The 115,343-nt window shown below is 37.2% G+C and carries 102 protein-coding genes, 9 tRNA genes, 2 rRNA genes, 3 pseudogenes, 3 riboswitches and 1 other annotated feature; of the genes and pseudogenes, 94 read left to right on the plus strand and 22 right to left on the minus strand.

Going from position 1 to position 115,343, the window contains the following annotated elements:
• From ACFSUL_RS00005 to rocF, 12 genes are all read left to right on the plus strand, one after another.
• A 23S ribosomal RNA gene (locus ACFSUL_RS00005) occupies positions 1-95 on the plus strand; the annotation flags it as partial.
• A 252-nt stretch (positions 96-347) separates the two neighbouring features.
• Positions 348-464, plus strand: a 5S ribosomal RNA gene (gene rrf / locus ACFSUL_RS00010).
• Positions 465-469: 5 nt separating this feature from the next.
• Positions 470-544: transfer RNA gene (locus ACFSUL_RS00015), tRNA-Asn, on the plus strand.
• A 2-nt stretch (positions 545-546) separates the two neighbouring features.
• A tRNA-Thr gene (locus ACFSUL_RS00020) sits at positions 547-619 on the plus strand.
• A gap of 16 nt (positions 620-635) precedes the next feature.
• A tRNA-Glu gene (locus ACFSUL_RS00025) sits at positions 636-710 on the plus strand.
• Positions 711-720: 10 nt separating this feature from the next.
• A tRNA-Val gene (locus ACFSUL_RS00030) sits at positions 721-796 on the plus strand.
• Between the two features lie 4 nt (positions 797-800).
• Positions 801-876: transfer RNA gene (locus ACFSUL_RS00035), tRNA-Thr, on the plus strand.
• 10 nt (positions 877-886) lie between these two features.
• A tRNA-Tyr gene (locus tag ACFSUL_RS00040) sits at positions 887-970 on the plus strand.
• Between the two features lie 72 nt (positions 971-1,042).
• A tRNA-Gln gene (locus ACFSUL_RS00045) sits at positions 1,043-1,117 on the plus strand.
• A 3-nt stretch (positions 1,118-1,120) separates the two neighbouring features.
• Positions 1,121-1,193: transfer RNA gene (locus ACFSUL_RS00050), tRNA-Lys, on the plus strand.
• Between the two features lie 58 nt (positions 1,194-1,251).
• A tRNA-Ala gene (locus tag ACFSUL_RS00055) sits at positions 1,252-1,327 on the plus strand.
• Positions 1,328-1,832: 505 nt separating this feature from the next.
• Positions 1,833-2,738 (plus strand): arginase, encoded by a 906-nt coding sequence (gene rocF, locus ACFSUL_RS00060; protein WP_377931523.1) that lies wholly within the window; start codon positions 1,833-1,835, stop codon positions 2,736-2,738.
• An 89-nt stretch (positions 2,739-2,827) separates the two neighbouring features.
• On the opposite strand, the gene ACFSUL_RS00065 is transcribed toward rocF, so the two are convergent.
• Complete coding sequence (locus ACFSUL_RS00065; protein ID WP_084778510.1) at positions 2,828-2,989, minus strand: Spo0E family sporulation regulatory protein-aspartic acid phosphatase; 162 nt, start codon at positions 2,987-2,989, stop codon at positions 2,828-2,830.
• 466 nt (positions 2,990-3,455) lie between these two features.
• On the opposite strand from ACFSUL_RS00065, the gene sigW reads away from it, so the two are divergent.
• From sigW to glmS, 6 genes are all read left to right on the plus strand, one after another.
• Positions 3,456-4,019, plus strand: coding sequence for an RNA polymerase sigma factor SigW (gene sigW, locus ACFSUL_RS00070; RefSeq protein WP_071413609.1), 564 nt, complete (start codon positions 3,456-3,458; stop codon positions 4,017-4,019).
• Between the two features lie 14 nt (positions 4,020-4,033).
• Complete coding sequence (locus tag ACFSUL_RS00075) at positions 4,034-4,642, plus strand: zf-HC2 domain-containing protein (protein WP_377931526.1); 609 nt, start codon at positions 4,034-4,036, stop codon at positions 4,640-4,642.
• 403 nt (positions 4,643-5,045) lie between these two features.
• Positions 5,046-5,882: a diadenylate cyclase CdaA gene (gene cdaA / locus ACFSUL_RS00080; RefSeq protein WP_071413607.1), complete on the plus strand. Its 837-nt coding sequence runs from the start codon at positions 5,046-5,048 to the stop codon at positions 5,880-5,882.
• The gene (locus tag ACFSUL_RS00085) at positions 5,875-7,146 is read left to right on the plus strand and encodes a CdaR family protein (RefSeq protein WP_377931529.1); all 1,272 of its coding nucleotides are present in this window, start codon (positions 5,875-5,877) and stop codon (positions 7,144-7,146) included. Before cdaA ends, ACFSUL_RS00085 begins: the two co-directional genes overlap by 8 nt.
• Positions 7,139-8,488 (plus strand): phosphoglucosamine mutase, encoded by a 1,350-nt coding sequence (gene glmM, locus ACFSUL_RS00090; RefSeq protein ID WP_377931531.1) that lies wholly within the window; start codon positions 7,139-7,141, stop codon positions 8,486-8,488. Before ACFSUL_RS00085 ends, glmM begins: the two co-directional genes overlap by 8 nt.
• A 705-nt stretch (positions 8,489-9,193) precedes the next feature.
• A complete protein-coding gene (gene glmS / locus ACFSUL_RS00095) occupies positions 9,194-10,996 on the plus strand; it encodes a glutamine--fructose-6-phosphate transaminase (isomerizing) (RefSeq protein ID WP_071413604.1) in 1,803 nt (600 codons plus the stop codon).
• A 397-nt stretch (positions 10,997-11,393) separates the two neighbouring features.
• Here the strand turns inward: glmS and ACFSUL_RS00100 are convergent, their stop codons facing one another.
• Positions 11,394-11,558, minus strand: a complete 165-nt coding sequence (locus ACFSUL_RS00100; RefSeq protein ID WP_377931533.1) for a hypothetical protein — start codon at positions 11,556-11,558, stop codon at positions 11,394-11,396.
• A gap of 1,492 nt (positions 11,559-13,050) precedes the next feature.
• On the opposite strand from ACFSUL_RS00100, the gene ACFSUL_RS00105 reads away from it, so the two are divergent.
• The 7 genes from ACFSUL_RS00105 (at position 13,051) to ACFSUL_RS00135 (ending at position 23,362) form a co-directional block, all read left to right on the plus strand.
• A complete protein-coding gene (locus ACFSUL_RS00105; protein WP_377931535.1) occupies positions 13,051-13,614 on the plus strand; it encodes a sigma-70 family RNA polymerase sigma factor in 564 nt (187 codons plus the stop codon).
• Positions 13,598-15,169, plus strand: a complete 1,572-nt coding sequence (locus ACFSUL_RS00110) for a hypothetical protein (protein WP_377931537.1) — start codon at positions 13,598-13,600, stop codon at positions 15,167-15,169. Before ACFSUL_RS00105 ends, ACFSUL_RS00110 begins: the two co-directional genes overlap by 17 nt.
• A gap of 541 nt (positions 15,170-15,710) precedes the next feature.
• A complete protein-coding gene (locus ACFSUL_RS00115; protein ID WP_377931539.1) occupies positions 15,711-18,740 on the plus strand; it encodes a DEAD/DEAH box helicase in 3,030 nt (1,009 codons plus the stop codon).
• Positions 18,741-18,966: 226 nt separating this feature from the next.
• On the plus strand, positions 18,967-19,938 hold the full coding sequence (locus ACFSUL_RS00120) for a hypothetical protein (RefSeq protein ID WP_377931541.1): 972 nt from the start codon (positions 18,967-18,969) through the stop codon (positions 19,936-19,938).
• Between the two features lie 1,371 nt (positions 19,939-21,309).
• Positions 21,310-21,885 (plus strand): hypothetical protein, encoded by a 576-nt coding sequence (locus ACFSUL_RS00125; RefSeq protein WP_377931543.1) that lies wholly within the window; start codon positions 21,310-21,312, stop codon positions 21,883-21,885.
• Positions 21,886-22,043: 158 nt separating this feature from the next.
• Positions 22,044-22,253: a hypothetical protein gene (locus tag ACFSUL_RS00130; RefSeq protein ID WP_377931545.1), complete on the plus strand. Its 210-nt coding sequence runs from the start codon at positions 22,044-22,046 to the stop codon at positions 22,251-22,253.
• Positions 22,254-22,318: 65 nt separating this feature from the next.
• Positions 22,319-23,362, plus strand: a complete 1,044-nt coding sequence (locus ACFSUL_RS00135; protein ID WP_377931547.1) for a DUF1835 domain-containing protein — start codon at positions 22,319-22,321, stop codon at positions 23,360-23,362.
• A 260-nt stretch (positions 23,363-23,622) separates the two neighbouring features.
• Here ACFSUL_RS00135 and ACFSUL_RS00140 read toward each other — a convergent pair whose 3' ends face one another.
• Entirely contained in the window at positions 23,623-24,000 is a 378-nt protein-coding gene (locus tag ACFSUL_RS00140; RefSeq protein WP_377931549.1) for a hypothetical protein, read from the minus strand.
• A 396-nt stretch (positions 24,001-24,396) separates the two neighbouring features.
• Between ACFSUL_RS00140 and ACFSUL_RS00145 the strand changes: the two genes are divergently transcribed.
• The 11 genes and pseudogenes from ACFSUL_RS00145 to ACFSUL_RS00195 all read left to right on the plus strand — a co-directional run bounded on the left by ACFSUL_RS00145 (position 24,397) and on the right by ACFSUL_RS00195 (position 33,931).
• Complete coding sequence (locus ACFSUL_RS00145; protein ID WP_377931551.1) at positions 24,397-24,687, plus strand: HNH endonuclease; 291 nt, start codon at positions 24,397-24,399, stop codon at positions 24,685-24,687.
• A 289-nt stretch (positions 24,688-24,976) separates the two neighbouring features.
• Positions 24,977-25,984, plus strand: a complete 1,008-nt coding sequence (locus ACFSUL_RS00150) for a LacI family DNA-binding transcriptional regulator (RefSeq protein WP_377931553.1) — start codon at positions 24,977-24,979, stop codon at positions 25,982-25,984.
• A 59-nt stretch (positions 25,985-26,043) separates the two neighbouring features.
• Positions 26,044-26,814: a sugar phosphate isomerase/epimerase family protein gene (locus ACFSUL_RS00155; RefSeq protein WP_377931555.1), complete on the plus strand. Its 771-nt coding sequence runs from the start codon at positions 26,044-26,046 to the stop codon at positions 26,812-26,814.
• 33 nt (positions 26,815-26,847) lie between these two features.
• Positions 26,848-28,128, plus strand: a complete 1,281-nt coding sequence (locus tag ACFSUL_RS00160) for an ABC transporter substrate-binding protein (RefSeq protein ID WP_377931557.1) — start codon at positions 26,848-26,850, stop codon at positions 28,126-28,128.
• A gap of 62 nt (positions 28,129-28,190) precedes the next feature.
• Complete coding sequence (locus ACFSUL_RS00165) at positions 28,191-29,132, plus strand: carbohydrate ABC transporter permease (RefSeq protein ID WP_377931559.1); 942 nt, start codon at positions 28,191-28,193, stop codon at positions 29,130-29,132.
• 2 nt (positions 29,133-29,134) lie between these two features.
• On the plus strand, positions 29,135-29,953 hold the full coding sequence (locus ACFSUL_RS00170; protein WP_377931561.1) for a carbohydrate ABC transporter permease: 819 nt from the start codon (positions 29,135-29,137) through the stop codon (positions 29,951-29,953).
• A 15-nt stretch (positions 29,954-29,968) separates the two neighbouring features.
• Positions 29,969-31,072 (plus strand): Gfo/Idh/MocA family protein, encoded by a 1,104-nt coding sequence (locus ACFSUL_RS00175; RefSeq protein ID WP_377931563.1) that lies wholly within the window; start codon positions 29,969-29,971, stop codon positions 31,070-31,072.
• Complete coding sequence (locus ACFSUL_RS00180) at positions 31,060-32,103, plus strand: Gfo/Idh/MocA family protein (protein WP_377931565.1); 1,044 nt, start codon at positions 31,060-31,062, stop codon at positions 32,101-32,103. Before ACFSUL_RS00175 ends, ACFSUL_RS00180 begins: the two co-directional genes overlap by 13 nt.
• Positions 32,100-32,301 (plus strand): annotated as a pseudogene (locus tag ACFSUL_RS00185) (sugar phosphate isomerase/epimerase); the annotation flags it as partial. The gene ACFSUL_RS00180 and the pseudogene ACFSUL_RS00185, both read left to right, overlap by 4 nt.
• Positions 32,275-32,427, plus strand: a pseudogene (locus tag ACFSUL_RS00190) (sugar phosphate isomerase/epimerase); the annotation flags it as partial. The pseudogenes ACFSUL_RS00185 and ACFSUL_RS00190, both read left to right, overlap by 27 nt.
• Before the next feature lie 433 nt (positions 32,428-32,860).
• A complete protein-coding gene (locus ACFSUL_RS00195) occupies positions 32,861-33,931 on the plus strand; it encodes an ATP-binding protein (RefSeq protein ID WP_377931567.1) in 1,071 nt (356 codons plus the stop codon).
• A gap of 196 nt (positions 33,932-34,127) precedes the next feature.
• Here the strand turns inward: ACFSUL_RS00195 and ACFSUL_RS00200 are convergent, their stop codons facing one another.
• On the minus strand, positions 34,128-34,484 hold the full coding sequence (locus tag ACFSUL_RS00200; protein ID WP_377931569.1) for a GIY-YIG nuclease family protein: 357 nt from the start codon (positions 34,482-34,484) through the stop codon (positions 34,128-34,130).
• Positions 34,485-34,507: 23 nt separating this feature from the next.
• Positions 34,508-35,263 carry a DUF2087 domain-containing protein gene (locus ACFSUL_RS00205; RefSeq protein WP_377931571.1) on the minus strand — a complete coding sequence of 252 codons (756 nt, stop codon included), beginning with the start codon at positions 35,261-35,263 and terminating at the stop codon, positions 34,508-34,510.
• 196 nt (positions 35,264-35,459) lie between these two features.
• Between ACFSUL_RS00205 and ACFSUL_RS00210 the strand changes: the two genes are divergently transcribed.
• Positions 35,460-35,975 carry a YbaK/EbsC family protein gene (locus tag ACFSUL_RS00210; RefSeq protein ID WP_377931573.1) on the plus strand — a complete coding sequence of 172 codons (516 nt, stop codon included), beginning with the start codon at positions 35,460-35,462 and terminating at the stop codon, positions 35,973-35,975.
• Positions 35,976-36,254: 279 nt separating this feature from the next.
• Here ACFSUL_RS00210 and ACFSUL_RS00215 read toward each other — a convergent pair whose 3' ends face one another.
• On the minus strand, positions 36,255-37,196 hold the full coding sequence (locus ACFSUL_RS00215; protein ID WP_377931575.1) for a hypothetical protein: 942 nt from the start codon (positions 37,194-37,196) through the stop codon (positions 36,255-36,257).
• Between the two features lie 304 nt (positions 37,197-37,500).
• Positions 37,501-37,588: riboswitch (cyclic di-GMP riboswitch) on the plus strand.
• Positions 37,589-38,135: 547 nt separating this feature from the next.
• Between ACFSUL_RS00215 and folE the strand changes: the two genes are divergently transcribed.
• From folE to ACFSUL_RS00290, 15 genes are all read left to right on the plus strand, one after another.
• Positions 38,136-38,705 (plus strand): GTP cyclohydrolase I FolE, encoded by a 570-nt coding sequence (folE, locus tag ACFSUL_RS00220; protein WP_377931577.1) that lies wholly within the window; start codon positions 38,136-38,138, stop codon positions 38,703-38,705.
• A 77-nt stretch (positions 38,706-38,782) separates the two neighbouring features.
• On the plus strand, positions 38,783-39,601 hold the full coding sequence (locus tag ACFSUL_RS00225) for a 6-carboxytetrahydropterin synthase (protein ID WP_377931579.1): 819 nt from the start codon (positions 38,783-38,785) through the stop codon (positions 39,599-39,601).
• Positions 39,602-39,604: 3 nt separating this feature from the next.
• Positions 39,605-40,306 carry an SDR family oxidoreductase gene (locus ACFSUL_RS00230; RefSeq protein WP_377931581.1) on the plus strand — a complete coding sequence of 234 codons (702 nt, stop codon included), beginning with the start codon at positions 39,605-39,607 and terminating at the stop codon, positions 40,304-40,306.
• 11 nt (positions 40,307-40,317) lie between these two features.
• Entirely contained in the window at positions 40,318-41,286 is a 969-nt protein-coding gene (locus tag ACFSUL_RS00235; RefSeq protein WP_377931583.1) for an ATP-binding protein, read from the plus strand.
• Positions 41,273-42,385 carry an alpha/beta hydrolase family protein gene (locus ACFSUL_RS00240; protein WP_377931585.1) on the plus strand — a complete coding sequence of 371 codons (1,113 nt, stop codon included), beginning with the start codon at positions 41,273-41,275 and terminating at the stop codon, positions 42,383-42,385. Before ACFSUL_RS00235 ends, ACFSUL_RS00240 begins: the two co-directional genes overlap by 14 nt.
• Positions 42,382-43,950, plus strand: a complete 1,569-nt coding sequence (locus ACFSUL_RS00245; protein WP_377931587.1) for a methyl-accepting chemotaxis protein — start codon at positions 42,382-42,384, stop codon at positions 43,948-43,950. Before ACFSUL_RS00240 ends, ACFSUL_RS00245 begins: the two co-directional genes overlap by 4 nt.
• Before the next feature lie 14 nt (positions 43,951-43,964).
• The gene (locus ACFSUL_RS00250; RefSeq protein ID WP_377931589.1) at positions 43,965-44,282 is read left to right on the plus strand and encodes an STAS domain-containing protein; all 318 of its coding nucleotides are present in this window, start codon (positions 43,965-43,967) and stop codon (positions 44,280-44,282) included.
• Complete coding sequence (locus ACFSUL_RS00255; RefSeq protein ID WP_377931591.1) at positions 44,282-45,124, plus strand: PP2C family protein-serine/threonine phosphatase; 843 nt, start codon at positions 44,282-44,284, stop codon at positions 45,122-45,124. Before ACFSUL_RS00250 ends, ACFSUL_RS00255 begins: the two co-directional genes overlap by 1 nt.
• A 12-nt stretch (positions 45,125-45,136) precedes the next feature.
• Positions 45,137-47,215: a flagellar assembly protein A gene (locus tag ACFSUL_RS00260; protein ID WP_377931593.1), complete on the plus strand. Its 2,079-nt coding sequence runs from the start codon at positions 45,137-45,139 to the stop codon at positions 47,213-47,215.
• 21 nt (positions 47,216-47,236) lie between these two features.
• The gene (locus ACFSUL_RS00265) at positions 47,237-47,548 is read left to right on the plus strand and encodes an STAS domain-containing protein (RefSeq protein WP_377931595.1); all 312 of its coding nucleotides are present in this window, start codon (positions 47,237-47,239) and stop codon (positions 47,546-47,548) included.
• A gap of 252 nt (positions 47,549-47,800) precedes the next feature.
• Positions 47,801-48,130 carry a PadR family transcriptional regulator gene (locus ACFSUL_RS00270; RefSeq protein WP_071413575.1) on the plus strand — a complete coding sequence of 110 codons (330 nt, stop codon included), beginning with the start codon at positions 47,801-47,803 and terminating at the stop codon, positions 48,128-48,130.
• Entirely contained in the window at positions 48,127-48,525 is a 399-nt protein-coding gene (locus ACFSUL_RS00275) for a permease prefix domain 1-containing protein (protein WP_377931598.1), read from the plus strand. Before ACFSUL_RS00270 ends, ACFSUL_RS00275 begins: the two co-directional genes overlap by 4 nt.
• Positions 48,526-48,537: 12 nt before the next feature.
• Positions 48,538-49,176: a hypothetical protein gene (locus ACFSUL_RS00280; protein WP_377931600.1), complete on the plus strand. Its 639-nt coding sequence runs from the start codon at positions 48,538-48,540 to the stop codon at positions 49,174-49,176.
• Positions 49,173-49,343 carry a hypothetical protein gene (locus tag ACFSUL_RS00285; protein ID WP_377931602.1) on the plus strand — a complete coding sequence of 57 codons (171 nt, stop codon included), beginning with the start codon at positions 49,173-49,175 and terminating at the stop codon, positions 49,341-49,343. Before ACFSUL_RS00280 ends, ACFSUL_RS00285 begins: the two co-directional genes overlap by 4 nt.
• A 106-nt stretch (positions 49,344-49,449) precedes the next feature.
• Complete coding sequence (locus tag ACFSUL_RS00290) at positions 49,450-49,809, plus strand: hypothetical protein (RefSeq protein WP_377931604.1); 360 nt, start codon at positions 49,450-49,452, stop codon at positions 49,807-49,809.
• A gap of 113 nt (positions 49,810-49,922) precedes the next feature.
• Here ACFSUL_RS00290 and ACFSUL_RS00295 read toward each other — a convergent pair whose 3' ends face one another.
• Entirely contained in the window at positions 49,923-50,462 is a 540-nt protein-coding gene (locus ACFSUL_RS00295) for a hypothetical protein (protein ID WP_377931606.1), read from the minus strand.
• A 121-nt stretch (positions 50,463-50,583) separates the two neighbouring features.
• Here ACFSUL_RS00295 and ACFSUL_RS00300 point away from each other — a divergent pair, with 121 nt between their 5' ends.
• From ACFSUL_RS00300 to ACFSUL_RS00415, 24 genes and pseudogenes are all read left to right on the plus strand, one after another.
• Entirely contained in the window at positions 50,584-51,174 is a 591-nt protein-coding gene (locus ACFSUL_RS00300) for a TetR/AcrR family transcriptional regulator (protein WP_071413570.1), read from the plus strand.
• Between the two features lie 313 nt (positions 51,175-51,487).
• Positions 51,488-52,072, plus strand: coding sequence for a nitroreductase family protein (locus ACFSUL_RS00305; RefSeq protein ID WP_377931609.1), 585 nt, complete (start codon positions 51,488-51,490; stop codon positions 52,070-52,072).
• Positions 52,073-52,470: 398 nt separating this feature from the next.
• The gene (locus tag ACFSUL_RS00310; protein ID WP_377931611.1) at positions 52,471-53,571 is read left to right on the plus strand and encodes a mechanosensitive ion channel family protein; all 1,101 of its coding nucleotides are present in this window, start codon (positions 52,471-52,473) and stop codon (positions 53,569-53,571) included.
• An 877-nt stretch (positions 53,572-54,448) separates the two neighbouring features.
• On the plus strand, positions 54,449-55,495 hold the full coding sequence (locus tag ACFSUL_RS00315; RefSeq protein ID WP_377931613.1) for a DUF3238 domain-containing protein: 1,047 nt from the start codon (positions 54,449-54,451) through the stop codon (positions 55,493-55,495).
• Between the two features lie 182 nt (positions 55,496-55,677).
• A complete protein-coding gene (locus tag ACFSUL_RS00320; RefSeq protein WP_071413566.1) occupies positions 55,678-55,896 on the plus strand; it encodes a hypothetical protein in 219 nt (72 codons plus the stop codon).
• Between the two features lie 50 nt (positions 55,897-55,946).
• Positions 55,947-56,030, plus strand: a pseudogene (locus tag ACFSUL_RS00325) (short chain dehydrogenase); the annotation flags it as partial.
• Positions 56,031-56,138: 108 nt separating this feature from the next.
• Positions 56,139-57,632, plus strand: a complete 1,494-nt coding sequence (locus ACFSUL_RS00330; protein WP_377931616.1) for a helix-turn-helix domain-containing protein — start codon at positions 56,139-56,141, stop codon at positions 57,630-57,632.
• Between the two features lie 159 nt (positions 57,633-57,791).
• Positions 57,792-59,459: a urocanate hydratase gene (hutU, locus tag ACFSUL_RS00335; protein WP_377931618.1), complete on the plus strand. Its 1,668-nt coding sequence runs from the start codon at positions 57,792-57,794 to the stop codon at positions 59,457-59,459.
• A 69-nt stretch (positions 59,460-59,528) separates the two neighbouring features.
• Complete coding sequence (gene hutI, locus ACFSUL_RS00340; protein ID WP_377931620.1) at positions 59,529-60,806, plus strand: imidazolonepropionase; 1,278 nt, start codon at positions 59,529-59,531, stop codon at positions 60,804-60,806.
• 17 nt (positions 60,807-60,823) lie between these two features.
• Positions 60,824-61,789 (plus strand): agmatinase family protein, encoded by a 966-nt coding sequence (locus ACFSUL_RS00345; RefSeq protein ID WP_377931724.1) that lies wholly within the window; start codon positions 60,824-60,826, stop codon positions 61,787-61,789.
• 216 nt (positions 61,790-62,005) lie between these two features.
• Positions 62,006-63,340, plus strand: a complete 1,335-nt coding sequence (locus ACFSUL_RS00350; protein ID WP_377931622.1) for a YjiH family protein — start codon at positions 62,006-62,008, stop codon at positions 63,338-63,340.
• 163 nt (positions 63,341-63,503) lie between these two features.
• On the plus strand, positions 63,504-64,079 hold the full coding sequence (locus ACFSUL_RS00355) for a TetR/AcrR family transcriptional regulator (RefSeq protein ID WP_377931624.1): 576 nt from the start codon (positions 63,504-63,506) through the stop codon (positions 64,077-64,079).
• A gap of 142 nt (positions 64,080-64,221) precedes the next feature.
• Complete coding sequence (locus tag ACFSUL_RS00360) at positions 64,222-66,336, plus strand: MMPL family transporter (RefSeq protein ID WP_377931626.1); 2,115 nt, start codon at positions 64,222-64,224, stop codon at positions 66,334-66,336.
• A gap of 270 nt (positions 66,337-66,606) precedes the next feature.
• Positions 66,607-68,079 (plus strand): sodium/proline symporter PutP, encoded by a 1,473-nt coding sequence (gene putP / locus ACFSUL_RS00365; protein ID WP_071413559.1) that lies wholly within the window; start codon positions 66,607-66,609, stop codon positions 68,077-68,079.
• A 579-nt stretch (positions 68,080-68,658) separates the two neighbouring features.
• Complete coding sequence (locus ACFSUL_RS00370; RefSeq protein WP_377931629.1) at positions 68,659-69,021, plus strand: hypothetical protein; 363 nt, start codon at positions 68,659-68,661, stop codon at positions 69,019-69,021.
• 315 nt (positions 69,022-69,336) lie between these two features.
• Positions 69,337-70,998, plus strand: a complete 1,662-nt coding sequence (gene nagZ, locus ACFSUL_RS00375; protein WP_377931631.1) for a beta-N-acetylhexosaminidase — start codon at positions 69,337-69,339, stop codon at positions 70,996-70,998.
• Between the two features lie 389 nt (positions 70,999-71,387).
• Positions 71,388-71,624 carry a spore coat associated protein CotJA gene (locus tag ACFSUL_RS00380; RefSeq protein WP_071413556.1) on the plus strand — a complete coding sequence of 79 codons (237 nt, stop codon included), beginning with the start codon at positions 71,388-71,390 and terminating at the stop codon, positions 71,622-71,624.
• A gap of 5 nt (positions 71,625-71,629) precedes the next feature.
• Positions 71,630-71,893 carry a spore coat protein CotJB gene (locus tag ACFSUL_RS00385; RefSeq protein WP_071413555.1) on the plus strand — a complete coding sequence of 88 codons (264 nt, stop codon included), beginning with the start codon at positions 71,630-71,632 and terminating at the stop codon, positions 71,891-71,893.
• A 20-nt stretch (positions 71,894-71,913) separates the two neighbouring features.
• Entirely contained in the window at positions 71,914-72,483 is a 570-nt protein-coding gene (cotJC, locus tag ACFSUL_RS00390) for a spore coat protein CotJC (protein WP_377931634.1), read from the plus strand.
• A 172-nt stretch (positions 72,484-72,655) separates the two neighbouring features.
• Entirely contained in the window at positions 72,656-74,035 is a 1,380-nt protein-coding gene (locus tag ACFSUL_RS00395; RefSeq protein WP_377931636.1) for an alkaline phosphatase, read from the plus strand.
• 117 nt (positions 74,036-74,152) lie between these two features.
• Positions 74,153-74,872, plus strand: coding sequence for a hypothetical protein (locus ACFSUL_RS00400; RefSeq protein WP_377931638.1), 720 nt, complete (start codon positions 74,153-74,155; stop codon positions 74,870-74,872).
• Positions 74,873-75,012: 140 nt separating this feature from the next.
• Positions 75,013-75,570 carry a tyrosine-type recombinase/integrase gene (locus ACFSUL_RS00405; RefSeq protein ID WP_377931640.1) on the plus strand — a complete coding sequence of 186 codons (558 nt, stop codon included), beginning with the start codon at positions 75,013-75,015 and terminating at the stop codon, positions 75,568-75,570.
• Between the two features lie 20 nt (positions 75,571-75,590).
• Positions 75,591-77,078 carry a potassium/proton antiporter gene (locus tag ACFSUL_RS00410; protein WP_377931642.1) on the plus strand — a complete coding sequence of 496 codons (1,488 nt, stop codon included), beginning with the start codon at positions 75,591-75,593 and terminating at the stop codon, positions 77,076-77,078.
• 236 nt (positions 77,079-77,314) lie between these two features.
• Complete coding sequence (locus ACFSUL_RS00415; protein ID WP_377931644.1) at positions 77,315-78,457, plus strand: histidine kinase N-terminal domain-containing protein; 1,143 nt, start codon at positions 77,315-77,317, stop codon at positions 78,455-78,457.
• 192 nt (positions 78,458-78,649) lie between these two features.
• Here ACFSUL_RS00415 and ACFSUL_RS00420 read toward each other — a convergent pair whose 3' ends face one another.
• A complete protein-coding gene (locus tag ACFSUL_RS00420) occupies positions 78,650-79,522 on the minus strand; it encodes a CAP domain-containing protein (protein WP_377931646.1) in 873 nt (290 codons plus the stop codon).
• Between the two features lie 337 nt (positions 79,523-79,859).
• Between ACFSUL_RS00420 and speE the strand changes: the two genes are divergently transcribed.
• Positions 79,860-80,744 (plus strand): polyamine aminopropyltransferase, encoded by an 885-nt coding sequence (gene speE, locus ACFSUL_RS00425; RefSeq protein WP_377931648.1) that lies wholly within the window; start codon positions 79,860-79,862, stop codon positions 80,742-80,744.
• Positions 80,745-80,787: 43 nt separating this feature from the next.
• Here speE and ACFSUL_RS00430 read toward each other — a convergent pair whose 3' ends face one another.
• Positions 80,788-81,462, minus strand: a complete 675-nt coding sequence (locus ACFSUL_RS00430; RefSeq protein ID WP_377931650.1) for a hypothetical protein — start codon at positions 81,460-81,462, stop codon at positions 80,788-80,790.
• Between the two features lie 214 nt (positions 81,463-81,676).
• Between ACFSUL_RS00430 and ACFSUL_RS00435 the strand changes: the two genes are divergently transcribed.
• The 7 genes from ACFSUL_RS00435 to ACFSUL_RS00465 all read left to right on the plus strand — a co-directional run bounded on the left by ACFSUL_RS00435 (position 81,677) and on the right by ACFSUL_RS00465 (position 91,143).
• Positions 81,677-84,289, plus strand: a complete 2,613-nt coding sequence (locus tag ACFSUL_RS00435) for a putative amidoligase domain-containing protein (protein ID WP_377931652.1) — start codon at positions 81,677-81,679, stop codon at positions 84,287-84,289.
• Between the two features lie 20 nt (positions 84,290-84,309).
• Positions 84,310-85,719 carry a Mur ligase family protein gene (locus ACFSUL_RS00440; RefSeq protein ID WP_377931654.1) on the plus strand — a complete coding sequence of 470 codons (1,410 nt, stop codon included), beginning with the start codon at positions 84,310-84,312 and terminating at the stop codon, positions 85,717-85,719.
• A gap of 16 nt (positions 85,720-85,735) precedes the next feature.
• A complete protein-coding gene (gene aepX / locus ACFSUL_RS00445) occupies positions 85,736-87,223 on the plus strand; it encodes a phosphoenolpyruvate mutase (RefSeq protein ID WP_377931656.1) in 1,488 nt (495 codons plus the stop codon).
• Complete coding sequence (gene aepY / locus ACFSUL_RS00450; RefSeq protein WP_377931658.1) at positions 87,220-88,350, plus strand: phosphonopyruvate decarboxylase; 1,131 nt, start codon at positions 87,220-87,222, stop codon at positions 88,348-88,350. Before aepX ends, aepY begins: the two co-directional genes overlap by 4 nt.
• Positions 88,343-90,196, plus strand: a complete 1,854-nt coding sequence (locus ACFSUL_RS00455; protein ID WP_377931660.1) for a 2-aminoethylphosphonate aminotransferase — start codon at positions 88,343-88,345, stop codon at positions 90,194-90,196. Before aepY ends, ACFSUL_RS00455 begins: the two co-directional genes overlap by 8 nt.
• A complete protein-coding gene (locus ACFSUL_RS00460; protein ID WP_377931726.1) occupies positions 90,190-90,591 on the plus strand; it encodes an NUDIX hydrolase in 402 nt (133 codons plus the stop codon). Before ACFSUL_RS00455 ends, ACFSUL_RS00460 begins: the two co-directional genes overlap by 7 nt.
• 405 nt (positions 90,592-90,996) lie before the next feature.
• Entirely contained in the window at positions 90,997-91,143 is a 147-nt protein-coding gene (locus ACFSUL_RS00465; RefSeq protein WP_377931662.1) for a hypothetical protein, read from the plus strand.
• Positions 91,144-91,180: 37 nt separating this feature from the next.
• Here ACFSUL_RS00465 and ACFSUL_RS00470 read toward each other — a convergent pair whose 3' ends face one another.
• Complete coding sequence (locus ACFSUL_RS00470) at positions 91,181-91,474, minus strand: hypothetical protein (protein ID WP_377931664.1); 294 nt, start codon at positions 91,472-91,474, stop codon at positions 91,181-91,183.
• A 274-nt stretch (positions 91,475-91,748) separates the two neighbouring features.
• Here ACFSUL_RS00470 and ACFSUL_RS00475 point away from each other — a divergent pair, with 274 nt between their 5' ends.
• The 5 genes from ACFSUL_RS00475 to ACFSUL_RS00495 all read left to right on the plus strand — a co-directional run bounded on the left by ACFSUL_RS00475 (position 91,749) and on the right by ACFSUL_RS00495 (position 96,159).
• Complete coding sequence (locus ACFSUL_RS00475) at positions 91,749-92,834, plus strand: DmpA family aminopeptidase (protein ID WP_377931666.1); 1,086 nt, start codon at positions 91,749-91,751, stop codon at positions 92,832-92,834.
• Positions 92,835-92,877: 43 nt separating this feature from the next.
• Positions 92,878-93,459 (plus strand): DNA-3-methyladenine glycosylase, encoded by a 582-nt coding sequence (locus tag ACFSUL_RS00480; protein WP_377931668.1) that lies wholly within the window; start codon positions 92,878-92,880, stop codon positions 93,457-93,459.
• Positions 93,460-93,587: 128 nt separating this feature from the next.
• On the plus strand, positions 93,588-94,373 hold the full coding sequence (locus ACFSUL_RS00485; RefSeq protein WP_377931670.1) for a divergent polysaccharide deacetylase family protein: 786 nt from the start codon (positions 93,588-93,590) through the stop codon (positions 94,371-94,373).
• Positions 94,357-94,944 (plus strand): hypothetical protein, encoded by a 588-nt coding sequence (locus tag ACFSUL_RS00490; RefSeq protein WP_377931672.1) that lies wholly within the window; start codon positions 94,357-94,359, stop codon positions 94,942-94,944. The genes ACFSUL_RS00485 and ACFSUL_RS00490 overlap by 17 nt, the downstream gene beginning before the upstream one ends.
• 459 nt (positions 94,945-95,403) lie before the next feature.
• Positions 95,404-96,159 carry a (S)-benzoin forming benzil reductase gene (locus ACFSUL_RS00495; protein WP_377931674.1) on the plus strand — a complete coding sequence of 252 codons (756 nt, stop codon included), beginning with the start codon at positions 95,404-95,406 and terminating at the stop codon, positions 96,157-96,159.
• A 105-nt stretch (positions 96,160-96,264) separates the two neighbouring features.
• Here ACFSUL_RS00495 and ACFSUL_RS00500 read toward each other — a convergent pair whose 3' ends face one another.
• Complete coding sequence (locus tag ACFSUL_RS00500; protein WP_377931676.1) at positions 96,265-97,560, minus strand: Na+/H+ antiporter NhaC family protein; 1,296 nt, start codon at positions 97,558-97,560, stop codon at positions 96,265-96,267.
• A 245-nt stretch (positions 97,561-97,805) separates the two neighbouring features.
• A riboswitch (SAM riboswitch) is annotated at positions 97,806-97,910 on the minus strand.
• A 470-nt stretch (positions 97,911-98,380) separates the two neighbouring features.
• Here ACFSUL_RS00500 and ACFSUL_RS00505 point away from each other — a divergent pair.
• Together ACFSUL_RS00505 and ACFSUL_RS00510 are read left to right on the plus strand one after the other, a co-directional pair.
• Positions 98,381-99,568 carry an MFS transporter gene (locus ACFSUL_RS00505; protein WP_377931678.1) on the plus strand — a complete coding sequence of 396 codons (1,188 nt, stop codon included), beginning with the start codon at positions 98,381-98,383 and terminating at the stop codon, positions 99,566-99,568.
• A gap of 311 nt (positions 99,569-99,879) precedes the next feature.
• Positions 99,880-100,890, plus strand: a complete 1,011-nt coding sequence (locus tag ACFSUL_RS00510; protein ID WP_377931680.1) for an NAD-dependent epimerase/dehydratase family protein — start codon at positions 99,880-99,882, stop codon at positions 100,888-100,890.
• Positions 100,891-101,006: 116 nt separating this feature from the next.
• On the opposite strand, the gene ACFSUL_RS00515 is transcribed toward ACFSUL_RS00510, so the two are convergent.
• The 8 genes from ACFSUL_RS00515 to ACFSUL_RS00550 form a co-directional block, all read right to left on the minus strand.
• Positions 101,007-101,267, minus strand: a complete 261-nt coding sequence (locus ACFSUL_RS00515) for a YpbS family protein (protein ID WP_377931682.1) — start codon at positions 101,265-101,267, stop codon at positions 101,007-101,009.
• 370 nt (positions 101,268-101,637) lie between these two features.
• Positions 101,638-103,083 carry a cardiolipin synthase gene (cls, locus tag ACFSUL_RS00520; RefSeq protein WP_377931684.1) on the minus strand — a complete coding sequence of 482 codons (1,446 nt, stop codon included), beginning with the start codon at positions 103,081-103,083 and terminating at the stop codon, positions 101,638-101,640.
• Positions 103,084-103,341: 258 nt separating this feature from the next.
• On the minus strand, positions 103,342-103,806 hold the full coding sequence (locus ACFSUL_RS00525) for an acyl-CoA thioesterase (RefSeq protein WP_377931686.1): 465 nt from the start codon (positions 103,804-103,806) through the stop codon (positions 103,342-103,344).
• 185 nt (positions 103,807-103,991) lie between these two features.
• A riboswitch (cobalamin riboswitch) is annotated at positions 103,992-104,173 on the minus strand.
• A gap of 68 nt (positions 104,174-104,241) precedes the next feature.
• Complete coding sequence (locus ACFSUL_RS00530) at positions 104,242-105,735, minus strand: MDR family MFS transporter (protein WP_377931688.1); 1,494 nt, start codon at positions 105,733-105,735, stop codon at positions 104,242-104,244.
• A 296-nt stretch (positions 105,736-106,031) separates the two neighbouring features.
• Entirely contained in the window at positions 106,032-107,234 is a 1,203-nt protein-coding gene (locus tag ACFSUL_RS00535) for a DUF819 family protein (RefSeq protein ID WP_377931690.1), read from the minus strand.
• A 242-nt stretch (positions 107,235-107,476) separates the two neighbouring features.
• Positions 107,477-107,638, minus strand: coding sequence for a hypothetical protein (locus ACFSUL_RS00540; protein ID WP_377931692.1), 162 nt, complete (start codon positions 107,636-107,638; stop codon positions 107,477-107,479).
• A gap of 521 nt (positions 107,639-108,159) precedes the next feature.
• Entirely contained in the window at positions 108,160-108,576 is a 417-nt protein-coding gene (locus tag ACFSUL_RS00545; protein WP_377931728.1) for a CBS domain-containing protein, read from the minus strand.
• Between the two features lie 170 nt (positions 108,577-108,746).
• Positions 108,747-109,256 (minus strand): hypothetical protein, encoded by a 510-nt coding sequence (locus ACFSUL_RS00550; protein WP_377931694.1) that lies wholly within the window; start codon positions 109,254-109,256, stop codon positions 108,747-108,749.
• A gap of 280 nt (positions 109,257-109,536) precedes the next feature.
• Here ACFSUL_RS00550 and ACFSUL_RS00555 point away from each other — a divergent pair, with 280 nt between their 5' ends.
• Together ACFSUL_RS00555 and ACFSUL_RS00560 are read left to right on the plus strand one after the other, a co-directional pair.
• On the plus strand, positions 109,537-109,677 hold the full coding sequence (locus ACFSUL_RS00555) for an Lmo0850 family protein (protein WP_377931696.1): 141 nt from the start codon (positions 109,537-109,539) through the stop codon (positions 109,675-109,677).
• A 79-nt stretch (positions 109,678-109,756) separates the two neighbouring features.
• Positions 109,757-110,041, plus strand: coding sequence for a hypothetical protein (locus tag ACFSUL_RS00560; RefSeq protein WP_377931697.1), 285 nt, complete (start codon positions 109,757-109,759; stop codon positions 110,039-110,041).
• A gap of 241 nt (positions 110,042-110,282) precedes the next feature.
• On the opposite strand, the gene ACFSUL_RS00565 is transcribed toward ACFSUL_RS00560, so the two are convergent.
• The gene (locus tag ACFSUL_RS00565; RefSeq protein ID WP_377931698.1) at positions 110,283-110,861 is read right to left on the minus strand and encodes a YqaA family protein; all 579 of its coding nucleotides are present in this window, start codon (positions 110,859-110,861) and stop codon (positions 110,283-110,285) included.
• 127 nt (positions 110,862-110,988) lie between these two features.
• On the opposite strand from ACFSUL_RS00565, the gene ACFSUL_RS00570 reads away from it, so the two are divergent.
• Positions 110,989-111,534, plus strand: a complete 546-nt coding sequence (locus tag ACFSUL_RS00570; protein ID WP_377931699.1) for a hypothetical protein — start codon at positions 110,989-110,991, stop codon at positions 111,532-111,534.
• Between the two features lie 54 nt (positions 111,535-111,588).
• Here ACFSUL_RS00570 and argS read toward each other — a convergent pair whose 3' ends face one another.
• Positions 111,589-113,277 (minus strand): arginine--tRNA ligase, encoded by a 1,689-nt coding sequence (gene argS / locus ACFSUL_RS00575; protein ID WP_377931700.1) that lies wholly within the window; start codon positions 113,275-113,277, stop codon positions 111,589-111,591.
• Between the two features lie 64 nt (positions 113,278-113,341).
• Positions 113,342-113,544 (minus strand) — a binding site (T-box leader).
• A 203-nt stretch (positions 113,545-113,747) separates the two neighbouring features.
• Positions 113,748-114,920, minus strand: coding sequence for a rod shape-determining protein RodA (gene rodA, locus ACFSUL_RS00580; protein WP_377931702.1), 1,173 nt, complete (start codon positions 114,918-114,920; stop codon positions 113,748-113,750).
• Positions 114,921-115,343: the final 423 nt, after the last annotated feature.

Raw genomic sequence — 115,343 nt, forward strand, 5'->3', positions numbered from 1 at the left:
AAGATCCCTGAAAGATGATCAGGTAGATAGGTCAGAGGTGGAAGCATGGTGACATGTGGAGCTGATTGATACTAATAGATCGAGGACTTAACCAAATAGAAAAGCGAAGGCGACTGTTCAACTTCGACAAGCGTTGACAGCTCTGTAGAGGAATTCGATAGAATTCATCGGAAGAGCTGTAACGACTCGAGAAGTTAGGAGCCGCAGCTGGACAATTCAACAAGCGATACTCCATCTTTTTGACTTCAACTTTATCTAGTTTTGAGGGAATAATTTTTTAAAAAAGCCCTTGAAAAATACATAAAATATTATATAATAATATTTGTCCTTGAAAGCAATTTAAATAGTCTGGTGATTATGGCGAAGAGGTCACACCCGTTCCCATGCCGAACACGGAAGTTAAGCTCTTCAGCGCCAATGGTAGTTGGGGGATCTCCCCCTGCGAGAGTAGGACGTCGCCAGGCATTGTTCCGCAGTAGCTCAGTGGTAGAGCTATCGGCTGTTAACCGATCGGTCGCAGGTTCGAATCCTGCCTGCGGAGCCATTGCTTCCATAGCTCAGCAGGTAGAGCACTTCCATGGTAAGGAAGAGGTCACCGGTTCGAGCCCGGTTGGAAGCTTAATTTTTAAAACTATGGCCCGTTGGTCAAGCGGTTAAGACACCGCCCTTTCACGGCGGTAACACGGGTTCGAATCCCGTACGGGTCACCATTTATATAGTGGAGGATTAGCTCAGCTGGGAGAGCACCTGCCTTACAAGCAGGGGGTCGGCGGTTCGATCCCGTCATCCTCCACCATTATGCCGGTGTAGCTCAACTGGTAGAGCAACTGACTTGTAATCAGTAGGTTGGGGGTTCAAGTCCTCTTGCCGGCACCATTTTGGTTTTGGAGGGGTAGCGAAGTGGCTAAACGCGGCGGACTGTAAATCCGCTCCTTCGGGTTCGGCAGTTCGAATCTGCCCCCCTCCACCATTATGTATAATAAGTTAAAATTAGGACATCTTATAAGTAAGGGTCCATTTTTATTTTAAATACTAGTTTTATTGGGCTATAGCCAAGCGGTAAGGCAACGGACTTTGACTCCGTCATGCGCTGGTTCGAATCCAGCTAGCCCAGCCATAGGAGCCATTAGCTCAGTTGGTAGAGCATCTGACTTTTAATCAGAGGGTCGAAGGTTCGAATCCTTCATGGCTCATCTTATACAAGAAATCACACAAAGCATGTGCGGTTTCTTGTGTTTTATATTTTAATATGGGGCCTTAGCTCAGCTGGGAGAGCGCCTGCTTTGCACGCAGGAGGTCAGCGGTTCGATCCCGCTAGGCTCCACCATACATACGACTAATTTCCTTAAGCTACTATAGCTTAAGGTTTTTTTGTATATGTTTTGTTAGTTAAGGATTTGGGTGGCTTTCTTGACTTGTCCGATAGAGTTAGGAAGTTCAGAATATCAGCTTGAGATCTTACTCCATTAATTTTGAAATTTCTTACCACCTCAGAGAGTAGCAGCGTCATAACCAGATATCAATGTAGAAAATTAGCTATAAAAAGGACAATATCAGCTAAGCTACTCGTCAGTTTTCAAAATAAGTATACTTTTCTTTCGCTCATTCCATCTTTGTATAATTAGAAGTTTACAACCTTTCCTAATGTTTGTAGTAGACACACTATTGTTGAGAAATAATCATCACAAAAGCCTATTCCTATTAACGGAAACAATATATAGGAACCTATCATTCCAAACAAGAATGTCCACGTATATATATACATGAATATGTCCGGTTGAGTCATAATGCTTTTTTTGGATAAAATAATAGAGGAAAGGGAGGAATTTTTGATGAATAAGAATATTTCTATTGTTGGTGTTCCAATGGATCTTGGTCAGATGAGACGTGGAGTGGATATGGGACCAAGTGCAATTCGCTATGCAGGGGTAATGGAAAGACTTGAAAGACTTGGATATGAAATAAATGATTTAGGCAATATAGAGATTGCCCAGCCGGAGCGGATACATAATGATCCAGAAACAAACTTGCGTAATTTGAAAGCGGTTGCGGAGGGGAGTGAAACTCTAGCTAGTAAAGTTAATGAGGTAATTGAAAAGGGTGATTTTCCTTTAGTTTTTGGAGGAGATCATAGTATTGCGATTGGGACACTTGCAGGTGTTTCTAAGAACTATGATAATCTTGGTGTTATTTGGTATGATGCACACGGAGATTTGAATACAAGTGAAACGTCTCCATCTGGTAATATTCACGGTATGCCACTTGCAGTCAGCTTAGGGATTGGACATGAAACATTAACAAATATTGGAGGGTTTAGTCCGAAGATTAAGCCAGAGAATATTGTAATTATTGGTGCTCGCTCTCTTGATGAGGGAGAAAGAGAATTGATTAGAGAAAGAGGGATTAAGGTTTATACAATGCATGAGGTTGATCGTCTTGGAATGACGACTGTAATGGAAGAAGCTATTCAATACCTGAAGAATAATAAAACGGATGGTGTTCATTTATCATTAGATCTAGATGGTTTAGATCCAAGTGATGCACCTGGTGTAGGAACACCTGTAATTGGTGGTATTAGTTATCGAGAAAGTCATCTCGCAATGGAGATGTTGGAGGAGTCTGGCATTGTTACATCTGCAGAATTTGTGGAAGTAAATCCGATCCTAGATGAAAAAAATAAAACAGCTACAGTGGCTGTTGCTTTAATGGGTTCATTGTTTGGAGAGAAACTTTTATAAAAATTTACGGGCATCCGTAAGTCGATTCGTTTATAATAAAAAGGGCTAAGTATTTTGATTTGGAAATACTTAGTCCTTTTCTATGTTTTTTAATCAGTTCTTATATATTGATATTGGTTTAGCAGATGGTCTAGTTTGGTGCTTAATTGAATGACTTTTTCATTTGCAAAGGATGACTGTAAAGCTAGTGCAATCATTTGACTACGACATTCTTCAATTTGGTATAGTAGCTCGTTGCACTTTACGCTCATTTGAACTCCCCGTTTCTTTATTAATAGTTAGTTCTTTTATACCCCTTTTCAAATATTTGTAAACATTTTTAAGGAAATTTGTTAGGATTAATAGGGGAGAAAGAAAAGTGGAAGCGGCTTGTTCAGCTCGCGAAGAAAATAGGGATTTACCTCAAAGGGTGCTTTTGGCCCTTAGAGGTAAATCATCTTTTTCACAGCGAGTTAGCCGCTGGAACTGGACAAAAAGAAAAGTGGAAGCGGCTTAAACAGAGGATGACAAGTATTTTCGAGAAACAGAAGAAAGCGTTCGTTTTTGGGACCTTAGTTGTTTTTCGTTAGGACTTCAAGACTCTATTCGTTGGGGCGAGATAAAAATAGCTCTCAGTGAATCAGTTATTTATATGCGAATATTTTTTATAAAAAAGTTGAAACCTTTTTGCTATACAGTTCGTATTAAAGTATAGCCGCATAGAGCGGAGGTAAATTAATGGACGCGTTGGTGAAGAAAAGAATAAAACAGGTTTTAAAAGGCGATCAAAATGCTTTTGCAGAGATTGTAGAACTTTATAAAGACAAAGTTTTTCAAATATGTTATCGCATGCTAGGAAATCGTCATGAATCGGAAGATATTGCACAAGAAGCTTTTATAAGGGCATATGTCAATATTCATACGTTCAATCAGAATCGGAAGTTTTCTACTTGGTTATTTAGAATTGCTACTAATTTATGTATTGATCGAATTAGAAAAAAGAAGCCAGATTATTATCTTGACGCAGAAGTATCTGGCACAGACGGCTTGACAATGTACTCGCAAGTGGCTGCAGATATACAAATGCCAGAAGATGAAGTAGAAGAGTTAGAATTGCAAGCAACGATACAAGGGGCAATTTCAAAGCTTCCTGAGAAATACCGGTCAGTAATCGTTTTAAAGTACATTGAAGAATTGCAGCTTCGAGAAATTAGTGATATTTTAGATTTGCCATTAGGGACTGTGAAGACGAGAATTCATCGGGGGCGAGAAGCTCTGCGTAAACAATTGCGCAATATGTAGAGAGGGTGAGTGGTATGAGACCTTGTCCTAAAGATTTGGTAGAATATATGCATGATTATCTAGATGGTGATTTATCTGTAGAGAAGGAAGAACTATTGAAGGGTCATCTGCAATCATGTGAAGATTGTCAAAATCATTTTCACGATCTGAAAAAGGCACTTGCTCTTGTTCAGAGTACTTCACATATACAAGCACCTGTTGATTTTACGGAAAAAGTAATGGAACGTCTGCCTAAGGAAAAGAAGAAGGTAGGAGTTAATCGATGGTTCCGTCACCATCCAATGCTGACAGCTGCTGCATTATTTATGATTCTTATGACGGGGACCTTTTTCACATCATGGAATGACGGCCAGGACTTTTCTTTCACAAAGAACAATGATTTGATTGTACAGGATCATACTGTTATTGTGCCGGAAGGAAAAGTTATTCAGGGTGACCTAACTGTTAGAAATGGTGATGTGAAAATAGAAGGAACAGTTGAAGGGGATGTAACCGTTATTAACGGAGAAAAATATCTTGCTTCTGCAGGTAGTGTAACAGGTGATATTAAAGAGATAGACAAAGCCTTTGAGTGGCTATGGTATAAAATAAAGAACGGTACAAAGGAAATTATTAATCACTAGAAAGAAAAGCTTGAACCACTGGAATGAGAAAATAACAGAAATTCGCAACGGAATGAGAATTACGATAAACTAGAGGGGACCGATATTGTTGTAAGTCAGTCCCCAATAATGGACTGACATGAAGAGAGTCAAATTGGCTCTTCAATGTCAGTTTTTTTAAACTGTTAGGAGGGCATAAATATTTCACTTTTTGCCTTTTGTTATAAAGATGTCATATGAATGTTATAGAACATTTCTCTTGCGGCGATTACAATAAGAGAGGTCTTCTTTATTAAAGACAGAATATTGGGTTTGCCATGGGCGGTTTTCTTTTATGTAAAAAGGTTATGGTATAATGAATAAATTATAAAAAGAAGAAGCCACATGCGGCTTGCGCTTTCGATTAAGCTATGGAGGATGTAACATGCCGTTTATCGATATTTTTACGGATTATACTGTATTAGACTATGTCTCTGATATAGTAGACATTTTGCTAGTATGGTTCGTATTCTACAAAATAATCATGTTAATTAAAGGGACCAAAGCGGTTCAACTTTTAAAAGGGATCTTTGTCATTATTATTGTCAGAGGTCTTAGCAGTCTTTTTGGTTTAGATACATTAGGCTGGATGATGGAACAGGCCCTTACATGGGGGTTCTTGGCGATTATCATTATCTTTCAGCCAGAGCTTCGTCGGGCTCTCGAACAATTAGGGCGCGGACGATTATTCTCAAGAAGTTATTTACAAGAAGAGGAAGAGCAGGAGCAAATGATCGAGTCGATGACAAAGGCTGTCAGTTATATGGCTAAGCGTCGAATTGGTGCATTGCTGTCCATCGAAAAAGAAACGGGATTAAGTGACTACATAGAAACAGGAATACCAGTAAATGCTGAAATATCCTCACAGCTTTTGATCAATATCTTTATCCCGAACACGCCTCTTCATGATGGAGCGGTTGTTATTCAGAAAAGAAGAATAGCTGCTGCCGCTTGTTACTTGCCATTGTCAGAAAGTCCGTTTATTTCAAAAGAACTGGGCACGAGGCATAGGGCAGCACTTGGTATAAGTGAAGTAACGGATAGTGTTACAATTGTTGTCTCAGAAGAAACAGGCGCGATTTCCATAACGAAAAATGGAGAGTTACACCGAGACCTAACACTTGAACGATTTAATGAGATTTTAAGGGTAGAATTAATGGGTGATACAACAAATACTTCCTCAACAAGATGGAGCTTTAGGGGGAAGAAAGACAATGGATAAATTTATGGAAAGTAAATGGTTTATGAGAATTGTCGGTTTACTATTGGCTCTCGTTTTGTATGCGTCCGTGAATTTTGATGACCTTACTGACAAAGACCATAAAAACTCCAGCGATAATTCCCAGAATGTTGTAGAAACGATAGAAGATGTACCGGTAGAGGCTTTCTATGATGCAGAAAATTTATTTGTATCGGGGCTGCCAAGCACGGTAGATGTTGAAATTGAAGGAACAAAGGCTATTGTACAGCAGACAAAGACACTGAAAGGTTTTAATGTTTATGTTGATTTGAATGATATAGGTGTTGGGGATCATCAGGTTCCGATAGAAATAGAAAATATTTCGGAAAAGCTAAAAGTGGAGATAGAGCCTCAGTTTGCTAATATTACCATTCAGGAAAAAGTGACAGAGGAATTTACAGTGGAATCGGAGTTCGATGAGAGCCTGTTAGCAAATGGTTTTGAGGCAGAGAATCTATCTGTCGAGCCGAAGACAGTAAAGGTAACAGGAGCTAAGGATGCTATCGAAAGTATTACGTATGTAAAAGCTACCCTTGATGTGCAGGATGCAATTCATGAAACAACTACACGAGAAGCCAGAGTACAAGTGCTTGATAGGGAACTGAATAAGCTTGATGTAACAGTCGAACCAGAAGTAGTAGATGTCACCGTAAAGGTTGTTAACCCAAGTAAAAAAGTTCCTGTTGTTATAAAGGAAAAAGGGGAACTTCCTCAAGGGGTGAAACTGGAATCTCTATCGGTGGAACAGAAGGAAGTAAGTGTTTATGGTAAAGGAAGTGTATTGGAAACATTAGAAGAGCTAATCGCTGAAGTAGACTTAAGTAAAATTACGAAAGATACAGTAATAAACGTGCCACTTAACTTGAAAGATGGTCTCAATAAGGTGGCACCAGAAGAAGTGAAAGTAACGATTGATGTAAGCACAACCAAGGAAAAAACAGTATCTGGAGTACCATTGAATCTAGGCGGGGTAGGGGAAGAGTATGACTATACAATCGTATCCCCTAAAAGTGAGGAAGTTGATATCGTGGTGTCTGGTTACAGTGAAGAACTGGCTGCCTTATCAACAGAAGACTTTATACTTGATTTAAACCTTGCTGATTTAGAGCCAGGAGAACACAAAGTGGAAATTGATGCCACTGGTCCAGAAAATGTTAAGTGGGAACTATCAACGAAAACAGTTACAGTTCAGATAAAGGAAAAAACAACAGCAGAGGCTGAAGAAGGAGCGAATGAAAATGGGTAAGTATTTTGGAACAGACGGAGTCAGAGGAGTAGCAAATACGGAACTAACTCCAGAATTAGCTTTTAAATTAGGGCGATTCGGAGGCTACGTTTTAACAAAAGATGCACAACGTCCCAAAATTTTAATTGGCCGGGATACTAGAATCTCCGGTCATATGCTAGAAGGAGCATTAGTGGCAGGATTACTGTCCATTGGAGCGGAGGTAATGCGTCTTGGCGTTATTTCCACTCCAGGTGTTGCTTACCTTACAAAAGCTTTAGGAGCACAAGCAGGTGTGATGATTTCTGCTTCTCATAATCCTGTTGGCGACAATGGAATCAAATTTTTTGGTCCTGATGGCTTTAAATTATCCGATGACCAAGAAAACGAAATTGAAGCATTACTTGATCAAGTAGATGACTCCTTACCGCGTCCTACAGGTGCTGATTTAGGACAGGTTAGCGATTACTTTGAGGGTGGACAAAAATATCTACAGTATATGAAACAAACGGTCGATGAAGACTTCTCAGGATTACATATTGCACTTGATTGTGCACATGGGGCAACTTCTTCTCTTGCGACACATTTGTTTGCTGATTTAGATGCAGACCTTTCTACAATGGGAGCATCACCAAACGGACTTAATATTAATGACGGGGTAGGATCTACTCATCCGGAAACACTTGCGAGTATGGTAAAAGAAAAAGGTGCCGATATAGGTCTTGCTTTTGATGGTGACGGGGATCGTCTTATCGCTATCGATGAAAAGGGAGAAATAGTTGATGGCGATCAAATTATGTACATATGTGCGAAACATTTGAAATCAGAAGGTAGATTAAAACAATCAACAGTTGTTTCTACGGTAATGAGCAATTTAGGTTTCCATAAAGGGTTAGAGGAAAACAGTATTCAAAGTATCCAAACAGCTGTCGGAGATCGCTATGTAGTAGAAGAAATGAAGAAAAGCGGTTATAATCTTGGCGGAGAGCAATCCGGTCACATTATCTTCCTTGATTACAACACAACAGGCGACGGCCTTTTAACAGGAATCCAACTGGTGAATATAATGAAATTAACAGGCAAAACGTTGTCTGAATTAGCTGGGGAAATGAAAAAATTCCCGCAAAAGTTAGTGAATGTACGTGTAACGGACAAGCATCATGTAACAGACAATGAAAAAGTAAAAATGGTAATTGACAAGGTAGAAACAGAAATGAATGGAAATGGTCGTATTCTTGTAAGGCCATCTGGTACAGAGCCGTTAGTTCGTGTAATGGCAGAAGCCCCTACAGAAGAACTATGCGAACAATATGTTAATGAAATTGTAGCTGTTGTACAAACAGAAATGGGATTAGCGGAATAAGCGTATATGCGCAAGGGGTAACAACTTTAACTTTTATGCATATGTAATAGCAAGGCTGTTTCTTCCATGCAAGAGTGGAAATAGCATTTTATACAACGTTAGAAAAGCAACAACTGTCTTGGCTAATTCCAGCAGCTAGTCTCTCAAGATTAAATGGCTATCCAAGGAGAAGGTTTGTTAGTAAACCTTCTCCTATGCCAGTTATTTGCTTGTCAGAGTTGCATGAATAGCTTCCATTTTTCTTTACCAAATATTACTCTATAACGTTTTTGTTGACGAAATGTTCTACCCTGTTGTATGATAAATTTTGTTTTCAAAGTAGTTTTATCTCTTTATAGTTTCCTACTAGAGAAAAGATGACTACTAGTACAATGAATGTGGAAAGACTCTCCACTAATTGACGTGTCACTTTATTCAAAAAATAGAAAGGTGGATAGTTTTGTTTTAATCATAAAGCGCCAGGACTGAGTATATGCTCGGCAAAGTTATACTTAGTTGACGAGGTGGAGGTTTATCGAGAGTTCGGCGGATGCCTCCCGGTTGCGGGTCACACGACCGTTAATTTCGTTTTTAAAGCATCGAGGCAACTCGACTGTACAAAGAAGCGGAAAATGTGGCAAACATTATAAAAAATTAACAGAGATAAGGGGGCAAGGGTCCCCCAAGATTTCTTGCCCCCTTTTCATTTAGGGAGGAAGAAAAACTATGTGTGGTATTGTAGGATATATTGGAAATCAAGATACGAAAGAAATTTTACTAAAAGGCTTAGAGAAGCTTGAATATAGAGGATACGATTCAGCTGGTATTGCAGTGAAAAATGATGATGGAATTCATGTGTTTAAAGAAAAAGGTCGTATTGCTGACCTTCGAAATGCTGTAGATGACAATGTTGGTGGTCACACAGGTATTGGTCATACACGTTGGGCGACTCATGGCGTTCCAAGTCATGCAAATGCTCATCCTCATCAAAGTACGTCTGGTCGTTTCACGATTGTTCATAATGGTGTTATCGAAAACTATTCGATTCTAAAACGTGAGTACCTAGAAGATGTTACTTTTAAAAGTGATACAGATACAGAAGTAATTGTTCAATTAATAGAGAAGCAAGTGAACGAAGGAAGTTCTGTAGAAGAAGCGTTTCGTCAAACGCTTATGCTTTTAAAAGGGTCTTACGCAATCGCTCTTTTAGATGCCGAAAATGATGAAACAATCTTCGTCGCGAAAAACAAAAGCCCACTTCTTGTCGGTTTAGGAGAAGACTTTAATGTTGTTGCAAGTGATGCAATGGCAATGATCCAAGTAACAGATCAATTTGTTGAGTTAATGGATAAAGAAATGGTCATCGTTACAAAAGAAAAAGTTGAAATCCAAAACCTAGTCGGTGAAGTAATGGAACGTGCTCCTTATACTGCAGAACTTGATGCAGGTGATATTGAAAAAGGAACATACCCTCATTACATGTTAAAAGAAATTGACGAACAGCCATTAGTAACGCGTAAAATTATTCAAGCGTATCAAAACGGTCAAAATGAATTAATGATTGATGAAGATATTATTGGTGCAATGAACGATTCGGATCGCATCTACATCATTGCAGCTGGAACTAGCTACCATGCAGGTCTTGTTGGTAAGCAGTTCATTGAAAAAAGTGCAAAAATTCCTGTAGAAGTACATGTAGCAAGCGAATTCAGTTATAATATGCCACTTCTATCTGAAAAACCATTATTCATTTTCATTTCTCAAAGTGGAGAAACAGCGGATAGCCGTTCCGTATTAGTTCAAATTAAAGAACTTGGTCATAAAGCGCTTACGATTACAAATGTCCCTGGTTCTACGTTGTCTCGTGAAGCAGACTACACATTACTACTACACGCTGGTCCGGAAATTGCCGTTGCATCAACAAAAGCTTACACAGCACAGTTAGCGGTACTTGCCATTTTAGCTCATGTTACAGCTCAATCTCGTAACGAAGAGCTGGAATTCGATTTAGTTCAAGAGCTTGGAATTGTTGCTACAGCTATGGAAGCTTTATGTGATTCAAAAGAGGTATTCGAAGAGATCGCACGCGAATATCTATCTACGACACGCAACTGCTTCTTCATCGGACGTTCTTTAGACTATTATGTAGGATTAGAAGGATCACTTAAACTAAAAGAGATCTCTTACATTCAAGCAGAAGGATTTGCTGGTGGAGAATTGAAGCATGGTACAATTGCCCTTATTGAAGAAGGCACACCAGTAATCGCTCTTGCAACACAAGAAAGTGTAAACTTAAGCATCCGTGGAAACGTAAAAGAGGTTGTTGCCCGTGGAGCAAATCCTTGTATCATTTCCATGAAAGGCTTAGAAGACGAAGAAGATCGCTTCGTCATTCCAGAGGTTAACGAAATGTTAACACCTCTTATCTCTGTCATTCCGTTCCAATTAATTTCTTACTACGCAGCTCTACATCGCGACTGTGATGTTGATAAGCCACGTAACTTGGCGAAGTCTGTTACGGTGGAGTAGGGATTAGTAGATATTTAGGTAAGTTGTTTCATTTAAAAAAAGTCCTTTACTTGAAAAAAAAGTTCTTTACTTGAAAAAAAACTCTTTTACTCAAAATACAAAAAGTGGTAATGGAATCCTTAGAAAATAACTATAATCAGTATTACTAAGTTTGGGTTGTAGGAACAATTTCTACAATGTATGTACGAAAGGATTTAGTGATTTTACTAAAGTCCTCTGAGATAATTTCTTGGAGGGCTTTTTTATTTATAGCATCTTTTAGCTTATATTCTTTTAATCAATTTATTTAGGTGGTAGATGGAAATCCAGTGTAAATGCTAGTACTAATCTTGTACTAAACTTTTATTATCAATAAAGAAAAGCAAGTTAAATCAACTGGCAGGAATAAAGATTTTTTTCATTGATTAGCTAAAATTCCAGTTAAATCATTAATCCCTTGAATTAAAGCTTCTAAAGAAAAGCCTATTTGAATTAAGGAAATTGCAATAATTAATAGGATAACAGTATTAATCCAAGGCAGTAAGCCCTTATATTTTTCTAATTTCATCATTAATTTTTCCATAATACCCTCCCTTTCTTCCATGATATAACAATAACTTATTTATTATCCCCTTGCCAATGGTAATATAGGTATAAAAAGGTGATAACTATAGCATATAACTCACCAATAATTTTTTGAAACTAAAGGATAATTCCTCCATTCAGTCTTGACGAAATCCTCTCCATATACTTATATGGAGAGCAAACAATAGCCACTTCTCAACGCCTGTTGTTTTTTGTTAGCTAAAAACATTTTTTCAAAGAAGAACATTAGGAAGCTAAAACAGCAAATGTACGGGGAGATAGCTAAGAAAAGGTCCTTGATTATGACATAGTGGTTGAACATAAAAATAAGGTTAATTAGGCGTTATTAGGCGAACAACGTAAACATAAACTTTTCAAGTGAAAAGTATTCTTAAGGCTAAATGTAATGCCTGTAACCTAATCCCTAATAGTTATGGAAGATGCGGTTGTAGTGATTAGTTGTGACCGTCAAGTAAAACTACTAAAGTTACTAACAAAGTCAGTCATATTATTATAATAAGGGGCATTTTAATGGAATAATGGTTTCTAAAAATTAGGTTGTTCAGTAAAGAACTTTTTTATTATGTTACGCCAATCTATTATTACAATTATTACGTATAGTAAAAGACTTTATTTTTATACTCAATTTATGGAGTGCTGCAGTTACAAGGTTTTGTGTAGCAGTCAGTAAAGAACTTTTTTTCGATAAGACATAAGTTGTGTCTGTTCGTTTGGATTATAGTTCGTAACTTTCGATTATAGTTCGTAACTTTTGATTATAGTTTGTAACTCACGATTATAGTCGGTAACTGTTTATTAACATTATGTCTGCTGTTATCGGAAATTAGAAGTATTCCGTAGCAAAATAATATGTATTATGGGCAAAATTAATTGTTCCCTAACACGAGTGAAAATTGGAGAAAACCTCCAGTTTTCCTCGTGTTTTTTGTTTATATAGGAAGGGGAAAAAAACGAAAAAAAGTGGGAAAGTTATTATTCTTTAACAGAAGAAGGAAAAGCGAGAGAAAAAGGCGTGATCCTTAGAGGGAGAAGAGATTGAGAAAAAAGGGGGAGATGGATCGGGGTGTTAAGTAACAATAAAGTTGTTTAATTTACAATAAAACCGTTTAAAAAATAATAATGTTGTTTAAAAAACGCCAGTTGTCATACTATTCAGCAATCCGGGTGCGATTGTTGAATTAGCGTCTCTTTTCTTTTTCAACTAAAGGGTGCGATTAAGGAAGAATCCTTTTGATATTGACCTTTATTATCGGATTATAAATGAGAAACAACATCAAAACACCTTCCTAAAACAAAGTGGAAGGTGTTTCGTTTTTAGTATTTAAAGAGAAATACACTGAAAAAATATGATAAAAGTAATATTATTAATGTTTATTGAGTTAGTTAACGTGTTTAATGTAGCACTCTGGCGTAAATTTTTTACAACCAAATTATACCTACTCCGTCTAATATTTGAAAGGGTGTGGAAGATGCTTGAACGAGAGAGAAAACAGGCAGAAATCAGAAATGAATTAAGTAGAGAGGAGAGACTAGAATGGTTGATGAATGAATACGGTAAAAATGTAGCTCGTTTAGCATTTACATATACTAAGCAGAAGCAGCTATCAGAAGATATTGCACAAGAAGTTTTTATTAGGTGTTATGAGAACTTAGACAAGTTTCGTAATGAATCCTCTTATAAAACATGGGTATATCGAATTACAGTTAATTTATGTAAAGATAAGTTAAGAAGTTGGTCCTTTAAAAATATCGTCTTGACAGAATTTTTCTTGAAGACAAAGGGCACAAACAAATCCCCTGAAATGGAATTAGTTGGTTTAGAGGAGAAACGACTTATTTCCGAAAAAATCCTTGCCTTACCAGTCAAGTATCGAGAAGTTATTATTTTGTATTATTACGAGGAGATGTCATATAACCAAATATCAGATTTATTAAATGTAAGCTTACAAACTATTAAGTCCCGGTTACATAGAGCTCGCCTTTTGTTAAAAAAGTTACTGGAAGGGAGCATTAAAGATGGAGAAAATTTTTAGTAATATAAAAGAAAACATGAATAAAACGGTCTTAAAAGAAATCAATTTTGATGATAAAAATAAAGAAAAAGTGAGACAGGCCATCTACAAAAAAAGAAAAAAGACACGGTTTCATTTAAAGCCAACGTTGAGGTATCTATTAAGTATCAGTGTGGCATGTCTGTTTCTTCTAGGAATGGGTTATTATATTGCAGATAAATTGGAGATTTTACCAGGAGAAGAACAAATGGCAAGCTCAAATAACAAGAAAGAGGATGTTCAACAAGAACATCAAAATGAATCCAATCTATATACGCCTCCTGCTAAGGAAGAATCTTACGAGGATATGACAAAAGAGGAAGTAGTTGTAAAGCTATTAAATACGGTGGATTATTTTCATACCGCGGTAGGGAAGTTTGAAGAGTATAACACTTACTATGATGGTTCAGATAGTACAGTTAATACTGAGTATAAAATAAGTACAAAAAATGTAATTGGTGGATATGAAAAATCAATAAGTCCATTTGTTGACAAGCTGATGGGGATTGAGGAAAGTATTAATGAGCTCATTTATAATGACAAGAAAATCTGGAGAAAAGAGAGTGTTGGAAAAACCTATCGAGTCAGTGATTATAAACCGGAACTAAGTCAAGATACAGTTACTCCAGAACAAGCATTTAGTATAGATTTGAAAGATCTCTATGAATCTGATTCCAAATTTAGGGAACGACCACCAAATGGTAATTCAAATCTATCGTTGTTTCCGTATGAAGTGACCGCTAGCTACCTAAGAAATGAGCATCTTTGGGAGATTGAAAAACAAAATGAAGAAGTGTTAGGTCATAATACAATTGTTTTATACGGAAAACTTGATGAGAAAGTGAAAAACAAGATGGAAGCAAATACCGATGCTTTTCGCTTTTGGGTAGATAAAGATACGGGGATCTTAGTTAAATATGAAACATACGGTACTGACGGTGAACTTATAAGCTATCTCCACCCGGAAAGCTTGGCAGTGAATGTTCCAATTGACCCGAAAGAATTTGTACCAAACTTAGATGGTTATAATAAAATGGATATTCCTAAAAGAGCATATGATGACCCAAGAGAGCAAGAAATAGAGGTTGTAAATCATGCAGACACATTTAAGGAAGAAACGGATGCAGTTTTGGATTTACTTCGTACAGACGTACCTTTCTTGTATGAATTCACTCATCCCGATCTTGAAATATTCTCAGCAAGCTATGAAAAATATAAAGATTTTAAACATGCTTACCTTACTTATAGTTATAAAAAGGATAAAAATGAATTGGGATCGGGCAGGCGATTACTTTATGTACGGGCTTATCATAAGGATTCCATTATTCGTTCCACTGGTGATTTTGAGAGGGAAAAAGGAGAACAACTTGAAAAGTTTACTTTAAACAGCATTGAATGGGAAAGTTATAAAATAAAAAATACCTCAAACTCCTATTTTATAGGGGAGAGAGGTGAGTATAAATACGAGATAGTTAGTCAGGAAATTACTCCTCAAGAAACCAAGGATTTATTGGGATCATTTAAACCTAAAAATTAAGGAAAGTGATTAATCACGAGAATTGAAATCATTCGAATATCTGGATGCAGTTTAGTAAAAAGTCAAACCCAGATTTATCACTCTATTTTCATAGGTAAAATTGGATTGTTATGTTGAGAAAAAAAGATATAAAGTTAATTAGTTATCAACAACTTGGAAGGGAATAGGTTAAATCTATTCCTTTTTTATTCAACGAAAGTCCCTTTAATTGAATAAGAGTATTGCTCAAAAGTATGATATTTAATCAGGATTAAATACTCACATTATTCTTTTTATCCTAACTACTTCAGTGTTCATTCTGCATTTACTTAATGGACCAAGTGGAGAACTTAATGGCTTTATGAACCTAACTATTGTAGTTATATTGGTTTGTATGAAGCATAAAAAAATCAATGTACACTATTTAAATTAGTGGGAGCCTTTTGAAGTGTAGTAATTACATCTTTTGGGTAGTAAATAAATTTTTTCACCTAAAAGTTTCTTTTGTTCTGTTACAATATAATTATTAAATTGTAATTTTATAACAGAAAGAAGTGGTTGTTTGGGAAAGTATAAAAATATAATTTCAACAATCGGTCGTGATAATAAGTTAAGTCGATGCACGGATGATGAAGATAAAATCTTCAAGCGAGAAGAAATCATTAATAGTTGGAAAGTGTCATATCATGAGAGAGTTTCTCGAAATGAAGATGAGATGGGTTTACGCTTACCTCAATTCGGAGCATTATCTGCGATTCGTGCACACTGGGCGACATCAAAATCTCCAGCAACAATTGTCTTACCAACTGGAACAGGGAAGTCTGAAACAATGTATGCCACTATTATTTCTGAAAGAATACCTTCAACACTTATCATTGTACCCTCTAATCTTTTGAGGGAACAAATTTTTGAAGGAGTGAGACATTTTGGTATACTTCCTAAATTAAATATGATTTCGGATAAGGTTATTTACCCAACGACTTTTCTTTATAAGTCAAAAGTAGGGAATGAGGATGAAAAAACACTGATTAATGCTGTTGAAGAGGCTAATATAGTGGTTTCAACTCCCGGTATGATTAAAAATATGCATTCTGCTGTTTTGGATACACTCATTGAAAAGGTAGAAGTTGTAATATTTGATGAAGCTCATCACCTTGCAGCTCCCGATTGGAGTACAGTGAGAGAAAGATTTTTAGGGAAAAAAATTCTACAATTTACTGCCACTCCTTATAGAAATGATGGAAAAAAGGTGGATGGTAAAATAATTTTCAATTATGGCCTGTCATTGGCTCAAAGATCTGGTTATTTCAAACCGATAGATTTTTATCCAATACAAGAATTTGACGAGAGAAAGTCTGATGAAGAAATTGCAAAAATAGCTATTAAGCAATTAAATGAAGATTTGAAAAAAGGATTTGAACATGTACTTTTAGCGAGAGCAAATAGCCGAAAACGGGCTGATGAATTGTATGAAAAAATTTACTCTCAATATAAAGAGTATAATCCAGTTGTCATTCACACGGGTATTCGCCCTTCCCAGAGGAAAAAATACTTGCAGCAAGTTAAAGACGGTAAAGCCAAAATTGTGGTATGTGTAGATATGTTTGGGGAAGGCATAGATATTCCAACATTGAAAATTGCGGCAATTCATGACAAATATAAGTCTCTTCCAATTACACTTCAATTCATTGGACGATTTGCTAGAACAAGTGGTAACAAGTTGGGAAATGCAAAACTCATTACAAATGTGGCAATGGATGATTTGAAGGAAGCGATTGAAGAGTTATATCATCAAGATGCTGATTGGAATCAACTCCTTAATATCCATTCAAATCAAGCTATTAATAGGGAAGTTGAGCTTGGTGAGTTTATTAATAAGTTTGAAAAAGGCCATATAAAGGAGATAGACTTATCCCAACTAAAGATGAAAGTAAGTACCAGGATGTTCCTACATCCTTCAAAAAGGACTTTGGTAAATGGATGGAAACAAGTTTTGAATCCAGATAGAACTACATCATTAATAAATGAAGAAGATTCCGTTTTTGTTTTCATTGAGGAAATTGAAACAAAGGTTGCCTGGTCAGATCAAAAGGATATAGTTCAATATGATTATGATTTCTTTGTGCTGTTCTTTGATAAGGACAATGGAATCGTTCATATAAACGAGACGGATACTGGAAAAGGGAACCGTCTTGTGGATAGTATGTTTTCAGAAGCGTCAGCAATTAAGGGAGATTCAGTCTATCGAAGCTTAGAAGGAGTTAATCGATTAATGATTGGAACCTTAGGATTAAAGCAAAAACCCAGTGGGAGGATTAGCTTTAGAATGTTTGCTGGTGCTGATATTAAGACTGGAATTAGTGAGGCTGTTACATCGGGTTCTACAAAATCTAATTTATTTGGTTATGGCTATCAAAATGGAGAACGAATAAGTATTGGTTGTTCATATAAAGGGAAAGTTTGGATGAGATGGGTAGAGCGGATTAATTTTTGGACAGATTGGTGTCAAAAAATAGGGAAAAAGGTCATGGATGATACTATTGATACTAATAATATATTAAGTAATTCCCTAGCTTTAGAGGTTATTAAGGAATTTCCAGAAGGAATCCCTTATAAAATTTTACTTCCCGAAATAATTGAAGTTTCCAACTCTTCCACTAGACAGTTATATATATCAAAAGAACAAAAGGAATTTCCGTTCTTTCAAACAGTTTTAAAGAATCCTGGTGTAGTTAATGAAAGTCTACGCTTTGAATTTTGGGTAAATGAACGAAAATTTGTCTTTGAACAGATAATTAATGAGACTTCATATAGTTTTAAGCAAATCGAAGGTGAAGAGCTATTGGTGAAATCCAGTAAAGGAACTGTTAAAATGACCGAGTTTCTGCACGAACACTCACCGGAAGTTTCGTTCATTCAAAACGATGGCACTATTATTGTAGTACAAGAAAATTTACAAACGGTAATAAAACCAAAAAGTGGCATTGATTTGCCACAAGGCTCTTTCACTGCTATCGATTGGAAGAAATTTAAGGTCGATATAAAATCTGAATCTCAAGGAAGAGGGAGAAAGACTGATTCGATTCAATACGCTACGATACATAAAATTGTAGATCAGGCATCAGATATCATTTTTGATGATGATGGAGCCGGAGAAATTGCAGATGTCGTTTCGGTCAAAATAGATTCTCAAAGTCAAAAGGTTAAATTTCATCTGTATCATTGTAAATATTCAGCCGAAAAACTTCCCGGAGCCCGTGTGAGTGACCTATATGAAGTATGTGGACAAGCTGAAAAGTCCATTATGTGGAATGATAATGTCTTACAAATTGTTCAACGGATGATTGAACGAGAAAATATGAGGCAAAGAAAATATGATGAAACCAGGTTTGAGAAGGGAGACTTACAAACTCTGCATATGTTGAAAAAGATGGTGAAATCTGGATTTGAAACAGAATTTGAAATATCAATTGTTCAGCCGGGAGTCTCGATAATGAAAATCACAGATTCAATGAAACAAATTATTTTGGCAACTGATTCATACCTAAAAGATACTTATGGCTTACGTCTGACATGTTATTTTAGTGAATGATAAACTGGGTGTTTAAATCGCTGTGCTAGACAAATTATATGGAGAAAAGAAGAAACCCAGTGGAAGTAATAAAGAGAATATATTGAATTGGAAAGAAAAACTTTATCCCTTAATCGGAACGATAGCTAAAGATCAGACAGTTGATCTCCAGCTTTTTTTTATTCCGTTAAAGGGTAGGTTAATAAAATAAATTGCGATTATACTAAAAACACAGAGGGATGTATAAATGAAATACCGAAATCATACTGCTTACTTATCTATATCAGCTAGTGGACCTCTTAATGGTGAATTAGAGAATTTATCAATGAAAGCCAGGGAGCGGGCATTTGCTGACCTAAAATATACAACAGCAGATGTAGATTTTTATGAAATGCACTGGAAAAAAGAGTGGGGAGGGGACGCGAAATATAAACATCATGAGCGTTTACGAAATCCAAAATTAAGAGAGGTTAATAATGCATTGAACAGAATTGGAGCATGGTTTGCTTCCTATCAGGAATCGGAAGAGTGGATAGGAGGAAATATAACTATTGTTTATGCTGGTCATGGAAAAAATAATGATGGTTCCTGGGTATTAGAAGATGGTGAGATATCTGTAACCGATTTATTTGAGATATTAAATAATTATTTAATAAACGATCAAAATAGTTTGAGAGTCAGTCTAATTCTAGATTCATGTTACTCAGGGAAATTCTTAGTGGATTTTCTACATAAAGTATATGCTGAAGAAAATAGTATAATATCTCCGGATTATTGTGCGGTAGCATGTTTACATGACGAAGTAGCACTAGAAGAACCATGTTTAGGACATGGACTTTATACTTATTCCTTTTCTTTAAGTAGTTTCGGTCCCTATCGTGGAATAGATATTGACCCTGAGAGATACAAAGACCCAGCCATTAGGTTGTTTTTGGACCCTGGACACGGCTGTTCACTGTTTACCTTCGGAAAGCAAAACCCAATTAGATTTGATAATGGAACCTTTGATACATGTGGAAAACATTTATCCATTTTCAGAGAAAATGAGCCCTATGAGTTATTAACAAAAGATGAAATTTATAGTGAGTTTGAACTAAGTAGATTTTTAATTGAAGATGAGATACATCGTGTGAAAAAGTCAGGTTATTATATAAAGTCAGAGAATTTAACTGAAGAGGGAATAACATCTAGTGATGTTAAAGTAGGTAGGCGAACCTAAAAAGTAATAATGGTTATTTATAATGGTTTTGCAAAAGTTAAGGGGGAGATTCCCTAATTCCCATCCTTATAAGTTTCTTAATTAACATAATTCATCATATTCCATCTAGACTAACCGCCCAAAATTCAACGTACTAACAGCAATGGAGGTTCATCCATCTCAAGCTGTTATCTTGCCTGACTAATATCTGCGTGAGATGGTTGATTTAAAATATGACTTCTATACGAAATTCGCTAAACCGGTTCCACAAGGTGAGAACCGTGCCATTAAAAATGCTGGACACAGCTGGATTCATACAGATTGTTCAGGTGCAGTAGTAAAGGCGATATGGGGTTTGCTCGACAGAGTGGACAAATGAAGAAAAATGAGGTTTGAACAAAAAAATAACCTCTTGGTATGATATGAGTATCCTATAGCTGGCCAGCAAAAAGGACAAAATCATATATATCAGGAGGTCACCAAGATGAATTATAATCAAAATAGAAAGAGTGCTCAAATCACTTCTTAAACACTAATTATAGGTATAGATGTTGCGAAGTTCAAGCAGGTAGCACGTGCTCAGGACTTTAGGGGAATTCAGTTTGGCACACCTTGTCGCTTTGAAAATACCCAATCTCATTTCAACCTATTTCTAGGTTATTTACTTTGATATAAAAACATCCCCCCATTTTTTTGGAGGGATGTTTTGTTATGTTATGAATTTCAGCCATATTATTTTGTTTGAGGCCTTCCCTTAAGAGGATTAGAAATTCCACTTCCTAACCCGTACCTTTAATTGAGTACAACTCCGCATACTCAGCTCATCCGCGAGTGTCTGATAGCTTTTTGATCCGTTAATGTACTTCATTACCGCTTTCCGTTTGAATTCTTCAGTATAAGAGTTAAATCTTTGCCCTTTTTTAGCCATAGAAAAATCCCCTCCAAGTATCATTCTTGCCTCCATGGTAACATTAAGGCTTTTTTGAATATCTACTTAAAGGGGATAATATCAAGATAAATTCCTTGGAGGACTTTTTTCTTTATCTAATTAATACTATAAAAAATCTATATCCCTGTAATCTTCTTTGTTCTCATGGTTTTTATCCTTCCTTGCTGTAACTAAGTTGTTTCTAAGCGGGGAGGGGATGTAGAGAAGTACGGGTGAAACAGGACCTTTTAGGTGGTGACTAGGCACGAACATCTAAAATATTCGGAACCAACTTGAAACGAATTTCGTATTAGTGTGAGGTAGGAGTAATTAACAAAGGAATTATCTTATTAGACAACAAAGTATATATCAGTATGGTTAGTAGGAAAGCGAATATCGATGGTGTTAGTTTAACGATCAACCCAGTTTAGAACGGGTAACTTCGGTAATGGAAGGGGATATAAATGGAACCAAAAGAGTTAGGTAATATGAGATTGAAGCAACTTACTATTAGCAACGTTCTTATAGTAATACCCATCATTATCTTTTTTATTTTAATTAGTGTTTTTACTATAACATTTGCACACATTTTCTTCGTTCTTGGAGTAATTTTATTGATTCAAGGTGTTTTAGGATTTATAAAGGGGGACTCAACGAGATCAATTATCCCTACTTTTGAAAAAGTAGCAATCTATGAAAAACAAAAAATGGGGAATGAATGGTATAAACAACGAAAAGTAGGATATGTTTGGCAGCTAATATTGAGTAGTCTCCTATTTTTGCAATCTTACTTGAACCAAGACTCAACAGATAATGGTTTTCAAATAGAATTTATGTTTATGTTCATCATAACCTTTTTTATTTTAGTTATGATAAATATTAGTTTGGTTATTCACTTTAGAAAGGTTGATCATGCCACTAAAGAATTGGATTTTAAAGGCTACACTTGGAAGTCAAACCTTATTGCTATTGCGGTAGGAGTTGTGTTTGCCTTGGTAATGTTTGTCATTGCCCTTTCGTATATTATTTCAGGAATGTAAAGAACAAAAGGGACATTTAAATGGATAGAAACATATAAGAATTAATTAATTTTACAAAGACAAAGTTTGGTTTAGATAACTACTACTTACAACATCATAGCCTTTCACGAGCGAGCAGAATACCCAAATAAGAAAATTCATATCATCAATGTAAGGGGATGATTAATTTGGTTGGCCTGTTAGAAAACATACACGAAGCATCTGTATTACTACTACTCTTATGTTCTTTTTTTTATTATAGGCATTTGAAAAAAATAAAGCGAGAAAGAAAACTTTCCTTCTTTGAATATTCAATGTTTATCATAACACAGCTTGCATACTTGCTTTGGGCGGGTAGTTATCTTCTTCTTATTTTAGATAAAAATTAAATAGGTTCTTATAGTACGGATAAGTGCTTATTTTTAATAAAGAAAATTTAAGGAGATTTATACTTATGCGAATAGAAGAAATGAGAAAGAAGATTCAAGAATTACCTGATGCAGAAGCAAGGTCATTATTATTTCAAATTTATCTACGGATGGATCTTTTAAAAGAAACGGACTATTCACATATAGAATTTGTAAAAGATCTGGAAAAAATATACGAAACTATTGTTGATATTTCAAAAGAACGATTAGAAATGAAAGAAGAGGGGACTTTTCAAATGGTACATCTTCTATTTGGTGATTCTCCTGCAGGGACTTTAAAAGTAACTTTAAAGGAAATGGGAATATACCAAGAGGAAAGAGTCATTGCATTTTGGGATATGTTTTCTATTGGCCCAGTCTGGGAATTGCATGAGAAATCGGGTGAAGAATCCAGGTTTGATTGGATGAAAAGTGTTATGAATGATGAATATAAAGATTTTCAGGACTATAAACAGGGATTTCAACAGACTGTTCACCAAATTTTAAGCATTCCAGAAGGCTTGCCTATAACCATATGGGTTGCTGAAAATTCCCATGAACAGACAGGACTTCGATATGTTTTGCATTTATTAAAGAACAAAATGAATGATATCCAAGTAATTAATACGACAAAGTCATTTGCTGAGAATTTTACCCGACCAGATATAACATACACCGTTTTAAAGACAGGGGAGATTTCACCAGAAAAACTTCAAGTTATTTATAGGAAAAGTAAATCGAACTCTCCTTTGTCACAACATGAAAGAGAAGAACTTGAACAAGAATGGTTGACTCTTGCTCAAAATCAGGAAACATTACGTATTTGGCGGAATGGAAGGATAAAGAGTGTTAATGTTGACTATTATGACCAATATATTGTCAACATGGCGAAGAAACTTCAACGTGAACGGGAATCTAGAGATTTCATGAAATCTGCCAGATTAATTGGAGAAGTGTTAGGACATTTAGATCAATATGTAGGTGATGAGTTCTTGGAATACCGGCTAAGGAAGTTGATAGAAAAGGGGGCTTTCGAGGTAGAAGGTAGTCTGAAAGCTATGAGATTTTATAGTGTGAGGTTAAAAAGGTAATTTTCAGCATCGAACTCCCCTTTATAGCAATAGTAATAAATAATGGATTAGGTTACTTAATTATACTTCTATTAGCTTTCCTCATTATGTACTTGGGTTTACTAATTCATGAAATAGGACAGTTTATTGCAGGAGTATTTCTCCAATATAGATTTCTATTTTGATTATAGGACCTTTTGTTATTTCAAATAGAAAAGCGCCGAAGGTAACAACGGCGCTTTTTCTCTAAATCTCATTTATTCTGTTATTACGTTATATTTTTAAAATAGATTGTTGAGTAGATCGTTTAATAACCCTTCTTCTCTATCGTCTTTGTGCTCTTTGCTAGGTGAATCCAGAAGCGAATCTAGTTGTGCATCTGCACTTGTATTTAAGCTAAGTTCAGTGCGGTCTTCCTCACTCCGACCGGAATCTTTAGCCCGGTCCTGTAGCTCTACTTCTGTCATTCGACAATCTTCAGAACTCCAGTCACTTTTTTTTGACATTACTTTTAGTTCTTCATTTGACATCAAATCTTCATCAGCAAGCTGTGTGGGAAGGTCAATAGAAGTTTCTTTTTCATCAGATGCAAATGCCGCACCTCCAAAACCAAAAGATAATCCTAGAATTAATCCTGCGCTTGTTATTTGCTTTAACATGTTTCCTCACTCCTTCTAATAGTTGATGTCTTACAGCATTAAATTTTCCACATAGAAATGAAGTAAAACGAAGAATCTTTTAGTTTAACAAAAATGAAAAATAGCTGTTATATAAATTAGCTGTCTCTTTTGCTTTTGTAACAAAAAGATAGAATACATTAACGAAGAAAATGTTGTTTTGGGGTGATGGACTGTTATTTTCCACTGAAGCTAGACATTCGTTTCGTCTGCGAGGTCTCAACTTTTCTTCTGTATACCGCAGAAGTCAAACGCCTTTTGGCTCTATTCCACTTTGGATTCTCAACTGTTATGTAATAATTACTGGTAGCGGCCTACGTATAATAATTACATCAAAAGCCAAACTGATAGTACTAAGAAAGGAAAGGGACGTTTCAGGTGGGAAAGCAAAATCCAACGGTCTGTGAGTTGTGTAAACGGGAAGGGGTGAAGACGACGCTTCATCATTTAATCCCCAAGGAAAAAGGTGGAACATTTTTGCCGACTGCCTATCTGTGCATTCCGTGTCATAAGCAAATTCATACCCTTTTTACGAACACGGAACTCATCGTACTGGGCATTACTAGCATAGAAGCCCTCCGTCAAAATGAAAAAATGAGAAAGTTTTTGAAGTGGATAAGGAAGCAGCCGGGTTCAAAGATTCCACGTACTAGGAAGTCTGGTTACTGAGGCTAGAGGTCTGGTGATAACTAGGGAAGTGACAACGGTGCTATGGAGTTTCTAAAAGAAGGATAGATCCATACTGTGCAAAAGGGATTTGAAAGTTTTATAAATTCCTTTAAAATAGTAGTCTAATCATACTTTTAGGCATATAGTTTTACGGATGTTCTCTTAAATAGTTTAAATATTTTAAAAAATTAAAAAATGTATTGCGAAATAATCATATATAAGCTAGAATTCAATTATAGTTAAATGTAATCGATTACATTTTGTTTTTACTTAGTAAGGGTGCAAAAAGATGACAAAAATGAGTGATGTTGCAAAATTAGCAAATGTATCAACAGCTACTGTTTCAAGGGTGCTTAGAAACCCTAAGACGGTAAAAAAGTCTACACAGCAAAAAGTATTCGAAGCAATTAAACAACTAGATTATCAACCTAACATTCTCGCTCGTCGTTTTCGAACAAATCAAACGAAGACAATCCTTGTTGTTGTTCCTAGTCTAACGAATCTTGTATTCTCAGAAATTATTGCAGGGATTGACAGGGTTGCAATGGAACAAGGCTATCAGGTTTTATTAGGTGATACAAATAAGCAGTTAGAAAAAGCTCAAAACTTTATTAATCATTTAAAGCAGAAACAAGTAGATGGCGCTATTTTATTAACCGTTCGACTAGATCAGGACCTATGGAAAGAAATTGCTAATCACTATCCTATAGTCCTCGCTTCCGATTTTGTTGAAGATATGAAGGTCCCTACTGTTACTATTGATAATGTAAAAAGTGGTTTTGAAGTAACGGAGCATTTAATTAAATTAGGACACCGTAAAATCGCCCATGTATCCGGATCCGCCGACGTTTCTGTTAGCCAAGAGCGAGTGAAGGGTTATTGTAAAGCATTACGCCATTATGATATACCGTTTGATTCAGACCTTTTCATTGAAGCGGATTATTCCATCGAATGGGGCTATTCATCCGTTAAGAAGTTAATGGCACAAAAGAGCAACCCTACGGCTATATTCTTTGGAAATGATGAAATGGCAATGGGGGGGATAAAAGCAGCGACTGAAATGGGAATAAGGGTCCCTGAGGATTTAGCTGTGGTTGGATTTGATGATATTAAATTTTCAGCTATTTATAATCCGCCCCTTACAACGATTTCTCAGCCACTTCATGAAATGGGAAAAAAAGCAATGGAGCTACTTGTAAAGATCATGGATGGTGAACCACTAGAAACAGAAAAATATGTTTTGGAAAGTGAGTTTGTAGTCCGTGATTCCTGTGGTGCCAAAATAACAGGAAAATAATTTTCTAGTATTAAAAAATGTAATCGATTACAAAAAGGGGAAAGAGGAGGAGAATGTAAATGATAGAAAAACCAGTTGCTCTTCAAATGTTTACATTACGTGAGGAAAGTAGCAAAGATTTTATCGGTACGCTAAAAAAAGTAGCAGAGATTGGGTATGAAGGTGTTGAGTTTGCTGGATATGGTGGTCTTGATGTAACAGAGTTAAAGACCGTTATTGATGGACTAGGTCTTCGTGCAGCATCTAGTCATATACCTCTTGTTGATATGGAGAAGGACTTTTCTAAGGTAATTGATAACCAACACAAACTCGAAAGTACGAAGATTGTTTGCCCGTTTCTTCCCCCAGAAAGAAGGACGGAAGCAGATTATCGAGAACTCATTACTTTATTAAATACTTTTGGACAAACATGCAGCAAGGAGGGCATCACCCTTTGCTACCACAACCATGACTTCGAATTAGAAACTCTCTCCGATGGACGTACAGCCCTACAAACAATTCTTGAAGAAACGAATCCAGACTGGGTAAAAGCTGAATTTGATATATATTGGCTAACAAAAGCAGGCGAAGATCCACTGGAATGGATTGAGAAATACCCCAATAGAACCCCACTCATTCATCTAAAGGACATGACAACAGATGGAGAGCAGTTTTTTGCTGAACTGGGTACTGGTGGTGTTGATATTGATTCTGTATTACAAAAGGGGGAACAGGCAAATGTCGAGTGGTGGATTGTAGAACAAGACAAAAGTAAATGCTCACCTTTTGAAAGTGTTGAAATCAGCATGAATTATTTGAAAAAGCGATTACCTCATTTAGTGAAGTCTTAAGGAGTTACTTTTTATAAAATAAGGGGGAAAATCATGAAAAAGTTTCTTGCAATGCTAACTGCTATTGTTATGGTATCTATGCTTGCAGCTTGTGGCGGAAATGAAGGGGCTTCAGGGGGAAATGGTTCAAACGATGAAAATACTATTGAAATGTGGCATATCGAAACTGGAGAGAAAGCAAAGTATTTAGAAGATATAGTGGCTCAATTTGAAAAAGAAAATTCAGGCACAAAAGTGAAACTTATTCGTATACCAAACGATGCGTATAAGCAAAAACTTGCTGTTGCAATGTCAGGTGGTAATCCGCCGGATATCTTCCAAAGTTGGGGCGGGGGTTGGTTAAAGAACTTTGTTGACCAAGGCAATGTACTAGATATTACAGAGGAGGTAAACCAAGATGTATTCTTAGAGAATGCCATTGCTAATACAACATTTGATGAAAAAGTATACGGTGTGCCACTCGGGCTTTCAACAGATCTCATTTTCTATAATAAAGAGATTTTTGCAAAGTACAATTTGGAAGAACCAAAAACATATGAAGAATTCGTTAATGTAATTGAAACACTAAAAGAAAATAATATTATTCCACTAGCTTTAGCGAACAAAACGAAGTGGCCTGGGGCTTATTATTTAATGAACTTTGCAACTCGTATTGCAGGACCTGAACTGTTTGACAGTGCGTTTAACCGTGAAGGTCGTGGATTTGACGATCCTGCATATGTAAAAGCTGGAGAATATATTCAAGAATTAGTGGAGATGGAAGCATTTAACCCAGGAGCAAATGGTCTTCCTTATGATGAAGGAAGAAGTCGACAGCTTATGTATTCAGGAGAAGCAGCAATGATGGATATGACTACTTCTTTTATTAATAATATGCGTGCAGAAAGTCCAGATTTTGAAGAAAAGTTAGGGTTTTTCCCATTCCCAACAGTACCTGATGGTAAAGGGAAAATAACGGATATCGGTGCAGCAACAGGCCCTGTTTTTTCTGTAAGTGAAGGTGCAAATAAACAAGACCTTGCCGTTCAGCTAATAAACGACTTTACAACAAAAGAAAATGCGCAAATCTATACAAATACTACAGGAGCTCTAACAGGAGTTAAAGGTGCAGTTCCAGACGACGAGTTTTTGAAACCAATTTATGAATTAGTGCAAAATGCAACATTTATGCAAATGCCTTACGATCAAACATTACCTCCAGAGCTTGCAGAAGTTCATAAGGACACAACACAGGCACTTTTTGGTCTCTCCATGACGCCGGAAGAGGCGGCAGAAAAGATGGAAGCAAAGGCGAAAGAATTACTTGATAAGTAAAAAATTCAGTGGGGAATGATTCATTTCCCACTGAATCCTTATCACCAAAAGGAGGAGTCTTAGTGGAAGTTCAAACAGAAAGAGTGGATGCGATTCATAAAATTGATAGGAAAAAGTCGAGAAAAGTCGCACGTAATAAAAATATAATTACTATTTCTTTGTTTATTGCACCCGCATTGATTGTTTACCTCCTGTATGTTGTTTATCCGATTTTAGCAACGTTTCATTACAGCTTTTATGAGTGGGATGGTACAACGGAAAAAACATTTATTGGTCTAGGTAATTATGTAGAGCTTTTTCATGATGGCGTATTTTGGACTTCATTAAAAAATAATACTTGGGTCGTCCTTACATCCGTTTTTGTTCAGATTCCATTAGGGTTGATTATGGCACTTATGTTATTTGCACCGATTAGAGGGATTCGTTTCTTTAACAGTGTTTATTTTATGCCATTTCTAATGTCTACAGTTGCTATTGGTATTCTTTGGGTACTAATGTTTGACCCTATCAATGGTGTAATTAATAAGCTTGTTAATCTTCTAGGGTTTGAAAATGTTGCTTGGCTAAGCGATGAAAAAACAGCAATGTGGTCTGTTTTACTCGTCGTTGTTTGGCAGTTCTCGCCATTCTATATGATTTTATTTAAAGCAGCACTTGTGGGGATTCCGGAAGATTTATATGAGGCCTCTCAAATTGATGGGGCAAATAAATGGCAGAAATTCAGAAATATTACACTCCCGTTATTAATGCCAACGATTGTTAGTTCCTCCATCTTAGCGATTGTTGGATCACTTAAAGCATTCGACATCTTCTATATCATGACTGGAGGCGGACCGAATTCCTCAACAGAATTAATGGGAACGTATATGTTCAAGCAAGCATTCATCAATTTTAACATGGGGTATGCCAGTACCATTGCCTTCTTAATGTTCTTTATAGCGCTAATCGTCACAATTATTATTCAAGCATTAGAATACGGACGAAAAAGAAAAGGAGGGTACTAGTAATGGGAGTTATTAAAAAATTACCGTTGTATATCTTAGCTTTATTACTACTCGTTTTCACCGGTTTTCCATTTCTTTTTATGGTCTCCACATCATTTAAAACACAGAGTGATTTTTTTGAGAAGCCTTTCTCTCTATTTAGTTCTTTTGATATTCGTAACTATTCCTCTGTTTTTGAAATGGGAATTAGTAAATACTTTTTCAACAGCTTGATTGTATCCGTTGTTGCTGTTGCGGTCGTTATGTTTATTGCAGCACTAGCAAGTTATCCTTTAAGTAGAATGAACTTTAAATTTAACAAACCTCTTTTTCTATTGTTTATTTCAGGGATGATGCTTCCTATTCATGCAACATTGATTCCTATTTTTAAACTATCTGAGAGTATGGGAATTTATGACACATTATGGGCACTAATTGGTCCGTATATTGCTTTTAGTCTTCCAATTTCTATTTTTATTTTGACTCAGTTTATGCAGGAAATTCCAAAATCGCTGGAGGATGCGGCAAAAATAGACGGATGCACCCCATTTGGTATTTTCCGGAGGGTTATACTACCGATACTGACACCGGCACTTATGACTGTATTAATCTATAACTTTATTCATTTGTGGAATGAATTTATTTTTGCTTTAGTCCTAATTTCAAGCCCAGAAAATCGAACAATCCCATTGGGGCTTCAAGACTTTTACGGGGAGTTTTCAGTAAATATCCCTGGATTGATGTCTGCATTAACGCTATTCAGTCTACCAATTCTAATTGTTTATTTCTTCTCACAGGAAAAAGTAGTAAAAGGTTTAGCGGGAGGTTCCGTAAAAGGTTGATAAGAAGGGGTGATAATGATGTCTATAAATGTTGGATTAGTGGGTTGTGGAAATATAAGTGGAATTTATTTAGAAAACAGCTCTCATTATTCACAATTTACAATTACTGCTTGTGCTGACCTTGACTATACAAAGGCAGAAGCAGCTGCTGCCCGTTATGGTATTCCACATGTAATGAGTGTGGAAGAGCTAATTAAATCACCAGATATTGATATTATTCTAAATTTAACCGTGCCACAAGCCCATGCAGAAATTTCTATTCAAGCGATGGAAAACAACAAACATGTTTATTCGGAAAAACCACTAGCAATCTCCTATGAGGACGGTAAACGTATCATTAAAAAAGCGAAGGAAAAAAACGTACTGGTAGGAGTAGCGCCAGACACCTTCTTAGGAGAAAGCGTCCAGCTTGCTGGGAAATTAATAAAAGATGGTGCTATTGGTAGAGTAGTTGGTGCAACAGCATTTATGATGTCAAGCGGACCGGAGTCATGGCACCCGAATCCGGAATTCTTTTATCGCGTGGGTGGCGGTCCAATGTTTGATATGGGACCTTATTATTTAACTGCACTTGTTAGTCTCCTTGGACCTGTCACAAGAATTATGGGTTCCACGCGCATTACACATTCAGAACGGACTATTACGAGTCCAAAGAGATATGGAGAAAAAATTGTTGTACAAGTACCAACACATGTAACGGGCATTCTGGACTTTGAAAATGAAGCAACAACGACGATTACAACTAGCTTTGATGTTTCAGGATCTCGAACGCCGTACATAGAGATTTATGGGGAGAAAGGTACCATCAGCCTTCCAGATCCCAATCATTTTCATCGTCCACTTCTTTTAAAACTTCGAGGAGAAGAAGACTGGAAAGAAATGAAGCGGGAAACGACGCTCCCTGATAATGCAAGAGGAGTGGGGTTAGCAGATATGGCAGAAGCAATCGAGTCGGGAACGACACCGCGAGCTAGTGGAGAAATGGCTTTTCATGTTCTTGAAATAATGCATGGTATTCATGATTCTTCTAAGCGTGGAAAGCGATATTATATGCAAAGCACATTTACAAAACCAGAACTTTTAGTTGAAAAAGAGGGGGAAACAGTATGGGGAAAATAAAAGTTGGTGTAATTGGTTGTGGAAGTATTGCAAGAAGACGTCATCTAATTGAATACGCTGCAAATGAACAGGTAGACATTGTGGCTGTTTGCGATATTGTGGAAGAGCGTGCTAATGAAATGGCCCAACAATATGGTGCCAAAGCATTTGCAGACTATAAAGAGTTATTACAATTAGAGGAGATTGATGCGATTAGTGTTTGCTTACCGAACTATTTACACGCACCGGTTTCTATTGCAGCGTCAAATGCTGGTAAACACGTTCTATGCGAAAAACCAATGGCTACTTCGAAAGAGGAAGCAGAGGCAATGATTGCAGCAGCAAAGGCAAACAGTAAAAAGTTGATGATTGCTCATAATCAGAGATTTGTAGCTTCGCATCAAAAGGCAAAAGAACTTATTGATAGTGGAAAACTTGGGAAGATATACAGTTTTAAAACTACATTTGGTCATCCAGGTCCTGAAGCATGGAGCATTGACGGGGCAGCAAGTTGGTTCTTTGATAGAGAACAGGCATTTATTGGCGCAATGGGAGACCTTGGGGTTCACAAGGCAGACTTAATGCGGTATTTACTCGGTGAGTTTACGGAAGTAGGCGCTTTTATTGAAACGAACGCAAAGAAAAATACGGAAGTAGATGATAATGCCGTTTACGTGTTACGTACATCATCTGGGGTTATTGGGACATTGGCAGCAAGTTGGTCGTATGTAACAGGTGGCGATAATTCGACCATTATTTATGGAGAGAACGGTATACTACGCCTTGAAGCCGATCCAGAGTATTCATTGATTGAAGAATATCGAAACGGGGAAACAATCTATCATAAACTAGAAAAAATTCAATCTAATAAAGAAGGTGGTCAAACTAACACGCATGTAATTGAACACTTTGTAGAGTGTATTATAGAAGATAAAGAACCGCTCATTACAGGGAGAGAAGGATTAAAGTCACTAGAAATTGTTTTGGCTGCACTCCAATCCAATGAAACGAAACAAATTGTTTCATTACAGGAAGGAGCTACTGTTAATTGAAACTTGGTGTCTTTACGGTGTTATTCGAGAAGACATGCTCGACCATGTAAAAGCAGCGCGAATTGGAACAGGTGGTTATCCAGGAAATGCTCATTGGCACTAGATATCCTTTTAGAAGATGAAAGAAAAAGAAAGGATGACCTAGAAGCAGTGACATCTCGTGGTCTTACCATAAGTGCATTACGCATATACAACGACGATTATGTCATAAGTATTCAACATGAAGATCCTATCATGTCAATTGGCGAAGGGTTCGGCCGTGCCGTGAAAAACTTAAACGCTATTTTAATTTGCAATCAACCAACTGATATGTTGTGGGCCTAAACAGGTACACTACCTTTTTAAGAGGTTAGACAAATATTCGTTGAAGATTGTATGAAGTGGTTCTACTGACAAAACTCAAACAGTAGACCAAGATATTTTTGGGAAGGGAAAATCCTGCGCTAGCATATTGCTAGCGTTTTTTCCGTTCATAATAACCTAGCAGTTTGTCCAAATTCCTCGAATGTATATGATAATTGTTGTACTATATGTATATAGTCATATGTATACATAATCCATACAGAAGTAACAGGAAGTAAGTAGTGGGTATTTTGATTATGAAGTAGGAATGGCTAGATAGCTAGAAGGTACTATATCTTTTTAGGATTTAGTCACGCTACAACGGAGAATTATATTTGTTTAATAGGAAAAATAGCAAAAGTTAATATAGCGAATTTGAATAGTCTTTTGGATATATGATACAGGGAGAAGACAGATGGAGGAAGCTTTAAAATTGGGTGAATTCAATTATCGTTTCATAACAGAGAACATATCAGATTTGGTTGGAGTTTGGGATGTAAATGGTAGAGTTAAGTATGCTTCGCCGTCCCATGAGATGGTATTGGGTTTTCCACCAAAGGTATATGAAGGGGAGGCAGGCTACCAATGGGTCTATCCTGACGATATCCCCCGTCTTCAAAAACTATTTGTTCATATGATATCGACAGGAATGCCGAGTCAAGTTGAATTCCGAGCGAAACATGCAAATGGTGAATGGGTTTACTTGGAGACACAGGCAACTCCTGTAATTGGTGAGGATGGCAAGGTGGAGCAATTTGTTGTTGTAGGGCGTGATGTTTCGGAACGAAAGAAGATGGATGAGTTTATACAAAAAACGGAGAAATTATCTGTTGTAGGGCAATTAGCTGCAAGTGTCGCACACGAAATTAGAAATCCTCTTACGTCAATTAAGGGATTTCTTCAAATCATGGAAAAGGAATCGTATAAGCCTAACTATGTTGATATTATGTTATCGGAAATTGAGGATGTTGAAGAAATTGTGGAAGAGTTCTTGTCGCTTGCTAAACCACAAGCAAGTAAAATGTCACCAACCGATATTACTGCTCTTTTACAACATGTCGTGACATTAATAGGGGCACAAGCTGCACTGAAAAATGTTGAAATTGTACAAGAGATTGATTCAGATTTACCACTTATCCATTGCAATGAACATCAAATTAAACAAGTATTTATTAATGTTCTTCAGAATGCAGTAGAGGCAATGATGGGTGGAGGAGTCATCACAATACAAGCAATGAGGAATAATTTAGAAAGTATAAAGTTTTGTTTTATAGACCAAGGGTGCGGCATCGCAGAAGATCGAATAAAAAATATAGGTGAACCATTTTACAGTACAAAAGAAAAAGGAACAGGTTTAGGCCTAATGGTTAGTCATAAAATTGTCCAAGAGCACCAGGGAACTATCCACATTAAAAGTATCGTCAATCGCGGAACAACTATTGATGTTATTTTACCGATTGAACAGTCTGTAACTGTAGAAGTGTAACTATTATTTTATAAGGCTAGTTTCTAAAAAATGTTGCTTTTAACAACAATCGAAAACATAAAGTGGATTGCAGTGGAAAGGAACGGTCTATTGCTTATAAACAACAAACTTTACAACAACAATCTTTTATAAAACCCTCTTTCAGGTGCGGCTCCCCGTATTCGAAAGAGGGTTTTAGGTTACTCGTAAAAAAACCTTAAAGAGATTTCTCCTTATTATAGCCATGTTCTCCATATGGCTGAAGTTGATTTAACCATTTTTCTTCGAGTTTTTCCAATTCTTCTTTTTCATTAAAATGGGGATCATCTTTCTTTTTAAGATTCTCTATTACTTCAATAGTAAAAGCATCTTTCCCAAAGTGTTTCCATTCTTCTTGAAGTTTTTTATTGGAGTGTCCACCATTTTCAAGCATGAACTTTATCCCGTTTAACGTTTTTAAATTGTTGGTGCTGCCAATAAAAATCTTTTGGTTTTTGGTGTTTTTAATTTGGTAAATTCCTGCTTTAATTGGTGTTTCCTTATAAAGCTGTTTTAGTTCTTTCTTGCGGTCCATTTATTTTTCCCTTCTTTCTCCTGTTATTTTTTCAACCAGTACCTGCTTCCGTCAGCTTTTCTATCTAAAAATCCGTATTCGATTAAATATCTTCTTATCATGACATAGTCCTCATAAATAGGTTTCAATACTTGATTCAGTTCCTTTTCATCGTATGTCCGTTCACTATCAAAATGCTTGGAAATTTCCTTAATAACCACAAGCCTCTGCTTTTGCTTTGGTGGGAATTTCTCCAGGTGTCCCTTTGGTCCTTCCGGGAAGAATTTCTTCACTATTTCTTCTTGTTCTTCTTGCGTAATATTATAGCGGTCATCAATCATCCGAGCTGTTTTATGAAGTGGTACAAAGGCTGGAGCATGCTCGTCTTTTTCTTTTAATAACTCCATCATTGCTAAAAATGTCTTTGCCTGGCGTTCCTTTTCTTTTAATACAAAGCGGTGGTTCCGAATAGTGGAAGCACTACCGATTCCCAGTTCCTTTTGAACGTCTGCATCACTTTTTCCTTGGTGAAAGAGACGAAGGAGTTTCTTTTGATGATCCGTAAGACCTGTTAGTTTCTTATCAAGTCCAAGCAAGTAGTCAAAGACCGATTGGTGGTTCGCTTCAATATGAATACGCATGTATCTTTCTGCTTCGTAAAGAATATTTTCATGGGGGTAAACAATCCCTTTTTCTACTTCCTCCCCGCATAGTAGGCATAGATAAGCATCCGATTCTTCGATATACCCTCGTTTTAATTCTTCCATCGAGGCATTCCAAAAGGTTTCTGAAATCTCCATTTTTCAAACACATCCTAAATTCGTTTGTTTATTTAAAAACATATTAATACATTGTTTGTTTAATGTCAATAAAGTGTAAAGAGAAGCCAATAAATGAAGGTATAAAAAATTGAAAATAATACCCTATTTTCATTGCTCTACTGTGTTAAAGGGTGTTATTATTTTACTAATATTGGTAGGGAAAGGAAGGGTAAAGATGTCATTGGAAAGTGTGAAATCTCATTTTAAACAGTGGAATCGGGAAGAAGACGTGATGGAGTTTGAAACATCTAGTGCAACGGTTCAGCAGGCAGCGGAAACAATTGGTGTTATCCCTGCTCAAATTGCAAAAACATTGTCTTTTAGAGGAGAAGGGGACAAGGCTATTCTCGTTGTTGCTGCGGGAGATGCCAAAATTGACAACAAGAAATTTCGTCATACATTTGGCTTCAAGGCCCGAATGCTTTCTCCTGATGAAGTACTAGAGCAAACTGGACATGCCATCGGCGGGGTATGCCCATTCGGATTGGCCAATGAACTAGATGTCTATCTAGATGTCTCCATGAAACGTTTCGACACCCTTTTTCCAGCCTGTGGAAGCACTAACTCTGCTATCGAATTGACATGTGATGAGTTATTAGAATACTCATTTGCGAAAGAGTGGGTTGATGTGTGTAAAGGGTGGGAAGAAGAACAGCAAAGAGAGACAGTAGCTCTGAATACGGAACAATAAAGGGTAACAATAAAAATATGTATAGGAACCAGTCGTTGTAAATGGCGATTGGTTTTTTATTGAGTAGAGGAAATTTTAGGTGCTAAGTACTTCGCTAATTAGCCAACAGGGAGCTACGGATAAGTATCCAATTCTAGATGTCAAAGCTAAAGCAGTAGGGAATGGTTATCAATTTATGGATGTCTGCCACTCTTTGTATTACCTTATCCTACGAAATATATAGCTACGCCTCAAATAGCCAAAATAATTCTAAGCGTGATATCTATAAATCTCCAATCATCATGAAAACATCTCCATTGCTAACTCCAAGCTATATGTAACGTTCTCATCTCTATTCTCACCACTACTTTGCATTTCAACTAACTCGTCAAAATAAAGACAGTCAAATTTTTTGTTCAAAATCCCGTAGAAGTAAGCAATCGGATTTTTCACAGCATTCGTTGACTTTAGCTTATTGATCATCTGTTTAAAGGAGTGAATTGCAATACCTAGAACCTTCTCTTTCTCATTTTCGCGATTATTTCGATATGCAGCTATTTGTGTCATTTTCCAATATTCTTCAATCGTTTTTGCATCATCAAAGAAGCATTTCACTAGTCGGCAAAAGGCTTGAGGGACTTTCTCACTTGTAAACGTGTGATCTAGTTCTGCGATGACTGTTGTTTTTTCATTAGTACCAGCTACTTGTTGCTCACCATCGCTTGTCGCTATGTCTTTGGTAGCATCCGAAACAGTAGTGGCTAAAAAAGTGTTAACGAGTTCGTTGGTCTTACGTTTTTTTATAATTTTATTTTTAGTTTTAGAAGGATTACTAGTTTTATGGTGGTTCAACTTTTCGCTAGTAGGTGGTTCATTTGTAGGAAAGCGATTGAAAATATAGAGATTACTAGACTGTGATCCATTCTTTCTTTCTGTTTCATGAACTGTAAGGATTCCTACCTTTTTTGCTTTGCCAATCATTCGTTTAAAGCTCGAGCGGGAGATTCCGTTATTGTGATATTCTTCATGAATGGATTTTAGCATCGTACCAATCTTCGCATTGCAAACACCAGGAAACTTTGCGGAAAAGCGAACTAACCGTTTTAACCCGACCAATTCAGCTTTCGTAAATTCTTTTTTATACTCTACCATCCACATTTCTATATGATTATTAAATTCTTTTAGAGTTGAAAATGGTGAGTACTGTTCAAATGTTTTTATATTACCGGATTTTAAATTCATTATTTTGCACCGCCCTTTCACTGCCTATATAGGAACTTCGGAGTGAAAAAGGACACCATACGAAAAGGTTATTTGTGACAAAAATGTGAACGTGTAATTTTGGTACAAGTACTAGCTGATATGTAGCTTTTTTGATCCTTTCATGCTATATAATTACCTAATATTAACTGTAGTAAATGAAACCATTATATAACTATAATAAAATTAGAAATAAGTGATTCAATAATACTAGAATGTCGAAGAAAAAATGTTGAATTTTGTCGGGTGTTGTGGGAATATAGTCTTATTATTGGGTTAGAAATACCTTCGATAATGGCAAACTTGTTGAAAGGCAAGGACGCAAAGCTACGGGTCTAAGGTTCGAGTCGAACTAAGATAGCCGAGTTACCGAAAAGGGTTGGATATATCTATTAGGGGCTTAAACTGTTGGAAAATTATAAAAACTATTCGTGTCAATAATTTTCATAGAGGACAGTCAACGTCTAGCTCTAGTACCCGTCTCCTCTGAGTACTTATATTAATTACAAGAAAAGGGTTGAGAATAAATCTTTTCTTATTATTAGTATTTTTATCCAGAGTCGATTGGGGTCTTAGGGCTGGCGCTAGTAAGTACACCCTTTTAGAGTAAAGACCACCAACTTTTTGGTGGTCTTTTTTAATGGCTGATTTCTAAAGTATTGTTGCTTTGCGATACATTTCTTTTGGGATTTGTTAACGATTGTAAAGGAATTTACGAGGCTCCTACGGTAAAACGGACTTGGCAAACCCCTGGCGGAACGAGGAGGTTTGACAGTTTGTCCGTGGAGAAGGAGAGGATCCCTTTACAGTTAAGCATTCGTGCTAATAAAACAGGGACACTTTTACTGAAATAACTAGCAACAACGTTTACGAAAAGAGTCTTTTTAATAGATAAAAAATTTAAATTAGGAGGAAAAAGTGATGACAGTTGAATTAAAAAAGGGACTTTTAGAAGAACATATCCGTGCGATTTTAGAACTTATTGGGGAAGATGCCAATCGTGAAGGATTACTTGATACGCCGAAACGAGTAGCGAAAATGTATGGCGAAGTATTCGAAGGTGTCGGTGTGGATCCGGAAACGGCATTAACAACAACGTTTGAAGAGAATTATGAAGGGATGGTCGTTGTAAAAGATATTACGTATTACACATTCTGTGAACATCATCTCATTCCATTCTTTGGTAAGGCTCATATTGGATACATTCCGAATGGCAGAGTTATTGGGTTAAGTAAATTTGCTCGTTTAGTGGAACTTATTTCCAAGAGACCACAAGTACAAGAGCGTATGACACAACAAATGGCTGATGCGATTATGAATGTTCTAAAGCCTGAAGGTGTCATCGTAAGTGTAGAAGGTCAACACCTTTGCATGTGTGCAAGAGGCGTGAAAAAACCTGGGAGTTCAACAGTAACAACGATTAAAAAAGGTGCATTTAAAGAACGTGTTGCATTAGTGGAAGAATTTGAGAATGCACTTTCAAGAGATTAATAGCATTTGAGTTAGAAAAATCAGGAGGAGTGAACAAAATGTTCATTTCCTCTGATGGAGACAGGAGGTACACGTTTATGCTTTATCTTTCACGAAAAATGTATTTTTCCGCCGTTCATTCTTACCGTATCGATCAGTGGAGTGAGGAAAAAAATAGAGAAGTATTTGGGCCATGTAGTAATCTTCATGGTCATGGCCACGATTATACGTTAGAGGTCATGGTAAAAGGAAAGTTAGATAAGAAATCCGGCATTGTCGTAAATATTACGGATATTGATAGAGTCGTAAAGCAATTCATGAAAGAAGAACTGGATGGGAAGTTTTTAAATAAAGAAAATCACTATTTTAAAGAAAATATACCAACAACAGAAAATATCGTTTCGTATATTTGGAATTCTTTAGATGGAAAAATCGATAACTGCCGTCTTCATAAAATTCGCTTAAAAGAAAATGACTTCTTATATTCAGAGAAGGAGGAATCACCAATGGTTCAATTAACAAGAAAATACCACTTTTGTACGGCACACCGGCTACATAGCCACCAATTAAGTGATGAGGAAAACCTTCAACTGTTTGGTAAATGCAACAACCCATATGGTCATGGCCATAACTACTATTTAGAAGTAACGGTTAGTGGGAAGCCAGACCCAGTAACAGGAATGATTGCTGATATTGCGGACATGGATCAAATAGTAGAAGAAGAGATTATGAAGAGATTTGATCATAAGCACTTAAATTTAGATACAGAAGAATTTAAAGAATTAAATCCTACATCGGAAAATGTTGCGGTTGTTGCTTGGGAGTTACTATCACCGAGACTAACAAACCTTTACAAAATTGGCTTGTATGAAACGGAAAAGAATTACTTTGAATATTACGGAACGGAAGAGGAGTAGAACATGGAAAATACGTTGCAGTTAAAAGGAAAAACAATTGCTATTACTGGCTCTAGTCAAGGGATTGGGAAAGAAACAGCTTCCTTGTTGAAAGATTTAGGAGCGAATCTTGCTTTAGGTAGCCGCAGTAATAAAGAGAGAGTGAGCGATACTATACTGGAGCTTCCTTTAGATGTGACGAACGAACAATCCGTTAAAAAGTTTTATGAGCGTACGATTAAACATTTTGGAACAGTAGATGTCTTGATTAATAGTGCAGGTGTGGGAACATTTGCAAGTATTACAGAGTCCTCTACCGACGACTTTGACCAAATGATCGCAGTGAATTTACGAGGGACCTATTTGACTTGTAAGTATTTCGGAAAGCATATGGAAGAGCAATCAAAGGGGCATATTCTAAACCTTGTTTCCATGGCAGGAAATACAGCACTAGCTGGGGGCGGAGGTTATTCTGCTTCAAAATTTGGTGTTTTAGGCTTAACAAAAGTGTTACAGGTAGAGCTTCGTCAGAAAGGTGTTCAGGTAACAGCTGTTCTTCCTGGAGCAGTAAGCAGTAGTTTTTGGGAGAAAATTGAACCAAAACCAGATATGTCTAATATGATACCTACTGAAACGGTTGCTAAACATATCGTTTATTTAATTAACCAACCTACAGGTGCTTTTGTTGATGAAATTACCATAATGCCACCTCTAGGGATTCTATAGGAGGGACAAGGTTGAGGCGATTTTTAGATAAAGTAATAAACAAACCTGTTAAAGGTATTCAAATCCAACCATCGTCTCCTTCTCTTCCAACAGATTTATCGTATGCAGACCTCGACTTTTTTACAAAGCGGGGTTTTCTAGCAATAAAGATAAGTCAATACCTTCATTTACCCAAAGATGATGGGGAATATTTGTTTCATCAGTCGTTATATAATTCATCTTTTATGAATTTTGATGAAGAAACCCATAAAGAATTTATCTTATATTTAAGCGAATTAATGTTGAAGTGGAGTAAACAAAAACAAGATATCCCTCACCAAGTGAAAAACACCCATTTAAGAAATGATATTCAGAATGCGATGTTAAAGGCTTATGAAATATATAAGCATGAATTGTTTTCGCAGCCTCTTCACAAGGAAGACCTTACTAGATCAGAGGAACAACTAGAAAATACGGAATGGAAGGTTCATCGAGACGTTATTTTCGCTGCCACTCAAGGTCACTTTTTACTAATTTCAGAGGAAGAACTAGATAAATATAAAACGGGTAACTTGTTTTGTGAAGGAGAAATAAGAGAACGATCCGATATACCTATATGCCGTAACAATGCGAAAGAAAGCCTTGAAAAACGAGGATTTACTAAATCAAAAGTGATGAGTTGGTTATTAGTTTTATCTGAGGCCATAACAAATACAATTAAGCACGCGGAGAGTGGCAAAATGATGTTGATAGAGGACTTAGATAGTAACGAAATCCGCTTTATCATTGAAGATAATGGACCTGGATTTTCTCTTGAGGACTTGCCTAATATGACGCTTCTAGCAGGTTACTCGACCAAAAGGTCAATGGGTCAAGGGTTTACGCTAATGATGAAAATGACAAAACAGGTCATATTATATACTTCATCAGAAGGCTCCACTATTATTTTATGTTTTGATTCTAGTAAGGAAAAGGAGGGGAATGTAAATGCTGCAGGTTAATAAAAAGACGATAGAAAATGATGAACATAAACCGATAGTCAAAACCATCAACAGAACGATTAAAACAGCTAAATTAATTGATGCCTTTTGGGAGAGATGGTTGGTACATGGTGTGGGTTTAATGGATTTAAATAAAATTCGATCAGATTTACAAAACCTTGAACACTGGCTGCTATCTTGGGAAAAGCTAGCCCATTCAAAAGAATTACAGGCAAAGAAATTAGAAAAACAGGGATTTTTTAAAGAAGCGGAATACCTGTATAGACAAACATCCTTATATTATAATCTCAATTATTGGATTGATCCGATGTTTTCCGAACAAAAACAATATTGGTATAACAAAAGTTTAAAATTTATTAAAAAGGCAGACGAGCTATCGGACACAAAAACATTATATAAGTCCATTAATATTGACGATGGTAGTAAATGTAGTGGAAGAATACGTATCCCAAACAATCCAAAAGGATGTATTTTAATAATTAATCCTATCGACTCTTCAAAGGAAGAACTTTTCAAATATGAAATGGAATTTGTGGAAGCAGGGTTTGCGACACTAAGCTTTGATGGCCCGGGGCAAGGAGAAACATTTATTGTGAATGAAGTAATTGGTACTAGGAATAGATGGGAACAATTTATTAATCAATTAATTGATTATACAAGTATCTATTTTGAAGAACTACCTATTTATTTATTTGGGACAAGTCTAGGTGCATCCTGGGTTTTATATGGAAGTTCCCATAAAAAAGTTTCTAAAGCCGTAGCGGTTAGTCCAGCTATAGAACTGGAAAAAATGAATATGCCAACTTATTTTATGGAACGAATGGACTGTTCTATTATTCTAAAAGATAAAGATGTACCAATTCCGTATTTTGATGAAATAAATTATCAATCTCATGTTTTACTATTTCATGGAAAGAAAGACATGATGGTTCCTAATGATGAAATGGATAACTTATTTCAAAAAATAGAAGTAGAAAAACACTGGATCGAATATGAGAATGAGGGGCATTGTTGTAATAACAAACTAGATGAAATTAGAAAACTATCTTTACAGTGGTTTTCTAATAAATCTATTGCTAGAGAGGTCAATCTAATATGAATAAAACGATAACATTGCGAAGGAAATTTCTCATCAGACTTCTATCGGTATTAATAATTATCGCTGTGTTTACTGGTGTTGTCCAAATTTATATGATGAATCAACAAATAATAAGCCAAACAAAGCAACAAGCAGAGGCAATCGCAAACAATGTATTAAGAGGAATTAAGCAAACTGATGAAGGAACACAATCAATTGAACATCAAATTGATTTAAAACTAGTGTCATATGCCAAACATATAGAAACATTACTAGAAGGAAAATCTGCTGACCAAATTACTAGAAGTGAGTTATTAAAAATTCGTGATGCATTAGGTTTAACAGGAATTACTATTTTTCAAGAAGATAAATCTAAAGACGACGTTATAGGGGTGGTTGCTACAGAAGAACAAGAAGTCGGTTTTAGTTTTAAAAAGTTTGGATATTACGAGGTGGCTAAACGCTTATTAAATGGTCAAGAACCATCTCTTCCAGATGCTACCTATATCGATAAACATACCATTGTATTATCAATTGCACAATCAGGTTCACATGAAGATAGTCCATTATTCTTTAAATATGCTTATTATGTACCTGAAACAAAAGATTACATGATAAATCCATATATTCAAGCAAATGAAGTGCATAACTTTACCGCGAATGTAGGTCCAAACACAACAATCAATGAATTGGTAACGGAAAATAATATTGTAAAAGAAATCGCTATTTTGAATCCCGCGGTTTTTGCTGATCCATCTCTGGAAGAACAGCTCTATCCTCCGTTAAGAAAGATAGAATCTGGAAATTTTAATTTGCAAACTGATAAAGACTTAGAGTTGTTAACAGGTAAAAAAATGAATAAAACATCCTATATAGATAAGGTAGATGGATTAAAGGTCTATAAGATGTTCCTTCCATTAGATGAGAATCGTGTCATATATTTAGCATTGGATTATGGGGAAATGAGTGGTCCACTATACCGTCATTCATATATCTTAATTATTTCTGGTTTACTCTCATTACTAGTTCTCTTTTTATTAACTGCACGTTTCTTTAATCGTATCTATGTAAATATCCAAAAGATAAAAGATCAAATTAAATTATTAGAAGACGGAGATCTAACTGCAAAAAGTAAAGTTGATGATGGAAGTGAATTAGAAAAATTATCTCAGAGTACAAACCGAATGGTAGACCAATTAAACATACTTGTTACAGACACACAAGAACAAGCAAGCAAGACACAGAAACTTTCTATTCTATTAGAAGCAGAAGCATCTCAATCAGTAGAAAAACTATACGCAGTGTCAACTGAAGCAACGATGAAGGCGAGAGATCAGCTATTTGAGATTACGACCTTTTTAGATGAAGTTGTGGATGTGCTAGAAGAATATAAAGAAAATGAAGCTGTTCTTTCCGTTATAGATAAGGTGGAGCAAATGAGAGATGTTGCAAATGAACGTACTTCCATCGCAACGGATATTACGATTACACTTTCAGATTTGTTAAATTCCTTGCATAATCAATCAAGTGATTTATCAGAAATATCGAATACACTACTAGACCAAATGAGTAAATTCAAACTGTAAAGTGAGGAAATGTTATGGAGTTACTAGTAAAAAAGGAAGTGAAAGGTTCGACGATAACTTTTATACTTGAAGGGATACTAGATATCACGACAGCCAATGTAATGGATCCTTATTTAGCAGAAATAGATAGTATTGAAGTATTAGTCATTGATTTATCTCAATTGGAGTTTCTTGATTCTACTGGGATTGGTTCTCTTATGAATGCGATTTACTTGTCGCAGGAAAAAGACTTTAAAATTAAACTTCAAGGCATTGACGAATTAACGGACCAAATTTTTGAAACAGTAGGCCTATATCAAATTTTAAAAGCAATGCAAGGGGAGGTAGTTTGATGTATAAAGATAGTCTATCTTACAACTATTCAAACGACCAAGATGAGCAGCAGCTGGATAAAACGTTGAAAAGAGAAATAAATTTAGCGAGAAATATCCAAACTTCATTACTAAACGGGAAGACACCTACTTTTGAAGGAGGAGAAGTATCAGGTTCTTCGCTTCCTGCTAGGTTAATTGGTGGAGATTATTATGATTTTTATCCGTTAGCTAATGGGAAGATTCGTATTGTGATTGGTGATGTAATGGGGAAAGGAATTCCAGCAGCGATGCTGATGATTCTGACGAGAGGTGCTTTTAGAAGTGCTGCTGAAAGTACCCAAAGTCCCGGAGAAACGTTAACAGCGATGAATCAAGCCATATATGAGGATTTACGGACTTTGAAGTCTTTTGTAACGTTATTTTGTGCTGATTGGAATCCGGAGACAGGCCTTCTCACTTATGCAAACGCAGGACATAATCCTCCATTATTAATCAAAGGGGAAGATAGTTCGGTAGAGGAACTTCCAAAGATAAAAGGAATCATGGTAGGAGGACTCCCTAATCAAATGTATAAAGAGACATCAATTCAGTTACATGATAACGATACGGTATTCTTTTACACAGATGGGATTGTAGAGGCTGTAAATAAAGAGGGCGAACAATATAAACTACATCGTCTTACGCAAACATTATTAGCTAATCAGGATCAAAGTGTCGGAGAACTTGAAAAAAGTGTGATGGACTCGATAAACCAATTTGCAGAAGGTGTTTCGCAAAAAGATGATATAACGATGGTTATTTTGAAAATAAGTAATCAAAAAACCGATATCACAAGCTTAAATTCTCCAGTATTATGTTAGGATGATTAAATCATGAGAAGTATTGTTTCGAAGGGTAAAAATATAAATGAAGCTATTCAATTAGGATTGGACTTATTAGAGGCAACAAAAAAAGAAGTCGATATTGAAATTATCCAACATGAAACAAAAAGGTTCCTAGGGTTAGGCTCGAAGGAAGCGATTGTAAAACTGACAAAGCTTGAATCCAGCTTTTCAGAAAATGAAAAAAGTGATAGTCAACCACTGGATTTAATGGAGCAACTTGTTACAGAATTAGTCGATGAAGAGCAGGTTGAAGTGGTCGCGTCTTCTTCCATGCAAAAACAATTAGGTAGCGAAGATAGTAATGAAATAGACTCTCTCGAGGGGAAAACATGGGTGAAAGATGGCAGACTTTATTGTATGTCATCCCCTATGCAGGTCCCTTTAGTAACAGTAAAACAGGGGATTAGACTTTATAAAAATAATCAACTTGTTGAAGAAGCTACTACATTTGTTTCGGAAAAAGATGTGTATGAAATAAAAGTGGAAAATGAAGAAAAAGAAACAAGATGGGACATTACGATGGATCAAACCAAACTAAAGGTTTTTCTTGAAGTAAAGCCGGGCTATAAGATTACTCGTAAGGTTCCTGATATAAAGGCTGACCATCATATTGAATTAACGGTCGAAGAACAGAAGGAAATAAATAATACCCTCTCCTATGGAGAAGTCATGCAAAAACTTGAATCATTAAGGGTCAAGCATGGTTTTCATCAAAATGAAATACTTAAGGCGATAGAGACAACGGAACCAAGTACGTTTGAAATCGCAAAGGGTATCGAAGCGAAGCCAGGGAAAGATGGCTGGGTGGAAGTAAAGGTAGATATGAATATTCAAAAAGGGCCAAAAGAAAAAGAAGATGGTCGTGTGGACTTTCGAGAGATTAAAACCATTCCAACTGCAGAGAAAGGAAAAGTAATCGCCGTTATTCATCCTCCTGTTCCAGGTCAGATGGGATATACGGTGACAAATGAACCTTTACCTGCCAAACAAACTTTTCCAATCAAGCTTAGGGTCGGTAGTGGTGTAGTGCAGGTGGAGGATAAGATTGTTGCGACGGAATCTGGGCGTCCTTTCATAGAACAAAGGGGACAACTAGTGAAGGCTTCTATTATGCCAAAACTAACACATAACGGAAATGTAGATTTAGCTTCAGGTAATATTCGCTTTATGGGAGATGTTGAAATTTTAGGTGAAGTGGAAGAGCGTATGAAAGTCGAAGCGGAAGGTGACATAATTGTACGGAAAACAGTGAATGCTGCCAATCTTACTGCTTCAGGAGCTATCATTACAGATGGTAATATATTTGGTTCGGAAATTTCAGCAGGGAAAAATAATATGTTAGTAGCAGAATTAGGTCATTTGCTTGGAATTATTCACCAAAATGTAGAAAAGTTTATTAAGCTCATTACACAACTAACTCAATCTGCTGCGTTTAAATCAAATGATTTTTCCCGAGGTGGTCTACAACCATTAATACGAATATTACTAGAAAAGAAATTTAAACATTTTCCTCCTTTAGTAAAAAAATATGTAGATGTAGTAAGAAAGGGAGAAAATTATTTAGCGGATGATGCGTGGAGGCTGACGGCGACTTCATTGTCTCGAACTTTCTTATCATTATCTAATGAAGTTGCTTCTCTTGAGGGGCTTATGGCATTATCACAAAAGATGAAGGAACTTTATGAGTTTAGTAAAACTCCTGTTGAACCAGATTCCTATGTTACTATCTCTAACGCACTTAATAGCCGTATTTACTGTAGCGGGGATGTTTCGGTTTTAGGGCAAGGATGTATCAATTCAAAGGTTCATTCTGGAGGGAAATTAAAAATAAGTGGTATTGTACGCGGCGGAGAGGTTTACGGTAGGCTAGGTGCAGAAATTAATGAAGTAGGAGCAGAAAGCGGAACGGCAACTGTAATTGCTGTACCAAACGACCAAAAAATCCTTATTCATAAAGCGATGGAAGGAACAATTATAAAGATTGGAAATATCAAGCATACCTTCCAAGAAACAAAATATAACGTTCGTGCTCGACTGCATGAAGAAGAGCGGATTGTATTTGATTAATGGAGAATAGGGGGAACAAAAATGTTTCGTTTTACAACGAAGAATACAGATGAGGCACTAGAAGTAGTATTAGAGGGAGACTTAGATATTGAAGGGACAGAAATAATAGAAAATGAACTAACTCCTACGATAACAAACTATAAAAATGTCAAAATAAACTTTGAACAAGTTCCTTTTGTAGACTCATCAGGTATTGGACTTTTGTTAACGTTAGTGCAAACATTAACTGGTCAAGGAACAAATGTGACTATTTTGAACGTGAGTGAAGAAGTTATGGAGGTATTTGATATCCTTCAGATACCGGAGATTTTGGGTGAGGGTGTTTTTGTATAAAGGGAAATAGTACTGAACGGAGAGATAATAGACATACTCCTTCAGTATGTGTGACGGGGTCTGCCTCCATAACCAGCAAGTTAACTTGCTAGTTATGGAGGCAGACCCCGTTTTTGTTGTTACAAGGATAATCTACATACTCATCTGGAGCCCAGTGGGATCTTTTTTTGCTAAATTACTTTGACAGATAGAGTAATATCGAGTAATATTACTCTATCAGATAGAATAGTGAATGTACAAGGATGTGTCAATATGGTCAGAAGCGATATAATTCGCGGGCATTTGGATTCGATTATTTTGCGATTGATTTTAGAGGAAGACAGATACGGGTATGAAATATCGAAGGAAATCAGTTTACGGACAGACAATCGATTCCAGATAAAAGAGGCAACGCTATATGCTGTATTCCAGCGTCTAGAGAAAAGGGAACTAATTGAATCCTACTTAGGCAGTGTTTCTCAAGGTGGGAAAAGAAAATATTACCGCATTACTACACTCGGAAAAGCCTATTTAAGGGAGATGGTTAGTGAGTGGAAAGAAATAAAAGAGATTATTGATTTATTTTTGGAGGGATTAAAATGAAGAAACTAAAAAATCATGTTGATGAGTTATTCAGAGATATTCCAGAGAGTGAACAGAAAAATGCCATTAAGCAGGAAGTTTTAGAAAATCTTGAAGAGAAAGTATGGGATCTGACAGCACAAGGAAAAGAAGAGGAAGATGCCATTAATAAAGCAATTGTTGAATTTGGTGATGTGGGGGAATTAACAAAAGAGCTAGGCGTAAAGCAGCCGAAGAAGAAGGATATGTCGAAATTGAATTTAGGTTATTCTCTTTGGGGGAGTCTCTTAATCATCTCACTCTTTATTTTTATTAATTTTTATTATACGCCTCAAATTATCTGGTTTGTTTATCCAACATTTGCTGTTTTATGGTGGCCATTAACGATGTATTTTAAATGGAAACGCGCAAACTGAGGGGGATAAAAATTGAAGAGATTTGATGTTGGTTTTGCAGTAGCAGGAAGTGTCATGTGTATCATCTTTATTACGCTTGTCAATTATTTAACAAGTCCTGGCTATCTCTGGTTTATTTATCCTCTATTGGCGGTACTTGTATGGCCTATAGGTTTATATAGTATAAAAAATAAGAAGCATAAACTTCTAGCTATTGTTTGTAGTACCCTTACCATTGGTTTTCTTATTATCGAAAATTTAATGGAGTCACCTAATTATCCATGGTCTTTATATGCAATCTTTCCGATTATTTGGTGGCCAACTCTCATCTTTTTGGGAGAACGGGCAAAAACAATGCCCGTTGCATGGATTGGAAGCACAAGTATTATTTTATACTATGCAATTTTAAATGTGCTTCTAGCGCCTGGGTATCCTTGGGTAATCTATCCCGCATTCGCAGTGTTATGGTGGCCACTTTCGTTATATCATGCACAGAAAAAGACATTTGTTAGCTTCTCCATGTATGCGAGCCTATTCATTAGTGTATTTTTTATCATTGTTAACATTATCTCCTCTCCAGGAACAATATGGGCAGTTTATCCGATTTTTTGTGTGCTATGGTGGCCGCTGAGTATGTATTATTTTGTTTATAAAAGGAAAATGGAAAGGTGACTCGGAAATTTAAAGCAGAAGGTATGAAGGAAAAGAAAATTTATCTCCTATTTACGGATACTGGAACATTATTTACTAAACTTATAAAACTATATACGAAAAAACCATTTAATCATGTTTCGTTATCCTTTGATCATCAGTTAACAGAAACGGAAAAAGCAGTATAATCCTTTTATTGGTGGTTTTGTTAGTGAGAAGTTGGGGAGAGGGCTGTTTAAAAAGGCGAGATGTGAAGTCTATAGCTATACAATTTCTGAAATGGATTATAATCAGATGATAAAAAAAGTAAGAAAAATGGAAGCAGAGAAGGATTTGTACAAATATAATTTCATAGGGCTTTTTGCCATTATCCTAAATTTAAATTTTAATAGAAAAAACGCCTTCTTTTGCTCTCAATTTGTTGCAACGATTATAAGTGAGAAAATCGATGCTTTAGATAAAATCCCTTGTTTGGTAACACCTCAAGATTTAATGAATTTAGACAAACTTCAATTAGTTTATAAAGGAGAACTTAATCATTACCCACCTAATAAAAAGGAGTTGATGGAAAACACCGCAAAAGAAAGAGTTTGGAAGCAGATTATTTCCTACACTATTCAACAGACGATGCTAAGACGAAAAAAAGTTTCCTAGAGTTTCTATTGACTCTTTTCATGGAGTAACATAAAAATAATGAATCTAAAAAAGAAGGGGCAAGTCTTTATTCGTTGCGCCTTCTTTTTTACAAATAGAATGTTTTTAGTAAATTAAGCTTTTGCTTTCTTCGGCCAAACGAAATTTGAAAGAGCAATAAGTAAATCAATACCTAACACAAGTGTCCAAAGTTTTACTACCGCACTTAATGCTTCTGTTCGAGAAGGGTCATTGATTAAGTAAATTAACCCTGCTAGTAGTCCGGCACCAAGTAAGTAGGCAAGCACATGTTTTCCCCAACTTTTTAAATAATGCTTAGCATATTCCATGCCGAACCGTTTTAGGGGCTTCGGGCCCTGCCTTGTCACATAATAACGAAATCGTTCATCTGCCCATTCCACCATACTTTTCCCAAACGCAATGGATACCCCAATATACACCGCAGCGATTGCATGTGCTTTTGTTGCAGTTGCTCCTCTATACAAATCAACACTCGTTGTGATTAATAGGATTAAGTCGATGACGGGGGTTAAGGCTAAGAAAAATAACCCAAGTTTCTTTCGCTTAAATACATATCGAATAACTAACCCTAATAGAATAACGACCCAAAACGCAATTTCACTTGCAACAATCATCCAAGCAACAAAGTTCAACAGAATACCTCTCCCTTTACAATACAGTTGTATTATTTAAATGTAGTATAACATTTGTTTTTAAATAATACAACTGTACTATTTAATTGCACAGTCATTTTTTTCTTGCTAAAATAAAGCTATGCCAAAAATAGTGGATCATGAAAAAAGAAAAAAACAAATTGCAGAAGCGACGTGGCGAGTGATTTTAGATTTAGGAATGGAAGGGGCGAGTGTAAGAAATATTGCTAAAGAGGCAGGCGTATCACTAGGTGCACTACGTCATTACTTTTCAACACAGGATGAATTACTTGTCTATGCGATGAAACTTGTAAAAGAACAGGCAACAATTCGCATTAATGAAATTACAATGAGTGAACTGCCTCCAAAGGAAAAAATATTAAAAGTTTTACTTGAAATTGTACCGGTAAATGAGGAAACAATGGCAGAAATGGAAGTTTGGTTTGCTTTTACGTTTCATGCGAGACATAAAGAAGATATATTTGATGCACAACATGACGGGATTTTTATCGGAATGCAAAATTTAATCCATTACTTAGATCAGCATCAATTGCTGCGAAAAGACCTTGATAAGGAGATAGAAACGGAAAGGTTATATGCCTTAGTTGATGGTATCGCGTTACATGCGATGTTAGAATCGAAGCGTGTGAATAAAGAACGGATTATTAATGTATTAACACACCATTTAGATTCGATTTGTGTAGAGGGATAAGAAGTTGATGAAGCTTGGTGCTGTGGTTAAAATTCAACAGGTGAATTTCAGAACGGATTCAACTGTTGAATTTTGCATCAATTTCAGCAGTTGAATAAGCAGTTGAATAAGCAGGAAGAGCTCTCCGTTTGGAGGTGATCTTGTTTACATCAATTATTTTACAGTGGATTACTTAAAGTGAAACGTAGCAATTTATCATATAAGAAGAATAACTTTAATATAATGTACCCCCTGTAGTTTAATTTGATTGAATTTTTCTACAAATGACATGTAAAATATAGTTAACTACTAATATAAATTTGGAGGGTGTTGCATGGATGTTTTAGAAGCGATTAAAACGAGAAGAAGTATTGGATTTGTATCGGATGAGCCCGTTTCTAAAGATTTATTGGAACAAATTTTAGAGGCAGGTACTTGGGCACCGAGTCATCATCGCACAGAGCCGTGGCGTTTTTTTGTGTTGACTGGTGATGGAAGAAAGCCTCTAGGAGAAACGTTAGCGAAAATTGCTGAAAAAGGGATGGATGATCCATCAACCGATTCCAATAAGAAAAAGCTTGAAAAAACGCTAGAAAAGCCATTTCGTGCTCCAGCAATTATTGTTGCAGCAGTTGAACCAAGTGATAATCCGAAAGTAATCGAAGAAGAAGAGTATGGAGCGGTGTATGCGTCGATTCAAAACATGCTACTAGCTACTCACGAATTAGGATTAGGTGGGTTTTGGCGAACAGGTAAGCCTTGCTATGATCCATTAATGAAAGAGTTATTTGGACTATCGGATAAAGGGGAGGTACTAGGATTTCTCTATATTGGGCATCCAACAAGAGATGTACCTGCTGGAAAAAGAAAGCCTGTTGATGACGTAACAAAATGGATTTCGGATGAGAGTGGATATTAATGAATACCCTGCAGACTAAACTTTTTTAGTCTGCAGGGTATTTTTTATTGGTAATCAAACATTATATGGAAAGAAGGAGGATTGTATAGGAAGGATTCTTTCTGAACAGGGGCTTGTTTAGGTTACACGTGAGGAACTGGACAAAAAGCCAAGGTTATTGGACAAATTTTCTGGTTTACTAGACAAAAGGATGGGATAACTGGACACTTTTTTTATTTACTGGACAAACTGCTATGGTTAATGGACAAACTGACTTTTTCTGTAAAATGCCTTCGCTAGTTGGCCGCCCTACAACGTTATCAACTCACCCAAATCACTGGCTATTAGAATAGCCGATGGAATTGTATCTTCCTTATGAGGCTATTATGTTACTATAGTTTTGATAGGAGGAGAACACTATGTCATGGGAAGTATTATTTTCATATGAAGTAATAAAGAATATTGCCATTTCACTAGGGATCTTATTGCTTTTTTTACTCTTTCGAAGAATTTTTGCAAAGTATGTATTTGCTCTTCTTTTAAAGTTCAGTAAAAAAACATCAAGTGAACTGTTATCAAGTATATTTTTAGCATTCGAAAAGCCGATTCAATGGTTATTTATCATTATCGGGGTTTATATATCTGTGCGGTATTTTCCGTATTTGGAACAAACGAACCCGTTATTTTTAAGAATAATAAGGTCGTCTGTTATTTTTATTATTGGTTGGGGATTATTTAATTTATCTTCTTCCTCTTCGTTACTTTTTTCAAAGATAAATGAAAAAACGAATATTGAAATTGATGAGATATTAATTCCATTTTTGTCTAAAGCATTGCGGGTAGTTATTGTAGCGATTAGTTTTAGTATTATTGCACAGGAATTTAATTATGATGTGAACGGATTTGTGGCAGGGCTAGGGTTAGGAGGGCTTGCATTTGCCCTTGCTGCAAAAGATGCCATTAGTAATTTGTTTGGAGGAATCGTCATTATTACCGAAAAACCTTTTTCGATTGACGACTGGATTTCTACTCCTAGTGTAGAAGGGACAGTAGAAGATATTACATTCCGGAGCACAAGGATAAGGACGTTTGCGCAAGCGCTCGTCACTGTCCCTAATGCAACATTAGCAAATGAATCGATAATAAACTGGAGTGAAATGGGGAAAAGACAAATCACCTTCAATTTACGCGTCACCCATGATACTTCCAAAGAAAAATTAAAAGAAGTTGTACGACAAATAGAGGATTTACTGAAAAATCATTCGGAAATCCATCAAGAAACAATCTTTGTAACATTTGATCAATATCAGGAGAATGGTTTGGATATTTTCCTATACTTCTTTACAAAAACAACCGTTTGGGGAGAGTTTTTAGAGGTGAAAGAAGAGATTAATTTTAGCATTATGGAGATATTGGAAAACGAAGGAGTGTCGATTGCGTTGCCTAGTAGGAGATTGTATGTGGAGTCAGATGCAGATAATAACGGCAATGGAGGTTCTTTTTTAAGACAAGAATCGTGAAAGACTTTATTTGAAGTTAACTTTTAGGGGCTGCTTACTGTAGCTTCTTTTCTATTTGAATCAAAGTTGGTTACTCAAAGACTAAACTTTTTGGAGGTTATTCCAGTAAAAGAACGAGGATGTTACTAACACAATTTCTAAGGAGTTAAAAACATGAATAAGAATGTATTTTCTGAATTAAAAATAAAAAGATTGAAGTCAAGGGACCTCTCCTTGGATAACTCGGATTTTACATTCAACATTATGCTTTGTATTGATACCAGAGAATATTATCCGGTCTAAAATATTTAAAATAGATATTTTAGATCGGATTGAAATCCAACTTTTCCAGCGATACCCCATTATATACCACTTTAGGGTATGTATAATCTTAATATTGCTAAGTTAACACTTTAAACAATAAATATCTGAATATTATTACTAAAAAGTCTATTCGGGTATATATTCCTTTTTTGGAAACTGGGACTTTATATCAAATACCATCCAACCTATACTATGTATGGAAGATAAATGAATATAAGGAAAGGATTTGAATACTTTTATGAAGAAATATTTACTAAACTCCTTAATTGTTAGTGTGATTTCTTTAGGGGTTTTTATGAACGTATCAGAGGCATCGGTAGCTCAAAAAATTGCTAGCAAAACTAGTGCAAATGAAGTTCATTTGGACTGAGGAGATGCAGGAGATGTAACTTACAAGTTATATAGAGATGGAGATATTATTTACTCAGGAAAACAATCAAAGTTCCAAGATACTAATTTAGAGCCGGAATATTTATATACATATAAATTAGCCACATATAAACAAAATAAATTAGTAGACATTATAAAGTATGATGTAAAAACAAAAAATACTGATTCTAATTCATTAAGGCTTATGTCTAAAGAAAATAGTATTGAAAATGAATACGAAAAAGAAACCCCTCTTACTTCAACAGTCTCTAAAGATTCTGTTATATTAGACTGGGAACCTATGGTAGATGGTGATGGAGTATATCAAATCTATCGTGATAATAAAAAAGTAGGTGAAACTCAAGAAACTCAATTTATAGATAATACTATTCAAATGGCAAAGGATTATAGCTATAAAATTGTTGCTACAAAAAGAGCATCTGAATCAGAAATTAAAGAAATAAATCAAAGTCTCTTAAAAGCTAATGTTGATTTAGACGAAGTACCTGAGGAGGCTTATAATTATAATAAGAGTTTAACAAAAATTGTAGAAACTTTAAGTGAAGTTTCTGAGGATGAATTAAGCAAAAGTGGTCTTCTAGATCCAATTGGAGCAAGCAAAATTAAAGGTAATTCAACAGTAGCAAATGCCTTAGCATCAGATTATACAGGCTATATTCTTAGATACCAAACATTTATTCCTTATAAACACGTTAAAAACCCTAATGCCTTTGATGAATTTTTGAGTGGCTATGGGTATGATACATACCTCAATGGTAATAACCGTTCCTTTGGTTTTTTTGAAAATTCATTCAAAACAAGATCAGACGTTTATGCAGAATGGTCTGGCTCAAGTGCTTACAGTATTCAATACCCAGATGTCGGGGTGTCTATACTATATGATAATGATTATGATGAAATCACAAGAGGTACTGCTTCGACAGATGGTATTAAACATTATCCTGAACGAAATACCTCAACCTATATTGAATGGCATGAAATAGCAAGTGTAGGTGTTCCATTTAGTGCAACCTATCCTAATATTGATTATCGATATGATGCTAGGATGTATAAAAACGGTAATATTACTGCATCGGGGAATCATGATAAAGCACCTAATCATGAAGTATACTTAGCTCGTGCTTATTCCTCACTTCCTGCGGTGACGCTGCATACTTATGAAATACCAAATCAAGATGCTTTTCAAAACTTAATACCCATATTTCCTAATGAGTACTGGCAAGTAAACTAAAATTATATAAAATAAAAAGAGGATGAAGGAATTAATCTTCAGCCTCTTTTTATTTTATTGTGTTAGGTGCAGGTTTTTTAATCTTGCAAAATAGAAGTTTATGTTCGATAACTTCGATTAGTAGTGAATAGGATATACTTAATTGAATAGAAAAACTATAAATAAGGAGAAGCATTCCAATTATGAAAATCCGTATGATCATTTTAACTTCTTTATTAGTTGCGTTAATTTTTTCTATTGCTTTAGCTTTTCTTGAATATACCCCTATATCTGAAAGACAGGATGAAATAGCCTACTTTTCCTTTGGTAGTTTGATAATTATCTATTTGAACTACACACTACCTATTTTCCTTTTATTAGGTTTAATTATTAAATTAGTAGTTAAAATTATAAAAAAGTAATAGTAACTACTTAGGCACCCATAAGAAGGCAAGCTGAGGTAACCTTGTGAGCGGAATATATGGTCGCTCAATTAAAATTACATCCACGTATTTTTATTAAATCAACTAGTCTTTGGGCGACAAATCCTTTTTAACCAACCAATGGTATAGAAACAAAAAGTAGACTAGCAATAGTCTATTTTTTGTTTTATTGATAAAATTTTTGTAAAGGTTGTTAAAGGAAACAGATTGGAGGATTCCACATGATTACATTAGCAATTGCCGACCGAGATCACGATGAATGTGTCGGTATTAAATGGTTATCCCAGAAGTACTCAATTTCATTTTCGGATGTTTATTTTGCTAGTTCTGTAGATTCGCTTTTGACGACGATAGAGACGAAGATTCCTTCTATTCTTTGTTTAGAAATAGATATGCTACCAAAAGAGCAGCTAAGTACAATAAAAAAGCTAATTCTTCGTTATGATATTAAAACGATTGTTATGACGGCGGAGGCGACGTTTGAAAGAGCTCTGCAAGCATTAGAGTTACGAGCGCTTGATTTCTGGGTGAAACCACTTTCTCCGGATAAAATCATGTCTAGTTTGCGAGCGTTATATAGTGAAAGTTCTAAGAGGCAAAAGGGAGAGAAGACGGAGGAACGAAGTCATTTGACGCAACCACTCCTTCATTTTGAAGATATTTTACAAGAAGTCGAAGGAACTTCTTTTGTTCAACATATTACCTTAATACAACCAATGCATACAGAAGTGTTTTCTACGTTAATGCCTTTTTTAAAAGAATATGAGTTTTCCTCGAAAGTATCGGTTTGGCCGTTAAATAATGAAGTTGCTGTTATTTATGAGCGCCCAGAAGACAAGAACATACATCAATACGAGGAAGCAAACAGGCTATTAAGAGATTGGAATGAACTATATAAAGAACCTTTGTCAATTGTTGTGTATTCGTCGAATGATTCTTCTATTTCATTACATAAAAAATACATCGCTGCTCGAAATGCGATGGAAATGAAATTTTTCAAAGGCACCCGTAATATTATATTAGTAGAGAAAGAGATAAAATGGGAATCGATTGATCCATTCTTAACCTCATCAGAACAACGACAATGGATTACGATGTTAGAAAGCGGCGACAAATCAGGCATCAAGCATTGGATGTATGAGCAATTTCTTCACCTAAGAGAGCCACACCCTGAACCTGGATTACTTCGGATTAGACTCACAAGCATATTAGCGCAAGTTCGTCGCTATATGAAGAAGTTTTATTTAGATACAGAACCATTTGAAACGTCTTACCAAAAGATATTTCAAACAATTTTATATGAAACGGTTCTATATCGTATTGTGCAAGATTTAATGTTGTTCATCTTTGACACCATTGACAGTTCCGTTCTGCAACAGCAAAATGCTACCGTTGATGTCGTGGAACAAAGTATCCAATATATTCAAACGCATTATAAAAATCCAGACCTTAGTCTCGATGAAGTTGCTAACCATGTGGAACGAAATGCTTCTTATCTTAGCCATCTTTTAAAAACAAAACAAGGGCAAACGTTTAGTTCCCTCCTTAACCAACTGCGATTAATGGAAGCAGAGCGGCTTTTATTGCATAGCCGTTTAAGTATTCAAGAAATCTGTTTTGAGACTGGTTTTAAGAATGCAAATTACTTTAGTCGTATTTTCAAACAAAAAAATGGTGTTTCCCCTCGTGAGTATCGAGCAAAAAATAATACATAAAACCTAAAAATACTTTCATTTATACCTAAATGAATACCTTACTTAAAGAGTAAACCTAAAATATATTTCATCATTCAAATTTATATTATCTATTTTCCCAGCCTTCTTTTCGTTAAAATTTAATTAAGTAATCAGAAAATTCTAAAGAGGTGATGGGGTTTGACTGGAACGCATGAAAAAATAGAAATCAAACAATATCGTGGATCCAAATTGAACGCGAAAGGGTGGATTCAAGAGGCAGCTATTCGAATGATGAACAATAACCTACATCCAAATGTAGCGGAATATCCAGAAGAATTAGTTGTTTACGGAGGAATCGGAAAAGCAGCAAGAAATTGGGAATCTTATGAATCAATTATGAAAGCGCTTCATAATTTAGAAGACGATGAAACATTACTTGTTCAATCAGGGAAACCGGTAGTTGTTTTTAAAACACATACAGATGCTCCGAGAGTATTAATTGCAAATTCTAACTTAGTGCCAGCTTGGGCAAACTGGGATCATTTTCATGAATTAGACAAGAAAGGTCTTATGATGTATGGACAAATGACAGCCGGTAGCTGGATTTACATCGGAAGTCAAGGAATCGTACAAGGAACATATGAGACTTTCGCGGAATGTGGTCGCCAACATTTCAACGGTAGTTTAAAAGGAACGATTACACTAACCGCTGGACTTGGTGGAATGGGAGGAGCTCAGCCACTTGCGGTTACATTAAACGGCGGAGTTGCCATCTGTATTGATGTGGATCGTTCCCGAATCCAACGTCGACTTGATACGAAATATTTGGATACGATGACAGATAATCTTCAAGAAGCAATCATAATGGCATTAGAAGCAAAAAAAGAAGGAAAAGCGCTATCTATTGGTCTACTAGGAAATGCCCCAGAAGTATTAAACGAAATGCTTGAAAAGGGATTTGTGCCAGATATTTTAACGGACCAAACTTCTGCTCATGACCCGCTTAATGGGTATGTTCCTGTGGGGTACTCTTTGGAGGAAGCAACTAAACTTCGTGAAAGTGACGCGGACACTTACGTTCAAAAGTCAAAAAATAGTATTAAACAACATGTTCTAGCAATGCTCGAAATGCAAAAACAAGGTGCTGTTACGTTTGACTATGGAAACAACATTCGTCAAGTAGCAAAAGATGAAGGGGTAGAAAATGCTTTTAACTTCCCAGGATTTGTTCCAGCTTATATTAGACCACAGTTTTGCGAAGGAAAAGGACCTTTCCGTTGGGTAGCACTATCTGGAGATCCCGAGGATATTTATAAAACGGATGAAGTTATTTTGAGAGAATTTAGCGATAATGAGCACTTATGTAACTGGATTAAAATGGCTCGTGAAAAAATTGAATTCCAAGGACTTCCGGCTCGTATTTGTTGGTTAGGCTACGGTGAACGTGCGCGATTTGGAAAAATCATTAATGACATGGTAGCAAGTGGGGAATTAAAAGCACCTATCGTAATTGGACGCGACCATTTGGATTCTGGTTCCGTTGCATCTCCAAATCGTGAAACAGAAGCAATGAAAGATGGCAGTGATGCAGTTGCTGACTGGCCAATCCTAAATGCGTTAATTAACAGTATTGGCGGGGCAAGTTGGGTATCACTTCACCATGGTGGTGGCGTTGGAATGGGATACTCGCTTCATGCTGGAATGGTTATTGTTGCGGATGGAACAAAGGAAGCAGAAAAGAGATTAGAGCGAGTATTAACAACAGATCCAGGAATGGGTGTTGTGAGACACGCAGACGCTGGCTATGATTTAGCGGTTAAAACAGCGAAAGAAAAAGGAATTCAAATGCCAATGTTAGATAACTAATCAACTATAGCCGCTATCCGCATCGAAATATGGATAGCGGTTATTAAAAATTTTTATGGAGGCGAACGGATGAATACTAAAGCCCTTTATATACGAAATGCTAGTCAACTGGTTACGCTTAAAGGAACTTCAGATGCTCCGGTAACAGGAAAAGCGATGAATGAACTACACATTATTGAAAATGGCTCTCTTTGGATTGAAGAGGGAGTTATCGTCACGGTTGGAACGGATGAAGAGGTGAGAAAGAAACATCAAAGTCAGTTAGAAAGTGTAGAAGTAATTGATGCGACGAACCGCTTAGTGACACCTGGATTAATTGACCCGCATACACATCTAGTTCATGCAGGAACGAGAGAGGGCGAGTTTAATATGCGCCTCAACGGTTCTACTTATATGGAAATTATGAATGCTGGCGGTGGTATCCATGCTACAACAAGAGCAACAAAGGAAGCAACAGAAGCAGAACTCTATGACCAAAGCTATGAGCGACTAAATCGTTTTGCTTTAAATGGGGTAACGACAGTAGAAGCAAAAAGTGGCTATGGGCTTAATTGGGAAACGGAATGTAAACAATTGAAAGTTGCTAAGAAGCTCCATGAAGATCACACATTAGACGTCGTAAGCACTTTTATGGGAGCACATGCTGTTCCGGCGGAGTACAAGCAAAATCCTGATCAATTTGTTGAGTTAGTTATTAAGGAAATGATACCAAAAGTAGCGGAATTAGGTTTAGCGGAATTTAATGATGTTTTTTGTGAAAAGGGAGTCTTTGATCCGGAACAATCGAAGCGCATCTTGGAGGCTGGCAAGAAACATGGCTTAACTCCAAAAATCCATGCTGACGAAATTGAGCCGTATGAAGGTGCAGAGTTGGCTGCAGAAATTGGAGCGATTTCGGCGGATCATTTATTGAAAGCATCTGATAAGGGAATCAAGATGATGGCGGATAAAGGAGTCATTGCCACGCTATTACCGGGAACAGCCTTTTTCCTAATGGCTGAATCGGCTAATGGCAGAAAAATGGTGGATGCAAACGTTCCGGTTGCACTGTCAACAGACTGCAATCCTGGGTCATCGCCAACGGTTTCCTCTCAACTTATTATGAATTTAGGGTGTTTAAAAATGGGCATGACACCAGCAGAAGTGTTGGTTGCGACTACAATTAATGCAGCACATGCCATTAATCGTGGAAAAACCATCGGAAGTCTCGAAGAAGGAAAACAAGCGGATATTGTTATTTTTGATGTGCCGAACTATATGAGACTTCAATATCAATACGGTGTCAACCACGTTGAACGAGTGTTGAAAAAAGGGGAAACCATTGTGTACGGAGGGAGATTAACTTGACCAACTATCCTTATCCGATGCTAGTGCCACCACCTTTTTCTTGGCAGAAGGAAAAGAAAGCAGAACTTAAGGTACATGAATGGATTCAGACAGTAGAGTGGACGGATACTTCGCCCAATTGGTCGGAATTTGATGTTGCCATACTAGGTGTGCCATTATCACGATCGTCCATTAGCGCTTCGTCCGCTAGCCTCACACCTGATGAGATGCGATTAGCATGGAAGTCATTCTCTACTTACAATTTAGAGGAGGATGTCGATTTATCAACGCTTCGTGCACTTGACCTAGGGAATGTACGCGAACATGTGACAGATATTAGCCAAACACATGCAAACATTAAAGAGGCAATGGTTGCTATGCAGACAAATCATCCAACTATTTTTCCAATAACGCTAGGAGGTGACCATTCCATCACGGCTATGCTCGTGAAGGGTTGGAAAGAAGCTCACCCAACAGAAAGAATCGGAGTGTTGCAGTTCGATACTCACTTCGACCTGCGGGATTTAACGGAAATAGGACCAGCAAACGGTACACCGATGCGCAATCTAATTGAAAGCGAAACAGTGAAAGGCGAAGATATTTACAATATTGGATTACATGGTTTCTTTAATGCGAAATCGTTAAAAGAATACGCCGATTCTGTTGGTCTACATTACGTAACACTTCGAAGTGCAAGAAAAGCAGGGATAGAAAAAACAGTGACTAGTGCTTTGAATGAACTAGCTGCAAAAGTTGATACGATTTATTTAACCGTAGATATGGATGTGCTCGATATCGGGGTAGCCCCAGGAGCACCAGCTTCCACGCCTGGCGGTATGTACACGCATGAGTTATTGGAGGCTGTTACGATAGCCGGAAAACATCCAAAAGTAAAAGCAATGGATATTGTTTGCTTGGACCCCGTAAAAGATGTTGGGCAGGCGACAGTTAAAACAGGCGTTCATGTGATGCTTTCGTTTTTGAGTGGGTTTGTTGCACGGTGAACAGTGGGGTGTCTTGGTGTTCGTTTCGAAAAGAGTTAGTATTTGTCGACTTATCGGTAAATCCTTATTTTCTCCAATAAAATAGGAGAATTCACGGATGAAATGGAATAATTGTAACAAAAAAGCTAGGGTCCAAAAGGGCCTTAGCATTTAATGAGGACTAGCTAGAATTTGCAACCTGATTTGACGGAATTTTCAATAAAAGGAGGGCGTTTCATGTCAGAAGTTAAAATGGAACACAACAAAATGGAACCGAAACCAGAAGCCCCTACATCATCCTTATTTAAATTTCTAATTTATAGTTTGATTGGTGTACTCGTCTTTTTCATTCCGCTAACCATTAATGGAAACTCAACGATTATTTTAGATCATATTGTCACTTGGATTAGCACTTCCTTCCCCACTGCTGTTCCTTATTATGCCTTATTAATCATTATAGCCGGGGCTGTTTACCCCTTTGTTAGTAGAAAGTGGAATACTAGTATAGTAGAGTTAGTATTTTCCATTTTTAAGGTATTGGGAGTCGTCGCAACGGTCATGATTGTATTTGAAGTAGGACCTTCATGGTTAATGCTACCTAACATGGGGCCGTTTCTATTGGAAAAACTAGTTATACCAGTTGGATTACTCGTTCCAATAGGAGCCGTATTCCTTGCTTTATTAGTTGGTTATGGACTTCTAGAGTTTTTAGGGGTATTAATGCAAAGAGTCATGCGACCCGTCTGGAAAACACCTGGTCGTTCGGCTGTTGACGCCGTTGCCTCCTTTGTCGGAAGTTATTCTATTGGCTTGTTAATAACGAATAGAGTATTCAAGGAAGGGAAATACACGGAAAAAGAAGCAGCCATTATCGCTACTGGGTTTTCTACTGTTTCCGTGACGTTTATGATTGTCATTGCTAAAACATTAGGATTAATGGATGTTTGGAATCTGTATTTTTGGCTTACCTTGGTCGTAACCTTCCTTGTCACCGCAATAACTGTTCGGATATGGCCACTCAACAAATTAAGCAATAATTATTATACAGAAGAAGGAGAACCAGAAGTAATTGTAAAGAAAAATATTGTGCAGAATGCGTGGAAAAGTGCGATGATCACTGCTGAAAATTCCCCGTCTCTTGGGAAAAATATTTTCATGAATTTTAAAGACGGCCTCATCATGACAATGAGTATTTTACCATCGATTATGTCTGTCGGTCTGTTAGGGCTAGTTTTAGCAGAATTTACCCCTTTCTTTGATGTGGTAGGGTATATTTTCTATCCATTTACGTGGGCATTGCAATTACCGGAACCATTACTTGCGGCAAAAGCTGCATCCGTTGAAATTGCAGAAATGTTCCTGCCAGCTCTTCTTGTGGTCGAGGCACCATTAGTTACGAAATTTGTGACAGCGGTTGTTTCTGTATCTGCTATTCTGTTTTTCTCGGCTAGTATCCCGTGCATTTTGTCAACAGATATTCCGATTAGCATCAAAAACCTTTTAATTATTTGGTTTGAAAGAACGGTTCTTACATTAATTATTGTGACACCACTTGCGTTTTTATTACTTTAAAAGGAAGAAGGGGCTTATGGCCTCTTTTTTGTGTTTTTATTTGTACTGGCTCGATTAGCCTAAGAGCTAAAGTACCAGATCTAACGTCTCCAACTCCACTAGAGTACAAAACTTTATTTCCATTGTTCATCCGTAGTACTATAATTAATAATGAGGTGAACAAATGGCACGCGAGCGTAAGTTTTCTACAAAAGAATTATTTAAAATGACAAAAAACTTGCTTCTTGATAATGGATATGAGGCATTTACGTTTAGTCTACTAGCTGATCGTTTACATGTCGCAAGAGGTACGTTATATAAATATTACGAGAATAAAGATGAGTTAATTACAGAGTATATGGTCTATGAAATGCAAGAATTTTTATTAGAGTTACAACAAATCAGTACCTATACAAGCTTCAAATCTCAATTTGACTTCTTATTAACCATTATTCTAAATCATAGTGAAGTTCCGCCAATTCGAAGGATGATTTATCAAATTCCGAAAAACGCAAATGAAAAGGTAAGAGAAAATATAGATCAGTTAGAAAAACTTCATCTTGATATGTATAAATATCTACAAGATTTTATAAATTTAGGGAGAGAAGAACAGGTTTTAAAACAAGCGATTCCAGACGGGTTGATTTTAGGTTTTATTTTTCAAACGATTGAAATTCCCAATCATTTTGGTATCACACATACAGAGTGGGTATCTTCCATAAAGGAAATAATTAGTCATGGAATGTTCACAAGCGAGTAATTGACACTTACGTCACTTTGAAAGATAATCAATAGTGACGGAGGTGTCACTTTATTTTTTGCTTAAAGTGACACTTGTGTCATGAATTATCATATTCATGTACGATAAATGGACTTTCTACCAATGAGAGAGGGAGAACGGGATGAAAAATTTATTAAATACTATTACCGATTTCGTCGCAACGAAAAGGGGAATGTGGATAACGTTTGGAGCTTGGTTAATTGTGACGATTCTTTTGGCAGTTTTAGCCCCAAGTGCGAAGGATTATGAGGTTTCAAGTATTGATTCTATTCCTGACGATGCAAAATCGGTTATTGCACAAAATAAGGTTGATCATTATTTTCAAGATAATGATGGGATTCCTGCACTGTTAGTTTTTCAATCCGATGAAGGAGAAGTGGAGCTAACTAACCTGACGGAATTCTTAGAAAAGGTTGAAACAGAAAAAATTGAAGGAATCAAAGAAGTTATTCCATTGGCCGCTTTACCTCCACAAGCTATCGATGGTTTCTTTTCGGAAGACAAGACTACTGCTGTTATCCCTTTGACTTTTGATTCTTCTTTGGAATCAAAAGAAATCAAAGAGTCACAAGAAAAGGTCATGGAAGTAGCGGATAAGTCGACGGATTTAACGTTAAATATAACAGGTCCTGCAGGTATTGCGACAGATACTTTGGATCTCTTTTCTAGAGCGGACATCGTTCTTATGCTATCAACGGTAGGAATTATTTTAGTTTTATTAATCGTTATTTATCGCTCGCCGTTATTAGCGTTAATTCCATTATTAGCTGCAGGCTTTGTGTACGAAGTAGTGAATCAAGCACTTGGATTAATGGGTCAGGCTGGATTGCTTTTGAATAAACAGACGTTATCCATTATGAGTATTCTACTATTCGCTGCTGTTATTGATTATTCCTTGTTTGTCTTTTCGCGGTTCCGTGAAGAGTTAAAGAATCATGAGAATAAGTTTGATGCTATGAAAGCGGCGATGAGGGAAACAGGAATACCTGTCTTCTATTCGGGAGGAACCGTTTTAGCAGCGATGCTTATTTTATTCTTTGCCGAATTTGGTGATTACAAAAACTTTGCTCCTATTTTTAGTACGACAATGGTTGTGATTATGCTAGCATCTGTAACGCTTGTACCGGCATTATTCACACTCTTCGGTAGAAAATCTTTTTGGCCTAAAGTTCCAAGAGTAGGGGATAAAAGGATAGCAACAAGTTCCTTCTGGGGAAAAGTAGGTCGTTTTGTTGTGAAAAAGCCAGCAATATCTGCTAGTGTAGTTGGTTTCATTCTACTCCTATCAGCAAGTAATATGTTTAATATGAACTATCAGTTTGATACGATTAAGTCCTTTCCGGAAGATATGCCTTCTAGACAAGGATATGAAATATTAGAAGAAAAGTTTGAAAAAGGTGATTTAGCACCAACAACTGTCTTGTTTGAAGCAGAAAAGGCTATCACGGTAGAAGAGCAAGAAGCATTGAGAAGCGAACTTGCGTCTCAACCACTTGTAAGTAATGTTCGGCTAAATAACAGCACGGAAGATGGAAAAGTTCTGACATTTAGTCTAACGTTTAAGGAAAGTCCATATTCTACCGAAACGATGGATGCTTTGGAGAACATGAGAGATGATGCTACTCAACTGTTAGCTGCTAGTAATCTTGAAGGTGACTTGTATTTCGCTGGTGAAACAGCTACACAAGTGGATGACCGGTCCATCAACAACCGAGACCTCATTGTTATTGTATTGCTAGAGACGATCTTAATTTTAGTTATGTTAATTTTCCTAACGAAGTCAATCAAAATGCCAATTTATATGATGGGGACAATATTATTGTCATTCTTAGCGGCAGTTGGCTTAGGGATGTTTTTGAGTAATTTATTCTTTGATATTGATTCGATTAGTAATCGAGTACCACTTTATTCCTTTGTGTTTTTAGTAGCACTTGGAATTGATTATAATATTATTTTAATATCACGATTTATGGAAGAACGAAGAAAGCATCCAGTTCGGAAGGCAGTGGAAATGGCCGTGTCGAATACAGGTGGTGTAATATCTTCAGCAGGAATTTTACTTGCTGCAACCTTTGCTGTTCTAATGACGCAGCCAATCCAAATATTATTTGTTTTCGGCTTCATTGTTGCAGTTGGGATTTTGTTAGATACGTTCTTAATTCGAGGTGTTTTATTGCCAAGTTTGCTTGTGTTATTTGAGAAGGATAAAAACAGGGAAAAAGGTATAGAAGGATAAAATGATGGAATGATAGACCTCCGTACAGGGGGTCTTTTTTAATGGGCGCATTTCTATTTTTTCAGTATCAATAATTTTGGTCTGTTTTGTAAAAAATAAGTTGGCACCGAATGATTAATTTAAATTTATAGGTAGGAGTTGCTTTGTAGAGGAGGGGAAGTGGAAATGGACTTAACTACTGGTACATGGTTTTGGTTATTGGTCCCAATGCCTTTGTTAATCGTTTTATCCCTTATCACGTATGTAGTTGAAAAAAGGAGCGAATAGTATATGGATATTAATATACCTACATTGATTTCGATCATAATATATTTAGTAGGAATGCTAATTGTTGGTTACCTGGCTGCAAAGCTAACAAGTAATTTATCAGATTATGTACTCGGAGGCAGACGCCTTGGAGCAGGTGTAGCAGCGTTAAGTGCTGGTTCTTCTGATATGAGTGGTTGGCTCATGTTAGGGTTACCTGGTGCTGTTTATGCTAGTGGAATGGGCTCAATTTGGCTTGCGATAGGGTTATCAACAGGTGCTTATTTGAACTGGCAGTTTGTTGCGAAACCTTTCCGAGTATATACGGAAGTAGCAAATGACTCCATTACTGTTCCAGATTACTTCGAACACCGTTTTGCAGATAATTCAAAAGTTCTTCGTGTTATCTCTGCTGTAGTAATCTTAGTATTTTTTACTTTCTATACATCCTCTAGTTTGGTGGGAGGAGCAATTCTGCTTGAAGAGTCATTCAACATGGATTATAGACTTGCCCTTTGGGTAGGTGCTGCTGTTATTATTTCGTATACATTTTTCGGTGGCTTTCTTGCCGCAAGTTGGACGGACTTCATACAAGGGATCTTAATGTTCTTAGCGTTGATTATTATTCCAATGGTAGCTATTAATGAATTAGGTGGTTGGAGCGAAACGGTAGCTACGGTAGGAAACATGGATACCTCTTATTTAAATGTATACTCCGGAGCTACTTTTATTAGTGTCGTTTCCTTATTGGCATGGGGGCTTGGCTATTTCGGTCAACCTCATATTGTTGTTCGATTTATGGGAATTAAATCGACAAAAGAAGTTCCGAAAGCCCGCTTAATCGGAATGACCTGGATGGTTGTGTCCTTGTTTGGAGCGATTATTGTTGGTTTTTCCGGTATTGCTTATTTTGCAGATGCTCCATTAGATAACTCAGAGACTGTGTTTATTATGTTTTCACAAGTACTATTCAACCCTTGGGTTGCGGGATTTCTTCTTGCCGCAATTTTATCAGCTATCATGAGTACGGTCGATTCACAGCTACTCGTTTCTTCTAGTGCGCTTACACAAGATTTTTACAAATCAATCTTTAGAAAAAATGCCAGCCAAAAAGAAGAGATGCTGATTGGGCGGTTTGCTGTCCTGGCAATTGCCGTAATAGCGATATTCCTTGGTTACGATCGTGACAGTAAAGTATTAGAACTAGTGAGTTATGCATGGGCTGGCTTTGGTGCTGCTTTTGGTCCGTTAATTCTTTTAAGTTTATTCTGGAAGCGAATGACAAGAAATGGCGCTTTAGCAGGAATGATTGTTGGTGCTGTTACAGTAGTCGTTTGGTCCAATTTAACTGGCGGTATCTTTGAGATGTATGAACTCCTCCCTGGATTTATCCTTTCTGTTATTTCTATAGTAGTAGTTAGTCTTGTAGGGAAGGAACCTAGTGCTGAAGTTCAAAAACAGTTTGATGAAGTGAAGGAACGTTTAAGGAAGGGGTAGAATTTGATTACTGAGAGTTGACCTGGATACTCTTTCACGAGACAACGGGGGCTGCCCCTAACCTTTTGTAAAGGCTGTTTTCGTAAAGTTTGTTGCTTTTTAACGGAAAACTAAGTTTAACCCACTGAGTTGATTGGAGCGGAGGGCACTTGACTCCTGCGGGAAGAGAGGGAAGTGGGAGACCCCACAGGCGAAGCTGAGGAGGCTCCCATTCCTCCCCGCGGAAAGCAAGTGCCCGTAGCGGAAATCAACGGGCTGAATTTATAAGTAAAAACAACAATCTATGAGAAAAGAGCCTTTGTAAAAAGAGGTGATCTACACAATCTTCAAACAAAGTAGTTACGCCCGCAGGGACTGACACCGAAGGCAACCTGCAGGTAACTTGTTAATAAAAGATTGGATAGACCTTTCCGGTGTTTTATCTTGATATCTGCAAATTACTGTGCGGTGTCAGTCCCCGGCGGACGAAGAAAGTTGGTAAGCAGAGAGAGAGCAATTCATCGGCTCTTTGAATAGATAAGGGGACAGACCCCGTCTGCATTTGAATAGGGGATATACTAGAAAAAAAGGAGGACGATTATGAATAAGAATTTGAGCAATATGGCACATAAAGCGAAAACAACGCTAAATCAGGCGAGTTCTTTTGTGAAAGAAAAGGTGTTTTCGATGACAGGGACATCTTGGTCTACTGTGAAGGATTTGGCTGAGTATATTCAACAGCACCCTGATACAATAACAAGCAATAAAAGTTATTTAAATCTCAACTTTTCTTTTTATCAATTGAATGTTGAGGACGTTCATTTTTATTTAGAAATGAGAGGCTCTCATATTTTACAATTAAATGTTCTCACAAAAGACCACAGTGTAGTTTCTTATCGTTCTTATCGTGATCACTATACATTAGATACGCCAATAAAAGTTCCGCAATTATCTAGTGAATAAAAATCCTGTGTTTAATGTAGGGAGTACAAACTACTGTACGGTGTCAGTCTCCGGCATACAGAGAAAGCCGATAACAGAAGTGAGTAAGTCATCGGCTTTATAAATAAGGGGACAGACCCGTCTGCATAGTATTGGATTTACATAATACCTGGAAATCCTTAAAAAATCAGCTGCTGATAAAGTAGCTGATTTTTTTGAAACTTTGTGGGATAATTTACGACTGATACTATGTAAGATAAATCAAAACATCAAGATAGATGATAAATGAAATAGAATACTAGTAAAAGTGGGAAATGCTTATTTGGAGGAATCATAATGTTGAAGAAGTTTGGATATTTATTTATCGTTCTTTTGGTCGCTGTGGCCGTAATTTATTTTTTTGGAAAAGGAGATGAAGGAAAGCGTCAAGAGGAAGAACCTGCTCAGAATAAAGGTGTAAGCCCAGAGACATTGGTAGATACTGTTTTTTCAGAATCTAAAAAAGGAAAGATACCGTACGCACCATTTATTGCGGGACAGACAGAAGTAGAAGAAGTGACGAAAAAGTGGGGGGAAGCGGAAAAAACAATGCAGGAAGAAAATGGTTCTTATGCAGAGTATCCAGATCATAAGGTGACGGTCGGTTATCATGACCAGCTTATTTTCGATGTCAGGTCGTTTGATTCGGAATTACAAAGCATACACATGGAAGATGTTAAGAAGGAGAAAGGCGAACCAGATGAAGTTCGCTATTACAAAGATGAGGCGACTAACCAAATTATCCTTGTTTATGCTGTGAATGACATGTATGAATTGAAATGGGTTTTACCTAAACCAACAGATAGCGAGCCTAACCCGAAAGTTCATCATGTTTCTGTTTTTACAAAGCCAAACAATCAAGAAGAAGATACTGAAATTCTATCGGAAATGAGTTTGAAGGAAAAAATTGGCCAAATGATTTTGGCTGGAATTTCTGAAACTAGTCTCACGTCAAATACAAAAGACTTGGTGAATAATTACCATGTTGGCGGTATTATTTTTTACGCAAATAATTTGGAAAACCCTCAACAAACTGTGCAATTGCTAAATGAAATGAAAGCTGAGAATGCTCCTAACCGTTTGCCCCTTCTGTTAAGTGTGGACCAGGAAGGTGGGAAGGTTTCTAGATTGCCGGGAGATTTAATTGATACGCCGACAAATGCAAAAATAGGAGCCATCAATAATGCCCAATTTTCATATGAAATCGGGACCTTGTTGGGCAAGGAGTTAAATGCGTTTGGTTTCAATCTTGATTTTGCGCCAGTACTTGATGTGAACAGCAACCCGAATAATCCAATTATTGGAGACCGCTCATTTGGAAATAACGCTGACATTGTAAGTGAGTTAGGAATTAAAACGATGGAAGGAATTCAATCGCAAAATATTGTTTCGGTAATAAAACATTTTCCAGGTCACGGTGATACCTCCGTTGATTCGCATTTGGATCTACCGAGGGTTAATAAAAGCCTGGAAGAGCTAAAAGATCTGGAATTAATACCATTTACACGCGCCATTAATAATGGGGCTGATGTTGTTATGGTTGCTCATATTTTATTACCACAACTCGACGCTACGTCTCCGTCCTCTATGTCAAAAAATATTATTACTGGAATTTTAAGAGAGCAACTCGGTTTTAATGGGGTGGTAATGACGGATGACATGACAATGAAGGCGATAACAAATAACTATGAAATCGGGAAAGCAGCGGTGGAATCGGTGAAGGCGGGCAGTGATATTATTATGGTGGCACATGATTATAACAAAGTAGTGTCTGCGATAGATGCATTGCAAGCAGCGGTGGAAACCGGAGAAATATCAGAAGAAAGAATTAATGAGAGTGTTAGTAGAATTATTCAATTAAAACAGAAATACAATCTTAATCGTGAAAAAGCCCAAGATGTTAATATGGAAGAGTTAAATCAGTATGGTGAAAACATTTTGAATAAATACATGGAGTAATTACGTTTCATTTTAACCTAGTAATTGCAAATACACTGCGGTGTCAGTCCCCTATCTACAAAGAAATCCGGTAAGCGGAGGGAGCAATTCATTGGCTCTATTAATAGATAAGGGGACGGACACCGTTCTGCATTTGAATAGACAGTCTACATACTCTTCCAAGAGGCAACGGGGTCTGTCCCCATGTCTATTCCTAAAAGGGATGATTTACATCCCCTTCAAACAAAGTGTCTACATTAGCTGGGAACTGACCACGCAAGGTAATCGGCTAATGCTCTAATAGAGAAAGGAGACAGCCCCTGTCTGCATTTTATTAGCAAAATGATGGATATCTGCACCTATACTTGAATATAGTCATAAGAGAAATAATTTGGTGAGGTGTTCAAAACATGAAAAGTCATCAAGAGTCCTTTACGAAAACAAAGACGTATAAGCCTTATCACAGCCCTTTTGACCCCTGTCCTCCAATTGGTAAAAAATATTATAGTACCCCACCTAATTTATATCTAGGATTCCAGCCACCAAATCTTCAACAATATTCTCCTGTAGAGGCATTAAAGCGAGGAACGCTATGGCCTGTTTTTTATGATTTTTATGAGAACCCCTATGAAAAAGGAGGGAAATAAGGGATATGGCCAAAACATTGCCGAAAGAGTATTATCAGCTGTTAGAAGAAATTCAGGCCGTTGACTTTGTATTAGTCGAGTTAAATTTGTACCTCGATACCCATCCTACTGATGCGGGGGCGATTCAACAATATAATCAATACGCTCAGTTTAGCAAGCAACTTAAGCAAAAGTTTGAGATGTCCTTTGGTCCGATAAGCTTTGGTGGGATAAACCCTTCTCACGAATACTGGACGTGGAAAAGCGGCCCGTGGCCATGGCAAGTTTAAAGAAAAGGGGAGAGACATGAATGTGGAACTACGAGAAAAAACTTCAGTATCCCGTAAAGGTTAGTACATGTAACCCTACTCTAGCTAAGTTTTTGATTGAACAATATGGAGGGGCAGATGGGGAATTAGCAGCTGCCCTTCGTTATTTAAATCAGCGATATACGATTCCAGACAAGGTAATTGGACTGTTAACAGATATAGGTACGGAAGAATTTGCTCATCTAGAAATGATTGCAACAATGGTCTATAAGCTAACAAAGGATGCCAAACCGGAGCAATTAAAAGCAGCTGGTCTAGCGCCACATTACGTTGACCATGACAGTGCGTTATTTTATCATAATGCAGCAGGGGTACCTTTTACTGCTACATATATTCAGGCAAAAGGTGACCCTATTGCAGATCTATACGAGGATATTGCCGCAGAAGAGAAGGCAAGAGCGACCTATCAATGGATTATTGACATGTCGGATGACCCGGATTTGAATGACGGCCTTCGCTTTTTAAGAGAGAGGGAAATCATTCACTCACAGAGGTTTAGAGAAGCTGTTGATATTTTAAAAGAAGAACGCGACCGAAAGAAGGTATTTTAATTAAATAAGGAGTGACGAAACACACCATCTTACATTTGGGATGGTGTGTTTTGTGTCGAACACTCCTAATATTTACACTAATTTTACATTTCTCTAAATCTAGCTTAATAGTTCCCTCCTAAACTTGTATTGTATACGAAGCAATCAATAATAGTTTAGGAGGCGAAGGTAAATGAAAAAGTTTAGTAAAAAACTACTTCCTGTTGCTGTTCTTTCAATGGTTGCATTTGGAAGTTTAACGTCTGGAAGTATGTCAACAGCTGAAGCAAAAATGAGTAAAAAAGGACCTGAAGTTAAAAATGTTATTTTCTTAATCGGTGATGGAATGGGTGTATCTTACACTTCTGCCTATCGTTATTTAAAGGATGATCCATCTACTAAGGGCGCAGAACGAACTGCATTTGATCCTTATGCAGTAGGTACGCAAATGACGTATCCGGAAGATCCAGACCAAAGTGTGACAGATTCTGCATCCGCTGCAACGGCGATGGCTGCGGGCATTAAAACGTATAATAATGCTATTTCTGTTGATAATGATGGTTCTGAAGTGAAAACAATTTTAGAAGCAGCAAAAGAAAAGGGAAAATCGACAGGAATAGTCGCTACTTCTGAAATTACGCATGCGACCCCTGCTGCTTATGGTGCTCATGATGAATACCGCAAAAACATGGACGCCATTGCAGAAGATTATTTTGATGAAACAATTAAGGGCAATCATAAAATTGATGTGATGCTCGGTGGCGGCATGACGAACTTTGTGCGTGAAGACCGTAACATAGCAAATGAATTTACCAAAGACGGTTACAGCTATGTGAAGGATAAAAAACAGCTTGAAAAAAATAATAATGAGCAGGTTATTGGCTTATTTGCAGACGGTGGACTACCTAAAATGATTGACCGTCCAGACTCGACACCTTCTTTAGAAGATATGACAAAACAGGCAATTGATCGTTTGAAATCTGATAAAGACGGCTTTTTCCTTATGGTAGAAGGAAGCCAGATTGACTGGGCGGGTCATGATAATGACATTGTTGCAGCAATGAGTGAAATGAAAGATTTTGAAAAAGCTTTCCAAGCAGCAATTGACTATGCGAAAAAGGACAAGCATACCCTTGTTGTTGCAACAGCTGACCATTCTACGGGTGGTTTTTCGGTAGCAGCAAACGGAGACTACAATTGGAATCCTGAACCAATTAAAGCGGCAGAGCGGACTCCGGATTTTATGGCTGCTGAAATTGCTAATGGAAAAGCGGTAGAGGCGACACTGAAAAAGTATATCAATCAAGATAAGCTTGCTCTTACACCGAAAGAAATTCAATCTGTAAAGGATGCAGTAGCGCACGGACAAACAGCTATTGATAATGCAATTGAAACGATTTTTGATGTAAGAAGTAATACTGGCTGGACAACAGGCGGCCACACAGGTGAAGACGTTCCTGTTTATGCTTATGGACCTGGTCGTGAAAATTTTATCGGCACTATTGATAACACGGATAATGCCAAAATTCTTTATGATTTACTGAAATATAAAATTAGAATAGAAGATAAATAGAACCTACTAAGACAAAATTGGTGCTGACCCAGTGTGGTGTGACAGTCATAAACTAGGAAAAAGCTGACAGACAAAACTCATGGGTCAGTCCAACCTTACATAAAGGGGAGAAACTTGATGAAGAAAACATATTTATTTTTATTCCTGCCGGCGGTAATCATTTGTTTTCTCTCGGCATGCTCAGCTGCTGCCGGAAGTAATGAAAATAAGGAAAAGAAAGAAGCCCCGCTTGTTGAAGGTGAGTCTGTGGAAGCGACAGGAGAGGCAACGAAAGCTGTTAGCTATCGATCTAATCCACAAGTAACCGATGACAAGATGCTTACCAAAAAGGGGCAAAAGCATCGTGATGCAAAAGGAGAAGCGACGTTAAAGCAGATAAATGAAATTAATAAGACCTATATGATTGGACCTGTTAAGCTTACGGTAAAAGAAGCAAAGATTATTCATTTAACACCTGATTATAGTATGATCGACTACTTTCATGTCTTAACACATAAAAAAGAATTTAATTTTGTGAAAGTGTGGGTAGAAATAGAAAATACATCGGAACAGCCAGTCCATTTTGCTCCAATTGCACTTTTCGAAACGAGTACGGGAGAGAAGTTTGATTGGCAAAAGGATATTTATTTAGAGGGACTTAATGGAAAATTGGAAGCTCGTGCTGTGAAAAAGGGGAATCTTGGATTTATCTTAAATGCGGGCTCGCACGATGAAGAACATTCAGAAGAAAATCACACAGAGGAGCTACCCGACTGGGTAAAACTGATAACGAGCGATGTTTTTGATAAAGAAGAGAAAATGATAGAGAAATCAAAAGAGATAAGAATAAAATTATAGAATAATTGTATATAAGAGTGATAGCTAAAACCTTCTTCGAATAAGCGATGGAGGTTTTTTCTGATTTTTAGGACTGTTTTATTTTAATGTTACATAAATTAGTGTTATAATATATTTATGTAACATTAGAGAGGTGAAAAATGAAAACAGTAGAAGCGATAAAAGATAAACAACAGATTCTGAACATGAAAAAATATTTGAAGTCTCATTCTTCGCGGGATTACTGCTTATTTTTACTTGGAATAAATACTGGAATCCGAATTCATACGTTATTGCATACGCAAGTTAAGGATGTTTTGTCCGATTCAGGCAGTGTGTTTCATTATTTACCTTCTAATTCAATAGATTATCCTCCCATCTATTTAAATGAACAGGTGCGAAACGCAATCAAGCAATGCATAGCTGTAGAAAAGCTTCAACACAATGACTACCTCTTTAAATCACGCAAAACAACTCATCCCATATCACGTCAGCAAGCGTATCGCATCATTAACGATGCCGCTCGTGACGCAGGCATAGAAGAATCAATTGGTACACACACTCTCCGAAAAACATTTGGGTACCACGCCTTCAAGAAAGGAATTGCAATCTCTCTTATTCAGAAAAGACTTCAACAGTGCACGTCATCCGAAACCCTTCATTACTTAGGATTGAAAAAGGATAAATCAACGGAAATTGAATTGGATGTAAATTTATAGAAAGTAGGTGGATGCTTTTGATGTCAGAGTTACAGCAACCAGACACCTTTATTTTGCTCACAGCTGTGCTATTAATTTTAGGTGTATTGACAACAAAATTTTCTGCTCGGTTAGGAGTACCTTCCCTTGTGCTATTTATGATGGTTGGAATGGTAATGGGAAGTGACATATTAGGCTTTATCTATTTTGACGATGCTAGTTTAGCTCAAATGATTGGTATTTTAGCACTCATTATTATTTTGTTTGAGGGTGGCATTCAGACGAAATGGAGTACGTTGAAGCCGGTTATTAAACCTTCTCTTTCACTAGCGACGATCGGTGTTCTGTTAACGACGGGAATTGTAGCACTAGCGGCGAAGCTAATTTTGGATCTCGGTTGGCTCGAGTCAATATTATTTGGTGCCATCGTTGGTTCAACAGATGCAGCTGCTGTATTTGCTACTTTAAAGGGACAAAATATAAAACCTCGGATCGGTGCAACATTGGAAGCAGAATCTGGATCTAATGACCCGATGGCAGTTTTCTTAACAGTCGCAATGATAGAACTGATTACAATTCCTGACTCCAGTGTGTTTACATTAATTGGATCGTTCTTTGTACAAATGGGACTTGGTTTACTATTTGGTTTAGTGCTAGGGAAGTTAGCTATTTGGGGATTGAATAAAATTAATTTAGATTCGAGCGGACTTTATCCTGTATTTGCAACAGCTTTTGCACTATTAACATATGGAATTACTGATTTTTTAAGTGGGAGCGGATTGCTTGCGGTCTATGTAGCTGCGATTTTGATTGGAAATGCTGAAATTGCCTACCGTCACTCAATCTTTCGCTTTTCCGAAGGTTTTGCTTGGATGATGCAAATTTTGATGTTTGTTATTTTAGGTCTTCTTGTTTTCCCGTCAGAACTTTTCACATGGGACATTTTCTTAAAGGGGATAGGTCTTTCAGCGATTCTGTTGCTAGTAGCGAGACCAGCTGCTGTCTATTTGTCCACGATAAAAATGGGATATTCTCATAAGGAAATCATATTTTTATCGTGGGCAGGGCTAAAAGGGGCAGTTCCGATTGTGCTCGCCACTTTCCCGTTATTAGCAGGAGTCGAGGGTAGTGACTTAATATTTAATGTAGTATTTTTCGTTGTTTTAACGAGCTGTTTAATCCAAGGAAGCACGATCACCAATCTAGCGGCTAAATTAAACTTAACAGGGCCTGCTAAAACAATGCCGATACATTCATTAGAGCTTATTTCTTTAGGAAAGGCAGACGCGGAAATGTTTGAGTATGAAATGCAGGAAGACGCTGCAATAGTGGGGAAAAACTTAATGGAAATCCCATTCCCGACTGGTGCATTAATAAATGCCATTATTCGAAATGGAACGCTTATTACGCCAAGCGGAAACACGACTATTCAACCGGGAGACTTTCTCTACATTTTATCTGCTCGAAAAGATAAGCAGCAGTTAAAAAAGATTTTACAAGAAAAAAGAAAAGAGACGGATGCTTCTTAACGGGGGCTGTGAACATGATATAGTCTCTGAAGCACCTAATAAAATATAGAAGAAGCAGCTAATCTAAAATACTAGTTATTTGGTTTTTGGATCAGCTGCTTCTTTCGTTAAAGTAGAGATAAGTGGTAATTTTGCTAATTTCAATATAATATTTTTAAAATTTCTGATATTATAAAAGGTGTGCTAATTTAGGAGCAGTTTCCAAAATAAATTTATTTAGAAAGCGGGAATGAAAGATGACATCCATTGCCGATCATCTAATTTATTATCTAGAAAATAATACCTCTACGTTTATTGACTACTGGAGAGAAAAAGCAATTATTACTGAACTTGATATATATACAGAAGAAGTAGTAGAAAACGGATTGAAAATGTTTGAATTAGTGAAGAAAACAATTCGCAATCCACTAACAGACGATAAAATTAAAGCATTGGCTTATAAAGTTGCAAAAGAAAGAGCAGAAGCCGATGTAAATATTGGAGATTTTGTTTATAACGTTAATATAGGAAGAAGTGAAATATTAGATTGGGTGATGACTTCCGGAATACCAGTAGAGCACTTGCAAGCCCCTTTGAAAGAAATCAATATTTTATTTGATAAATTTTCCCATTATGCAGTTAGAAGGTATACAGAGATAAAAGAGGAACATTTACAGGAAAAGGATGATTTTATTAATGAAACACATAAAGAGAGGCTTACAATCCTTGGGCAGATGTCATCGAGTTTTGTCCATGAATTTAGAAATCCACTTACAGCTGTAATGGGGTTTATTAAGTTAATGGAAAATGAATACCCGAATATAAAGTATCTTGATATTATCAGTCATGAATTAGATCAACTTAATTATCGAATCTCGCAATTCCTACATGTTTCTCGTAAGGAAGTAACAGCGAGAAATATAGAGGATTTCTCTTTGATTGGGTTAATGGACAACCTCATACAATTCCTATATCCAAGTATCGTGGATAACGATGTGGAAATTATTAAAAATATTGACCCTACGATTAGAATTAGTGGAAATAGAGATGAATTTCGGCAAGTATTTTTAAATATTATCATCAACTCAATTGATGCGTTGCAACTTGTAAAACAAGAGCGACGAATAGCCATTAATGGAAGAGTTGTCGATGGCAAAATAGAAATTCTTCTTTCTAATAATGGTCCCGTCATTGATAAAGATAAGATAGCAACAATATTTGAACCATTTTTTACAACGAAGGAGCTTGGAACTGGAATTGGTCTATACGTATGTAAAAAACTGATAGCAAACCATGGAGGAGAAATTGGCTGCACATCAGATGAAAAAAGTACGACATTTTCGATTACTGTTCCAAAGGCAGTTACAGAGCAGGAGGGACTTATTGAAGCCGTACGATAATGTACCACTACATCGGGAAACCCGGTGTTTTTTTTTTACTATATCCTTTTCTGAGGAGGGGAAGAGTAAATGAGGTGATCAATGAATTGGCGATTGCTCTATTACTTTGGACTTTGTTCTGTGTTTATGGAAAACAGCCTTTACAGATAGATAAGCCTGCCCTTTTATAAATAAAGCGACAGGCTTTCTATTTTATTTTGCAATAAACATTTGTGTCCAATAAATACCTTGTGAATTATCGTTCGCGATTCCTACTCCAATATGGGTTACTTTTTTGTTTAATATATTCTTTCTATGACCAGGGCTCTTCATCCAAGCCGATACGACTTCATTTGGTGTACGTTGTCCCATCGCAATATTTTCAGCAGCAGTCGAATAATCTACTCCGAAATTTTCCATCATTTCAAATGGAGATCCATATGTTGGGGATGTATGGGAAAAGTAATCTTTTTGAACCATATCCTCTGATTTAATCTGTGCTACATTGGCCAGTTCTGAATCAGCTTTTAAATTTCCTAGTCCATTTTTCTGGCGCTCTTTATTGGTAAGGTCTACTACTTGTTGCACAAATTTACTCGCATTACCTTGGTCATTCCCACCATTATTCTCTGTTGTTCCTTCTTTTCTTTCCGTAGTTTGATCGTTTCGAGTTGCCTCATTACCTTGTTGTGCTTGATCATTTTGCTTGTTATTAGGATTGGGATTAACCCCTTGATTTGGGTCAATCTGAGTCATTTGATTTGTATTATTAGGTTTGCCTGGTATAACAAATTTGCGAGTGATAATGTTTGCATTTTCTTGGACATTGCCTCTTTTTGTATCCTGTGTCTGGTCATTATTTGGACCATATGATACGGGATTATAGCTGACGTTATCAGGCTCTTGTACATCTTGCCCCTGTTCTTCTGTATTACAGGCTGCTAAAAGTACAAAAGGAATAAATAAACATAATAGTTTTTTTTCATCGGTAACCTCCAATTTAAAAGTTAGGTCTTTGACCATTTTTAATATGTACCGGGGGAGTTGTTTTATCCCTTCCATTAAAATACATATAGTTCCAATCATCGGTAGTGGATTTTAAAGGCCGTTTTCTAAAAGGTTATTGCCTTTAATAACAGTTGAAAACACAGAGTGGATTGAAGCGGAAGGGAAGAGGGCATTTTCCATAAACAACAAACTTTACAAAAAATAGCTATTTTCTAAAACAGCAACGTCAAAGAATGATTAGCAATGTTAAGGTGATAAAACGTGAAGGGCGGATGACAAAGCCTTGAATTTTTTCATAGCTTATTAAGAAGTCGTTTAAAAAACTAAGTGCGTGCGAAGTAAAAGAAAGAAAATGTTCTACGTCTAAATGCTTTTGTACACGTACTGAAAAAATAGTTAATAAGGGTGGAGTAATATGGCGGATAAAAAACCTCTTTCGGGATATAGGAAGGATAAAGGTGTTCTTTGGATATCGAGCTATGTGGGAAATGCCAGGGTAAAAATGGATTACAAGATCAAAGCCTTACTTCATTATGAGCAGTCCCCTTTTCAAGAAATTAGTATTGTCGATACGAAAGGTTTTGGGAAGATGTTAGTATTGGATGGGACTCCGCAAGTATCAACAGGAGAAGGGTTTATTTATAACGAGATGATTAGTCATATTCCTATTGTCACGCACCCTAATCCAAAGAAAGTTGCGATGATTGGTGGAGGGGACTGTGGTCCAGCTCGGGAAGCGATGAAATATAAAGGAATTGAGCAAATTGATGTAGTGGAACTTGATCCTCGGGTTACAGAACTATGTCGTAAATGGTTAACCCCTAACTCTTACTATGAGAACGATCAACGCTTTACAATGATTCATCGGGATGGATATGAATGGATTCAGGAGCAAAAAGGTAAATATGACGTCCTTATGATTGATCGACCAGATCCAGTAGGGCAAGCAAAGAAATTATTCTCATCCGATTTTTATAAAAGTGTGTATGATGGAATTACTGACGATGGTGTGGTCGTATTTCAGTCAGGCTCTCCTTATTACAATGTCTCTACTTTAAAAGGTACGGTAAAAAATTTAAGTAAATTATTTCCAATTGTGAAAACGTATTTGGCTACCATTCCTTTATTCCCTTGTGGCTTATGGAGTTTTACTATTGCCTCAAAGAAATGGGACCCTCTTGAAGCAAATATAAATAAGCTGCAGCATCAAGATACACAATACATTAGCCCAGAGATTTTTACATCCTCCTTTGTTTTACCAAAGTATGTAGAAAAGATTGTGGAAGCGAGTTCAGAATAGAGGTCCGTCCCTCACTGCGTTAACACAGTGAGGGACGGACCTCTTAGTTGATAAATGTTTCTTGGAATTCGGTAATAATTTGCGAAAAGATAGTAATAATTTTAGGATAATGTTTTTTGCGAATAGATCGAGATACTTCTAGTTGAAAGGAATGAAAGTTTTGGCCATATCCATGATAGGCATTGTTGTCACCAAGTCGGTGGTACAAAATGGAGGGATCCCCGGTGAATTTTTCATCAAAAATTATCTTTATTTTAGGGGAGATTTTTTGGGTTTTCTTCAAAATTGTTTCTTTAAACCAATTTCTAACCTCCGGTGAACAAGATCGACCATTGACCGTTCCGACCTCTATTGCATAGGGCCCATGGTGGTCATCCTTCATTCCGTGAAAGGATAGGTGAAGGTAAGGAATTACTAAGTAGTTAGAACCACAATCAAGTATGTCTAAGTATTCTATGATATCTTTAATGGCATTTCTATATTCGATAATTCCTTCTGTATTGCTTTCATTTGGACCTCTATTTAAATCTGCGTTATTTCTAGATACAGTGCTAATAATTCCAGCACAACCCGTTTCTTCAACGAGGTTTTCTACTATGTGATCAGTAGCTAGTTCCGCATAGGGCGGAATAGCGTGTAGGGCCTCGACATGACAACTGATAAACCCTTTTCCTTTGTTATATTTCAAATACTGTTGATGGATAAATTTTAATGTCACTTGCTTCCCCCCTTCATTCTTATGCGAAACCTGTCCCTTTCCTACTAATAAATGCAAAAGAAGTGGGATTGGTGAGGACTAGGTAAATGGGCGGTTAATAATATAGGTGTACAGGAAACAAAATCGCCTTTTCATAGTATATTATTACCTAATGACATCTGTATAAATGAAGTGATGAGGTATGCTTAAAATTATCAACAATGGAGGTTTACATATGGAACCTATGAGATTCTGTATGGTATCGGATAAAGAATTAACCTTACAAATTCTAAACTTAAACAAAGTCCCGTCTGTTGCATTAGTTGATCCTAAAACCTGCCAATATCCTATTATAGGTAGAATGTATGGGCAACATAAAGGCAAGGATATTTCAATCATTAATACACCAGAACAGGCAAAGGATGAAGGGTATGATTATTTTACAAAATTGTATGCAATTGAAAAAGAATATTGTTTTGAAATCGAAGCCCTAGAGGTAAAAGGGGTGCAAATTGCAGAAGGTGATCAGGTAATCTACAATGAATTGCCAATTCGTACAGAAGTGTTCGGATGGAGTTGGAAGCATATTGAAACGAGCAGTGTACCAACGGATTGGTTAAATATAGCGATTCGAGCTCTCTACGTTACGGGAGCAACACACGGGTTTGTGAAAATCGGGACGTTGCCGAATGAAACGATTATTGTAACAGATATTAACTCACCTAAAATGCTTAGTATTGAACCTGTCACAAAACCGGCACTACCATTTACGATAGGGGCAGACGTGGAGTTTATGCTAAGTTGTGATGATGAGCTCTTACCGGCATCTACCTTTTTCCAAAATGATGGTCCTGTCGGCTGTGATGAAAGACAGATTGAGCGGGACAGTGGGGAGTATGCGTTGGCAGAGATTAGACCGGAAAAGGCAAAGACACCAAAGGAGCTTGTTAACAATATAAGAAAGCTGATAGAAGAGGCGTCGGAACAAGCCCCTTATGACAATGTTAAATTTCATGCTGGTAGTATGCCCTTCACTGGATATCAATGCGGTGGGCATATTCATCTTGGAATTCCACCATCATTAGCATTACTAAGAGCTTTGGACCAATACGTTGCGCTACCATTTGCGATGATAGAGGAGCCTAGAACTGCAAAGCTTAGAAGAAAAACCAAACATGGTGGGTTGGGAAGATATCGCGTTAAACCCTATGGAATAGAGTATTTGTCCTTGAGTTCTTGGATTATTGAACCAAAATTAGCAATGGCTATTTTATGTCTTACCCAACTTGTCGCGACGCATTACCATGAATTAAAAAGTGACTTTTTATTTCATCCGCTCGTTCAGAGAGCCTATTATCACGGGAATCAACTTTTTCTTAAACAGCTGTGGGAAAAAATAAAACCAAGGATAATGGCAACTTCAAGCTATTCTTTATATGAGAAGGAATTATCTTTTCTATTTGAGGCGATTGAAAAAGGATATTCATTCGATGAGTCAAGTGATATTCGTAGAAACTGGGGACTAGAACAACCAAAGCAATCCTACGATGTAGGGTTGATGATTCAGATTCCCAAAAAAATGAGACTAAAATATAATCTTAAAGAGGGACAGAGCACAAAAGTAATAGCTGGAAAGGCAATTTCTTCTGCCATCATTCGTCCATACCCATTTACATTCCGTCATTCCAATATGGTAAAGCTCTCGAAGTCGCTAAGGCAAAAGCTAAATTTACCAGACAATTGGATCCCCAAGTTAACAGCTGTTAATGGTGTTCTTAGTCTTGGCCCTATTTTAGGGATCCTCGCTAGACGCCCTTTTGAAAGGCAAACAACCTATTTTCGACACTTGTTCCGAATCGCGAAGGAAAAGCAAATGCTCGTATATGTTTTTGAGCCACAGGATATCAACTGGGAACAAATGATGATCAAAGGAACGACGATGGATGGGAAAGGTATCTTCCCATTTCCAGCAGTTATTTACGATCGTTATTTTCATGAGAGAAAAGAAAAAGCTGTAATGGACGAAATACGATATAAACTTTTATCTGTTTATAATATTCCCTTCATCAATCCACCAAATTTAACTACCCTTACAAGTAACAAATGGAAATCCCACAAACTACTTGCAGAAGAACATGAAGAGTACCTTCCAGAGACTCGTTTTTTAAAACATCCTTCTACTATTACCGAGATGTTAGACGAACATGGAGAAATCTTTTTAAAACCGCTCGGCGGAAAGTTAGGTATAGGTGTTATTCGTGTAATACGTAAGCCATCTGGAATCCATGTGCTGAATCTCAATCAGAAATCACATCAAAAACTTGCTAGTATCGATGAGCTATTTTCCCTTATTACACCTTTAATGGAACAGAGTCCTTATCTTATTCAAGAAGGGATTAGAAGGAAAAAGTTTCAGGATAAAAATGTAGAGATCCGCGTTTATATGCAGAAAAACGGGAAGCAAACTTGGTTGCGAACGGGGATGGTGTCCCGTTTGACAAGTGACCATGTGTTGACGGAAGAATCGGAATCGAATGTTCGCTTGAGTAAGGTGTTGCATCACTTGTATCCAAATCCAACAGATCGAAGAAACGTTTATAACCAACTGACGAAGATTTCCAAAGATATTGTACTAACGCTGGAAGAAGAAGTCGGCTCCTTTGGAGAGTTGGCTGTTGATCTGTGTATTGACCAATATGGCTCCATGAAATTGTTGGAAATAAATGCGAAGCCTGATAATTTATTTTCTCAAATAAAGGCGTATAAATTACGAAAATCAGCAGGTATTCGCCTTCTCGATTATGGAGCATCATTAGCAGGCTATATGGATGAAGAATCATTTAATTAGATATTAATGAGGTGATTAGCATGAAGAACATAGAGTTTAATACGATTTTGCAACAGATTGGCGGTGAAATAATTCACGGTTCCGGAAACCCCATTATTCAACATGTTATCAACTATCCGAAAAAAGAAATATATGACCATTCGCTGGTGTTCCACATGGATAAAGAGAAAATTAGAGGGAAGTATTGGAATCACCACGAGGCGGTTGTCATTGTCACCGATAAACCTGACTTATGTACAAATTTAGGAGAGCAAATCATTGTTGTGAAGACGGAAGATATTGAAAAAGCGTATTGGCGTTTTATTAACTATTATCGAGGTCTTTTTGATATTCCGGTCATTGGGGTAACAGGAACTTGTGGAAAAACAACAACAAAGGAAATGATGAAGCAGATTCTAGTGGAAGACTATAAGGTAAAAGCGACATGGAGAAGCATGAACTCAATGTCTGTCAATTTACGTTATTTAACTGGTATTGATGATGAAACAGAAGTTGCTGTGTTTGAGATGCCTGTCGCCTATCCGGGATATTTGAAAGTGGCTTGCTGCTATTTTCAACCACAAATACGAATTTTGTTAAATATAGGCGTTCATCATTTGACTGGCAGTAAAACACCTGAAGCGTATATGAAGGCAAAGGGAGAAATTGTTGACGGATTAGATGAAGAGCATGGAATACTCATCTTGAATGCAGATGATGAGAATATTAGAAAAGTAGTCGACAGTAGTAAGTTTAAAAGAGTCATATACTTTGGCAAAAGTGACGGGTCTCATTTTCGTGCAAAGAATATTCAATATGCCAATGGAGGAATGAATTTTACCCTAGAGCATGGAGGGGAATTGTATGAAGCATTTGTCCCTGGGTATGGAGAACACAATGTTTATAATGCGCTAGCCGCAATCGCTGCTGTATCGTTTGTAGATATTGATATCCCAACTGCTATAAAACGCCTAGGAGTGTTTAAACAGGTGAAACAACATTTAGAGTTTAAAAAGGGAGTGAATGGATGTTCGGTTATTGATGATACATGGAATTCTTCGCCCCTTTCGATGTCTACTGGTATCGAAGTACTGAAAGATGTTTCTAAAGGGAAAAAGTCAATTGCTCTTTTAGGATATATGCCTCAGCTAGGAAAAGGGAAGCATGCAAGTAGGCAATATGAAGATATGGGGAAAAAAGCGGCGGAGGCAAAGATTGATTCCTTAATCGTAGTAGGAGAAAGAGCAGAAGAGATTGGCAAGGCTGCTGCAAAATACGGAATGGATAAAGAAAATATTCATTTTTGTACTACCGGTGAGGAAGTGTATGACACTTTGAAGCCGGACTTACAGGAAAATACGGTCATCCTTCTAAAGGTCACACATAGGGTCATGAAGCAGACGTCCTTTAAACAACTAAGAGAAAAACTTATTGTGGATAACGATAAGTGAATAGAGGGGAATAGAAATGAAAAAGACTACACAACTACGAAACTTAATCACTAGTAGTCAGTTAGAGTCTATTATGGAGGCTCATAATGCCCTGTCTGCCAAGATTGTAGAAGAAGCTGGCTTCAAAGGAATATGGGCGAGCGGCTTATCTATTTCAGCAGCATTGGGAGTGCGGGATAATAACGAGGCTTCTTGGACTCAAGTGCTAGAGGTATTAGAGTTTATGAGTGATGCGACAGCTATCCCGATTCTTCTTGATGGGGATACAGGTTATGGAAATTTTAATAATGCAAGAAGATTAGTTAAAAAGCTGGAGCAGCGCGAGGTTGCCGGAGTTTGTATTGAAGATAAATTATTTCCAAAAACGAATTCATTTATAAAAGGTGAGGCGCAACCGCTCGCACATATAGATGAATTTTGTGGCAAAATCAAAGCGATGAAGGACAGTCAAGAAGATGATGATTTTGTTGTTGTTTCAAGAGTAGAAGCGTTTATTGCAGGTTGGGGATTGAAAGAGGCATTGAAGCGAGCAGAGGCTTATCGGCAGGCTGGGGCAGACGCTGTTCTTATCCACAGTAAACGATCTGATCACAAAGAGATCGAAGCATTTATGAAGGAGTGGGGTGGAAGGCATCCGGTTGTTATTGTTCCAACCAAATATTATTCCGTTCCAACCGAAAGCTTTCGTGATATGGGCATTAGCTTAACGATTTGGGCAAATCATAATCTCCGTGCTTCCATTAAGGCGATGCAACAAACATCTAGTCAAATTTTCCAAGATGGGGGTTTAATGAATGTAGAAAAAAGTGTTTCCCCTATAGCAGAAGTGTTTCGACTTCAACGAGCAGAAGAATTAGCAGCAGCGGAAGAAATTTACTTGCAGTCCACGGAGAAAAGTGAAAACTCCATCATAATAGTGAGAAGCCCAGATAAGCAATCGCTAGTAAAGGAACAAATTGATCAATTCAAAGCGGTTGGAGTAAAGGAAACCGTTACATTAGAAGTAGAGGAGGATGGAGAGTTAGGTTCACTATATAAGGCAAAAGAAACGATTGGAGAGAATACAATTTTTAGTTACGATGACATACTCTATAAAACACATATTCTGACGGAGCTAGCGGAAGCGAAGAACGATATTACGGTTGTCGTAGATGCTGATTATGAAATGGATGGAAAGTCGAGACCTTTTGTAAAAGGAAAGACTCCTTATTCGAAGTTACTTTACTCTAAAACAGTAGAACTTGTCCAAATGTCAGCTAGGTTGGATAAACAAAGCATACATGGAGAATTTATTGGCCTTTGGAGAGTATCTGATCAAGGGGCAGTAATTGTAAAAGATGCTTTAGAAGAGCTTGCACAAAGGGAAGATTTTAACCAACTAATGTTAGCTGACTTATTCAATCATATCCAGTCTTTTCATCCAATTGCCATTAAATATATTAAAGGATCATGGCTAGATTATGAGACCTTCATAAAAGTCCAAAAAGAGGGGGAAGATGCATGATCAACACTTCCTTATTTGGAGCTGAATTAAAAAAGAGAGGTTTTACCTTTTACAGTGGTGTACCTTGTTCCTATTTAAAGCATCTTATCAACTATGCTATTAATGAATGTGACTATGTAACGGCTGCAAATGAAGGTGAAGCTGTAGCGATATCTGCTGGGGCAGCGATTGGTGGGGAAAAATCTGTGGTATTGATGCAAAATTCAGGACTAACAAATGCTGTTTCCCCACTGACATCGCTTATTCATCCTTTTAAAATCCCCGTTTTAGGCTTTGTTAGTTTACGAGGTGAACCAGGAATCCCTGATGAACCCCAGCATGAGTTGATGGGACAAATCACACCGGAAATGTTGGGGATGATGAATATTAAATGGGAATACCTATCTTCCAATTTTGAAAAAGTGAAAGAACAATTACAGCGAGCGGATCAATATATAAAGGACAATGACCCCTTCTTTTTTATTGTAAAAAAGGGAACGTTTGAATCGGTGGAACTACAAGAAAAACAACTAACGAAACATGCTAATTATAAAAAGCGACAAAAGCAAAACGATGACCAGCTTCCTTCTCGATATAATACGTTGCAAGTAATCAACAGATTAAAAGATGATAAAACTGTGCAACTAGCAACGACAGGGAAAACAGGCCGTGAACTTTATGAAATAGAAGATGCGTCCAATAACTTGTATATGGTAGGTTCGATGGGATGTGTAAGCTCAATTGGGCTGGGATTATCTTTATGTAGACCGGAAAAAGATATTATTGCCTTGGATGGAGACGGGGCTTTGCTAATGAGATTAGGTAATTTAGCAACAAATGGAACCTACTCTGCTTCTAATTTACTTCATATTCTCCTAGATAATCAGACACATGATTCTACAGGGGGACAAAGTACGGTTTCGAATAATGTTCATTTTGTTGATATCGCTGCTGCCTGTGGTTATGCGAACTCAATCTATGTTCATAATCTTGAAGAGTTGGAAACGTGTATAAAGGATTGGAAGAAACATAAAGGTCTCACATTGCTGCACTTAAAAATAGCACCGGGTTCGAAAAAGGACCTAGGCCGGCCAACAATAAAACCTTATGAAGTAAAAGAAAGATTGCAGGTGTTTCTAAATGGTTAAAACTGCAATAATATTGGCTGCAGGAATGGGAAGTAGAATTCGCAATAGAATAAAAGAGCGTCCGAAGGGATTTTTAATTTTTGATGAAAAACCAATTATTGAGAGTTCTATATTGAAATTGTTAGATAGTGGTATTACCAAGATTATTATTGGAACAGGGTATCAGAAAGAAGAATATGAAAAGTTAGCCCTGAAGTATCCGCAAATTCATTGTGTATACAATCCGAAATATGCAATAACCGGAAGCATGTCTACCCTTTATCAAGTAAAGGATTCTATTAAAGAGGACTTTTTATTATTAGAATCGGACTTATTATACGAAAAAAAGGCTTTGGAAAGAGTAATCGAATGCGAACAACCCGATGTGATACTAGCAAGTAATCGAACGAACTCTGGTGATGAGGTGTATATAGAAGTAGATGAGTATAACCATCTTGTTAATCTATCCAAAAAACAAGAACAATTAAAAAGTATTTTTGCGGAATTAGTCGGTATTTCAAAACTGTCTTATTCTACTTTTCAAAAGGTATGTAACGATGTAAAGGAGCGTTTGAGTACCGATGAAAAGGTCGATTATGAGGATGGACTTGTAAGTATTGCCAAGGAAGTCAATATATTTGTTCATAAGCTAAATGATTTAGCTTGGTGTGAGGTGGATAATGAAGAACATTGGCTGAGAGCCATGCAGACGGTTTATCCGATGATAAAAGCTAGGGATACTTCCCAACCGTCTGTAAAGCGAAATATTTTATTGAATCCTGGACCAGCAACAACGACGGACACGGTGAAAAATGCGCAAGTAGTGCCAGATATTTGCCCGCGAGAAAACGAATTCGGTGAGTTAATGGAGTTTGTCTCCACTCGCTTAACGGACTTTGTTGCAACGAACGAAGACTATACAACTGTATTATTAGGTGGTTCTGGAACAGCAGCGGTGGAATCGATATTTAGTTCGGTTATTAACCAAGAAACAGTCGTTATTGTAAATAATGGAGCGTATGGCGGGCGAATGTGTAAAATAGCTACTATTTATGGACTGGATTTCCTTGAATATAAGAGCCCTGAAGATAAAGCAATTGATCTAGATGATTTAGAAAAGTTTATCAAAAATGCAGCTACGAAAGTGTCCTATCTTGCTATTGTACATTGTGAAACATCAACAGGTCTCCTTAATAATATCGAAGAAGTAGGGGAATTGTGTAACAAATATAGTATCACGATGATAGTCGATGCAATGAGTTCCTTCGGGGCAATTCCAATTGATATGAGAAAGATGAATATTCAGTATCTTGCAGCTAGCTCTAATAAAAACCTCCAAGGAATGGCTGGCGTATCATTTGTCATTGCACAAAAGGAGCATTTGGAAAAAACAAGACAAAATAAACCTCGAAATTTGTATCTTCATTTATACGATCAGTATCACTATTTTAAAAAAAATAAGCAAATGCGATTCACTCCCCCAGTCCAGACACTTTACGCATTAAAACAAGCGATTATCGAAACCGAAATGGAAGGAATTCAAAATAGGTATCAAAGGTACTCCAAATCATGGGAAACATTAATCAGTAATATTAGCCGACTTGGTTTAACGCACTTAATTGACAAAAAACACCACTCTAAAATTATCACGTCCATTATTGAACCTACTAATGAAAACTACAATTTTACTGAGATGCATGATTACTTTTATAAAAAAGGGTTTACCATTTACCCTGGGAAAATTAGCAGTCAAAACACCTTTCGCGTAGCAAATATCGGTGCTATCACGTACAAAGATATCGAAAAGTTTATTGACCTGTTGGAAGAATATCTTCATGAAATACAAGGGAGGGGGGAATCATCTTAAATCAAAAATTAGCTGTAGCCGTAATGGTTACCGATGCAGACAACCAGCTCCTCTTAGTGAAAAATAATTATCGAGGCTGGGAATTTCCAGGAGGGTTTGTTGATAAAGGTGAATCAATAAAAAATGCAGCCATTAGAGAAGTAAAAGAAGAATCAGGGATAGAAATTGATCTAACTACTTTTCTTGGAATAGAGCAAGAAATTGCAAAGATGAAAAGTGTGATGATTTTTCAGGGCGTACCAGTCGGTGGAAAACTTGCTACATCAAAAGAGAGCAAAGACGTAGGTTTTTTTAGCATTGATGAAGCGATGAGTAAAATTAGAGTGGCGGTTTTTCAAGATAGAATTGTGCGGTGTTTAAATAAAGAGGCAATTCCTTTTATAATTGAAAGATAGATATGATAAGGAAGCAGAAGTGACGTTTTTCTGCTTCTTTTCTTATGAATAGGGGTGTTTGTTTTCCAAAAGGCTAGTTTCGTAAAGTTTGTTGCTTTTCAACTGCAACCTAACGGGTAGAGTGTATAAATAAAACGACAATCTCTGAGAAAAGGGGATTCCAAAAAAAAGGTAGTTTGTCCAATAAACCTAATGATGTGTCCGATAAATTAAAAAAATGTCCAATAATCACAGGGAATTGTCTAGAAAGGAGGAGAAACTGTCCATAAAGACTTAAATTTTGTCCAGAAAACATCAGACAGAGAAGGAATAGACTCTTACTCAAGGTAATGTCTCCTCCAAAAAAATATTTCCATCAATAAAAGCTGCTTTTTAGAAAAGGTTAATGTGAAAGGAGGTTTTTAAATGCCAAGAGGAAAAGAACTTGAGCAACTGCCGATGGCTAATATTGCGCCTAGTATGGGAGAAGATAAGAGTAGGTATAATCGTAAATCGTTAAACGGAATGGTGGAAGATGACCGACCAGTTCAGAAAAAAAGTCGTGAAAAGTAGGGGTAACCTGCCTTGCAAATAAGGCAGGTTACAAGGGTTAAATAGAAAGAGAAACATCCCCATGTTCTGAGATTTCCACTGTTGTATAACTATGAAAAGCAGTCGTATCCTGAAGCTCTTCGTGTGTATCTTGTTGTAAAAACTCCATATATTGTTCATACTCTTTATCATTTTTTACAATATGATAAAAGAATACTTTTTCTCCCTCTGCTACATCTTCGCTTTTAAAAACAAATTTATCTCCGAATTTATTTTTAAACCATTCTTGAGCGTCCTCGTGCTTATGAAAGTCTGGCATTTCTTCAGCTAAATTATCAATGTTTACATTCATATTTTTGCACCTCCATATTTAGTGTCTGCTGATTATTTACGGTGTCAGTCCCCTGCGGATGTAGCCACCCTGTTGGAAGGGTATGTAGGTCATTTCTTTTGGAATTAATATGGGGGACAGCCCCATTTGCCTTGCAGAAGAGCGTATAGATAAACCACTTTCACATTTGTTATTAGTGTGTTCATTTTTAAAAAATAAATAAAGGGATTAATAAGGATAAAAAGAATAAATTAAGGATAGTGGTATGAAAAATTAGTTCGGTTTTTAGGAGGAAATGGTTTTGACACGAAAAAGACTGCGAGAATTAGGAAAATCTATTGGAAAGTATAAAACAGGTGAATATAACAGCATTACAGATGTGGAAGGGGTAAAAGTAGGGCATTGTACATTAAGGGAAGATCGCGATGATACCACAATCCGAACGGGTGTAACAGCGATTCTTCCACATAGCGGAAATCTGTTTCGTGAGAAGGTTTTTGCCAGCAGTCATGTAATTAATGGATTTGGTAAAACAGCGGGTACGATTCAAATAAATGAACTTGGTTTATTAGAAAGTCCAATTATGTTAACAAATACGCTATCAGTTGGAGATGTACTACAAGGGACGGTCCAGTACATGTTAGAGAAGACACCGGAAATAGGTGATACTGCTGGAACGGTAAATGCGGTAGTTGGAGAATGTAATGATGGCTATCTAAATGATATAAGGGGTCTTCATGTTGGTCGGGAGCATGTGAAAAAAGCAATTGAATCGGCAAAGTCAGGGGTTGTGGAAGAAGGATGTGTTGGAGCAGGAACAGGAATGCTTTGTTTAGGATTTAAAGGTGGGGTTGGGACAAGCTCACGAATTCATCTATTTGGTCAGGAAAAGTACACAGTAGGAGCACTCGTTGTCACTAATTTTGGACAAAGGAAGGATTTAAGAATTCCAACAGTATCCGACGAGACTTCTGAAAAACAACTTCCGGATGGCTCCATTATGATTATTTTAGCAACAGATGCCCCTTTAAATGACCGCCAATTAGAACGATTAGCAAAAAGAGCATCTTTTGGTCTCTCGAGAACAGGGTCATATGCAACGCATGGCAGCGGAGATATTGTCATTTCCTTTTCAACGGCACATAAAGTCCCTCACCAACCATCAACGAATGAAAATACAATGAGTTACAACTTTTTAAGAGAGGATGGGAAGTATATATCGCAATTATTTGAGATGACCGTAGATACAGTAGAAGAAGCTATTTGGAATTCTCTTTGTAAGGCGGAAACGATTACGGGACGAAAAGGACGAACGGTTGAAGCTTTTCCATATGAATTATTAGATGACTGGAATTTTTTTAACGAAGTGCGTAAAAAATGAGGCAATCACTAACTAAAGACTACTCTAAAGGAAGGGACGCAGCATGTACAACATTTTACCAAAGTCGTTTTATGAGCAACCGACATTGCAGCTGGCAGAATCGCTCCTAGGTTGTTTACTTATAAAAGAAACACCTGAAGGGACAGCTTCGGGGTATATAGTGGAAACAGAGGCATACCTAGGACCAGAGGATCGGGCTGCACATAGTTATCAAAATCGACGCACGAAACGGACAGAAGTAATGTTTGGTGAAGCGGGATTCGTGTATACATATGCCATGCATACGCACTGTCTTGTAAATGTGGTAAGTGGACCAGTTGAAAAACCAGAAGCAGTGTTGATTCGTGCCGTGGAACCTTACGAGGGGATACCATTAATGGAAAAGAGAAGAGCAAAACAGCCGAGAAAAAATTGGACAAACGGACCTGGGAAACTAACAAAGGCGTTAGGAATTACAATGGAAGATTACGGTCATCATTTTACAGCTCCTCCGCTATTCCTAGCAGAAGGATATAAACCAACAGAAATTGCAGTAGGCAAAAGAGTAGGCATTGAAAATACAGGAGAGGCACGTGATTATCCTTGGAGATTTTGGGTGAAGGATAATCAGTATGTGTCAAGGTGATGCAAGTCAGCTGTGGAAGTAACTCGAACAACTTTGAAAAGTAAATAACTGCAAGGTTTCTATTAATGCGGGCATGATAAAAGAAAAAGCAGCTTACACTTAAGTTGTTCATTTAAGGAGTGACTTGGATGAAATACTTCCTTTTAATTATCATGTTCTTTTCTTGTTTTTCTTCTGCAGCTTCTGCACGAAATATATTACTGCACGAGGCACATGGAAAAGAGTTAGCCATTGTTATTGATGACCTTGGCAATAATATGAAAGGAACGGATCAAATTTTACAGCTTCCTGTGACGTTAACGGTAGCGATTATGCCTTTTTTATCGACCTCAGAGAAAGATGCAAAAAAAGCCCATCAACTTGGTCATGAAGTAATTGTACATTTACCGATGGAGCCAATTTCTGGCAAGAAGAGTTGGTTAGGGCCAGGTGCCATCACAACTGACTTAAGTGATAAGGAGATTAGAAAAAGAGTAGAGGCCGCTATAGATGGGGTTCCTCACGCGGTAGGAATTAACCATCATATGGGATCAAAAGCAACAGCAGACGAAAGGGTAATGAGAATAGTACTTGAAGTTTGTAAAGAACGTGGATTTTACTATCTTGATAGTAAAACAACAGGGAAAAGTGTCATCCCTAAAATGGCAAAAGAACTAGGAGTACCCTATTTAGAAAATAACTTATTTTTTGACGATATTTATACGATTCAACATATAGTGAAACAAGCAAGAAAGCTATCACAAAATTTAGAGGAAGATGTTCAAGCAATTGCAATCGGACATGTTGGCATACCAGGAGAAAAAGTTGCTACAACCTTAGCAGAGTTTCTTCCGCTATATAAACAAAAAGCCAACATCGTACCATTATCAGACCTAATCCAGGAATATCATCTAATAGATGAGAGCATGCCATAAAGAAAAGCGGAAGCGGCTCGTTCAGCTCGCGAAGAAAATAGGGATTACCCTCAAAAGGCGCCTTTTGCCTTTAGAGGGAAATCATCTTTTTCACAGCGAGCTAGCCGCTGAAGCTGGCCATAAAGAAAAGCGGAAGCGGCTCGTTCAGCTCGCGAAGAAAATAGGGATTACCCTCAAAAGGCGCCTTTTGCCTTTAGAAGGAAATCATCTTTTTCACAGCGAGCTAGCCGCTGAAGCTGGCCATAAAGAAAAGCGGAAGCGGCTCGTTCAGCTCGCGAAGAAAATAGGGATTACCCTCAAAAGGCGCCTTTTGCCTTTAGAGGGAAATCATCTTTTTCACAGCGAGCTAGCCGCTGAAGCTGGCCATAAAGAAAAGCGGAAGCGGCTCGACCAGCTCGCGAAGAAAATAGGGATTACCCTCAAAAGGCGCTTTTTGCCTTTAGAGGGAAATCATCTTTTTCACAGCGAGCTAGCCGCTGAAGCTGGCCATAAAGAAAAGCGGAAGCGGCTCGACCAACTCGTGAAGAAAATAGGCATATTTCTTCCCATTGTTCGATACATTTTTATATAATTTCATTGTTTAGTGCAAAGGTGCATTTTAATAAAAGGTTGTTTGTATGAAAAAAAGTATTTTTAAGCATCGTAAAATCGTTTAGGGTAACCAAAATGAATCGATTCTATACCACTTTGGCACTAAATTTGCTTTTTTTATATTAGATAGTGGCGGCTTGGTTTCATCTACCATGTGAGTTTTTCGTAAAGAGTGTTGCTTTTTAACTGAAAACTAAGTTGGACCTACTAAGTTGATTGGAACGGAGGGCACTTGACTCCTGCGGGAAGAGAGGGAAGTGGGAGACCCCACAGGCGAGAAGCCGAGGAGGCTCCCATTCCTCCCCAAGGAGTCTTGTGCCCGTATCGGAAATCAACGGGTAAAATCCATAGCTGAAAACAACAATCTATGAGAAAAGAGCTTAATAAAAAGAAAAAATTCTAAGATGAATAGGTAGATTAAATAAGGGAGCGGATGAAAATGAATTATGCGATAGTGACTGGCGCTTCGAGAGGTCTTGGTGAATCCATCGGTAAGCTATTTCTCGAAAGTAATACAGCATTAATTACCATTTCTCGATCAAAAAATGAACAACTTGAAAAGCTGGCAGCGGAAAAAGGATTACCTTTTCAGCATTTCTTTTGTGACTTGTCTGTAGGATTAGAAACGGAAAAGGTTTTTAAAGAAGTAGCTTCCGTCGTGTTCAATGAAGATGTAAACAAAGTATATTTTGTTCAAAATGCTGGTCTTGTAACACCGATTGGTCAAGTAGGGCAGCTAGATACGAAAGCAATGGAAGACAGTCTTCATGTCAACTTGCTTTCTCCGATGATTGCTACAAATGAAATGCTACATGCAGCGACGGAAAGCAAGGCAGAACTCATAATTGTCAATATTAGTTCAGGTGCAGGAAGCCGTCCGGTACATGGTTGGGGTACATATTGCACAACGAAAGCGGGATTAAATATGTTCACGGAAACAGTTGCACTCGAACTTTCCAAAAATCATAGTAAACATAAAGCGATTGCTTTCAGCCCAGGAATTATGGATACCGACATGCAAGGAACAATCCGCTCCTCTACAAAGGAATCTTTTGATGACATAGAGAAGTTTCAACGATATAAAAAAGAAGGAATGCTTCGTGATACAGATACAGTAGCTCAAGCATTAATGGGATTACTGTTAGGGGACAAAATAGAAAGCGGGAAATTATATCACGTGAATAACTTGCTATAAGTTGCAATGAATAAAAGGTGTAAACGGGCTTAGAAGCCTTTTCTCCCTGTTTATTCCGAAATAAAAAGCCTGCACTGACCTATTGGTCGATGCAGGCTGAAATAGTTATGCTACTTTTTTCCGTGTGAACTTCGGAAAGTCCAAATAGATTGCTATTATACCACATATGGCAATGAGGATTGGATAAAATGCATAGGAAAGGATACTAACAGGGGAAATTCCCGCTACTTCCGCTGCAACTAGCATTTGTGCCCCGTAAGGAAGCAACCCCTGAACAGCACAGGAAAAAATGTCTAAAATACTTGCTGATTTACGACGATCAACTTCGTACTTGTCCGCAATGTTTTTTGCTAGAGGACCGGCAATAATAATAGAGATAGTATTGTTGGCAGTTGAAAGATTAGTAGAACTGACCAACCCAGCCATTGCAAGTTGTGCCCCTTTATGCGAACGAACATTTCTTGTCATATAGTAAAGTAACGCTTGGATACCACCGTTATGACGAATGATTTCGACAACACCACCGATAAGCATAGCGAGAAAGGCGGTTTCTCCCATACCAAGCATTCCTTCCGTTATACTTTGAAGGTAGGAAGAAAATGTGAAGCTCCCATCAATAAAACCGATGATCCCGGAAAGTAAAATACCTCCAAGTAAGACGACGAACACATTCAATCCAATGAGTGCTCCAATCAAAACTCCCAAGTAAGGAATAATTTTTATCGCATCGAAGTCACCAACATTAACTGTCGTTTGATTCCCTTGTGTCATAATAAGCAAAATAATAACCGTTACAATTGCTGCAGGTAAGACGATGAAAAAGTTTACTTTGAATTTATCTTTCATTTCAGTTTGTTGTGTTCTAACAGCTGCAATTGTCGTATCGGAAATAAACGATAAGTTGTCACCAAACATAGCTCCTCCGATAACCGTTGCCATCGCTAGTGTGGAAGAAATATCTGTTTGTGTACTAATGCCAAGTCCAATCGGTGCAAGTGCAGCAATTGTTCCCATCGAAGTCCCCATCGAAAGCGAGACGAATGCAGCGATAATGAACAAGCCTGCAATCAACATGTTTTCTGGGATAAAAGATAATGAAAGGTTTACCGTAGAATCCACTGCACCCATTCTACTAGCAGACTCAGAAAAGGCCCCTGCTAATAAAAAGATAAATACCATAATGATAATATCTGTGTGACCAGTACCCTTCGCGAACAATTCAATTTTAGTAGAAAGCGATTCTTTCCTGTTCATCACTAAGGCTACAATAGCAGCGATTAATATAGCTGCAAGTACTGGAAAAGCATAAAAGTCCCCGGTAATAATCCCTGCACCTAAAAACAACGCAATAAATATAACTAATGGCAGTAAAGCCAACAAACTACCTTTTTGAGAATCCAAGTTAAGCACTCCTTTTTAATTTTCATGTTGTCTAGCTTCAGCGAGCTAAACGAGCCACTTCCGCTTTTCGCTTGTCTAGCTCCAGCGGCTAGCTCGCTGTGAAAAAGATGATTACCCTCAAAAGGCAAAAGACGCCTTTGGAGGGTAATCCCTATTTTCTTCGCGAGCTAAACGAGCCACTTCCGCTTTTCGCTAAAAAAACCCCTTCTAATAAGAAGAGGTTTCCACAATAAAAAGAAACGCTCTTCTTATCGTTCAAGCTACTTGCTTGCTGGATGTGGCACAGCACTCATAAAGAGTCCGCTGCCGAGGCTTCATTGGACCAGTCCCTCCGCCTCTCTGGATAAGAAGAAAATCGTATATATTAAAATTCCTTCCCATACTTTAATGCGTTTCAGAGAAAAAGTCAAACGGAAACAGTTGGATATTGATCTTTGTGCTTAATAGACGTTCCTTCTGTTCTTAACAATGGAGGTATGATTTTACATAAAAAGGTAGTTTGTCCAGAAAACCAAAGAATTTGTCTAGAAAAGATAGAAAGGTGTCCAATAAATCAATAGAATTGTCTAGAATAATAGAGAAAGTGTCCAGTAACCCCTAAACTTTGTCCAATAATAGATTCAAGAATGTTTATTCCACTATCTACAGGCTTTTTCATGTTAAATACTAGCAACAAGTGGAGAAGCAATACTCATAAAAGAAAGAAAAAAATGTTATTTACATTCCAGCAGTATCCATCTAATATTAGACTGATAATGTAAAATAATGTTTATGTTTATAAAAGTCCAGCATTTTAGGAAAAGCTTCAGGGGGATACAGAATGAATAAATCTAATCGTAACCAGATTTTCACATTAAAAGGCTTTTATTTACTTACCTTTTTTGGTGTCGGAAGTCTTACTCCATTATTAAGTGTGTATTTAAGTGAAGTAGCGCATCTTAGTGGTTCGCAAATAGGGACGATTATGTCGATTGGGCCCATTGTGATGATCTTTTTCCAGCCACTTTGGGGGATGGTGAGTGACAAAACAAATCGACCTACACTGGTTCTTGGGATTACGACCTTTTTAGCAGGAGTGTTTGCACTAGGATATTTACCAGTAGGAAATTATATTGGCTTTTTTCTTGTCGCTTTTTTAGTAGCAGTTTTTCAAAGTGCGATTATTCCAGTTTCAGATAGTATTAGCTTAAAGTATACAAGTAAAGTAGGGTATGATTACGGCAATATTAGGCTTTATGGTTCATTAGGCTTTGGATTGGCAGTTTTTTTAATGGGGCGGTTTTCAGAAGGGGCAATCGGTCCGACGATTATTTTCTACTCCTTCTTTGCCTGTTTGGTTATTGCAGCATTTATATCTATTGGGTTTCCTAAAGAGAAAGCAACGGTAAAATTAGATTTAAAAGCTGGGATAAAAGAGCTGTTTAAAATAAAAAGGTTTCTTTTATTCTTGGCAGTTACTTTTCTAGTGTTTGGTCCCAACCTTGCAAATAATACGTATTTTGGTTTGTTTGTAGAAGATTCTGGTGGAACATATGCTGGAATTGGGTTGGCGTTTTTGATAGCGGTACTATCGGAGGTGCCATTTATGAGATTGGCTGGAAACTGGATAAACAGGTTCGGCTTACTAACAGTGGCATTACTTGCGGGAGCTGCTTCCCTTATCAGATGGCTCTTTTATTTTACAGAACCAAGTTTATGGCTTGTGTACGGTTCTTCCGTTATGCAAGGGTTGGCAATTGGATTATTTATTCCTGCGGGGTTGCAATATATTAGGGATATCACTCCTGCTCATATTACCGCAACGGCCGTTACTATTTACTCGGCAATTGGAAACGGGTTGGGGAACTGGTTCAGTACTTTTGTTGGGGGATTTGTAATGGAAAACTTCAGTATTTATGCTGTGTATTTATTCTTTGCCCTCCTTTCCTTCATTGGTGTTCTTCTTTGCTTTGTGTTAATGAAGGAGGAGAAAAATCAAACAATAGCATATGTAAAAGCATCCAGTTAAATAAAAAATATATTTTTTATTTAACTTCCTTAAAACAATAATGGGTGTCCTCTACAGGTCATAGAATGGTAGAGGGCACTTTTTTTGTATGAAAAAGAAGGATTTCTGAAGAGTTTAGCTAATAACTAAGATGGAAAAGATGTTCATAGTGGGATACCTGCATACATGGGATGGAACAAATGAAAAAATAGTAGTTCTTCGGTCTCGTTCGACGAACAAGATAAACGTAAAGCTGGTATTCTTGAAGCAGAAAAAGCATATGTATGTAAAGTTACACTAACGGACAAGGAGTCCATTAAGGAGAATGTACAATGAGGATTCTCATACTAGGTGGAACATCGTTTGTTGGCAGGCATTTTACAGAAGAGTCATTAAAAAGAGGCTTTGACGTTACGTTATTTAATCGAGGAAAGACAAATACAGAGCTTTATCCAGAGGTGGAGAAATTAATTGGAGACCGGGATGGCAATTTAGAAAGCGTAAAAGGAAAGCAATGGGATATTGTTATCGATACGAGTGGGTATGTTCCTAGAGTAGTAGAGCAATCTATTGAGGCTTTAAAAGGGAATATCGGTCATTACGTGTTTATTTCATCCATTTCCGTTTATAAAGATTTTCGAGAAGGAAGAAGAGCGGAAGGAGATCCGGTAGGGAAACTGGAGAACGAGCAGATAGAAGAAGTAACAGGGGAGACGTATGGTCCGCTTAAGGCTCTCTGTGAAGAAGTGGTTACAAGTGAGCTCCCTGACAAGAATCTTATTATTCGCCCAGGGTTAATCGTTGGTCCTTATGATACGACAGACCGATTCACATATTGGGTAGACCGCTTTTCGAGAGGTGGAGAAATCCTTGTGCCTGGTACGGGAACAAGAGAGGTCCAATGGGTAGATGTCCGTGATTTAGTTACATGGACTTTAAACATGGCAGAAAAGAAGGAAACGGGCACATATAATGTAACAGGACCTAGTGAGCATTATACGATGGGGGAGCTCATTGATACACTCGATAAATGGACTTCCACCCATTCAACGAAAATCGATTGGGTTGGAAGTGACTTCCTTATCGAACAAGGTGTGCAGCCGTTTACGGAGCTTCCGCTATGGGTACCAATAAATGATGAGTATCCAGCCGGTTATATTTTAGCTGATATTCTAAAAGCAACCAATAAGGGCCTTACCTTCCGTAGACCGGTGGAAACAATTGAAGATATATGGCATTGGCATAATGCGAGAGACGTTCAAGATCTAAAAGCAGGATTAGATCACAATAAAGAGACTTCTTTGCTGCATGAATGGAAACGAAGAAATGAGAAAAAAGAATAATGGTTACTACAAAAAAGGGAATTGACGTTTAAAGTCATTTCCCTTTTTCGCCTATTTTATGCCTAGTGCTGCAAGATCAGATATCGGGACTGATCCAGGCATTGTTTTACCTTTAATCATTTTTCTAATTTTTGTACGTATTCGTGTACCATCTCAGGCGTTACAAACTTCCTTGTAGGAGCAACGCCATTTTTTGCTAACTCATTAATTCTTTTTGAAATTAAATTAATAGAATCTGTGGTAAACTCTTTCCCTTCTTTGCATAGAGAAACGGCTTCCTCTATATAAAGCTCCCGCTGTTGATCTAATGCCCAAAACTGCTTAGCGATTTGATGCTGTTTTGTAGAATGGGCGGATATTTCCTTATGTACGCTCATTGCCCTCACTCCTCTAAGTTATACTCTGATAAATATCTCTTTCTATTATGCATCGAAAATGGTTGGGTTGTATAGTGGTGGGCTATATTTAGATGAGGATGCTAAGTGTGAAAAGGATTGCTTGTCTGAAAAAACGGATTATTTGTCCAAATAACTTGGAAAAGTGTCCGGAAAATAGGAAAGAGTGTCTAAAATATCAAAAGGTTTGTCCAATAACAAGGATGTTAGAAGTTGCTAGATACAAGCGAAAGTCCATTTAGGGAGGGAATCTAGGGGAGAGAAAGTTTGTAATTAAGGTTGTAGAATCAGGAAAATTGGTAGGAATACAGTAAAAAGCAGCGGGATTCGGTAATGCCCCGCTGCTTTTTACTCACAAAATCGGTGACAACAAACGTGAAACGGATTCTTTGAGACGGATTTTTAATGTTCTTTTTTGATATTCTTCAATTGTAAGCTCACGGCTTAGGTGAAGATCGTTTTCAAAGATGTCACCTAGGTTCTTAGAAATAAGACGATCATAGATAAACGCATTTACTTCAAAATTTAGCCTAAAACTTCTTACATCGATATTGGCGGTACCGACAGAGGAAAGCTCATCATCGACGACGATCGTTTTCGCATGAATAAATCCATTTTCATAAATGAAAATTCTCGCTCCTGCTTTTAAAAGTTCGCCGATATAAGAGAACGTGGCCCAATATACAAACATGTGATCAGGCTTGTTAGGAATCATAATTCGTACATCAATTCCACTAAGGGCGGCAATCCTTAATGAATCTAATAAGCTTGCGTCTGGAACAAAGTAAGGTGTTTGAATGAAAATTGACTTTTTCGCACTTGTAATCAATTTTATATATCCATTTTTTATTTGCTCCCATTCCGAATCAGGGCCAGAGGTGACAATTTGAATGCCGGCATTCCCTTCAAAATGGTGTTGCGGAAAGTAGCGGGTGTTATAGGCAATCTTGTAACGGCTTGCCTGATTCCAATCAAGTATGAAACGAGTTTGCATCGCTAGTGCTGCCCGCCCGATAATTCTCAAGTGTGTATCCCGCCAGTAACCAAATCGCTTATTTAAGCCTAAATATTCGTCTCCGATATTAAATCCGCCGACATAGCCGACTTTACCATCAATAATTACAAGTTTCCGGTGATTTCGGTAATTAATCCTTGGGTTAATAAAGGGAATTCGTGATGGAAAAAATACTTCAACTTCTCCACCGGCAGCGATAAACTCCCGAAAGAATTTTTTTCTTGTTCCTCTAGAACCCATTTCATCATACAGTATTCTGACCCTGACGCCTTGTTTTGCTTTTTCCGTAAGCTTATCAACAATACCTTTTCCAAGTTTGTCCTTTTTTAGAATATAATATTGCAGATGTATATGATTTTCAGCTTTGTCGATATCTGCTAATAAGGAGTCAAATTTTTCTTTCCCATCGGTAAAGATATCCACTGAATTTTCTTGCGTAAGTACTGCTCCATTGTTGATTAGATGCATATATATTAAGTCTTGATGCTTATAAGTTGCTTCTTCTCTAAAAGGAAACTCGTGGTTTTTGAGATGCTTTATTTGCTCTGCTATCAACCCCTCAATTCCAATTTTATTAATATCTTCCCATTCAAATAAATGTTTTCGACTTAAGTTTTGTCCGAATATAAGATACATGATAAATCCTAGTAATGGTATGAACAAAAGTACCATCAACCAAGCCCATGTTGCTCCTGCATCTTTTCTTTCGAGAAAGATGACAACAGCAGCAAATGCTACGTTGAGAACAAATAAAACACCTAATAAAATAGCTAAAATATCCATTAATTATGCTCCTTCAGTGAAACTTTCACTAGCTGTACATATAGTTGTGCCAAATGTGTACACTTCTTATATAACATATATAGCTTCCTAAAAATAGTATATACGAAAAATGGTGGAAAAAAGGATAGAAATATTTTTGGTTCAATGAATTATAAATGAACATGGAAATTATCCTATAAAAAGTACATTTCTTCCGTTTCAAACAGGTGAAAGGTCCGTCCCTTACCGCTTTAAAGTGCTGAGGGACGGACCTTTTGTTTACTTATTCATTTGTAGACGTCTTTCCCTTCGTTTTTTTGCATCTTCAAATAGTTCTTTTTCTTCTTCTGTTTGAGGGATAACACCTGGCACCTCACTTGGAGCTCCATCGTCATCTATGGCCACCATTGTTAGAATTGAGGTGGTGGTGAGTGTTCGCGACCTCATTTTTAAGTTTTCACACTCGACTTTTACATACACTTCCATTGATGTTCTCCCAGTAGAAATCACGAAGGCTTCCAACGTTAAAATATCACCAACTTTTGCAGATGATAAGAAGTTGACTGTGTCGATAGAAGCGGTGACAACGACCATTTTACTGTGTTTCATAGCGGATATTGCAGCGATCTCATCAATATAGGCCAATATTGTGCCTCCAAAAATTGTTCCCATATGATTTGTATCCGGGGGTAATACTAGTTTTGTTTGGATTGTTCTAGAATCATTTGACGATAGCTTCTCCATGACATTAATCCCTCATTTCCTAATTTTTTTGAGAGGGAGAGGGTAATAGTTTCTCTTCCAACAAAAATCCCCATCACTCAAAAAGAGGATGGGGAAGAGAAAACATTGATAAATTATAGACAAATGAGATAAACTACCTGCCTAGTAAACTACCTTTGTTCTATCTTCCCAACTCCCGAAGAAGATAACACGTCATAAATATGGCAGGTCTCCTGACTTGTGCTTCCTTCTACTCTAAGACCTTCCCATCCTGCTCGGACAGTGGATTCTCTTATTTCGTCAGCACATACAGTTGCGGGAACAGTTCTGGACTTTCACCAGATTCCCTATTAAGTCTATAGTAGACACCATATTTATTGGGGTATGAAAATAGTTACAATAAAGTAAACGTTAATTTAATCATATAGGTAGAAACCTTTAAATACAATCTGTTTTTTATTGAACAGGTTCTTGCTCTGTTACAACTTGCTCATCTGCTATATCTTCCGGTGTTGCTTTTTTTACAAATAACGATACAACAAAGCCGACAATTGCAAAACCTAGCGCGATAAGGTAAACAAGCTCAACTCCAGCCACGAATGACTGAGTTATTGTTTCTGGGTCCGTTGGGGTTGCGGAGGATTCCAAGTAACTTTGCCGTCTTCCTGTCATGATACTAATAAACACAGACACCCCGATTGCACCAGACACAGGTTGCAACGTGTTCATAATCGCCGTTCCATGAGGATACAATCGTTTTGGCAGCTGGTTTAATCCGTTTGTTTGCGCTGGCATCATAATCGCTGCAACGGAAAGCATTAATACGATATAACAGGCGATTATGACCCAAATAGGTGTATCAATTCCGACTCGACTTAATACAAACATAACCCCTGTTAGCAAGAATGTTGCCGGGATCATTAACTTCCGTGGACCGAACTTATCGAAAAGTTTTCCCATAACTGGCGACATTAACCCATTCAACAAACTTCCTGGAAGTAAAACTAACCCTGCGGTCGCTGCGGAAAGTGCTAATGGCCCTTGCATATACATCGGTAAAATAATTTCTGATGAAAACATCGACATAATGATAATGATAAATAAAACAACGGCTAGTGTGAACATCGGGTATTTAAATACTCTTACATCTAGCATAGGTTCTTCTAGTCTTAACTGGCGGATTGTAAATAAAACTAATGATACAGCGCCAATTACAATTGGCAATAAAACTTTCGGTTCAAGAAAACTTGCATCTCCTTCTCCAGCAAAGCTGAAACCTAATACAACGCCACCAAATCCTAACGTAGAAAGAAGAATGGAAAGGACATCAACTTTCGGCTTTGTCACTTCACCAACATTTTGCAAATACTTAAAGGCAAAAGCGATGGAGAAAAGAGCAAATGGAATAACCGTAATAAATAGGTATCTCCATCCTAAATGTTCGACAATAATTCCTGATAATGTTGGACCGATAGCCGGGGCAAACATAATAACAAGTCCAACTGTTCCCATCACGGCACCGCGGCGCTCTGGTGGGAAAATTAATAAAAATGTATTAAAAATGATTGGGATTAAAAACCCTGTTCCAACCGCTTGCAGCAATCTTCCCGCAAGAAGAATAGAAAATGTCGGTGCCATCGCACATATTACGGTACCAATCGTAAACACCGTCATCGTTCCCATAAACATTTTCCTCGTTGTAAACGATTGAAGCATTAAAGCGGAAACTGGTGTTAATATTCCCATTACAAGCATAAACCCAGTCGCCATCCACTGTACGGTTGCAGTAGAAATACTGAACTCTTTCATTAAGGTTGTTAACGCGATATTCAATAATGTTTCATTCAAAATCGCAAAAAAGGCACCAATAATGAGGGAGATAATAACTGGTTTTACCTTAAAACTAGGGTCATCCGCTAAAAATTCATATTGTACTTTATTTTCGTCCATCTATACTCTCCTTTGTTTGTGCGTATTCCTGCAAAACCACATATTACTACACCTAAGATTGAATTGGAAGGAAATTAATTATTACATTTTTGTAAGGAGATAAAAACTGAATATGAAAATTGTTACATTTGCCTCTTTCACTAGTCAAGGCACTAGGAAGGGAGCTAACGATTCCTTATATTGTTAAAGAAGAATAGGTGGATCGTAAAAGAAGTTACAGCAAAAATGAAAGAATTAGAGCCTTTTTGTCAGAAAAACAATGAAAGAGCACCGAAAAAATCGATGCTCTTTTTACTTTAAAAATAGAAACCACTGACCCATTCTGCCAAATATGCACATAAAACAGCAGCATAGGTACCTACAATATTCCCGAGTATTCCCATTAACAACCCGACAGGAGCTAACGATGGTTGGAATACCGAAGCGACAACAGGTGCAGAACTTGTCCCACCGATATTACCTTGTGATCCTACAGCAACAAAGAAGAGTGGAGCACGAAGCAATCTAGCAGCTAAAAAGATAATAATGACATGGATAGCTAGCCAAACAATTCCCATAAGGACATATTGAGGTGCGTCTACAACATACATTAAATCTGCTTTTGCACCAATTGTTGCAAGTAGTAAGTAAATCCCTGCGTAACCAATCTTACTTGCACCGTAGTTTTCTAAATTGCTTACTTTTGTGAATGAGAAGATAATCCCAACCGCAGAAATAATCATAATTGTCCACGTTCCAGCGGATAGTACAGAAGTTTCCGGAAGCGTTTCAGAGAACTTACGGATAACGTAGGCAACACCAAACCCTAAGCCTAGAATAGCTGCAAGATGTGGTACAGTAATTGGTCTAGAATTTTTGCGTTCAATTTCACTCATATCATCGTTTACTTTCTTAATGACAGAGTTGTCCGCTTTGTTCCATTTATTGAATTTGTGTTGGAAACCAGCCAAGAAGATCATTATCCCCATCCAGCTATAGCCGACAACTGTATCGACAACGATAATTGGAGATAGAATTTCCTTCGGTGTTCCGGTTGCTTCAATCAATGCAGCCATATTTGCACTTCCGCCAATCCAGCTACCTGCTAGGGCGGCAACCCCAGTCCATGCTTCTTCAGGTAGAAGAGGCTGGAAGAGTGCTAATGCGATTGGACCACCGATGATGACTCCAAATGTACCTGCAAGGAACATGCCTATCGCTTTAGGTCCAAGCTTTAATGTTGCTGGAACATTTGCCGATAATAGTAGAAGCAATAACCCCACAGGCAAAATGTAAGTTGATGTAAAATCGTATAATGCGGAACTATCGGGGATGATTCCAACTGTAGTAGAAATCATTGGAATAAAATAAACCCAAATTAATGGCGGTGCATAATGAAAAAACTTTTGTAGAGAAGGTATTTTTGACTCCCCTAAAATAAAAAGAAGCCCTACAACAGCGGCTAAATATGCGAAGATTGCCATTGGTTCTTGGATTAAAGGACTACTGAATAGTATCATGTTCAAACCTCCTTAAAAAATAGACTTTACTATCATAACATTGAAAACGCTTTATCCGTTGATTTTAGAATCTTGGAAATACTTTTTAAAGTGATTCCATTTTAATGCAAAAGGCATTTAGACAATAAAAAATTGCCATGAGAATCCATGACAATTTCACTAAATGTTGTTTAGTTGGTGGTTAAGAAGGTAGCTTAAAATTAAGCTTTTTTGGGATTAGATATAATCTTTATTTAACTTTACTAATAACTCCAATAATCCAATATAAACAAGAGGATACCAGTTATCATGGAAATTCCAAAAAGCATAAATAGAAAGTCAAAAAAGTTGTCCATGAACATTTGCCTTTGGTTTTCACGTTTGAAATTCCTAACTTCTTTTCGATAATCTTTTACAGAGTTCATATTTATCCCCCTCTTTAAACGGATTAGAACGTTGTAATTACTATTTTCAAGGAGGGTAGAGGAAAATCCTGCTTTTATGTAAAAAAATTGTTGAAAAGATAGTGTTTATAGTCCATTTTGGATATTTTTGAAGAGGGTAACCTTTGCTTTAACTTTACCTAGGGAGAGAAGGCAAGTGTTTGAAGTGAATTCTAATGAGGCTTTCTAGGTTCCTAGACACTTTTCTTCGGATACTGGACAAATTCCTAGGGTTCCTAGACAAAATTTATGGATTACTGGACAATATTTAAACTATATTGGACAAACTTGTTGCTTTTCTAGACAAATTTACTTTTATTGGAGATAAAGTTCATTTTTCTCTACTTAGTCAAGGAACTTAAATCTAGAAGCTATTGTCCCGTCGCGAGAGCTTACTGGATAGATTTCCTGATTTATTTTTCTTTGTAAGTAGGAATTCCCATCCTAAAGCGGGGCAATTTAACAACAAAAAGGCCGGCAAATAGCCGACCCTTTTTCTGTTATTAGTGAAGGTGGTTTTCAGAAATTTGACTCAATGCAACCCCTGCACTTCTGTCTGATTTCTGTTGTACTGCCAAATCTCCTAGGGCTAACATTCCAACTAACTGACCATTCTCCACAACTGGCAGACGACGAATTTGGCGTTCTGCCATTAGTGCTGATGCTGACTCAACAGAGGCATCAGGTGAAATGGTTACAGCATTTTGGGTCATAACTTGTGAAACAGCACCTGGTTTTGACTGAGTCAGTCCTCTTATCGTTAAGTCACGGTCAGTTACCATTCCAACTACTTGGCCGTTTTCCACTACAGGCATTGCTCCAACATTCATAGAAGACATTTTACTAGCAACTTCTTGTAGTGAGTCCTGGTTAGAACAAGCTTCTACATGTCTTGTCATAATATCACGTACTTGCATTATAACTCCCCCTTAATGATTATTGACAGTACGTATATAGTATTTGGTTGAAGTCGTTTTCTATTCAAATAGTCACTATCCATTATTTTCAAAAATATATTAGGGGGATTTTTATACTCAGTGTGTTGTGAGTAAAAAAATATTAAGTCCGTCAGAAGAGTCAGGAGTTAATTTTAAAGAGAAGTGTTGTCAGATGTACCAAGATGATGAAAAACCATGACGAAAAAAGGGATAATAAGTATAGAAAGGAATACTAGTAAAATGAAAAGGAATTGAGAACCCGCAGTGAGGTGTTTCTTCACATCTTCTTTATGGTCTTGTGCAAAATTCTTTAATTCGTCATTCATAATGACAGAAGAAGTATCTAACAGTTTTTCCTCGTCTAGATTATAGTAATAAATTTCTCCTTTCTGAAATTGAAAAAAATCATCACGGGTTTGTTCATAAGTGACAAAAAGAACTTTTACCTTATATTCCTTTGTTTCCTCCTCATTAATGGCTACATCTGTATGCACATCGATAAAGTCTTTTACTGCTACACTTTCCTTTGTATAGTAGGCTTCCTCTGTTAAGACTTTTTCAATACTGTTTATAATGGGGTCTTCCGCTTTTGTATTTAAAGAAAAGACTAAAGGTACAATGAATAATGTACATAACAGTATTGCGGTAAAATACCTTTTCATTCTGTCCCTCCTCAGAGCAGAGATTTTAGAACTATAACTTGTACTTTCACTTTATGTGAAGAATAGAGAAGTTAGAATAGCTAAAATAGAAAAGGGTTCAATGGGTCTGTCCACCATGGCTAATTATTTTAAAAAACATCTAAAATAAGATTAATCATTAAAATAGAGGGTATAAAATAACGGAATATGTAGCACGGAAAATCTATTAAAAAAGTTGAAACTTTATTACTTCCGAATCGTACAAATGATTAGCGACTATTTTTCAAACGGGGTGAATTCATTGAAGGAGAATGAACGATTAAAGCAGGTCATTATCAAGTTGTCGAAGGTTGGAGTTACTATAACAAAAACAAAGTCAAGAAGAGAAATTTTTCATTCTTTAAAGGCTTACGAACCGCTTCCAAAAACATTTACTACTTAGTACTCCTACTTGAAACAAAAGGACAGACATAATTCCTTATTTTTCCCTATATAAATAAGTAATGACTGGAGGGATAAATATGGAACGAACGATGTATGATGTCCAGACCTTACGGGAGATACGTAAAAGGGCAGACGAAATATCTTATTACTGTATGGGGAAAAATCGCCTACAGAATCCGCAAAATATTATAGTTGCGTTGGATCAAGTATGCCGTGCGTTAGCGATGTTCGCAGAAACGGAAATCCAAAAAGTGAAAAATGAAAATATCTCTTATGATCCACAAAGTTATATTAAAGGAAGACTTGGAATTGCTTATCGAACCATTCATCAAGACCCTCAAGGTGATTCGCATACAGCCTAAGTAAAGAGGTTGACTCAGAAATCAACGGATTTCCGGAACGTCTATAGCTAAAACGGTCCGTATCATCCAAAACAAAAGGGACGGTCCCTTCAGGTGAATATCTATCACTTTTTTGAGTCAGCCCCTTACTTTTTTCTATTTATGATTTAAACAAAAGGTAAGGAGTATAGAAGCAAAGAAGGATAACCGGCTAGTCGGTTATCCTTCTCTACTGTCGGGGCTTATGAAAGCCCATCGCACTTTATTTCTTTTTTCTTTTTGCAATAACTCGATACACAAGGAAGAGGACAATAACAATGACCCCTGCTGCGACTGTAAGTAGAGTAAAGTTTTCTTCAATAAATGGTTTTGCTTGTTCCCCTAAGGCTAAGATGATTGCACCTTCGAGGAAAAAGCGGAAGCCTCGTCCTATTAATGACCATAATAATAAAACTCTTATTTTAATTTTTGATACCCCAGCAAAAATGGTGAAAACTTTATATGGAATTGGTGTAAAGCCGGCAACCAATATTGCTAAAGGACCGTATTTATTAAAATAGCCCTCTACCTTTTGAAGTTTTTCTTCAGAGATGAAAAAGCGAAGAATTGGACGCCCTAGTTTTTTTCCGATAAACCAACCTAATAATGCTCCTAAAACCGATGCTATTGTTGTGTATAAAGCGTAATACAACGCATTATCCGGGTTCGCGATAGCAAGGGGAAGCAAGATAACATCTGGTGGAATAGGAAAGAAAGATGATTCTGTAAATGCTACCACAATTAATCCCCATACCCCATATTCTAATAACCATGTTTCGAATTGATGAATCAGTTCTGACATATTCTATATAAGCTCCTTTAATATGCGTTTTTAACATATGAAGTATATCATGTTTTCTAGTATAGCGTAATCTAAAGTTGTAATGAAACAAATACCGATCACGTCCAAGCGAAAAGGAGGAAGTAATATGAAGAGAATTTTTATTATTTTCATTAGTATATTCTTTCTTTTTTCTTTAAAGGGCTATGCCTGTTCCTGTGTTCCACCAGATACGCCTGAGAAGGAATTACAACAGGCAGGTGCTGTTTTTAGTGGAAAAGTGATAAAGGTAGAGGAGGATAAAACAGGGGCGTCTTCCGCTAATTCAAGCTCTCAAGTTAGTGTAACGTTGGAAGTGCAGGAGATTTGGAAAGGGATAGAGGAGAATCGTATAGTTGTAAAAACAGAACAACATTCCGCATCATGTGGATATGAATTTAAAAAAAATAGAGAGTACCTTGTATATGCTCAAAAGCAAGGGAATGAATGGTATGTGTCCTTATGCAGTAGAACCACCATTCTTGCTGAGGCAGGCGAAGATCTAAAAGCATTAGGAAAAGGAGATCCCCCAACAACAATCGTAGCCTCCACTGAAAGTGATGTTGTTGAAATAGTGAAAGGATGGGGGATAGCAGTTTTTATTTTAACACTTTTAATAGGGTTATATTATTTTATTAGAGAGACAAACAAGTAAAAACGAAATAGTTCATTTCTCGGGAAATAGCGACAAAATTTCTTTTTTTATTTCTTACATTTCGACAGGAGCTTTTAACCCTAATAGTTTCAATGCTTCTGTAAGGACGATGGATACGGCGTTAACTAACGCCAATCTTGATTCCCTTTCAGTGTCTTGTTGTAGTATTCTTGTTTTTCCATAATATCTATTAAAGCTTTGTGCCAAATCAACAGTGTATTTGGCGATATAGGATGGGGAGGATGCAAGGTTTGCTTTTTCAATAACTTCCGGAAATAATCGGAGCAGCTTAATTATATCCCAGCTTTCTGCATCTTCTAATCCATCAAAAGTTGTAAAAGTAGCCTCTCCAGACTTTCGTAAAATAGAGTGAGCACGTGCATTTGCGTATTGAATGTAGGGACCTGTCTCGCCTTCAAATGTCAGCATTGATTCAAGTGAAAATTCAATGTCATTCTGGCGGTCATTTTTTAAATCATGAAAAATAATCGCACCTACACCAACAGATTTGGCAACATCCTCGGCATTTTGCAGGTGTGGATTTTTCTCTTCAATATTGGATTTTGCCATGGTGATTGCTTCAAGCAACACTTCTTCGAGCAGAACAACTCTTCCTTTTCTAGTAGACATTTTTTTGCCGTCCTTTAAATAAAGACCAAAAGGAATGTGCTGTATGTTATCTGCCCAGTCGTAGCCTAATTTACCTAGCACAGAGGTGATCTGTTTAAAATGTATCGTTTGTTCTTGACCGACAACGTACAATGCTTTATGGAAGTGATACTCACGCTGACGGTACAGTGCAGCAGCCAAATCTCTAGTAGCATACAATGTAGCGCCGTCTGATTTTTTAATTAAACACGGAGGGAGTGCTTTGTCCTCTAAACGAACAACCTCTGCTCCTTGGGATGTTTCTAATAATTGTTTTTCTTTAAGCTGGTCGATTACCTCTTGCATTTTATCGTTGAAAAAAGCTTCTCCATGGTAGGAATCAAACTCTACGCCAAGCAATTGATAAATTTTTTTAAAAGCTTGCAGTGACTCATCACGAAACCATTTCCACAGATTAGTTATCTCTTCCTCTCCATCTTCTAAAAGCTTGAATGCACGTCTACCTTCCGCTTCCAGCTCTGGATTAGTAGCAGCCTCTTCATGAAATTTTTTATAAAGAGTAAATAGTTCTGCAATGGGGTTTTCTTTTACCTTATCGATATCTCCCCATTTCTTAAAAGCAACAATTAGTTTCCCGAACTGTGTTCCCCAGTCACCTATATAATTTATTCGGATTGGGGTATAGCCACATTTGTTTGCAATGAAAGCAAGAGAATTCCCAATAACTGTTGAGCGTAAATGACCCATGGAAAAAGGCTTTGCGATATTAGGCGAGGACATATCTATCACAACTGTTTTACTGCTGCCAAATGTATGAGAGCCATATTGAGACCCTTGCTGTAGAATGGTGTCAACAATCTTCTTCCCGACTGTTTTTGGATCAAATGTAACATTCACATAAGGTCCAATGGCAGTAACCTTAGAGATCTCAGGTGCTTGAAGGGATGCGGCTAGTTGTTCAGCGATAGCGGAGGGAGCTTTTCGTTCTATTTTTGCCAATCGAAAACAAGGAAAAGCAAGATCCCCATGCTGCGTGTGTTTCGGAACTTCAATAGATGAGTGAATCTCGTCTTTCGTTAAGGAACCTTTTAGACAACTGCTTAAGCTTTTAGAAAAAATTGATTTTAAATCCATATTCCTGAACCTCCAAAGTTTGATTTTTCCTCAAATAGAATACAAAAAATCCGCCTCTACTATATGTAGAGACGGATTTATCCGCGGTACCACTCTGCTTCCCTAATGGGCGCTTACTGTATAACGGGACTTTCCCGACCATAGCCTACTTTTGTTCAGCATGGTTTCTCAGAAGTGCGGTTCATTTAATGCATCACACCGGGCTTTCACCATCCCCAGCTCGCTTTCCGATCAACAAAAAATTACTCTCTTCTTCATAGAATTTTTTTATTCCGCTATTAGTAGCGGTATGCTGCTCATTCTTCACAGCACCGCCACTAATCGCTCGATTGGTGAGGTACGGTGAAACTTACCGATGCGAGAGCGACAGTAGAACGGGACTAACCATCCTGCAGAAAATCATCCCAGGATGGAAGTTTCACTTTATTAGGATATATTTTACACAATACCCTGAAAATTGCAATAGTATTCTATGATTCGTCTGAAGAAAACATATAGTTTTTATGGTAAAACCTCATACTGAATACTAGTCCTAGTGCCAGCATATTCCCCATGAGAGAGCTTCCTCCGTAGCTGACAAAAGGAAGGGGGATTCCAGTTATCGGTAACAGCTGGATGGTCATTCCGACATTCTGGAAAACGTGGAAGGTGATCATACTGATGATCCCGGCACACACATAGGCATTGAAAGTATCCTTCGTATCAAGAGCTACCTTCGTCAAATGATAAATCAATAAGAAGAATAAACTAATGACAATACTTGCACCTAAAAACCCGTATTCCTCCCCGATTACACTAAAGATAAAGTCGGTATGGTTCTCGGGTAGAGTAACTTCGCCGTCTTTATACCCTTTTCCGAAAATTTGACCAGAGCCGATAGCGTTTAGCGATTTGATTAAATGGAATCCTTCTAATTTAGCGTAGTTATAAGGGTCAAGCCAAGAATAGATACGTCCAAATTGATATTCTTCCACTTTTAAATATTTTGCCAGTATTTCAGGGGCCCAAATAACAAGTGCCAGTATAGCGCCCCCAATTGCGGTAATCGAACTGAAAATAGGAAGTATAAGCTTCCATGTAATACCAGATACAAGAATAATCCCAACCATGATGGCAATTAGAACGAGTGATGTACCTAAGTCAGGCTGCTTCATAATAAGAGCCAAAGGAATCATCGTTGCTCCGCCGATTTTTAAGAGAAGTTGAAAGTCGGTTTGTAACGTTTTTCTCGTATGGACCTCGTGGTGGTTAGAAATAATTCTTGCTAATACAAGAATTAAAAATGTCTTCATAAACTCTGATGGCTGAATCGAACCTACTGGCAATTCAAACCAACTTTTAGCCCCATTTCTTATAGGAGCAATACTCTCGGGTGCAACAATTAAAGCCAGCAACAATAGTATCCCGAACCCATAAGTATACCAAGCAAGGCGTTTATACTGTTCAGGATCAAAGAATAGGGCAAACCCAATAATCATAAATCCAACTACATACCAGAAGGCTTGTTGTAAAACGAAATTTGCGGAGTATTGTCCTGATGTTTGGGCACTACTTATTCCAAGGGCACTTACAATAAAGAATAGAAGTAATAAAAATGCAAGTCCCCAGTCAATTTTATCAACGAAACGTTGGCGTGTTTCCATAATTTATTCACCTTAATCTTTAAAGATTGATTTACCATACTTAGTCTAATGGAAAGAAGTCTGAAATAGAAATAATATCTATTAAATAAATGTTGAAATTCATATTTCACATTATATATAAATTAAACAGAAATAACGACAGATTTTCTCCTATTATATGCTACCAAAGAACATTTTTTTCTACAATGCACATTTCCAACCATTTTATAACAAAAGCGGAAGCGCCTCGAACAGACCCGACAAGCATAAGACAAGCATCCCAAAAAGGCGCTTTTTGCCTTTATGGGATGAATGGCTTATGACTCGAGGGTCTAGGCGCCGGAACTAGCGGACTATGTGAAAATAAAAAACTGGCTGATACGCCAGTTTTCCATACCTTACTTCATAATGTTTTGTAGTTGAAATTTCTAATTCACCCTAGCC

Source organism: Bacillus seohaeanensis (genome assembly GCF_042684945.1).
Classification (GTDB): domain Bacteria; phylum Bacillota; class Bacilli; order Bacillales; family Bacillaceae_B; genus Rossellomorea; species Rossellomorea seohaeanensis.

What these genes read in the sequence shown, in the direction of transcription:
- ACFSUL_RS00440 (WP_377931654.1), top strand. Translation starts at nt 84,310, where the DNA reads ATGAAGAACATAGAGTTTAATACGATTTTGCAACAGATTGGCGGTGAA.
- ACFSUL_RS00205 (WP_377931571.1), bottom strand. Translation starts at nt 35,263, where the DNA reads ATGGAGATTTCAGAAACCTTTTGGAATGCCTCGATGGAAGAATTAAAA.
- ACFSUL_RS00560 (WP_377931697.1), top strand. Translation starts at nt 109,757, where the DNA reads ATGGAACGAACGATGTATGATGTCCAGACCTTACGGGAGATACGTAAA.
- ACFSUL_RS00470 (WP_377931664.1), bottom strand. Translation starts at nt 91,474, where the DNA reads ATGAATGTAAACATTGATAATTTAGCTGAAGAAATGCCAGACTTTCAT.
- putP (WP_071413559.1), top strand. Translation starts at nt 66,607, where the DNA reads ATGGATATTAATATACCTACATTGATTTCGATCATAATATATTTAGTA.
- ACFSUL_RS00420 (WP_377931646.1), bottom strand. Translation starts at nt 79,522, where the DNA reads ATGATTGGAACTATATGTATTTTAATGGAAGGGATAAAACAACTCCCC.
- ACFSUL_RS00435 (WP_377931652.1), top strand. Translation starts at nt 81,677, where the DNA reads ATGGAACCTATGAGATTCTGTATGGTATCGGATAAAGAATTAACCTTA.
- aepY (WP_377931658.1), top strand. Translation starts at nt 87,220, where the DNA reads ATGATCAACACTTCCTTATTTGGAGCTGAATTAAAAAAGAGAGGTTTT.
- ACFSUL_RS00405 (WP_377931640.1), top strand. Translation starts at nt 75,013, where the DNA reads ATGAAAACAGTAGAAGCGATAAAAGATAAACAACAGATTCTGAACATG.
- ACFSUL_RS00100 (WP_377931533.1), bottom strand. Translation starts at nt 11,558, where the DNA reads ATGGAAAAATTAATGATGAAATTAGAAAAATATAAGGGCTTACTGCCT.
- ACFSUL_RS00255 (WP_377931591.1), top strand. Translation starts at nt 44,282, where the DNA reads ATGTATAAAGATAGTCTATCTTACAACTATTCAAACGACCAAGATGAG.
- ACFSUL_RS00410 (WP_377931642.1), top strand. Translation starts at nt 75,591, where the DNA reads ATGTCAGAGTTACAGCAACCAGACACCTTTATTTTGCTCACAGCTGTG.
- ACFSUL_RS00350 (WP_377931622.1), top strand. Translation starts at nt 62,006, where the DNA reads ATGTCAGAAGTTAAAATGGAACACAACAAAATGGAACCGAAACCAGAA.
- ACFSUL_RS00085 (WP_377931529.1), top strand. Translation starts at nt 5,875, where the DNA reads ATGGATAAATTTATGGAAAGTAAATGGTTTATGAGAATTGTCGGTTTA.
- cls (WP_377931684.1), bottom strand. Translation starts at nt 103,083, where the DNA reads ATGGATATTTTAGCTATTTTATTAGGTGTTTTATTTGTTCTCAACGTA.
- ACFSUL_RS00380 (WP_071413556.1), top strand. Translation starts at nt 71,388, where the DNA reads ATGAAAAGTCATCAAGAGTCCTTTACGAAAACAAAGACGTATAAGCCT.
- ACFSUL_RS00195 (WP_377931567.1), top strand. Translation starts at nt 32,861, where the DNA reads ATGGAGGAAGCTTTAAAATTGGGTGAATTCAATTATCGTTTCATAACA.
- ACFSUL_RS00300 (WP_071413570.1), top strand. Translation starts at nt 50,584, where the DNA reads ATGCCAAAAATAGTGGATCATGAAAAAAGAAAAAAACAAATTGCAGAA.
- ACFSUL_RS00315 (WP_377931613.1), top strand. Translation starts at nt 54,449, where the DNA reads ATGTCTAAAGAAAATAGTATTGAAAATGAATACGAAAAAGAAACCCCT.
- ACFSUL_RS00260 (WP_377931593.1), top strand. Translation starts at nt 45,137, where the DNA reads ATGAGAAGTATTGTTTCGAAGGGTAAAAATATAAATGAAGCTATTCAA.
- ACFSUL_RS00535 (WP_377931690.1), bottom strand. Translation starts at nt 107,234, where the DNA reads ATGATACTATTCAGTAGTCCTTTAATCCAAGAACCAATGGCAATCTTC.
- ACFSUL_RS00495 (WP_377931674.1), top strand. Translation starts at nt 95,404, where the DNA reads ATGAATTATGCGATAGTGACTGGCGCTTCGAGAGGTCTTGGTGAATCC.
- glmS (WP_071413604.1), top strand. Translation starts at nt 9,194, where the DNA reads ATGTGTGGTATTGTAGGATATATTGGAAATCAAGATACGAAAGAAATT.
- ACFSUL_RS00150 (WP_377931553.1), top strand. Translation starts at nt 24,977, where the DNA reads ATGACAAAAATGAGTGATGTTGCAAAATTAGCAAATGTATCAACAGCT.
- ACFSUL_RS00125 (WP_377931543.1), top strand. Translation starts at nt 21,310, where the DNA reads ATGGAACCAAAAGAGTTAGGTAATATGAGATTGAAGCAACTTACTATT.
- ACFSUL_RS00355 (WP_377931624.1), top strand. Translation starts at nt 63,504, where the DNA reads ATGGCACGCGAGCGTAAGTTTTCTACAAAAGAATTATTTAAAATGACA.
- ACFSUL_RS00305 (WP_377931609.1), top strand. Translation starts at nt 51,488, where the DNA reads ATGGATGTTTTAGAAGCGATTAAAACGAGAAGAAGTATTGGATTTGTA.
- ACFSUL_RS00175 (WP_377931563.1), top strand. Translation starts at nt 29,969, where the DNA reads ATGATGTCTATAAATGTTGGATTAGTGGGTTGTGGAAATATAAGTGGA.
- ACFSUL_RS00370 (WP_377931629.1), top strand. Translation starts at nt 68,659, where the DNA reads ATGAATAAGAATTTGAGCAATATGGCACATAAAGCGAAAACAACGCTA.
- speE (WP_377931648.1), top strand. Translation starts at nt 79,860, where the DNA reads ATGGCGGATAAAAAACCTCTTTCGGGATATAGGAAGGATAAAGGTGTT.
- ACFSUL_RS00485 (WP_377931670.1), top strand. Translation starts at nt 93,588, where the DNA reads ATGAAATACTTCCTTTTAATTATCATGTTCTTTTCTTGTTTTTCTTCT.
- cotJC (WP_377931634.1), top strand. Translation starts at nt 71,914, where the DNA reads ATGTGGAACTACGAGAAAAAACTTCAGTATCCCGTAAAGGTTAGTACA.
- ACFSUL_RS00160 (WP_377931557.1), top strand. Translation starts at nt 26,848, where the DNA reads ATGAAAAAGTTTCTTGCAATGCTAACTGCTATTGTTATGGTATCTATG.
- ACFSUL_RS00515 (WP_377931682.1), bottom strand. Translation starts at nt 101,267, where the DNA reads ATGAGCGTACATAAGGAAATATCCGCCCATTCTACAAAACAGCATCAA.
- ACFSUL_RS00540 (WP_377931692.1), bottom strand. Translation starts at nt 107,638, where the DNA reads ATGAACTCTGTAAAAGATTATCGAAAAGAAGTTAGGAATTTCAAACGT.
- ACFSUL_RS00225 (WP_377931579.1), top strand. Translation starts at nt 38,783, where the DNA reads ATGCTTTATCTTTCACGAAAAATGTATTTTTCCGCCGTTCATTCTTAC.
- hutI (WP_377931620.1), top strand. Translation starts at nt 59,529, where the DNA reads ATGAATACTAAAGCCCTTTATATACGAAATGCTAGTCAACTGGTTACG.
- cdaA (WP_071413607.1), top strand. Translation starts at nt 5,046, where the DNA reads ATGCCGTTTATCGATATTTTTACGGATTATACTGTATTAGACTATGTC.
- ACFSUL_RS00275 (WP_377931598.1), top strand. Translation starts at nt 48,127, where the DNA reads ATGAAGAAACTAAAAAATCATGTTGATGAGTTATTCAGAGATATTCCA.
- ACFSUL_RS00465 (WP_377931662.1), top strand. Translation starts at nt 90,997, where the DNA reads ATGCCAAGAGGAAAAGAACTTGAGCAACTGCCGATGGCTAATATTGCG.
- ACFSUL_RS00385 (WP_071413555.1), top strand. Translation starts at nt 71,630, where the DNA reads ATGGCCAAAACATTGCCGAAAGAGTATTATCAGCTGTTAGAAGAAATT.
- ACFSUL_RS00480 (WP_377931668.1), top strand. Translation starts at nt 92,878, where the DNA reads ATGTACAACATTTTACCAAAGTCGTTTTATGAGCAACCGACATTGCAG.
- rodA (WP_377931702.1), bottom strand. Translation starts at nt 114,920, where the DNA reads ATGGAAACACGCCAACGTTTCGTTGATAAAATTGACTGGGGACTTGCA.
- ACFSUL_RS00330 (WP_377931616.1), top strand. Translation starts at nt 56,139, where the DNA reads ATGATTACATTAGCAATTGCCGACCGAGATCACGATGAATGTGTCGGT.
- ACFSUL_RS00155 (WP_377931555.1), top strand. Translation starts at nt 26,044, where the DNA reads ATGATAGAAAAACCAGTTGCTCTTCAAATGTTTACATTACGTGAGGAA.
- ACFSUL_RS00400 (WP_377931638.1), top strand. Translation starts at nt 74,153, where the DNA reads ATGAAGAAAACATATTTATTTTTATTCCTGCCGGCGGTAATCATTTGT.
- ACFSUL_RS00180 (WP_377931565.1), top strand. Translation starts at nt 31,060, where the DNA reads ATGGGGAAAATAAAAGTTGGTGTAATTGGTTGTGGAAGTATTGCAAGA.
- ACFSUL_RS00170 (WP_377931561.1), top strand. Translation starts at nt 29,135, where the DNA reads ATGGGAGTTATTAAAAAATTACCGTTGTATATCTTAGCTTTATTACTA.
- ACFSUL_RS00075 (WP_377931526.1), top strand. Translation starts at nt 4,034, where the DNA reads ATGAGACCTTGTCCTAAAGATTTGGTAGAATATATGCATGATTATCTA.
- ACFSUL_RS00200 (WP_377931569.1), bottom strand. Translation starts at nt 34,484, where the DNA reads ATGGACCGCAAGAAAGAACTAAAACAGCTTTATAAGGAAACACCAATT.
- ACFSUL_RS00065 (WP_084778510.1), bottom strand. Translation starts at nt 2,989, where the DNA reads ATGAGCGTAAAGTGCAACGAGCTACTATACCAAATTGAAGAATGTCGT.
- ACFSUL_RS00570 (WP_377931699.1), top strand. Translation starts at nt 110,989, where the DNA reads ATGAAGAGAATTTTTATTATTTTCATTAGTATATTCTTTCTTTTTTCT.
- ACFSUL_RS00360 (WP_377931626.1), top strand. Translation starts at nt 64,222, where the DNA reads ATGAAAAATTTATTAAATACTATTACCGATTTCGTCGCAACGAAAAGG.
- ACFSUL_RS00240 (WP_377931585.1), top strand. Translation starts at nt 41,273, where the DNA reads ATGCTGCAGGTTAATAAAAAGACGATAGAAAATGATGAACATAAACCG.
- argS (WP_377931700.1), bottom strand. Translation starts at nt 113,277, where the DNA reads ATGGATTTAAAATCAATTTTTTCTAAAAGCTTAAGCAGTTGTCTAAAA.
- ACFSUL_RS00250 (WP_377931589.1), top strand. Translation starts at nt 43,965, where the DNA reads ATGGAGTTACTAGTAAAAAAGGAAGTGAAAGGTTCGACGATAACTTTT.
- ACFSUL_RS00140 (WP_377931549.1), bottom strand. Translation starts at nt 24,000, where the DNA reads ATGTTAAAGCAAATAACAAGCGCAGGATTAATTCTAGGATTATCTTTT.
- ACFSUL_RS00270 (WP_071413575.1), top strand. Translation starts at nt 47,801, where the DNA reads ATGGTCAGAAGCGATATAATTCGCGGGCATTTGGATTCGATTATTTTG.
- ACFSUL_RS00525 (WP_377931686.1), bottom strand. Translation starts at nt 103,806, where the DNA reads ATGGAGAAGCTATCGTCAAATGATTCTAGAACAATCCAAACAAAACTA.
- ACFSUL_RS00530 (WP_377931688.1), bottom strand. Translation starts at nt 105,735, where the DNA reads ATGGACGAAAATAAAGTACAATATGAATTTTTAGCGGATGACCCTAGT.
- ACFSUL_RS00110 (WP_377931537.1), top strand. Translation starts at nt 13,598, where the DNA reads ATGGAGAAAATTTTTAGTAATATAAAAGAAAACATGAATAAAACGGTC.
- ACFSUL_RS00565 (WP_377931698.1), bottom strand. Translation starts at nt 110,861, where the DNA reads ATGTCAGAACTGATTCATCAATTCGAAACATGGTTATTAGAATATGGG.
- ACFSUL_RS00215 (WP_377931575.1), bottom strand. Translation starts at nt 37,196, where the DNA reads ATGAATTTAAAATCCGGTAATATAAAAACATTTGAACAGTACTCACCA.
- ACFSUL_RS00510 (WP_377931680.1), top strand. Translation starts at nt 99,880, where the DNA reads ATGAGGATTCTCATACTAGGTGGAACATCGTTTGTTGGCAGGCATTTT.
- rocF (WP_377931523.1), top strand. Translation starts at nt 1,833, where the DNA reads ATGAATAAGAATATTTCTATTGTTGGTGTTCCAATGGATCTTGGTCAG.
- ACFSUL_RS00135 (WP_377931547.1), top strand. Translation starts at nt 22,319, where the DNA reads ATGCGAATAGAAGAAATGAGAAAGAAGATTCAAGAATTACCTGATGCA.
- ACFSUL_RS00290 (WP_377931604.1), top strand. Translation starts at nt 49,450, where the DNA reads ATGATAAAAAAAGTAAGAAAAATGGAAGCAGAGAAGGATTTGTACAAA.
- ACFSUL_RS00475 (WP_377931666.1), top strand. Translation starts at nt 91,749, where the DNA reads ATGGTTTTGACACGAAAAAGACTGCGAGAATTAGGAAAATCTATTGGA.
- ACFSUL_RS00265 (WP_377931595.1), top strand. Translation starts at nt 47,237, where the DNA reads ATGTTTCGTTTTACAACGAAGAATACAGATGAGGCACTAGAAGTAGTA.
- ACFSUL_RS00505 (WP_377931678.1), top strand. Translation starts at nt 98,381, where the DNA reads ATGAATAAATCTAATCGTAACCAGATTTTCACATTAAAAGGCTTTTAT.
- nagZ (WP_377931631.1), top strand. Translation starts at nt 69,337, where the DNA reads ATGTTGAAGAAGTTTGGATATTTATTTATCGTTCTTTTGGTCGCTGTG.
- ACFSUL_RS00455 (WP_377931660.1), top strand. Translation starts at nt 88,343, where the DNA reads ATGGTTAAAACTGCAATAATATTGGCTGCAGGAATGGGAAGTAGAATT.
- ACFSUL_RS00105 (WP_377931535.1), top strand. Translation starts at nt 13,051, where the DNA reads ATGCTTGAACGAGAGAGAAAACAGGCAGAAATCAGAAATGAATTAAGT.
- ACFSUL_RS00550 (WP_377931694.1), bottom strand. Translation starts at nt 109,256, where the DNA reads ATGAAAAGGTATTTTACCGCAATACTGTTATGTACATTATTCATTGTA.
- aepX (WP_377931656.1), top strand. Translation starts at nt 85,736, where the DNA reads ATGAAAAAGACTACACAACTACGAAACTTAATCACTAGTAGTCAGTTA.
- ACFSUL_RS00310 (WP_377931611.1), top strand. Translation starts at nt 52,471, where the DNA reads ATGTCATGGGAAGTATTATTTTCATATGAAGTAATAAAGAATATTGCC.
- ACFSUL_RS00395 (WP_377931636.1), top strand. Translation starts at nt 72,656, where the DNA reads ATGAAAAAGTTTAGTAAAAAACTACTTCCTGTTGCTGTTCTTTCAATG.
- ACFSUL_RS00345 (WP_377931724.1), top strand. Translation starts at nt 60,824, where the DNA reads ATGCTAGTGCCACCACCTTTTTCTTGGCAGAAGGAAAAGAAAGCAGAA.
- ACFSUL_RS00210 (WP_377931573.1), top strand. Translation starts at nt 35,460, where the DNA reads ATGTCATTGGAAAGTGTGAAATCTCATTTTAAACAGTGGAATCGGGAA.
- ACFSUL_RS00230 (WP_377931581.1), top strand. Translation starts at nt 39,605, where the DNA reads ATGGAAAATACGTTGCAGTTAAAAGGAAAAACAATTGCTATTACTGGC.
- glmM (WP_377931531.1), top strand. Translation starts at nt 7,139, where the DNA reads ATGGGTAAGTATTTTGGAACAGACGGAGTCAGAGGAGTAGCAAATACG.
- ACFSUL_RS00490 (WP_377931672.1), top strand. Translation starts at nt 94,357, where the DNA reads ATGAGAGCATGCCATAAAGAAAAGCGGAAGCGGCTCGTTCAGCTCGCG.
- ACFSUL_RS00245 (WP_377931587.1), top strand. Translation starts at nt 42,382, where the DNA reads ATGAATAAAACGATAACATTGCGAAGGAAATTTCTCATCAGACTTCTA.
- ACFSUL_RS00130 (WP_377931545.1), top strand. Translation starts at nt 22,044, where the DNA reads ATGATTAATTTGGTTGGCCTGTTAGAAAACATACACGAAGCATCTGTA.
- folE (WP_377931577.1), top strand. Translation starts at nt 38,136, where the DNA reads ATGACAGTTGAATTAAAAAAGGGACTTTTAGAAGAACATATCCGTGCG.
- sigW (WP_071413609.1), top strand. Translation starts at nt 3,456, where the DNA reads ATGGACGCGTTGGTGAAGAAAAGAATAAAACAGGTTTTAAAAGGCGAT.
- ACFSUL_RS00320 (WP_071413566.1), top strand. Translation starts at nt 55,678, where the DNA reads ATGAAAATCCGTATGATCATTTTAACTTCTTTATTAGTTGCGTTAATT.
- ACFSUL_RS00415 (WP_377931644.1), top strand. Translation starts at nt 77,315, where the DNA reads ATGACATCCATTGCCGATCATCTAATTTATTATCTAGAAAATAATACC.
- ACFSUL_RS00120 (WP_377931541.1), top strand. Translation starts at nt 18,967, where the DNA reads ATGAAATACCGAAATCATACTGCTTACTTATCTATATCAGCTAGTGGA.